Raw genomic sequence first — 91,337 nt, forward strand, 5'->3', positions numbered from 1 at the left:
GACGAACCTTTTTTTATTGATCCAACAGCAGTTGGCGACCAGCCCGCCCAGCCAGTGCACCGATCGCATGCGAGCAAAGCGCGGCGCCGTTCAGATCCGCAAAGGTCTATTCGAGCCCGCCAAAGCCCGTTGTCCGAAGCAATCGAGGAGATCCTGCCCGACGGGCGCGGGCGACGATCGGATAGATCATGCACGGAAGGCAGACATTGCCGTGGGCCCCGCGGAACTCCCGGCACCGAACGGGTGCTCGCCCAGGGCAGCGAAGGAGCCGTCATTCTCAAGATAGACCAGTGCTTCGAACGGTGGGGTCAGGTCGTCGGCAAAACTCAGCCCTTCGATCTGAAGAAACAACTCATCCGCCCAGAAAACACGGCCGTTGCGTCCGAATTGCCCGGCACGGACACGCCGAAACCGATAGGGAGCAAGAGTGATTTGGATCTGGTCACCGGCTGGCGTGTGCGACCGGCGACCGCTTTTTAGGGACGCGCTGCTTCGGTGATGGAAAGCGGGGGTTTGCAGGTTGCGGTCGGCGGGTTCGTCGCGGCACCCAAAAAGATGGCACCCAAAGATCCGGAGGGTGTGCACGCGGTCGACCTCCCCACGCTGAAAAACACGCCCGCCTAGGCGATCTCGCCTATGAGGCGATGCAAGAACGTCTGGTGCAGGGCGCGTTCGAGCCGGGGCGCAAATTGATGGTTCGCGCCGTTGCCGAAGCACTGGGCGTGAGCTCGACACCCGCGCGCGATGGCTTGAACCGCGTGGCTGCCGAAGGTGCGGTTGTGTATTCCGGCCCCAAAACCGTCATCGTGCCCCCTCCGACGATGGACGCGCTGCAAGAGATTACGTCCATACGGCTTGCCCTCGAAGGGCTGGCAGCGGAACGCGGGGCAGCTAAGGCACCTCCTGAACTCGCAGATGGTCGCCTGTGATCAGTCGCAAGTGGTTGAGATTGCGGGTTTTCGGCGGGCTGCGAAGTATCTGGTATTGCAAGGTTATAACCATTCGGCGGCATTTCCTTGCGTTTTCGCGCGGGGGGCGAAGGGTCTGGGCATTCCGCATGCTCTGATTCACTGCGAGGATCGAAGACGGAGCCCCGCAGATGCGCCCCAGAAAGCCCGACCCGACGCCGCAATCTGACATGTTCCGCGAGAAGCCTTGCGGCGATCCTGGACCCCCGGCACGAACTGCTGCGGCTGGCGGCCCGCATCGACTGGGACCGGCTCGATGCGCTCTACGGCGCCACCTTCGTGGAGCATGTCGGCCGCCCCGGCTTGCCGACACGGCTGATGGTGGGGCTGCACCTGATCAAGCACATCAAGGGTCTGTCGGACGACGCCGTCTGCGCGGCCTGGGTGGAGACCCCGTATTTCCAGGCCTTATGCGGCGAGACCCATTTCCAGCACAGGCTGCCGGCAGACCACTCCTCCATGACCAACTGGCGCAAGCGCATGGATGCCGGGAGGCGCGAAGCGCTGCTGGCCGAGACGATCTCGATTGCCATGGTAAGTTGCGCCGTCAGCGAGCGCCAGCTCGAACGCGTCATGGTCGACACCACCGTGCAGACCAAGGCGGTTGCTCATCCCACCGTCGGCCATCTCATGCTGCGCGCGATCGAATGGCTGAACCGGGCCGCAGGCGCACATGGCGTCCGGCTGAGCCAGTCCTACCTGCGTGTGGCGCGTCGGGCCAGGAAGGAGGCGGCTCGCCTCATGCGCAGGCCAGAGCGCATCGAACGTTGCGGCGTGGCATCGCAGCACCGTCGGCAGATCCTGATGCATAGCAAAGCGCGCCCAGATGAGACGGCTATAGCCCAGCACCATGGAAAACAGCCAGACGATCCTGGGGGTTGCCAGCTCATCGGTGAAGACGACATGGAATTGGGCGAAATCCACCTGGGCCTGTTCGCCGGGAGCTGTTTCGAACCGAACTTCAAAGCCGGGTTCTGAGGTCGGACGAACGTCTCTGAGAAAGTCCGTGACGGCAGTGTAGCCACCGTCGTATCCGCGATCCTTCAGCTCTCGCAGGAGCCGCCGGCCGCTAAGGCCGGGATAGGCAGTAATCCGTTCACGCAAATAAGCGGTGAAGGGATCAATCACCGTCGCCCGTGGCTTTCTTGGTCCATAGGCAGGCGCTTCAAGGCCACGCTCGATGTATTTGCGGATTGTCTTTCGATCGACGCCGGTCTGTCTGGCGATCGCTGACACCGACAGCCCCTGCCGATGCATATCCAAGATCATGACTATCTCCCCGAGTTTGATCACCGCCATTCCCCTCTCGACCATCGAGAGCAGTATCGGTGATGACGCGCCGCCGGTCCTCCGGGGCGCGTAGGGTCGCCCGTGAAGAATCCTGTTTTGTCAGGCCACGCGCATGAGCGGCGTGCTGTTCGGGAACAGGATGGCGGCTAGGATCAGCAACAAGAGCTTCCTGAACCATGCCAGGAGGAGCCGGAGGTTGTGGCCGATGGCGCAGAGCAGGACGTTGACGACGTCTCCCTCGGCGCCCTTTGTCGATACCGGATCAATACTTCCCCAGAAGTGCCGTTTGAATCTTCCCCAGTTTTAAACCGCGCGTCGTCAGCAACCCAACCTTGGCACCTTTGCGTTCAAGCAGGATGTTAGTCGCTACCGTCGTTCCGTGAATAAAGTGAGAGCACTCACCGAGCAGGCGGGACACCGGCAGGTTGAGAATACCTGCAGCACCTTCGATCGCGCAAATAACGCCAACCGCAGGATTGCTTGCCTCCGAAGGTGACTTGTACTGAATAACCGTGTCGTTCGCGTCGATGAGAACGAAATCCGTAAACGTTCCACCGACATCAATTCCGATCCTCCATGGCGCTTGAAGGCTGGGACGGGAAGTTTCTCTGCTCATGGTACCTCTAAAGCGCAACGGGCCTTCGCAAACGACTTCATGACAACAGACAGCAGCCAAATCCCGACGCGTTTCTGGGTAGGTGCAATGCAAGCGAACACAACAGTCGGACGCCTAACGTTCGGGGCAAGCCGATCCGCGGCTTTCGTTCTATGGTTCGACCACTGCATCACTGAGAAGTCGGATAACTCTTTGGCTCCAATAGGCCGGTTTTTTGGCGTAACTAAAAGTCGGCTGCTGTCGTTGGGATTAGGCATCCCGTGTCGTCTCCAACCCACGCCGGGGACGGGTCAGCGGCACCTGAAAGTCGGAAGACCCAGGCCCTAGCAGACTTAGTGTGCTGGTTGAATAAGCTTTGGCCCCGGGCTGGGCTCAGTTTTGTCCACGTCCCGATCGCAAGAGCAGTAATGGACAGGGGCTCAGCGGATTGGCTCCTCACCACGTAGCAGCTGGTGCAAGAGCAGTCCGTGAGTGGAGCCAGTCCCGGGCGCCCAGCTATTCCACGTCACTATTTTCGTATGGCTAGAACGGGCTTTTCCTGTAGAGTGGCACCGACTCTTGTTGCAACATAGGATTCCGATTAAGGATTATTGGTGCTATGGAAAATTCTACCGATATTGGCACGGCAGCGCCGAAGATGCGCTCGGCAGGGGAAATCAGAGGCGTGGATCTCGAACCGCTCACGAAGCATGCGCGTTTGGGCGACATGGCCTATGAGGCGATGAAAGATCGCCTTGTACGTGGCGCCTTTGAGCCAGGCCGCAAGCTGACGGTACGGGCGGTGGCCGATGCCCTGGGCGTGAGTTCCACGCCGGCGCGCGACGCATTGAACCGCTTTGCAGCCGAGGGTGCGCTTGTCTATTCCGGTCCCAAGACCGTCATCGTGCCTCATCTCACAATGGAAACGTTGGAGGAAGTCACTGCTATGCGGCTTGCTCTTGAGGGACTGGCGGCAGAACGCGGCGCGGCGCGAGCCCCTTCGAACCTGGCTAACGCCCTTGAGAAGATGCAGGCGAAGATCAATGAAGGCCTTGCAAACCGAAGCTATTCCGAAGTGCTCTGGACGAACAAGGAATTCCACTTCGCCCTCTATCGATGGTGCGAAATGCCGCACCTACTGTCCACGATCGAGACCCTATGGTTGCGAATAGGCCCGTCTTTCCACGATCTTTATCCTGAGTTCGCGATCCAGAAATACGGCGTGCACAACCACGAAGTCGTCATCGAGAGCCTTCGCGACGGCAACGTGGATGCCGTTCGGGCCGCGTTCGAGAACGACATTCGAGATGGTTATCGGCGCCTGAAGCAGGCAATTCGTGCTCGAGCAGGACAGGCTGAAGAAGGCTGAGTGGCCCCTTTGAATCAATCGTTCAATCACCTGCTCGTGGCGGGGCAGATGCGCGGGTAGTGCTCCAATGTTGCACCGGGCCTTTGTGCGCTTCCTCTGCGCCGTGCCCGGTGCCGTATCGTCGTTGGCCGCAGTCGGCGCAACAGCGTCCTCGCCTCCCAGGCCAAGCGCCAGTTGCTCGGCACATATCACCACCGCGCGCTCCGAGCGCGTCCCAAAAATCAGCATTTTCAGCATCGAGATTTCCGCGCGAAGAGCGTCATTCTCACCCTGCAAGGGCTCGTAGGCGGGTCTGGTCGGCAGACTAACGATAGAAGCCCCTTCTGGAATAAGGGAGGGGCGAGATGCCGACGGAACGGCTGACCATGCGCCGAATACGGGATGTTTTGCGATTGAAGTTTGGCCAAGGCCTGAGCGAGCGGGCGATTGCCGCGTCTCTCGGTCTCGGCAAGGGAAGCGTCGGCGCCTATGTCCTGCGGGCGCGGCAGGCCGGATTGGGCTGGCCCTTGCCGGGCGGTCTTGACGACGACGGTCTGGAGCTCCTTCTGTTTCCGGCGTCGCCGACGGTGCCGGATCCGGATCGCCCGATCCCGCGGCGATCCGGCGGCTGCTGGACGAGTTGAACATGCGCGTCATGCGCGGCTACGGCGCCAGCCGCACTGATCTCTTCGCCACGCTGGATCGGCCGCATCTGCAACCGCTGCCTGGGGCCCCCTATGTGTTTGCGCGCTGGAAGCGCTGCCGCGTCGCGCCTGATTACCACGTCGAGGTGGACAGTTCGTGGTATTCCGTCCCCTTCGGTCTGATCCGGCAGGAGGTGGATGTCCGGGTCTGCGGGGCCATCGTCGAGATATTCCATGGCGGCCGCCGGGTGGCCAGCCATCCCCGCTGCCCCGGACGGCGCAGCCATGTGACGCTGCCCGAGCACATGCCCTCGGCGCATCGCCGTCATGCCGAATGGACCCCGGCCCGGGTACTGGCGACAGCCGCAAGACTTGGCCCGTCCGTCATGGCCTTCTGCGAGACGGTGATGGCTGATCGTCCTCACCCGGAGCAAGGCTTCCGCACCTGCCTTGGTGTTCTGGCCCTGACCAGGAGCTATGATGTGGCGCGCCTCGATGCCGCCTGCCGGCGGGGGCTGTCGATCCGCGCGCGCTCCGTCGCTTCGATCCGCTCGATCCTTCAGACCGGTCTCGACCGGGCCTTCCTGGACGAGGCCCCCGAGGAGCGCCCTCTGCAACACGCCAATATCCGTGGCCAAGGTTACTATCATTAAAAGGAGACTGACCCTTGCTGACTCACCCCACCTCCGAGCAACTGATGACGCTCGGCCTGACTGGCATGGCCAAGGCGCTGGATGAACAGCGTCAGGCCCAGACCACCTTCGAGCCGCTCGGCTTCGAAGACCGGCTCGGCCTCCTGGTCGACCGTGAAGCCGCGGACCGCGACGCCAAGCGCCTGATCGCTCGGCTGAAGTTCGCAGCCCTCCGGCAGTCGGCCTGCGTCGAGGATCTCGATTTGCGCACCGCGCGCGGCATTGACCGCGCCGTTATGGCCGCCTGCGGCCGGCGCCTCCGTGTGCTCAACATCATCGACGACGTGACGCGCGAATGTCTGGCCGCGATTCCGGACACCTCGATCTCCGGCCGTCGGGTTGCTCGTGAACTGACGGAACTGATCGCCCAGCGCGGCAAGCCGGGCATGATCGTCTCCGACCACGGCACCGAGTTCACGTCGAACGCCATCCTCGCCTGGTCGAAGGATCACGCGATCGAATGGCACTACATCGCGCCGGGCAAGCCGATGCAGAATGGCTATGTCGAATCCTTCAACGGCCGGATGCGCGACGAGCTATTGAACGAGAGCCTGTTCTTCGGCCTCGACCACGCTCGAAGCGCCATCGCCGAATGGAGAGAGGACTTCAACACCGCCAGGCCACATTCCTCGCTCGGCTACCAGACCCCAGCAGCCTATGCCAAGGTCATCACCGCACCCGGCTTCGACGCTGTGCCGATCGAAGGCTCCGCGCCTCCGCCGGTTGCTCAACCCGCGCCACAAGGCGTAACAGAAACGGCCAAGGCTCTAATCGCCACTGGATGACACTTCAATGGCAGGTCAGCTGCACGAACATACGAACAGTCGTGGCCACGCCGCTTGCATTTGAACATAAGAGTTCCAATGAGACGAAAATCGCGCAGAGATTGGTGCGTATGGCGGTCGGTGCTTCGGATCGGTCAGTTGAAATATGCATGGTCGTCTCCACAGGGTGGTTCAGCAACCTCACTCTGTCAGAAAGCCGATCGCTTTCCACCGCCCATGGAATCTACAATCTCAGCCTGCGCGATCTGGAAGAGATGATGGCCGAACGCGGCCTGAGCGTCGACCATTCAACTGTGCATCGTTGGGTCGTGCGCTTCTCGCTTGAGCTGCTCGACCGATTCAACCGGCGCAAGAGGAGCGTCACTGGAAAGTGGCACATGGACGAGACCTACATCAAGGTTCGCGGCCAATGGATGTATCTCTATCGCGCCATCGACAGCCTTGGCGATACGGTCGAATTCTTCTTCAGCGAAAACCGTGACCTGCCGGCGGCGAAACGCTTCTTGCGGAAGGCCTTGCAGCGCCATGGCAGGCCGGACCGGATCGTCATCGACGGCAGCCAGACCAATCACGAGGCCATCCGATCTTGCGATCCTGAAAACCGCCTGCGAGATCGATCGCGACGAGCACTGAAGCCAATCAGAATCCGCAAGAGCCAGTATTTCAACATTTCAACAACCGCATCGAACAGGATCATCGGCGCATCAAGCGCCGCGTCCGGTCCATGCTCGGCTTCAAGTCAACGAAAACTGCCGAAATTATCCTCTCGGGCATCGAGATGGTTCATATGATGCGCAAACGACAGGCGAGGTTTGCCTACGATCCGACGCCCTCCATTGCCAGGCAGTTCGAAATCCTCGCCGCATGAGCGCCGCGTGACGCTCAACCTGCCTTTGCGACCTCAGCTAGAGTTTGCGACGGAACCAGTTCGGGAGGCGAGTTAGCGGCGCCGCGCTCAGCCGCCACACCCTCGAGCGCAAGCCGCATCGCCGTAACTTCTTCCAGTGCGTCAAATGTCAAATACGGGACGATGACGGTCTTAGGGCCTGAATAGACGAGCGCGCCCTCTGCCGCGAGGCGGTTCAGGGCGTCGCGCGCCGGCGTAGAGCCCACACCGAGGGCCTCTGCCACGGCACGCACCGTCAGCTTTCGTCCAGGCTGCGAAAGCACCTCGAATCAACCGATCGTTCATTGCCTCGTAGGCAAGATCGCCGAGGCGCACACTCTTCTCGAGTGGCGCAAGGTTCAATCCTGTGCGCGCCTCAGGAGCACCTCGTCCCCCTTGCTCCAGAAGAGCCTCTGGGGTGTCCTTCGTGCTGCTACCGTTTTCCATTGAGACCTCTGCGATTTTGTTGCCCTAAATTACACCTTTAGTCTGCAGCGAAAAGACCGAAGTTCCACGGGAAATGCTGAATGACCAATCGAACTCGACTGCACCTAGCGCATCAGAATCGATATGGGCGTACCTCCACCCGCGTCGCCAATGGGGTTCTCCGTCGTAAAGGGCCTTCACCGGTCCGCGCGATCCATCCGAAAGGGCCAGACGATATACGGGCCAAGACGAGTCTCTAGACCCGCGGCCTTATCGTCGTCCCTGCCAGTTGGGCGACTGACAGACCTGGGTAGGCACACCGTCGAGATCTCAGCAGTAGGCGATAGGGCGAAGCGGCGAGCCGGAACCGTGTTCTATGGGAAGAGGAAGGGCAACGAACAGGCAACGTCGCGAGACGAGCTCCAGATTTGCCACACATTCTAAGATCAGAATTCCGTTCGGGAGCCAATGCTGGTGATGCCCAGGCATCGCACCGATCGAAACGCCGTCGACTAGGGCCGCTTCGCACGCTGTCAGCTCCCACCGCTCGCACTCTCCGCTCCTTGAAAAGGAGGACGAGTTCTTCGTTCATACCGGGCGCATTTCGTGCGTACCATTGGGCTTGCGCGTCGCGACGCCAATGACGCTTAAGCCAGCCGAAGTTAACGAGCGCGATCTCCCCGCGACCCACCGAAACTCCATGTTGGCGCTCGCAGCTTTCAATGTCGGACGCCGTAAGGACATCGCCGGGGCCCCAATCGCGATCGGAAAAGTCGTAGACCACGGCCTCAGCTATCAAATGGTCGACGCCGAATGTCTCGTACGCCTCCGGCTAAGGCCGCCTTGCGCGAGCATGGCACGGTAGCGAAGCTGCGCTCTTAAGGTCGTCCTTACGAGCGTAGTTAGCAGCACAGCATGAGCCATGTGACGTTATTGACCGGGCCGGAGCGTCGTCGTCGTTGGAGTGAAGAGGATCAGTGCCGGATACTGGCCGCGGCATTCGCGCCCGGGGCCACAGTGGCGGCGGTGGCGCGTCAGTACGATGTCGCGACCAGCCTGATCTATAAGTGGCGCCGCACGGTGAGAGCCCGCGAGACGGGCTTTGCCGAAGTTGTCGTGGTTCCCGATGAGGTGCCGGCGGCATCCCCAGCGGTGATCGAGCTGGAGATCGCTGGCAAGGTGCGGCTGCGGATTCCGCTGACCACGCCGCCGACACTGGCGGCGGCGATGGTGAAGGCGCTGGGCGTTTCATGATCCCGGTTCCGAGCCAGGTGCGGATCTGGCTGGCGGTCGGCCGGACCGATATGCGTCGCGGGATGCAAGGCCTCGCTCTGCAGGTTCAGGAGACGTTGGGCCGGGATCCGCATGCCGGCGATCTTTATGTCTTCCGCGGCCGCAGCGGCAATCTGATCAAGATTATCTGGCATGATGGGCTCGGCATGTCGCTGTATGCAAAACGGCTCGAGAAGGGCCGGTTTCTATGGCCCTCGCCGGCGGACGGTACGGTTTCCATATCACCGGCGCAGCTCGCCTACATGCTCGACGGGATCGATTGGCGCAACCCGCGTCACACGTTCCGCCCCCAGCGCGCGGGCTGAGTTTTTCTTTGAGTTTGCGCCATTTTCCGCGAGTCAGCGGACGCGTTTTATGATTCACTCCAGAGCATGGTTGCCACCGCCCTGGATGCTGTTCCGGACGATATCGGCGCGCTGAGAGCAGCGCTGACCGCGGCGCTGGCCAGAGCCGAAGACGAGGCCGCGCGCGCTGCCTTGGTCGAGGCCGAACTGGCGGTCGCCAGGGCCAAGGCATCGGATGATGCGGCGCTGATCGCACATCAGGATCTGACGATCCGCAAGCTGCAGCGGGCGCTGCATGGTCAGAGTTCTGAACGTTCCGCCCGCCTGCACGACCAGATGGAGCTCACCTTCGAGGAACTCGAGAGCACGGCGACGGAAGACGAGATCGCCGCCGAACAGGCAGCGGCCCGGACCACCGAGGTGGCGCCTTATGTGCGCAAACGACCGGCGCGCCAGCCATTTCCTGAGCACCTGCCGCGCGAACGCGTGGTCGAGGCGGCGCCGACCGCTTGCCACTGCTGCGGCGGTCATCGGCTGCGCAAGCTGGGTGAGGATATCACCGAGACGCTGGAGGTGGTGCCGCGGCAATGGAAGGTGATCCAGCACGTGCGGGAGAAGTTCACCTGCCGCGACTGCGAGGCGATCAGCCAGGCTCCGGCGCCGTTCCACGCCACCCCGCGCGGCTGGGCCGGTCCTGGCCTGCTGGCGATGATCCTGTTCGAGAAGTTCGGACAGCATCAGCCGCTCAACCGCCAGGCTGAACGCTATGCCCGCGAAGGCGTGCCGCTCAGCCTGTCGACGCTCGCCGACCAGGTCGGCGCCGGCGCCGCGGCGCTGATGCCGCTGTTCAAGCGCCTCGAAGCCCATGTGCTGGCCGCTTCACGTCTGCACGGCGACGATACGACGGTTCCGGTCCTGGCCAAGGGCAAGACCGATACCGGCCGATTATGGACTTATGTGCGCGATGACCGACCGTTCGGCGGCGCCGATCCGCCGGCGGTGGTGTTCTACTATTCCCGCGATCGCCGAGGCGAACATCCCGCAGCGCATCTCGCCGGCTGGAGCGGCATTTTGCAGGCCGATGCCTATGGCGGTTATGGCGATCTCTATGCGACGGGCCGTCAGCCGGCGCCTGTTCTGGAAGCCAGCTGCTGGGCCCACAGCCGGCGCAAAGTGTTCGAGCTGGCCGATATCGAAGCGGCGGCGCGCAAGACGGCGCGCGGCGAGAAGCCCAACCTGGTCTATCCGTTAGCGGTTGAAGCCGTGAAGCGCATCGATGCCCTGTTCGATATCGAACGCGAGATCAATGGCCTGTCGCCAGGCCAACGCCACGCCGTGCGCCAAGAGCGGAGCGCGCCGCTGGTCACCGAGCTCGAGCGCTGGATGATCGAGACGCGCGACAAGCTCTCGCGCGGACACGATCTGACCAAGGCCTTCAACTACATGCTGCGCCGCTGGTCATCCTTCACCCGGTTCCTCGGCGATGGGCGCATTTGCCTATCGAACAATGCAGCCGAGCGAGCCCTGCGCGGCATCGCTCTCGGCAGAAAGTCCTGGCTGTTCTGCGGTTCCGATCGCGGCGGACAGCGCGCTGCCGTTCTCTACAGCCTGATCGTCAGCGCCAAGTTGAATGACGTCGACCCTCAGGCCTGGCTCGCCGATGTCCTGGCGCGCATCGCAGCCCACCCAGCACAGCGGATCGATGAGCTCCTCCCTTGGAACTGGCGCCGCGAGGGCCTCGACGCCGCGGCCGCCTGATATGCACATCAATAAAGTCTGCCGCGTCACCACGATCGCCCGCGTTGCCGCGGAGCTCGGCGAAGACGAAAAATGGCTCTCGGATATCGCCGGCGAGATGGAGCCCGAAGACGGATTAATCTGGGTCTATGGTCCGGGCGACGAAGAGACGATTGCCTTCACCGACTTCGGCATCGAGCAGTTGCAGGAACTCATCGCAATCCATCGCGATCAGACCGACTGATCATTATTCCCGGTGAAGCCAAAACCTCTGCGGTGTTCACCGGATGGCTACAATGTCTCGATGGTTTGGTTCATCTTATCAGCGACCGTGTGCGCTGGCGCATCAACGTGGCAACCGATGTGCTCGGGCATGCTTAGAGTCTGACAATAATAGCCAGCAGCCTCGTGGACTATGGTCGGATCGATAATGAGATGGGGATGCGACGGCCATCGGGGAACCCCCGGCCTAGCGTCGGTGCAAGATCGATCGCTCGAAGTGAACGAAGGTGCTGGGCAGCAAGCCGAATTGGCTCAAACCTAGGACCGGAATTCGACGGTATTAAGTGGGTCACGTAACTCGCCCCTGGTACTTTGGGCCAGGCTGCCCTGGTGACGATTTTCCGGCTAAAGAACAGTCGTTCATCCGGACATCCAACATGCCAGGTTCCGCGAGCAGATCATCCCTATGCGACGCATACAGGGGGCGCTTATGCCGCTGCAAAGCCAACTCCTCGTATTCGGCCCCAGACCGCGTGCCGTTCACGGAATCAACCATCCGCGCGAAGAATCTGGCTAAGGAACAGCTTGGTTCTCTCGTGCTGTGGGTTGGCGAAGAAGTCGGATGGCTTACCTTCCTCGATAATTCGACCCTGATCCATGAAGATGACCCGGTCCGCCACGGCGCGGGCGAAACCCATCTCATGGGTAACACAGACCATGGTCATCCCGTCGCGGGCAAGGCCTGTCATGGTTTCGAGCACTTCGGAGACCATTTCTGGATCGAGCGAAGAGGTCGGTTCATCAAAGAGCATGACTGCAGGCTCCATGCAGAGAGAGCGCGCGATCGCCACGCGCTGCTGCTGTCCCCCGGAAAGCTGAGCCGGATATTTGTTCGCCTGTTCGGGAATGCGCACGCGCTCAAGAAAACGCAGGGCGAGATTCCTGGCTTCAGTCTCGGGCACGCCCTTGATCCACATTGGAGCGGCCATGCAGTTCATAAGCACGGTCATATGCGGGAAGAGGTTGAAGTGCTGAAAGACCATGCCGACGTTCTTTCGCACCTCGGCCACGTTGCGCATCTTGGGATGCAACAAGATTCCGTTGACCGATATCTCACCCTCTTGGTGTGCCTCGAGTCGATTGAAGCAGCGGATTAGGGTCGACTTTCCAGACCCGGATGGGCCACAGATCACGATGCGTTCGCCCTTGTGGACGGTAAGATTGATGTCGGTCAACGCCCTGAATGAGCCGTACCACTTGGATACGTTCTTAGCCTCGATGATCTTCTCCTTCACTGCCGGAAGCTCTTCCGTGGGCAAGGGCTGACCGGCAATCGACGCCGGAGGTGAGTCCATAGCGGCATCAATAGGCCCGAATGGGGTAGCGGTGTCGTGTGATTTATCCATTTCATCGTTGACGCTCACCGCACCTTGCTCCTGCCGTAGTGGCGCTCGATCCGAGCCTGAATGACCTCTAGGACGATTGATACTACCCAATAGATGAGGGCAGCCGATATCAGCATCTCGAGGTAGCGAAACTGGGGTTGGCCAATGGTGCGAGCAAGAAAGGTTAGTTCCCAAACACCCAAGACGGAAACGAGCGAACTGTCCTTGAGCATTGCAATAAACGTGTTTCCCATCGGGGGTATGATCACCGGCAGCGCCTGCGGCAGGATTATCTTGCGTATTGTCAATCCGAAGCCGAACCCCATCGACCTAGACGCTTCCCATTGGCCGCGATCGATACTCTGAATGCCGGCGCGAAAAATCTCGGTCATGTATGCGCCCACACAAAGCGAAAGTGCCAACACGCCTGAAGGTACGGCATCAAGGACGATCCCCAGTTGCGGAAGGCCGAGGTAGATGAGGTAGATTTGCATGAGCAGTGGCAGGCCACGAAAGAACGAGGTGTAGAAGCTGGCGACAGCGTAGGCGAAGCCGTTACTCGAGAGCTTCGCGACGGCGCCGATCATCGCAAGGATTGAAGCAAACACGAGTGAGATCGCCGAAACGTAGATTGTGGTAACCAAGCCTTGGGTAATCATATAGGGCAGGTTGTGCCAAATGAACGGCAAGCTAAGGTCGAACGACAGGAAGAACGCCAAGAAAACCAGGAGAAGTTCCAGCCACACGACGGCGATCTGCACCCGCAGCGGCGCAAAACCGAGCAACGCAACGTTTGCGCAGAAGATCACCGCAATCACGAAGGCAATCGCGAAGCGCCCGTAAAGGCCACTGAGCTGCGGATCTCCGATTACTGGTCGCATGAGCTCCCCCAAGGGGGTGCTGGTAAAATTGAACGCCAGAGAAGCCAAGAGCACGACCGCGAAGATCGAAGCTACGAACCAAGGCTTGTGGACGAGAACGTCGGCCTCGACTGTGTCCCGATAGAGCATGAGCGAACCTTCAAGAAAAGAAGTGACCCCGAACGTTCGGGATCAGTTCCGCTGCAGATGTGTTATTGTTCAGTGCTGGCGTCGTGCCCGTACCACTTGATAGCCAACTTGGAGAGCGTGCCATCATCTCTCATCTTCTGAATCGCCGCAGCGATCTTGTCGCTAAATTCCTTGTCGCCAGGGAGAACGGCCAATGCACCCGGGACGAAGAACAGCGGATCGCCGAGTTGATGGACTGGAAATCCGGATTCGATCGCCCCCTCTGCGGTACTCCCGCCAGTGATGTAGGCGTTAAGACGGACGCCGTCGCCAAGCCGCAGGTCGGCCATTGAGATGTTGCCGCTCTCGTAAAGCTTCACGGTACCTGGGGTGAACTGATACTCAACTGGCTTGGCACCCGGCCAGTCTGGAGTCAGTGTCTGATTTGCGTACTTCTCAGCCGGTCCATTTGCGTCGGCGCCAATGACCTTTCCGTTGAGATCAGAGAGTTTCTCCGCCTTGCTGTCATTGGGGACTAGCACCACGTACTTCCCGTAAAAGTATATCGCGGGGAAGTCGAACAGGTCAGTTCGGGCTTTCGTCGGCACCATTTCGCCCGCGGCGAGATCCCAACGGCCTTCCCACTTACCGGATACAATGACACCCCACTCCGGCGTGACGAATTTGGCCTCCACACCCAGGTAGTCTGCGACCCCCTTAGCGACGTCGATATCGTAACCCTCAAGCTCATGCTTGTCGTTCAATCGCGACTCGACGCCCCAATCCACTCCGGCTGCCACCGTCAGCGTCTTTGTTTCGAGTACGCGATCGAGCACTTCGCCGGCGTTGGCCGCGGTCACCGAAGCCGCAGAAACAACTACCAGCGAGGCTGCGATCATCGTCATTAGCTTGTTCATTGATTGTCCCTCCATGAGTGTAGCGTTCAGTCGTTGGCATGATTTCTCGATTGCTTGTCGTTCCATCATCTCGTCCAACCAACGCGCAGGTGCTGACCACGAGCGGTCCTCGCCTGCGCGTTGGAAAGTAGGTGGATATCGAAATCCCGTCGCAGAACCATGTTGCATCAAACGCCAAAATACCAAGATCTGTCAAGATAATAGTTTTCCCCGGGAAGGCCTAGGCCAGCTGGGGGTCTTGGTGGACACCGAAGTGCCGCGGACCGATTTTGTTGCAACAGACATGTACATTCAAGGACGCGGAGCATTGCGCCGAGTGTCGCACTGCATTTAAATGTAGGATTGCGCCGAGTTACCGCGACCACTGCACCTAATCATGAGATTCAATGCCCCTGAGTCTCAATTCACCTGCAGTGGCTGAGAGTACAGGCCTGCGCCGATTGCAGCGAATCGCGTGTAATGGGGCCGAGCGTTTGACGCTTGAGTTCTGAGACTAACGTGGGCCCTGCTCGATAGACGATTGAGATACCAGCGAGCAGCGCCATGCGAAGTCCGATAGGCAAGATCGGTCTTGCAATCCTAGGTCTTGGGAGACCCCGTTCGGCTACAAGCTCATCGAAACCTTGAACGACGGCGCCAAGGATGGTGGAGTTGCCTGTCGATGCCTTATGACGGGAGGGCTTTGGGCATCGTCTGATGAGCAGTAATCGGGCGATATCGATTGGCAATACCCCACCGACAGATGCTCCCCTCAGCGACTCATCGATGAGTTCCTCGCCATGGATGGCATCTACCCAAAGATCCTCGAACGGCGATAAGCTGCTTGTGGGGGCAGATGCTCCCTCCTTCTTATCTTGCTGCCGTTGCCTGCAAACTGGACAGGTTATTCGCCAACCCTCGATCCAGCTTCGCTGTACCGCAGTTGCGGCTCCTCGCAAGCTGTTTTGCTCGGAGCATGCGATGCAGCATTGAATGGCGCGCGGCGCGACGAACCGCGCTGCCGATTGTGGGAACCCCGACGTGGTCATTGCCAAGATTGTCGAAGATTGGGATCGAAACAGCCTCGCAATGTGAACGGCGGCGGTTGGCCTCAGGTTTGTATCGGCTTGCCACAAAGATGTTGCGTCCGGAATGGCATGGCGAAGCATCGTGAGCGGTGGGACGCCATAGAAATCGGCATGGCGCGTGATCCACACGACAGGAGCTCATCTGGGACGGGTTTGAGAATGACTGAAAGCGGCCTTGTGCCCGCTGAGCTCTCGGATCATGCGTACGCTGTTTCGGCGCTAATTGGCGGCCGCCAACTTTCCACTGCTTCATCGGTGATATGCTCTAAGCCGCTCTCGATCGACTCGGCTGCCAGGCTCGTGATCGCTTGGAAAATATTTGCTGTGATGCCGCCGCTGATCTGCAAAATTCGGCGTAGAGATTTCGGCGTCAGCACCGTGGCCGGAGAAGCGGCATATTCCGCAAAATGGACGAAACTAGGGCTTCGAACTGCTCGTTGGCCGCCCACTTATTCAAGGTCAGCTCGCCGAATCGGCGTGCAAGCTGTACGTCACCACTTATCGCTTCGCGCGCTTCGATTACGCCGAAGCAAACGAGGGAGATCTGAAGCCGATTGCTGAGAAATCGCAGCGTGTTCAGCACGACCCGCTGTTCGCGGTACGAGCCGGCGAGAATGTTATGTACTTCATCGATCACAAGAACGTGGACGCCGACCGTTTTCAGAAGCCGCAACGCCGCTTGCTCCATTTGCACGATGTCGGCGCGGGGTGCTTGTGGCGCGCCAAGCGCAGCCATGATCCCGGCATATAAACGGCGCTCACCTGGCTTCCCGGTCATCTCGATTGCCAGGACCGGTATAGCCTGTACGCCGGTCGTCGGATCAAATCGGGAGGGGTTGTTGTCGCAGAATTTTTCCAGGATCATTGTCTTGCCCATGCCACTGTCGCCGTAGATGGCCACCGAGGGCATGCGCGTGCCGCGAGGATGGTCGACCAGCAGGTTGAGACGATCGAGCGCCTGCTTGGCCCGCGGATAAAAAATCCAGCGGCGAGCCTGAATTGCGCCAACTCGCACGATATCAGGCTCGCCTAGGAGGTCTTTGGCGGCCTGCGTCAGATGGACATTATCCGTGCTCAAAGGCGCTCAATCCAGATCTTCAACGGAGGGGACAGGCTTGCTTGAATCGACGCCTCGAAGCGAGCCCACTTCATCGTCATCCACATTCGTTTTCGCAAGCCGCAGGCGCCCTTGAGTCTTGTGTTTCGCCTCCTCGATCAGTTCGCGCTGCGAAAGCGCGGTACGAACAAGGACGTGCATGTCAATTTCGCGTTTGCCCTGAGCGTTGAGTTTGCGCCGGGCAGCCTGCGCCTCCCACAGCGTAATGGGCGCGAGTGTCACATCGGCATAGCGAGCCTCAACAAAGCTGCCGGAGTGACGCCTAACAAAAACGCGCGACAAATCGCGGGGGTCGTATTTCACAATCAGGCGGGCCTTGGCCCTTCCGATATCGGCGGCCAGGGCGGGAGACCAGTAGCGAATGTTGAAAAGATGGATGCCGGTCGGGCGCAACGTTCTCTCTGCCTCCGGCAGGAAGGAGATCCAGAATTGCATTCGATCGTTCGGCAGGCGCAACACCAACTCGCTCTCCTGCTGCCGCCAGACAGCAATCGGTGGCCGACGGAGCGCGCCATGGATAGCATGATGGTATTGCCCAACGATCTCGAGTGCGATGTAGCGCTCAAGCTCTCGAAGCGTCAGTGTCGCATGGCGTTTGGCATCATGCTCGCGCCGTTCCTCGATGTTGCTCGAGGTCGATCCTGGCAGCAGGTGAACCGCGCCCATCTGCGTGCCAATCAACCGTTCGATGTGGCCGCCGAAATGGGGCGTCCCCGGCGGACGCCAATCGATCTGTATGCCGTTGTCCCGGCAAGCACGTTCGAATGCATGACTACGAAAATTCGCGCCGTTGTCGACATGTATCGTTCCCGGTAAGCCGGCCACTGGCCACGCTTCATCGATACCCCTCTCCTGCAACCATGGCGTCTTGTCGAATACTGAGTGCAGTACGCAGAGGCTTGTCGATAGTCGCGAGGGCGCCTCCATGGTCAGATAGAGGCCAGTCACCATCCGAGAAAAGACGTCCAATGCTAGCGTCAGCCAGGGCCGTCCGCGGGGCAGACGCGTTTCTTCGTCGACTACGAAAACGTCAACTTTGGTGTGATCGATTTGCACAAGCTCAAGCGGCCGCGACGCCGAAAGGGCACCCGGCGTGGCCGTTGTAGCTTTGACGACCTCGCTCTCGCCGCGCTTACGCCCCCTCACCCGCAGATCCACCTCTTCAACCCGGGATTTGATGGTGCGCCAGTTTGGTGGAGCAAGGCCGGCCGCTGCGCAGGCGATTTGGACCTGGCGAACCAACTGCGCGAAGGACGGGCGTGTCGGCTTGAGATAAAAGCCTTCAATCGTTCGTCGCACGAGGGCTTCTCGATCTTTGTCGAGGCCGCCATGTCCTTGGCGCCGACCGCGGTTGCGGTACATCAATGAACTTACAGTGCCACCCGCTCGAAACAGCTTGATCATCCTATAGAGAGTGGCCCGGCTGAGATCCAGTTCCCACGCCAGATCCGCTACAGCCTGCCCGCTCAGATCTTTTGGATCGCGCTCCAAGAGCTTGCGGATTGCCTCTTCGCGCCGGCACGCCTCGGTCCAACGCGCGCGCTCTCCGTAATCATCATTGGTGTCGTCGCCCATGCCGCCTGCGAACAATTCAAGCTAACGTTAGACCGTCTAAATCTCACATTAACTGCAGCGAGCCAAGCGCGAATCTCAATTTAAATGCAAATTCTCAATTTAAATACAAAGCTAAGGGATTGATATCATTAGGCGAGAAGTCTCACCTTTAAATACAGGCGACGAAAGAGCGCAAGACCCAAGCCTATTATCACAACGATCTGGTGAAGGGCGTCGTGAAGGCACAACCGGTTGCCGCTCTTGACGGGTTTTTTGATGACGATGCGGCGCTGCGCAAAACCGGCGTGCGAGCTATCGAGGATATAACGCACATGCATGGCAATCCGATGGATTCCGTGCCGGAAGATATCCTCGTTGCATGGTGCGAAGCCGATCCCGCAAGTCGTTATCCTGTTGCCGCCGCAACAATCACGCTGTTCCGCAGGCCGGAGGAAAAAGCCCCGCGGCAATGGACACCTGCGGCGCGGCTGGTTCTGGAGAAAGCGCCTAACCGCGTGCAGATCCTGGCCGAATTTCTTCGGCGATTCCGGCCACGGACGTGGAGCGGCTCGCGCGCCGCGATCATCGAGTCGAACGCGCGCATGCTGGATGAGTTGGATTTTGGCGGTGACGCCGCCGCGATCAGCTTTGTCGAACAAGCAAAGAAGGGCCTTACGGAGGCAGTTGCCGAGGAACAGCGGTGGGAGACACAGCGCGACCGCAGCCGAGACGAGCGTTTCGAATAGCGATGCTTGGATCGCCAGCAAGAATGAGTATGGCGCGTCTGACCAGGTCGGACCGGGCTCGGCGTCGGAGAAATCATGAAGATAGCCCCACCCCTGTCGCAGCCACGGCCAGCAGTAGGCGACGATACCTTCGGCAACCGATACGCGCTTGTGCGTCCCCTTAGAGCGGCTCTCCATTTTCGTGCGTGGCTCTCGCTTGGGAACTTCGGGCACCGCCGCGGCGATCGGGGCGGTTGTCAAGAACCGACCGGGGCACCACGCCCAGCAGAGCGATGTCGAAAGGGATATCGGCGCCTACGCTCCTGAGAGTACGTTCCCAGAGGTTGACCGGCTTACCATGGCTTGAACGCTCGGCCCGGAACCACGTCTGTCCGAAATATGCCTACAAATTGCGGGCAAGAACGGCACCAAAGAGTTCCTGCCGCTGGGTGCTGGAACAGTCAGCCTATTGGGAAGCCTAGGATGCGCAACGGCTAGCGGCTGCTTCACGGCAGCCGGTAGCTAATCCTCGATCTCGACGTCGGCGTTTTGATTGTCGGACAAAAAGTCGGGCACTATGTCACCGGCTAGCAGCTTCTCCTTCGACAGCAGCCCGGCGTCCTCGAGCGCCTCGAAATCCGGCAGGTCCCGCAGCGTGTCGAGCCCGAACTCGAGCAGGAATTCTTTCGTCGTGACATAGGTGTAGGGCGCGCCAGGAGTCGGGCTGCGCGGACCGGACGCGATGAAGCCGGCGCCGCGCAGGTGGCCGATCAGGTCGCGCGAAACTTCCTTGCCGAAAAACGACGACAGTTCTCCGTGCGTAATCGGCTGGAAATAAGCGATGCACATCAGTACCAGCACGTCTGACTGGGTCAGGTCCACGGCACGCCCACCGCCGCCGACGGCTGTGCCAAATGCACTCCGGATGGCGTCGGCATAGGCCGGCCGGGTCAGGTGCTTCCAGCCCCCGGCGACGGCGACCAGGTCGTAAGGCCGGCCACGTAGCTCTTCGCGGATGTCATCGATGAGAAGATCAATGCTGCAGCTTTTCCCGACGATGCGGGCGAGCATTTCGCGGTCGACCGGTTCGCTGGCGGCGAAGATCGTTGCTTCGACTCGGTGCATCCATTCACGCCAACGCGCTTCCGGCGGCAGATGATCCAGTTCCCGGTCAAACAGCTGGTCAGCTGATCGCCGTTCGCCCGATCGATGCTCATCTGACCGGCTCCCTCCTCGCCTACGTGCACTCTCCGCCATTGTCTTCACAGCCCGTAGATGCGGAACGCGGGGCGGCCGGACAGCTCGCGCACGGCGCCGAGTTCGACCAGACGGTCGAACAGGCGGCGCAGGCCGCGGTCGCTCATGCCGGCGATGGTTTCCGAAGCCACGATCGCGTCGTCAGAGAGCAGCTTTCCACGACGACGTCCGCCGACTTGGCCCTGAGTTTCGGCGCAACCGCAAGCAGCCGGTCCGCGCGGCGCTCGAGCTCGGCGGAAAGATCAATGGCGCGCAGCGCGCAGCGCGCCTGCGCCGCAAGCAGACTTTTGGTAACCTCAGGATCTGCCTCAATGCCTGTCGCCACAGAGCCGACTGCCGATCGGCGCGGGCGAGCGCTTGTCCCTAAGGCTGCCTCGGCGCCCAGCAGCGGCACCGCGTGGACCCAACCCAGCCGTTGCGCCAAGAGGGCGTCGGCGAGCCAGGCTCCGATGGCGCGCCCAAAGCCGTGGCGTTCGGCGATCGCCATAGCGCCGGTCATCATTACCACCGTCCCGTCACTGGCGGCGAGCTGTCGAAGATCGTCCGTCAGGGCGCTCACGCACTCGTCATCGGGAGCATAGCCGAATTCCTCCAATACCGCGGCCAGATTTCTCTTCGTCAGAAGCTGCTCTGCGGGCCGGGCGGCCAGCCGGCGCCAGGCGAGGAGCAAAAGGCCGGCGGGGCCGACGGACAAAAAATCGCCCTGTCGTGTGAGCAGCACGGTGTCGCGCAGCGCGCCTTCATCCTCGACGCGCCCTGCCTGTTTGGCCGTTGCCGCGGCAGCGACAAGCGCCAGGCGCTGCCACCAGGCGCCGGCCCACCGCTCCTGCCGCCGAACCACCGCATCGAGTGCGCCGATGGTGGCGCCTGCGATGAGCGCCACCTCCTCAACATTTTTTCCAGCAAGGCTTTGCGCATCGGGAACCGCCCGACGCAACCAAGCAGGCACGGCGGCTTTCGATGCAGCGACGCTGGCTTCACCAGTCAGCGTACCGTGGTAGCGCAGGGACAGTTTGGGTCGAAGAATCATCCGTGACAGGATGAATCCTGGCGGCGCTTTTAGCAACCCGATTTGCACATAACCGCCGCGCCCGTCGCGCACATCAAATGAATGATAATGTTGCATTATCGTTCGTTTCTGCGCTACATGGGGAAATGGCCGTTTTCGTCGAGCAAAAGCCCAAAATTCACGCCCAGCGACCCTCTGGACCATCCCACAGCGCGACGGTCTTTCCTGGAACGGCTTCGATAGCGCGCTGGTGCATCCCACTGACGCTTTTAAGTCTGCGGGCGCAAACCTGGCGCTGCCCGGTAGAAGATCACCCGCACCGACGGAACAAGCTGGCTGAGGTAATCGAAATCGCCAACATTGCCGGTCAGGACCGTCGCCCCGAGCATACCGGCCTGGTGAAAGATCAGCGCATCGTTGAGGAAGCGGCGTTCATGCCCCTCCCCTTTCGGCAGATGGCTCAGCCGGAACAACAGGCCGGCCAGCATGCCGGCGCGTCCCCAAGCGGTGGCGTCGGGTGCATGCAGCCGGTGCGCCGGAATATCCTCGATCGTATCCGCAACGGCTCCCAGGACCGACTTCGTCGTCGGGTGCGCCGGGTCGAGCCGGCCGAACACGTGGCTGAGCTCGGCAAGGCAGACGGCCGAGTGGTGACAGAGCCGATACGTCAGAAGGTTATCGACCGCTTCGGGCGTACGTCCCTGCAGGACATCCAGATAGACGCTGGTGTCGAGGAGCAATACGCCGCCGACAGGCGGCTGGTCACCTGCCCAGGACAGGGCGGAATCTGGTCGCCGTTCCAGCCCTGCCCCACGCCGCTGCGGTTTTAGGGACCGCAGTGCGCCGCCTAGATCAAATGCCAAGATCGATGTCCGCGGAGATGCTGCCCTTGCGGCCGACGAGCCGGGCGCCAAAATCATCATCGAGGGCCAGCCGCGACAAGGCGAGCTCAAGCAGTTCGGTGTCGGAGGTCACATGGGCGCGCTTCTTTGCCGCCTCGATCAATTCCGACGGCACCCTGCCGGAAAGGCGTGTGTTCTTGGCCGCGCCAAGCAGGCCGACCGCCCTCGCCTGCTCAAGCACCAGACGGTTGCGGGTGTGGGCGATCCGCTCCTCGCTTGCGGCTGTCGCTGCGCCACGTATGGTCATCTTGGGATCTCCATCTGTTGAACGGAATATAAAAGATGTTGAACATGAAAGCAAGGAGAGACCACCCCCTGAGAGGCCATCCCTGGATCCGAAAGGCCCGTTGCGCTCCCGCTGATGCGATACCAGGACCGGAGCGGAGGCAATTCCCGCAGCTATTCCGTCACACGGCACGCGGTGGACAATTCCGGACTTTGGCCGCACCTTCGCTCGCAAGAATCGCATTGCTGCGACATTAGAATGGACGAGGCTGGATGGGCAAAGCCCGTAATTTGATGGTGTCCACCGACGCAATCGACGCCGATGACCTGCCGGACATTGTCGACGTCGTCATGGAGATGGGGCGGCCGGATGAAGGCCCCTCCCCTCCCCCGCCGGTCCTTGACCCGCGACAGACATCGTTGCCTACGCATCTCGAAAAGCTCGCCGACCGTGCGCGCGATTATGTCGAGGCAGCAAGTTCGGCGAACACCCGACGCGCCTACGCAGCCGACTGGAAGCATTTTTGCGCCTGGTGCCGGCGCCAGTCTTTTGATCCATCGCGGCCGGACCCGCAGACCGTCGGCCTCTATATCACCGCGCAGGCTTCGGGCACTGGAAGGGACAAAAAGGCGGTGGCGACGATCGAGCGCCGCCTGTCATCGCTGACCTGGAACTATAGGCAACGCGGTCAACCGCTCGACCGGAAGGACCGGCATATCGCCACCGTGCTCGCCGGCATCCGCAACAGCCACGCTTCCCCTCCCCGACAAAAGGAAGCCATTCTGCGCGACGATCTCATCGCCATGCTGGAGACGCTCGACCGTGGTACGCTGCGTGGCCTGCGCGACCGCGCCATGCTGCTCTTGGGCTTCGCCGGCGGCTTGCGGCGCTCCGAAATCGTTGGCCTTGATCTTGCGCGCGATCAAACCGAGGACGGTCGCGGCTGGATTGAATTTTTCCCGGACAAGGGCGTACTGGTTGCCCTGCGGGGCAAGACCGGCTGGCGCGAGGTCGAAATTGGTCGCGGCTCGTCCGACGCCACCTGCCCTGTCGTCGCCCTGCAGACCTGGTTGAAGCTGGCCCGCATCGCGCATGGCCCCCTCTTCCGCCGCGTCACCGGGCAAGGCAAAGCGGTGGGAGCCGAGCGGCTCAACGATCAGGAGGTGGCGCGGCTGGTCAAACGCGCGGCATTGGCCGCCGGCGTGCGCGGGGATCTTTCCGAGGGCGAGCGCGGCCAAAAGTTTTCCGGACATTCACTGCGCGCCGGCCTGGCTTCCTCTGCCGAGGTTGATGAGCGTTATGTGCAGAAGCAGCTTGGCCACGCCTCGGCGGAGATGACACGCCGTTACCAACGCCGGCGAGACCGTTTTCGGGTCAACCTCACCACGGCAAGCGGGCTTTGATCGCATGCCCTCACCTCTGCCCCTTTGATAGAGTTGTGCCCACGAGAACCTCAGCCGTCGGGCGCGATCAGCTTTAGAGACGGGAAATAGGTGCGGTAGCGGCCGACGTCGCGGGTCAACAGCGGCAGACCACCCACGGCGGCATGGGCGCCAATGAAGAAATCAGGCAGCACGCCGGTGCGCGCCCCGCCAGATTTGCGGTATTGCGTAAAGATCTTGCCCGCCAGAAACAGGGCGTTGCGCGGGATCGGGGCGAGTTCCAGGGCCGCCTGTTTGATGAAGGCATCCAGTTCCTCGATGCGGTTGTAGCGAACCGCAAGCTCTGCGTAGACAACATCGTTGATCAGCAGCGGGCCAGCGATGCTCGCGGCCTCCAGCTTGGCAAGCGACCAGTCGGCCCATTTCGGATCATCGGTGACAAGGTCGAGCAGAATGTTGGTGTCGACGAGCGTCACGCTTCGCCACGCGTCAGCGCCATGATTGCGTCGGTATCAAGCCCCTTGCCGGCATGGCCACGCAATTTGGCGAACCGGCTCGCCGGTCGTTTCTTGTCGGCGCGCGCGAGTACCACGCTGCCATCGGCGGCGCGCACGAAATCGACTTGGCTGCCTGGAACGATGCCGAGAAGGTCGCGGACCGGTTTGGGGATCGTCACTTGTCCCTTGGCTGTGACTGTCGTGGTCATGCTTGCACCCATCGTAATACCATATTGACTAAAGGTATTACCACACACGCCGATTTGCAATCCTGGCTGCGAAATGCCACATCCGGTTACTAAACGGTCCTGCTCAAAGTCGCGCGGATGCCCGGTCCGCTGAGCGACCGGGGGTTGCCCGCCTGTTCAAGCGCACCGCTCTGGCCGCCCGCTCGCAGAGCGATCTCTCGGAGGGTGGTCGAGAAAAAGAGTTGCAGCCCATTGACTGCGACCGGGCCTGACGCGTCGGCTGAGGTCAAAGAGCGTTACGTGCAGAAGCAGCTTGGTCGCACGAGTGCCGAGATGACCTCAAAATTCGAACGCCGCGACCGTTCCGAGTGCCCTCTCCAAGCGCCCGGTACTGCTCTACCCGCCTCCAATTTCATTAGCCACACAGCGTAGGGAAATAAGGAGGCCGTCCTGCGCGACGATCTAATCGCCGTGCGGAGACAGTCGACCGTGGCACGCTACGTGGCCTGCGCGACCGACCTATGCTGCTTTTGTGCTTCGCCGGCGGCTTGCGACGCTCCGAAATCGTCGGCCTCGATCTTGCTCGCGACCAAACCCAGGATGGCCGCGGCTCGACCGATTTCTTCCCGGACAAGGGGGCTGGTTACCCTGCGCGGCAAAACCGGCTCGCGCTAGGTCGAGATTGGCTGCGGTGCGTCGGACGCCGCCTGCCGTGTCATCGCCCTGCAGACTTGGCTCAGCCTGGCCGGCATTGGCCCCTGTTCCGCTGGGACACCAGAAAAGGCAAAGCGGTGGGAGCCGAGCGGCCTAACGATCAGGAAATCGCAGGTCAAAAGCCTGCCGGCCGGGGTGCGCGGCGACATTGCGGAGGGCGAGCGAGAGATGAAATTCTGCGGGCACTCGCTTTACGCGCCAGCCTCGCCTCCTCGACTGAGGTTGGGAACGATAACGTTGCTCAAGCCGTCAAAGGTCGAACATCGTGACCGAGAAGCGAACCTGGTCCGGACCGTCAAGCGCTATTCGTAGAAATCCTTTCTGAGAGAAGTTCTCCCGGCCATCGGGACCCCGCCGAGGAGTGTCGGCGTGGTTCATCAGATGCTCCATGGGCCAGGCCTCAAGATAACCACAGCCCCCGCGCTCCGATGCCAGCTTGCAGCATATGGCATAAGACGCCGATCGACGAACGCGGCCGTCGTTGAAACGACGGTGAGCGGACGCAATCGCAATGATGCGAATTGTGCCTCTTTCTCCCTCGTTGTAGACCGCTTCTGGAACGGACGCATGAAGTCGGCGATACATTCGGATGACGGGGCTGATGGCGGCGGCGGCGATCTTTTGGCCGGCCTGCGCAATTTCCAGCTTGGTGGCCCTTCGGACGCCGCTCTGTAAAGCAGAACTCATCGATCTATGTTTGGCTTGGCAACCCACCTCGGCGGAACGGGTTGGGGTTAGGCCCTCTGTGCAAGATAGAAACGGTGATGGGACGACCTGAGGGCCGAATTTCAGCGGGAGGCGAACTTGGCCTGGTCGTCACCCCTCTCAACTGCCTAACTGGCCGACCTAATTTCGGATGAGGAAAGGCCCATGTTGAAGTCCAGCATAAGATCGAAGCGCTGTCGGAACCGGCAGCGTGCCTTTGGCCTTTAAAACTTGACAGCCGTGCAAATTGGATAATTGTGCCGCAATTTCAATGGTGTAGACGTCCGAATGTTATGTCAAGCTTGCACTGCCTTGTAGGGCTTATGACGACTGTTCCCAACAGCTCGGGAGATGCAATTTTAGATTATGCTTTCGAGGCGAGGACGCCCGTTAACCTCCTGTTAACTAAAAACTTCTTGCTGGATTGCCCGAATCGGGCATTAATCACGCTTGCAATGACAATCATGTCAGAAAAGCGTTATTCTGGAAGTTGCCGAATATGAATTTGATGCCAGATCACGGCTTGGAGTTCGATTTCGACGAGGAGATTCTCGAACAGGGAGAGCTTATCTCGGACAAATTGAACATGCTGCGGCTTGAGCAGTATCCCCCAAATGCGATGAAGGGACTACGGCAATTTTCGTCGGTCGAGGTCGCGGACTTTCTCGGCGTCACCCAGAACCATATCAAAAAGCTGCATCTCGAAGGCAAGGGGCCCGCACCTGAGGTTTCCAGTTCGGGTCGTCGTTCATACACCGCTCGGCAGATGCTCGAGTTGCGTCAATACCTCGACAAACACGGTCGTTCGGACTTCAAGCGCTATGTTCCTCACCGCCGTCAAGGTGACACGCTGCAAGTCATCTCCGTCGTCAATTTCAAGGGTGGCTCCGGCAAGACAACAACAGCTGCCCATCTAGCTCAATATCTCGCTCTGACAGGGCACCGCGTTCTCGCAATTGACCTTGATCCGCAGGCTTCCCTGTCAGCTCTGCATGGCATTCAACCTGAACTCGACAAGAATCCCTCGCTTTATGAAGCGCTCCGATACGACGAGCACAGGAAATCAATCAAGGAGATTATTCGGCTGACCAATTTCCCGGGTTTGGACATCGTACCTGCCAATCTTGAACTGCAGGAATATGAGTACGACACTCCACTAGCCGCTTCTAACAAGAATTCACCAGAAGGGCGCTTGTTCTTCACACGCATTTCTGCGGCGCTTAAGGAAGTTGACGATCGCTATGATGTGATTGTCATAGATTGCCCACCGCAGCTCGGTTACCTAACGCTCACATCTCTGACAGCTTCGACGTCGGTGATTATTACCGTGCACCCGCAGATGCTCGATGTGATGTCGATGTCTCAGTTTTTGCTCATGCTCGGTGGGATCCTGCAGTCCATCAAGGGGGCTGGGGCAGCGGTGAAGCTGAAGTGGTTCCGTTATCTCGTGACTCGATATGAGCCGACTGATGGTCCCCAGGCCCAGATGGTTGGTTTCCTGCAAGCTCTTTTCAACAAGCGCATGCTCAAGAACCAAATGGTGAAGACCACGGCCATCTCAGACGCTGGCATCACGAAACAGACACTTTACGAGGTCGAGAAAAGCCAATTCACGCGATCAACATATGAACGGGCGGTTGAAAGTCTGAACGCGGTCAATTCCGAGATTACGTCACTTATTCATAAGGCATGGGGGCGGAAGTGACCATTTTGACAGCCGTGCAGAACGACAGTTTTGGGAGCAATTTCAAAAAGATGAGAGCGGCTCTGAGAGGACAGAATGGCTAGAAAGGACCTTCTGGCAAGCGTAACCGCGTCACTTACACGGGAACAGCCAGTGCATTCTGCGTCACAGGCTAGGTCTGACTACGCCAAGCGTGGCGCGTCGCGTTCGATGATGCAGTCACTGGACGAACTGGCCGAGAATTCGGTGCGGATGCTCGATGGCGAAACCGTGGTGGCGATTGACCCCAAGGATCTCGATGGTTCGTTCATTGCTGATCGTATAGGGGAGGACGACGCAGAATACCTACAGCTCAGACAAGCCATTCGTACATCTGGCCAGTCGACACCGATCCTTGTGCGACCGCACCCCCATGATACAGGCCGCTACATGATTGTATTTGGCCATCGACGGGCAAAGGTCGCCCGCGATCTCGGCATTAATGTCCGAGCGGTCGTGAAGCGCTTGGCTGACATTGAGCATGTCATCGCACAGGGCCAAGAAAATACTGCTCGAGCCGACCTGTCGTTTATCGAGAAGTCGTTGTTCGCTAGGAAGTTGATTGAGGGCGGTATGACGAAGGATACTGTCAAATCAGCTCTTACGGTCGATGACACGCTGCTATCTCGTATGCTGTCGGTTGCTGAGACAGTTCCCGAAGCGGTGCTGAGTGTCGTTGGGGCCGCAAAGGGTGTTGGCAGGGATCGTTGGGAAGAACTCAAAAAACTAGTCCAGATTCCAACCAATGCTACCAAAGCGATCGAGTACGTTCGAACCGAGCAGTTTGCAGCAGGTCAGGTGAAGGATGAAGTCTTCAACCTGCTCCTCAGTCATCTGAAATCATCCAAGACACCCAAGAAGCCAAAGGTTGCCCTCGCACCCAAAGCCTGGGCTCCTCCCGACAAATCACTGAGCGTTGCGATTAGAGGGACACCAAAGAAAGCTTCGATAATAGTCGAGGCAGCTTACGGTCTCCATTTTGCTGAGTTCATAGCAGGCCAACTGGACGGTCTTTATGAGGCCTACAGGAAGCAGGAAAAGGAAACCAAGGGAGACTAAAACCGCAAAAGAAAAAGGCCCCCGACGGCGAACCGTGGAAGCCCTTCTCGATCTTTAGCAAGCCGAGAATCTCATTTCCGCGAATCAGTGTCAAGCGTTTTAAGCGTCGATTCGGCGGACGGATTTCTTTTGCCTAATTAAAGGCGAAGGAAGAAATGGAGACGGGTATTGCAAGGACGCCCTTTGGGCGGCGGCCGATGTCGCTTGCCATGCTGGCAGCGCAAAACGAGACACGTGAAATCCCTAAGGGCAGGGTTGTCGACAAGTGGCAGATCTACCGCAACCTCTGCGAAGGCAAGAGCATCGTCGGTATCGGCGATCGCGCTCTGGCCGTTCTGAATGCGTTGCTTTCATTTTTCCCGGACAGTGAGTTGAGCGAGGAGAACGGGCTCATCGTCTTTCCCTCGAACGCTCAGCTGTCCCTCCGGGCGCACGGAATGCCCGAGCCCACGGTCAGGCGACACCTGGCGGCTCTCGTTGACTGCGGGTTGATCATCCGTCGAGATAGCCCGAACGGCAAGCGTTATGCGAGGAAGGGGAGGGGAGGGGAGATCCAGGAAGCATTCGGCTTCTCCCTGGCACCCTTGCTGGTCCGTGCTTACGAGTTTGAGGCGGCGGCGGAGCGTGTTCGTGCCGACAACCGGGCGCTCAGGCTCATGCGCGAGCGGATCACCTTGCACCGCCGTGACATCCACAAGCTCATCGAGGCCGCCCTTGAAGAGCACGTTCCGGGCGACTGGGGAGGCTTGTGGAAGCGCTTCCGCAGCATTGTGGAGGCAATTCCGCGCCGAGCCTGCATTGCCGAGCTAGAACCGATCGTAGCCGATCTTGCCGTATTGCATGACGACGTGGATAAGCTGCTGGAATCTCATATGAACTCCACGAATCCGAGCGGCAATGACTCCCAAAACGAGCGGCAGCAATCTAATTCAAATACCGACTCTACTTTTGAATTTGAACCTGCTTTAGAGAAAAGCGGGGCGACGACCGAGCCCAGAACGAGGACCGCAGAGGCGCCGAAAACATACCCGCTGGGGATGGTGCTGAAGGCCTGCCCCGAAATTGCGGACTATGCCGTCGACGGGATCAGAAATTGGCGCGATCTCATGATAACCGCCGCCCAGGTGCGGGGATATCTGGGTGTTTCGCCGTCAGCGTATGAGGAAGCCTGCCATGCGATGGGTCAGGAGACTGCGGCGATGGTGATCGCCTGTATCCTGCAACGTGCTCAGCACATCAATTCCGCCGGCGGCTATCTTCGGGCACTGACTGATAAGGCCAGGGTAGGGACTTTTTCGGTCGGGCCGATGCTGATGGCGGCGCTGAAGGCCAACGGCGCCACAGCAAGGATGACGGGATGATGATCGCCAAATCCCGCAGCTTATCGCTTTGTGCCCAGCTCAAGCGCGTATTACGATGGCCGGCTGATACCTGTGGAAAGCCCGGAAAACCTATGTCTTCCGGATGAAAAGAGTTCAGCCTATGACCACCACCGTCACCGTCACCGCCGTCTCGAAAACCTTCGGCGCCTATCAGGATGCCGCGGTTCGCGACCCTGTCAGCATCACCGAGAACGGCCGGCCTCGCACCGTGCTGCTGGCTTACGAAGATTTTGTCCGGCTGTCGAAGCGCGACCGCCGGGTCGATCTGACCGCGGAACTCAGCGCCGACGAGATCGTCGCTGTCGAAGCCGTCGAAATGGAGCCGGGCCTTGACCATCTCAACGGCGACCTTCTTCCGGCAAAGGTCTGACAGCAAAAAATGCTGCCGGCTGAAATCAAGGTCGGTTACGTCTTCCGCCAGTCGTATCTCTGGCATTGGCAACACCGCGAGGGGCGCAAGGAAGCCGACACAATGACCGGCCATGCCTGGTGCTGGCGCTGGTCGCCATGTAGGAGGACGGCTGCCCCGTCGTCCTCCTCACCCGTACACCACCGTCCGATCCCCATGATGCCATCGAGATCCCGGCCGCGGTCAAACAGCGCTTGCGGCTTGACGGGGACTGAGCGTGGATCGGTTTGACGGCGCCAACGTCGAGACAGTCGAAATGATACATTTGGAGATAGGCGGTCGGCGTCGGATTCGGATGGAAGGACGCCCTCCGGCTATTTCCAGCGCTAGGAGTGGTCTTGCCAAACCTGACGCGGTCCGCGCAGCGCCACGGCGGCCAGCGATTCCGTAAGTTCGGTCGTGGCGCGGCGCCCAATTATCCTAGCAATTGTGGAGTGCGACTCCTATTTTGCAAGGAAGAATCGAAGCTCACGGGCGTCCCAGCATGGCGGACAGATCATCCGGCAGCACCGCCTCTTCTGAGGCGGGGCGGCGTGTTTGTTGCCGTCGCGGTATGGTTGCTCTTGCCCAACGCGCATTTCCGGGTTTTGATCGACGAGAGAGAGCATCTCCTCTACAAGGATCGAAACGAAAGGCTACGGTTTATCGTTCGTTTTTAACTGTCGACGGGCGCGGCGGCTTTAGGCCATTTTCGTTGCCAGAAGCGCCGCGATGATTCATGCTGTCGACGATGATTCTCCGCCCGAAACTGCTTCGCCATGCACCTGTGGCGCTCACCAGTGCAGCCCCGGCTGCGCTGGCCACTCCCGTGCCGACCTGGCTGCGCGCCGCGGCGGCCGGTCCGGACTCGATTGAAGACGCTGCGTTTGCGGCGGCCGCGGCGCTGACCGCCCTCGATGCGGTGGTGCGCCGGCAGGAGCGATGGGCCGGCGCCTGGCGGCAGCGCCTGGCACTCGCGGCAGCGGCGGCAACGGCGAAACGCGCCGGCCGGGTCGAGGACGAGGCGGCGCTGCGCGACGCGCTGCTGCTCACCCGTCCCGGCGACGATGTTGGACCCGCAGGACGTATGTTGCTTGCCTGGCGAACGCTGGCATCGCGTCCGGTCGCGACGTTGGTCAGCGAGGCGGTGTTGGTCCGTGTCGCGGCGGATCTGGGAAGGGCGCTTGACGAAGCGGCGGCCGGCCAAATCAGTCACGAAATCCAGGCGAAGGCTGGCGCGGTCGGTAATGCCGTCGCTGGCGCGGTCGACGCGATCGCCGTGCTCGAGCGTCATGACAGTCGCGCCGCGCGTGAGCTTGGACCGTGGCTTGCCGACGCTGTTCTGGCCGACCGGCTAGGGTGGGCGCATGCGGTGCCCCTGTCCGGCTTGCACCCGGTGGCGGGCGGTCGTCGGTCACCACATGCCGAACCGCAATCGGGGCAGGCGTCCCGGCAACGCATTTGGGCGGCTTATGCGCAGGCGGCGCTGCAGGCGATGGATCTTGCGGCCGAGCTCGGCCGCCGAGCCGACCGCCTGCTGGCTGTCGCCCCAAAACTGCGGGCGAAAGGGGCGGACACCGTCGTCGAAAAGCTGCTCTCCGACGACGCGATCGTCGCATCCGAAAAGATCGCCGGCATGAGCGACCGCGGCCTGCGCCGCCTGTTCGACCGGCTGATCGAACTTGGCGCCGTGCGCGAGCTGTCCGGCCGTCCGACCTTCCGCATCTACGGGCTGTGAGACCATGGAGCAGGCGAGGGGGAGAAGGGCGAAGGAGCGATCAGATGACCACCTGTTCGACCGCGAACTGGATCACCTGCCGCCAGAAGTACGTTGGCGCGAATGGATGAACCGGGTCGAAGCAACCATCTTCGCCGCCAGCGAACCGGTCAGCCGCGAGGTGCTTACCCGCATCGTCGGCAAGACCTGCAGCATCGACCTGCTGATCGACGACATTCGCGAAGAATTGCGCGGCCGGCCCTACGATCTGGTCGCGGTCGCCGGCGGCTGGAAGCACCTGACGCGGCCGGCCTATGCCGACGCCATCCGTACGGCCGTCGGCTCCAGCGAACGCGCCGTCGACCTCACGCAATCCGAAGTGCTGGTCTTGATGTGCATCGCATTCTTCCAGCCGATCACGCGCGCCGAACTGTCGTCCTTCTTCGGCAAGGAGATCAGCCGCGACCTGATCGGCAATTTGCGCTCCTTCGGCCTGATCGCCTCCGGCCCGCGAAGCCCGACGCCAGGCGCCCCCTATACCTATGTGACGACGAAACAGTTCCTGCTGGAATTCGGGCTTGAAACCTTGCGCGACCTTCCCGACTTCGAGGCTCTCGAGGATGCGGGGCTGCTGTCGAAGGAAAAGCTTCTGGCGGGCGACATCATGCCGGGGTTTTCCGCCCCCGGTGAGATTGACGCCGACGAATAGAGCGCCTGTGCCTGGCCGGACGACCGCCATCGTCACCGCAACTTCTCGAGCGATATGACGGCAAGATCGATTTTTCCCACGAGGTCCCTCAACGGCGCACAATCCGGATAGTGTTGCATCAGCATGGACTGTGCGAGGCGGAGGTCCTCGATGTGTTGTTCGCCAGCTTTTGACGTTCCTCCGGCGGAATTCTCTCCGTAATAGAGGTTGAAAAACACCGCATCGGGCATGGCCGCCCGATCGTGTTCACATTGAACCCAGTCATCAAGCTCGCTTCGGACAGCATCAACGCGGTTGTACACGCCTGCGCGCGCTCGCGTGTCGGTCAGCACACCTTTCAGCAGGGTGCCTATCTTGGCATGCGCGTCCACAGGCATCGCCGCCTTCGGACGCCGGCGCCGCTTGCCGCTGAGCGGCAGCCGGTAATCGACAGTGGTTGTGGGGCCGCGTTGCGGGGTAGCTTTTCGTTGGCCGTTTCTCGCGAGCTTCGCCTCGGCCTCAGCCTTCTCTCCCGGAGTCACAAAAGGAGCATGACCGTCGATGGCGACCCGGTCACAATTCGCGGGCACGATCGGTGAAGGGCCTTTGGAAAGCGCCTTGAGAAGCCCATCGAGCGAATATCCCTTCGACGCATCGGCATACAGGTAAAGTTCACAGCTTCCCGGATAGTACATCCCCGCCCATTCCGGCCTTGCGAGCGACCAGTTGTGTCGCCGCGCCCAGGCGTCACGCTCTTTCGACGCAGCACTCCCCGCGTAAGGTTCGTCGGCCCCAACGTGATGTTTTGCGACGGGATCGTACCAGGCACTTCCATGATCACGTCCAGGCAGGCGGGCCAGATATTCCGCTCCGGGTTCGACGTGTGCCTTGGATGGCTGCAGGCCCGTGATGTCCATGAACTGCAGTACCCTCGCAGCTCCGCAAGCGATGTCCAAAGCCGCGCTCGCAGAGTCTGGTCGATACCTATCGACCACATGGTCTGAGGCACGACGCCGGAAACGACCGAGCTTGTGAGCATATCGATACTGAGACGGCTTGATCAGGTCATCAAGCGGCTTTGAAATGGATACCCGGATCGTCTCACGGCCGGATGTTCGTGTTTGGCCATCTTCCCAGAAGGTGGAGATATAGACCACATTCCGCGCCAGGCTGGCTTCCGCTGGACGATCGCCCAACGATCGGCGTGCATGCTGAAAATTGCCAAAGCCGGATACTTGAGATGCCGTGTCGAGGGCTTCGCTGTGCGAGATTGCATCTCGCTTTGAAATCGCCTTGGCAAGGCGCTTTATGCCCTCAATCGAGGACGGCTGAACATCAGTCTTGGACATGCCAGTTCTCCTGGCTCGTTGGGAAGTGTCGCCCGTCAACCACCTCGCGAGCCCGAACATGACATGAACGGGAGCGTCAGTATCGGCAGTGCTGTCAACAGCTTCGCAACGACGGGCGGCGCGCTCCTGCCAGAAGCACCGAATCGTAGAATACAATTGATTTCTTTTCGTGAGAAGTCTCTGGCCCACTGCCCAATCGAGCAAAGTGTCGAAGGTCACGGGGGCAGTGTTACGTTAGCTTTGCCGTGCTGATCGGGCGGGTGCCGCTCGCATGACCGAGAGTTGGCCTAAGTGTGGAGCCTCAACAGGTTGTCCTCGGTTAGATGGAGGCGACTGATAGGTGGTTTGGATTTTAAGCTGCTGTGGGGACGATGCCAATTGTATCTGTGCAACCAGATTGGCAGTTCGGCAGCAAGGCCTCGCGAAAGACATCAAAAACACCATTGGCCGAGGAAGCTCGAAAGCCATTGACTTCAACACGCCGAATAGAGAAGTCCGCAGCCATTTTCAACTAACTTTACGAAATTATCAAACTTGACGAACTTGCGCTATGTAGCCATATTGGTGACAGCAAGAGGTCGTGATCATGGCCGCTCCAAAACGCAGCAATCATAGTGGGACCGCATCACGTGCGGGAGTCGCTGCCCTGAGCTTCACCACTAAGCTGCCGGCACAGGCCGATTTCAAGAAGGCGTTGCTCGAACGTTATCAGGAAGCGATCGTACGCAGCCGCGAGATCGGCCATCGCGTATCGTTTCGGGTAGAGGTCGATCCTACGGTTGGTGCGCAGACGATCACGCCGGTCGAGGAACAGCCGATCGCTTCGGATGTGTTTCCCGCCGAAAACACGGGCAAGCCAGACCCTGAACTTGAAGCGGCGCTTGCCGCGGCGCGCGAACGTGGCCACAAGCGCGTCGCCGAAATTGTCGCCGGTGAAGACGTGCTGAGTGCTGAAGCCTTCGCCAAACTGCTCGGCATGTCGCGGGTGACGGTCAATGCCAAGCGGCAGAGCGGGCAGGTGCTCGGGATCGAGGGCGCCAAGCGCGGTTTCCGTTTTCCTGTGTGGCAGCTCGACAAGGACGGTCGTCCCTTCGGCGCATTGCCGGCGCTGCATGCCATGTTGGGCAATAGTGCCTGGGCCGTCTATCGGTTTCTCGTGTCGCGCCATGGTGCCCTCGATGGGCGGACCGGCCTTCGAGCCCTTCAACAAGGCGATGACGCCTTGGTGTTGGCCGCGGCGGAAGGCATGGCCCGGGGCGATTTCGACTGAATGCGCGGCGTTCCACCTCCACCCGATTTCGCGCGCTCAAACCTCGGAATCGAGACCATACCGCTGGTCGGATGTTTGGTCGGATCTACTGGAGCACCTATCCCGATGCGTTGGGATACGGGAAGTCGCCGAGCCGGTTCAGCGATCCTCGACGCCGTCTTGATGCCAACCGGTTTGGCGTTCTTTACCTCGGTGACTCGCTGAAGGTGTGCTTCCTCGAGACCGTGCTCCGCGACCCCCGCGAAGGAATCCTTGACGATCTTCCGGTGGAGCAGGTGGAGTCTGACCCGACGGCGCTATGCGGAGATCACGACCAAGGCAGACCTACGCCTGGTCGACCTCAGAGGCGACAATGCCGTTCGGATGGGTGTGCCGACCGATGTCGTTCGGGCACAGCGTCGGAACCTGGCACGCCGCGTGGTCACTGGTGTTTCACGAGCACCCATCCGACCCCGCCGGGATCATTTATCCCTCGCGCCTCAACCAGGCGACCAACCTTGCCATTTACGATGGCGCAGTACCGAAGCTTCAGGCGAAGCGTGTTATGACCCTTCTCGGCGCGCGAGGGCTGGCTCAGGTTCTGGAGGATTTCAAGGTGGGGTTGGTGTGAAGATGCAGCTCGTATCCGTATCGCTTGGCGAAGATGGCTGTAGCGCCAGAAGCGTCCACTAAGCCGGGGCAACGGAACGACCGGTGAGGGGCCGCAGATCGGCGGCTGTCAGCACCGGATCGCCGAAACCTGCCGTCCATTCACATCAAGGATTCGACCGTTGTCGAATGGCTGGCCTTGGCCGCTAGCTGGGTGCGACTGTATATAGACAAAGCGGCGCGCGGCCGCCGATCGAAGTGCGAGCGAACAGGCGGTAGCGATGGATGACAACGACAGTGCTAGCGGCAAGCTCCCCGGCGACAAGCTCTCGAAAATCTCGCGAGGCGAGCCGCTAACGGCTGCCGAAGAGATCGCTTGCGGCGCGCGCGAGCTCACAACCGAGCGCCTCGCCCGCGAGTGTCTGGAATCGCCGTCGGTCAAAATGGCGCGGGAGCTTTACGTTTCCCCTGCGGCAAAGCTGGCCCGCGATTACGCCAATTCGCCTGCGCAGCAGGTCGCGCTCGGGCTTGGCCCGGCCTTTGGAGCGGCCGAGACGCGCGCATGGAAGCGATGCGCAAGATGCTCGAACCGTCCATCGCGCTGGCCGCGAAGCTCAATGCGATCCAGCCGTTGGCAATCGACCATGCCAAGCTCGCCTGGATCGGCGCAATCATGCCGTCAATTGATCCCAAGGTGATTGCGGCGATCCAGGGCGTGCAGCCGCTCAAGATCGATCCGTTGTTGGCGAGCACCGTCAGCGGGGCGCAGCGGACGTTCGAAGAGGCAATGCGACCATTCGGCGGCATCGGATCGACGGTCAAGCAGTTCGAAGAGCAGCAGCGTGCCGTCCAGAAATCGCTGCTCGCCTCGCTTGCCGGGCCGTTCGGTGACATCGCCAAGACCTCGCAATGGGCGAGCACGCTCGGCCGGTTCGACACCCCCGATATCACCAAACTGCTCGGCGGGGGCCTTGGCACGGCTGTCGGCGACATACGCGACGCGATCGCCAAGAACTTCGTCGGTTCGGCTGTGATCGATCAGGCCACGATGAGCGCAATGCTCGGGCTGACCGCCCGGTTCGAAGCCGATTTCGCGGCGACCCAGCTCAAGATGTCGGCGCTCGCCGGTATTGGCGAAGTGTTCGACCGGCGCAGCCATTTGCAGATCGACGCCTATCATTCGCTCTTCGGCGAGTGGCGTACGAGCGTCGATCTTCCAGAAAATTTCTGGCGCGACGGGCGTGTGCGCAAGCGCATGTATCGCGAGGCCGAAGTCGATGAAGGGTTGGTTGTCGCCCAGCCCGGCATGGCGCTCGAGATCATGATCGAGAGCGGGCTGACCGTCGGACTTCGCTCGGAAGCCAATGCCGTGGCGGTCGTGACGCTTGGCGAAGTATCGATGACTGTGCAGTCGCGCGGCACCAGCAAGGATGCCTATGCGTTGGTCGGGCGGTTCGAGCAGGAACTTCGCGCCTATGTCGAGCGCAAGCTCGAAGAGCGCTTCGGTCCGGACTGGTTCAAGCTGCGCGCGTCGAACCTGATCGGCAAGGCGAAGGAGATTCGCAAGGTGGCGATGGCGCGCGGTGAAGCGTTTGCACCATTGGTCAATTTTACCGAACTGGGTGAGCTGTCAGGGATCATCCAGAGCACGAAAAACTGGGATGACGTGTTCGGCTGTGTGTTCGTCGAGAAGACTGAATTCGACCATGACATCCAGAAGTCGATCGCCGTCCGGCGTCCGACGATGCACATGCGCCGGATCGACGGCGTGCGCCTCGTCGAAGTAATCTGCGTGATGCAGCGGCTGTCCGAGCAGATGGCGGACGATGGCGCGTGGAAGCTCGCGGCCGAGTCCGATCGCTAGACAAGCCACGCGGAAAACCCCGCCCCCGCGTTTTGCGGGCAGGAGTCACGATGGCGCTCCCAATTGTACGACCGGTTCCGAGGTGGGCGATTTGTCACCCGAACGACGACAACTGAGGCGCATTTCAGACAGGCAGCCTTTGGGCCGATACCCGACCGACTGCTTCTGGGTGTCGAGGATCGAATAGGTGTCGGAGGTGCGGACCTCTTTTACCGCTTCGGACCGGCGCTGACTCTGAGGCGGGAACCAGGCTCAGCGCAGACCGAGGGAGCACAAGTTATATCGGTTTAAACATGCTCTCAGCTGCATCGGAGTTAAGGCGCGCCCAGAACTCCATCGCGTACCTGTCCGTCATGCCGGCGACGAAGTCGCAGACCTCACGTGCTTTGACGCTTACATTAGGCGCTTTCCGAATGCGGCCCCGGACGTCGGCGGGCATCAACAAGTCACCCCGGTCTCCCATCAGGGCCTTGAAGATGTCGGTGACGAGGTCGTAGCCCCGGTATTCACCAAGCTTCACGCGCGGCGCATAGATCGCAGCCACAAATGTGTACTGCTTCAACACCTCCTTGCGGAGCATGAGCTTCTCCGGAAGGTATATCTGGCTGAGCGATGGGCACTCTTTTTGGGCTTTGAGTTCGACCCCCGAGATGAACTGGTGTACGAGCTCCGATGAGAACTCTGTCCTCTTGTAGCCGTCCTCGCTCATGACCTTGGAGGTGCGGTACGCCTCGGCGAATGTTAGCAGGCTCTCGTCGCGTTTCGCTTGTTGGGCGATGTCGTCTTCTATCACCATGCCGTCGAGCGGCGAATCCGCATCCTCCGCCGGCTGCTCTATTATCTCGGAGAATATCTCCATGAAGACAGCCTGTATCTCATTGATGGTCACCGTCCGCTTCATCGGCTTCGAGGCCCGCTTCGCTACCGCGCTGAGCAAGGCATCGTCCGACGCCAGCATCTCCGCAGGGGACAGGAACCCGACTTTGAAGCAGTCCTCGAGGTCGTAGACCGAGTAGGCGATGTCGTCCGCCAGATCCATGATGCTGCATTCGATCGTGCAGAACTTCTCCTCAGCACCAAGGACGTAGCCGTTGAGCACCGATGCCTTGACCCGGTCGACGATAATTTTCTCCGAGCCGTAGTAGCCTTTGACAAAGCCGTCCGCCGCCTTCCGGATGGCGGGTATCTCGTTGTCGTACTTCAGAGTGGCCGCGATGGTCCGATGGCAGAGATTGAGCCCCGCCCTATCGTCCCCCGCCAAAGGTTCGGCGTACCGCAACTTCTTCTCAAGGCGCGTCAGGATTCGCAGGGTCTGCGCGTTCCCCTCGAAGCCGCCGTAGCGTTGCATTGCCTTATCGAGCGCGCTCTCGCCGTTGTGGCCGAACGGCGGGTGACCGATGTCGTGCACGAGCCCGGCGGTCGCGCAAAGCCTTGGGTCGATCTTGCCGCCGAGATCCTTGTCGTAGTCGTAGTTGATGCGCTCGGCGATGCCCTGAGCGATCTGCGCCACTTCCAGAGAGTGGGTGAGCCGGTTGCGGAAGAAATCCGACTCCCTGCTTGGGAAGACCTGGGTCTTGCCCTGTTGCCGGCGGAAGCTTGCGGAATGGATTATCCGCCCGTAATCTCGGCCGAACTCGTCGCGCCACTTTTTGTCGTGGCCGTCCTTCTCGGGGACTACTTCTCTGCTGCGGTCCGCATCGGTGTACATGGTCTAGGCCGGCTGATTAACGTGGCCGTGTTGCTGTCCATCTTTGGCATCATCCTGCGCCTTCTTCTCCTGCGCACGCTGCTCGGCCAGGATCCGTACCGTCTCCCGCAGAGTGCTCAGTTCCCGCTTCGCCTCCTGCCTTGCGTGCACGACAGCCTGGAAGTTTGCCATTCTATTTCTCCTGCTTGTTTGTCAACCCAAGGTTGGACCCTGGATGTTCTCATTATGTTCTATTTCGACGACCTTGGCTATGCATCGTCCGCCCGAATCATGCGCGTAGGTACCCCGGCCTTTCGTGCGACGTCGGCTATGTGGCTCGTCAGGCCGACCTCCCCCCGCAGCAGGAGCCCGTGCCCCGTCGGAAGCGACTGTACCCGCAGCCGCAACGATTCGAGACCCTCCGATACGTCGAATACTACCCATCCGTCCGCCTCGCCCGGAACGATGATCGAGCCGGCCGAACGGCTAGCGCCGCGGTGAAGTTGCATCACCCAGACCTGCTCGCCGTCGAACGCCCACTCGAAGCGTACGTCGCCCAGCGCGGCGACGAGGCGGGCGTGCGTGGCGTGGACGGTCGCCACCACTACATCCGGAACGGCCATCGGCGGCGTAGTGCCCTGCATGAAATCCTCGCCGGTGCCGCAGGCGCCTTCAACATAGAGGATGCGGTCCGCACCCTGCACCGCTGCGCCCGACCATACGGCCGGCACGGCCTCCTGGGCCAGCACGGATACGATCGCGGTGCCGTCGGGATCTTCCCTCAACAGTAGGGAGAAGGGGTCCAACCATCCTCGCGAGGTGGTGAACTTGCCCGGTACCTGTTCCACCGGACACGTCCTGGTCCAAATCTCCTTGGACCCGGTCGGCGTGCCGAAAGCAAATGGGGCCAAGCGCCGGCCAATTACCGTGCTCCGTGGAACCGGAAAACCAGCCAGGTGCGCGACGAGCAGGCCGAACGCTTTGTCGCCCATCATCCGGGAGAAATCGTTGGGCCACCGAACGTCCACCCGATTGCCGGGCAGGGTTTCGTGGGGACCAAACTCCCAATAGAGAACGTGCGACTGCCGGTAACCCCGCGGTGCGGGGTGGAGGCTGAACTCGAGGCGGGCCGCCTCGCCATGGGCGAGCTCGGGCCCGAATCCAAAGACGGTTTGGAAGGCGGCGTTGGCCCACGGGGCGGGGAGGGAGGCAAAACCTTCCCTCTCGACGCCACGGGGCGTCGCGTCGGGACGGAACTCCACGACATCATCGAGGATCACGCCGGAGACGCCGCCATCGGACACGTCAATGGTCTCATTAACTATGGCGAAGCTTCCCTCCGCCGCGAAACGGGCCAGGGCGGTCAGAACGGCCTCAGAGTCCTGCAGCGCATAGAGGAACTCGCGGCTCTGCGAAGACGCTTCGCTGAAGGTGCGAATGTTGACCGTTCCTTCCCCGCTCCGTTCGAACAGCGCCTGCACGGCTTCCGAGGCGGCGGCGAATTGGTGGTTGGCCGGCAATCCGGCCAGCCGGCAGTATTCCTGCCGGGGTCCCGAGGGCGACGGCGAGAAGCTCACGAACTGGGCGACGTTGAACCTCTCGGCCAGTCGGTCCAGCGTGGCGTCCTTGCGGAAGTCAGGCGGGGCGAGGTGAGACAGGTTTCCGGAATGGATCATCGGCGCTTGGGATCCAACATGGTCATCAGGTCTCGCTGCTCATTGGTTTTACACTTGGGACGGTAAACACTCCGTTGGCAAGAGACAAATCGACCGCAGCTTTTTGCACCTGCAAAAGATGGTACTGCGACAGCCTGGCGACTTGAGGCACCGGGCCACGGATGGGGTGCCCGACGATTCTCGCTGCCGAATCCCTTTCGCGACCTCTCTATCATATGAGAGCCGAAAGGTTATTAAGAATATGCAGAATATGCATTCGATGCTCCTCCGGCGCGTTGCGCAGGCGGCTCATGGCCTCCTCCAACTCCGAGCCGGACGCAGTTGCGGTGCTGTCCGCCTTCACGAGCCAGTCGGCGAGGTCGGCCTCGATCCCGGCGGAAGGCGGCACCTTGCGCGAAAGAACCTTGCTCACATGCCCTTGGGTGACGCGGCAGAACTCAGCCAACTCGCGCTGGCGAGTGCGAGTGCTCCTTAGGACGGCGTTCACGGTATCGATGATATCCGTCGATTGCATTGACCTGTGTTTCACGAAATGAATATAATGCATAATTCCTCGGAACAATTTATGCAACACGTCATCTCCCTCCACAACGGCACACCCGTGAGCCGCTTCCTGCCCGATCCTGCGGAGTCCGTGGTCCCGGGAGTGGCTTGGGGCCGGTTTGAAGAAGCGTTGACCCCTGCATTCTGGGCCGCACAGGCCTGGATGCAGGAATTGGCGGGCGGTGAGGCGTTCGGCCTTGGCGACACCCTGGCGGAGGAAGTGGCCGCCTGCCTGCTCGGTGGGTACGGTGCGCCCGCTGAAGTCGGTCTCGCGGCATATGGGAGGGTGCGGCAAGCGATGCGCAGCACTGCCGTCGTTGACGTCGGTGCGATCGAGGCCATGCTGACGATGCCTCTGAATGTTGGCGATAGGTTGGTCCGGTATCGCTTCGCCAGGCAAAGGTCGCGACAACTGGGCGAGTGCCTCGCGAGGATCGCCGATATCGACGAGGCCGCGCTGGACGACATCTCGCTCAGGGACGCACTGACGCGGCTGCCGGGGATCGGCCCCAAAACGGCATCTTGGGTTGTCCGGAACCGCAGGGCGAGCGACGAGGTCGCGATACTCGATATCCACATCGTGCGGGCGTGCGTCCATATGGGAATATTCGGCGGCGGTGCGACGCCTGCGAGTGACTACGTGGGCCTCGAATCCCGTTTCATCGGGTTCTGCCGCGCTGCCGGCCTACGCGCTTCCTTACTCGATGCACTGATGTGGCGAACCATGCGATCGATCGGCCCGTCATTCGCGGGCTTGCGGCCAGCGTCGAATCCGAGTTCAACTGGAGGACGCAGCAAGGGGAAGACAGCATGTCCGGAGGTGGTGGCTCGAGCAGGGACGATCTGAGTCCGGGAATCGGAGGGGGGCCGGACACCTGCGGCCAGACCTACAACGCCCCCATCAACAGCCCTAAGCCTTCCGTGCTGGGGCCCGTGTCCATCGGGACCGTTCTCACCGTCGACGTCGTTCCCACCGGCACTACCAGCACCCTTGTCGTCCGTGACGCGATGGGACGAATCGGCGGCTCCCTGACTTTCCTGGGCTATACGCAGGTCATCAACTGCATCGTCCAACGTGGCGTGGCCTACACGGCGACGGTGCTGGCCATAGCGGGCGGCGTCTACACCGTCGAGGTGGTCCCCGTCTGATGCGCAGCCTTTCGGTGGTAGGCGGGATCTACCGCGAGCGCTGCCTGCAACCGACCTGGGATGCCGTCCTCGGATCCGCCGGTCGTGCCGCCCAGGCACTCGGCACCGTCAAGGCTTCGCGGAAGCGGTTGCACGCTTACATGAGCGATCGGGCGCGGAGCGAAGTCGCACTCCTCGCCGAGCTCGCCGACTTCGAGTTGGTACCCACGGACCTGCCTTTCCTGGTGTTGTTTGACTACGCACATACGCTTGGCGACCCTGTCATATCGCCGCCGATCGGCTTGATGGGCCAGCGACCGCCGCTCGCCGTCAAAGACGACGTCGTGCTCCGCTACGGCATGCTCGAGGGCGATGCCGTCGTCGCCGCCAACATCGCGGTTTACGATCCACAATCCGCTTTCGGCGCTGCCGCGTTCACTGCCAACGGCTCGTCGGCCAAGAGGCTTGCAGTGGTGCTCAACAGGCTCGAGTTGCGCTCGATCACCGGCCAGGAAGATCCTCGCGCCGGTGCCGACTGGCTGTTCCGGAACGACGGTGCCGAGGTGGTCGTGCTGAAGATGGGGGCCTTGGGCGCACGGGTAATCACGCCGGACGGGGCGTGGGAAATCCCCCTCTATCGATCGGAGCGCGTTTGGAAATTGGGATCCGGCGACGTCTTCTCCGCAACGTTCGCTGCAATGTGGGCCCTGGAGGACATGGCGCCCGATGACGCGGCGGACATCGCGTCGCGGGCGACCGCGTGGTACTGCGGCCATCGCGCCCTTCCCACCCCGGACGCCGCCACGCTTGCCACGATGCCGTTCGAGCAGGTGCGCCCGGGTACGGGCCGCATATACTTGGCGGCGCCGTTCTTCGACCTCGGGCAGCGCTGGCTGGTGGAGGAGAGCAGGCGCGCCCTGCTGCAAGCAGGTGCCCAGGTGTTCTCGCCCATCCACGAGGTCGGACCCGGCGCCGCCGAGGTCGTCGCTCCGGCGGATCTCGCCGGCATCGAGGACTGCGACGTACTCCTGGCGATCGTCAACGGGATGGACCCCGGGACCGTCTTTGAGGCGGGCTACGCCATCCGCAAGGGCATACCGGTCGTCGCGCTGGCGGAGAATTCGCGGGAGGAGGATCTCAAGATGTTCGTAGGCTCCGGGGCGACGGTGACCAGCGACTTCGCGACGGCCATCTACCAGGCTGTCTGGAGACTGCCGCGATGACTACCGCCTTGCTCCTGTCGGGCGGCATGGACTCTGTCAGCATCGCATGGTGGCTTCGGCCCGACGTCGCGTTGACGATCGACTACGGCCAGAAGCCGGCCGAAGCCGAGATCGACGCCGCCGGCCACGTGGCCCAACTACTCGGCATCTCGCACGAGGTGATCCGGGTCGACTGCTCGTCCCTGGGTTCTGGCGACATGGCCGGTACCGCGCCCGACGCCGCGGCGCCGGTGTCGGAATGGTGGCCCTTCCGGAACCAACTGCTCGTCACGCTGGCCGGAATGGCGGCGGTGCGCCATGGCGTGTCGCGGCTGCTGATAGGCGCTCTGGCCACCGATGGCGCCCACGCCGACGGTCGGCCCGAGTTCGTGGAGCGGGCATCGCAGCTCATGGCCATGCAGGAGGGCGGGATAGTCGTCGAGGCGCCCGCCATCGAACTCGATGCGGTCGAGCTGGTGCGTCGATCGGGAATCGATCAGGGCACGCTTGCCTGGGCGCATTCCTGTCATACCGGCAACTACGCTTGCGGCAGGTGCCGCGGCTGCACCAAGCACTTCAACACATGGCAGGCCCTTGGCTGGACTCCTCACTGACGAACCCCACCCTCGAACGCCAGCAGGGAAATGGGTTGCGTGGCTGCCTCCCGACTGCACCCTATCGGTGCTGGACCCGCCGCAGCCAACGCATGAGCACGCCTTCAAGGAAATGCTGCAGGCCCGCCGATCAAGCGTCGGGGGCGATATTGCTTGGTCGGACATCGAGGCGGTGCTCTGGCATTCGGCCAGAACGGTCACGAACGACGGTGTCGGACGCGCCGGGATCGAGATTGAGCGGCGGCCAGCGCCAGCGGCGGGCGCGCTTCACTGCATCCATATAGTCTGCCAGATGTGCGCAAACGATGGGCAGCCGAGGCTGTACCTGCCCAGGCATGGGTTCGCTGAGCTCAACCACCGCGCTGGCTCGGCGGCATTAAATCGGGCGGAGGTGGTCCAACTGCTTCCGGGGGCCGCAGGCTGCACGCTTCGGTTTGTGGCCGACATGGACAAGGTCTCAGCGGCGTACAACAATCCGGAGAGCTTGGTGTGGCGCGATTCCGGAGCCCTGGCGGCCACAATAGGTCTCGTGGCCGAATGGCTCGACCTCTCTGCAAACATGCTGGGTATTGCGGGCGGAGAATACATGCGGTCGATCGGATTTCCTGGCGAACGCTTCCTCGCCGTCGGCGGTATCCAAATTTCGTCGAGGTCTCCCTAGCAAGTAAATGCCGCAGTCTTAGCGGGTGGCGAACCGCGCTCGTTCGCTGTTCCCACCTTAAGAATCCCGCTGGCTTCCAACTCTCTCTCAAGTTTAGGCATTGCCTACTCCGATCTCGCCAGGGCCAGAAGCTGGTGGGCCCAAGTAAGGGCGACGTGGTCAATCTTGCCCAATTCAGAATAAGTATCGTCCAAGTCCGTTACCGCCCGAATTGGACGTTGTGCCAGAGGCTGGCGGATGTCCACTTTTGGGAACCGGTCGTCGTTACCGAAACGGCTGGAATGACGCGCGAAGCTGACGCCTGGCGGCGAATTTGAACCCCATACCCCGTCATCCCATGTTGATGATTTGTGCTTCGCCTGTCGCATAAAAAGGGAGTGTGGAATAATGGGTCGTTGCCATGGGTTCGAACCGATGGAGCCTCAATGTCTCACCTTAGCGCCGTCGAAATGACGGCGTTGCTCGACCTTGCCTGATAGCCATGATCCCTGGATGGGCACGCTGAAGCAGCTTAACCGATTTAATTGATTCTGACGTGAGTGTCGGCTCGTCAACGTCACGCGCCACCGCCATTATTAGCTCTTCGCACCTGCACAAAAATGTGCCAAACGCGGCACCCATGGTTGGTAACGTTGGGGAAGGGCCCTTGTTGAGTGCGGCTACTAACACCAAGGTGATCACACCGCCGGATATTCGTTCCCGGAAGGGTGGAACGCCGCTCGTCTGCCTGACGGCCTATACCACGCCGATTGCAAAGCTCGTTGATCGGCATTGTGACGTTGTTCTCGTCGGTGACAGCGTCGGCATGGTGCTCCATGGCTTGCCGTCGACGCTGGGCGTGACGCTTGAGGAGATGGTCATGCACGGTCGGGCCGTGCGCCGTGGCCTGGAGCAGGCGCTGATGATCGTCGACATGCCGCTCGGCTCCTACGAGGAAAGCCCCGAGCAGGCCTTCCGCAATGCCGCTCGTGTCATGGCGGAAACCGGCTGCGCGGCGGTCAAGCTCGAAGGTGGAGAGGCAATGGCCGAGACGATCCGCCTCCTGGCTGCACGCGGCGTGCCGGTCATGGGCCATATCGGTTTGACGCCCCAGGCGGTCAATAGCTTCGGCGGCTACCGCGTGCAAGGAAGGTACGAAGATGCCGAGCGCGTCCGGCATGACGCCCATGCCGTGGTCGATGCGGGGGCATTCGCGGTGGTGCTGGAGAAGATCCCCGAGGCGCTCGCCCGCCGGATCACCGCAGAGGTAGCGATCCCGATGATCGGTATCGGCGCCTCGGCGGCCTGTGACGGGCAGATACTCGTCGTCGACGACATGTTGGGCATCTTCTGCGACTTCCGGCCGAAATTCGTCAAGCACTATGCCGAACTCGGTGAGATCGCCGAGGCGGCGATCGCCGCCTATGCACAGGAAGTGCGCGACCGCCGCTTTCCAGCGGCCGAGCATCTACTCGGCGATGCGCCAAGGACGGTCGATGGTGGAGAAGCAGCATGAGCGTTTCGATCGCACGAACCGTCGCCGAGTTGCGCATGGCTGTCGCGGCATGGCGTCAGAATGGCCTGAAGGTCGCTGTCGTGCCGACCATGGGTGCCTTACATGAAGGCCATCTTAGCCTGGTGCGTGCCGCCCTCGCCAAGGCCGACCGGGTTATCGTGACGCTCTTCGTCAACCCGAAACAGTTCAACAGCGCGGCCGATCTCGTGGCCTATCCCCGGACTGAGCATGACGATGCCGCCACGCTCGCGCCGCTCGGCGCTCATCTGCTCTACGCGCCAAATGCAGCGGACATGTATCCAGAAGGTTTCGCCACCACGGTGTCGGTGGCTGGGGTGAGCGATGGCCTGTGCGGCGCATTCCGTCCCGGCCATTTTGACGGCGTGGCAACCGTCGTCGCCAAGCTCTTTTTCCAGACGCGTGCTGATCTCGCCTTCTTCGGCGAGAAGGATTTCCAGCAGTTGCACGTCGTTCGCCGACTCGTGCGCGATCTCGATATTCCGATTGAGATTGTCGCCTGTCCAACGGTTCGTGAAGCCGACGGCCTGGCGATGTCGTCGCGCAATGTCAGGCTCTCGGCCGCACAGCGCCTGGCAGCGCCAAAGCTCGCCGAAGTCCTGTCGGCTTCGGCCGAGCGGCTGTCGGCGGGAGCGCCGGCGGACCTTGTGCTTGACGAGGCCAGGCAAGCGGTCCTCGCTGCCGGTTACGACGAAGTCGAATATCTCGAGCTACGAGCAGACCATGACCTGTCGCCTCTATCCGCCGCGGACCGACCGGCCCGCCTGATCGTCGCTGCCTGGCTCGGCGGAACGCGGCTTATCGATAATTTCGGAGTTCTGCCCGGGCGGCGCAAAGGCGAGCTGCTCGCGGCAGCCAATGCGGCATGATCGAGCAGCCGCAAGGCTTGGACAAACGTGCGTCGTCAAAATGACCCAGACAAATAGCCGTAGCAGGGAGTGGATATGGTCTTTCGATTGAAGGAGCGCCTCGGCAGGAAGTTCGAAGAAGAAGTGCAATTCTTCAAGGGCTGGCAGAAGGACAGGAAACGAGTGGGCGCGCTCATGCCAACGTCCGTTCATGCTGCGCGTCGTATGGCAAGCGTCATTGACCCGGCATCCGGATTGCCGGTTCTTGAACTTGGCGCGGGAACTGGCGTCATCACCAAGGCAATCCTGGAAAGAGGCATCAAGCCGCATCAGCTGGTTTCGGTCGAGTATTCCAAGGATTTCTACCAGCGCCTGACGCGAGGCTTTCCGGGCGTGGATTTTCGATTGGGCGATGCGTTCGCGCTGGAGGAAGTGCTTGCCGAGCGGCGCGGGCAGCAATTCGACTGTGTTATCAGTGCGGTGCCGATGTTGAGCTTTCCAATGGAACAGCGTGTTGGCCTGCTTGAGGATTTGCTGGCCCGAATTCCTCGCGGGAGACCTGTGATTCAGATCACCTACGGACCTTTGTCGCCGGTGATCAAAATGCCCGACCGCTATGTCGTGTCTCACTATGATTTCGTCGTCCGCAATATCCCGCCCGCACAGCTCTGGACTTACCGACGAGCAGTCTGAGCCGCGGCACGCGCGGAAAGTGGCGGCATTCCGCAAAATCCTGCTGAAGGACACGACGGTGATCGTCACGAAATTCGCATCGATCGCGCTTTTGTTGCCGCCAACGCTTTGCGGAGGGCGGCTATGCCTTTTAGCGCTCATTCATCGGCTATGCACACCGCCCTGCGGACAACAGACAGAGAAGCCACCACGGCCGCGAAAATCTCGTGACGGCGTCTCGATGCCGGGACCGGCCTGCCATTTTTGGGAGGCGATCCGCCCAGTTGCCTGGCTTGGATCGTGCCGTCTATCTCCTGAGCGCATCATAGCCGTCGTCCATTCCCCCGGCGGAACCTCCCGATCGCCGGACCCCTGATGAAGATTCTCTCTGGAAAGTGACGTTTTCTTTGGAGCGTGACGGTCTGCGCCGTCTTGCCGTACTTGGCATGGCATTCTGCCATTCCGTGCCGCGCACTGCGAACCGCTGTCACTCTACAGCGCGATTGCCTTGGGAAATACGACAGGCAAACCACAATAGTCATGTTTAGGCTGAAGACTTTTCAGCGGATCTCGAAAAAAGGAAACGGCAGCCCGTCCAGTTCATGCAAAGCGCTTGAACTCGTTTTCGTTTGAGAAGCGTCGTCGCCAGTCCAGCTCTTCCGATCGTCACTCGCTGTCATGTGACGGCATGCTTCTGCAGCTTCTCGAAAACAAACAGATTGCCTCTGCGCACGCTGTCTTCAAGTAGGCTCGCCTTCGCCAGATGTGCCGCAATCGCGCTGGCCAGCAGTTGGTCAGCGTTGACCAGCTCGACAGGCGCCGGCGCACAGTGTTGGGCGCATGAGGCCCCTCGGCCCGCAGCAAGCCGGCCGCTTTCAGTGCAACGGCTCTTGCGGCATGCCATGTGAGACGTCGGTCTCGCGCTTTGCCGGATCCCCCACAAATGGTGCGCGACGAACTTGATCAGCAACGCTTCAGGCGCCGGCCAGACCAGCGGTGATCCCGTCGATGCCTGACACCAGGCCTCGAGGTAACCAAGGTCGGAGGCAAGCGCGCGCAAAGTGTTTTCGCCAATGCCTTGCTTGGCCAAATGGCGCAGCGTTGCGACGTCGTCGTCGGTCAGGAGGTCGGCCAGAAAATCGCGGCGGTCGAAGGGCAGCACGGAATCAAGCGCGTCGAGGGCTTCGGCCCGCCGCTCGACGATTTCAGCATTTTTGGTGTTGGCAAGCTGCCCTGTCACTGGCGCGTTTCCGTCTGGTTGGCGTCCCATCCTTGCGGAAAGCCCGAATATTCCGGAACAAAGGAGTTTTGGCCATGACCACCACCCTCACCGCCGCCGCCGTCTCGAAAAACTTTGGCGCCTATCAGGATGCCGCGGTCCGCGATCCGGTCATCATCACCAAGATGGCCGCCCGCGCACCGTGCTGCTAGCCTACGAGGATTTTGTCCGGCTGTCGAAGCGCGACCGGCGGGTCGAACCGACAGCGGCGATCAGCGCGGGCGAAATCGCGGCGGTCGAAGCTTCGGAAATGGAGCCGGGTCTCGACCATCTCAACGACGAGCTCTTCGGGTCAAAACCCTCCGGGACAAAAGGCCTGACGGCAAAAAATGCTGCCGGCTGAAATCGAGCTCGGCCACGTCTTCGGTTATTCCTATCATTGGCATTGGCAACACCGCGAGGGCCGCGAGGAAGGCGACAAGGACCGGCCCTGCCTGGTGCTGGCGCTGGTCGCCATGCAGGAGGACGGCTCGCCGGTCGTCCGCGTCCTGCCGATCACCCACACGCCGCCGTCTGATCCCGCTGATGCCATCGAGATCCCGACCGCGGTCAAGCTGCGCTTGCGGCTTGACGGCGAGCGGTCGTGGATCGTTTTGACGGAAAGCAACCGCTTCGCGTGGCCTGGCCCCGACATTCGGCCGCTGGACACCGAGAGCGGCTATTACGGGCGCTGCCGCCGGCGTTGTTTGCCGCGGTCAAGCGCCGGTTTGTCGCCATTGCGACAGGCACAAGAGCACGTCGCGCACAGACGCCGGCTGGCGCTGCGGCATGCCGGGGGGCGTGAGGGCAGGGGCAGTCTCCATCAAGGCGTCTTCCAGGCGGGTTTATGCGGCCTTCGCGGCCCTGCTTGCGCCGAGTCTAGCGCCTCTGCGCCGCCAAATCCATCACTGTCGATAAGCGGTCATTATCGATAGTGAGAAGGCCTGCAAAAGCAATAGCCTGTGAGTGAAGTAACTAGCAGAATAGCTTCATCATTGCGAATCGGGCAGAGTGAAATCAATGACTTGGCATGGTGAGCATCAAGCGTCGGCGGCTGCAAAAACGGGCTGGTGGACAAAACCATGATTTTCAGGACGCCGCTTCAACACCCGACGGGCGTCGCGATCAGCCCGGGCCGGGCCCGGCGGAAAGTCCGACCGTGTCCTTCGCGTCCATCCGTGAACTGATCCAGCTTTTTGTCTCGGCCTAGCGAGGGTACCTGTGCCGGAAGCAGCAGAGCCGATCGTCTGGTCATGCCGAGAAATCCTGGCGCGATTGGGCTGGGCGCCGGGCGCCGTCGTGCGGGAGGCGCCCGATCTGTTTGAGCCAGAGATCCGCGGCAAATTCCGCGACGCGGTCTTCGCGACCATGGCGTTGTGCCCCATGGTTCGCTTCGAACTGCGAACCGCCCACCCACGCATGTACCACGAGTTCGTTCTGGTCATTGCCGAGGACCAGACCGAATATCTGGCGTGGCGGGTCTCAGCCGCAGCCATCCTGCGCGAGCTCGGGCGCGCGCACGAGGCAAGCGGGCCAAGCCCGCGTTGGCCGCTCCGCAACGTGGTGCTTGTCAATGACGGAGTCGATGCGCGATGACGATCCATAGTGACCTGGCGACGACAATGCCGTGGGCCGAGCTCGCCGGGCCGCTGGTCACGGCCGAAGACGCCGTCGCTCGCCTGGACGAGCGACTCGCCCGCTCACCGGTGCGCGACGGTTTCGTCGAGCGGTTTCATTTCCATGATGCGGCCGCCACGCTGTGGCTCGACGGTGAGCTTGTCCACGTCGAGGACCTCGTCCTGCATGACGCGCATATGGACATCCGCGCGCACGCGGTCCTGCGCACCCGCCGGCAGATTTTTGGCAACGCCCCCGACTGGGCGCTCGGCCGCGAGGGATTGCGGCAGCTGACTGGCCGCCGCGGCGTAACGGCGGCGAAAAATGCCGCGGAAGGCGAGGGGGCTCTGGCGCCGAGGCAGGACCGGGAGCAAAACGAGGCGGACGAGCCGGATCCGCTGGCCGAGGAGTTCGCGGCCATCGATGCGGTGCTGGCGCGCTCGAGCGCAGTTCTCAACGGCGTGGCGGTCGAGCAGCCGCCTCGGCCGCAACCGACGCTCGAACGCGATCCATTGATCCACGACCCGGATTGGGATGAGTCTGCCCGTCTCGACGACTGGCGTAGCTTGCTTGATCGCGCCGTGAAGCTTCCGCCCGTTCTTGCTGCTGCGGTGCTTTGGGACGCTTGGGAATCCATCAGCCCGCTGCAACATCAGCCGTGGCTTGGCACCCTCCTGGTCGCAGCTGGGCTGCGGCAGCGTCGGAAGACCGCGGCCCACCTGCTGGCCCTTAATGTGGGCCTGCGTGTCATGAGCCGCGAACGCCGGCGCCATGGCGCCAGGACGACGCGGTTGCTGGCGTTCCTCGACGCGGTTGCCGAAGCCGCCGCGCTCGGCCTGAAGGAACACGATCGACTGATGCTGGCGCGGGAGCAAATGCTGCGACGGACCAGGGACAGGCGTGGCAACTCGAAGCTGCCGCGCCTCATCGACTACGTCCTGACCCGGCCGCTGGTCTCGAGCGCAATGATCGAAAAAGAGCTGAGGGTGACGACCAGGGGCGCGCTCAACCTGGTAGGCGAGCTTGGCCTGCGCGAGATTACGGGGAGAGGCCGTTATGGGGCGTGGGGTATCGTCTAGGGCGTGCGGTCCGCGCGACCCAACGCCGTCGCAGCTCGCTCGGCTATGTATCCCTGTTTTCTATGGATTGGCGCGCCGTCTTTTCCTCGATGGAGCGAAAGAGCGAGCGAGCGCCGTCGCCGCGGAAGTTGAACGTTTGCTCGCCATCTATGGGACCAATGGGTCCTTCTACGGGTAACGCCTCCCGGTCCTCGAATCCGCTGCCGCGCTGAGCGGGCCAGACATCGCTCGGCCTGCGCTCTCCCCGAGTTTGAGAAGCGGCCATGAGATTTCCATTCCCGTCAGGCTATACCTGGCAGGAAAAATGAAGGACTTCGGGCCAGACTTCCCCACCCGGCAGGCTAGGCTTTCCCGGCTGGCACATGCGTTGCAGAGCCTTTTGCGCAAACATCTCGCTCCAATGGAGGCACGCGTGAATCGCTGCAACAAGCTGGCCGACCGTCGTCCCCCGTCAATTTCGAACGGGAGGAGAATACCCATCGAACAGCTGGCCAGCTTAGGCGACCTGAACCCGAACGAGCCTCGACTTCAGTTAACACGACAGTGGTAGGCGGCGCGGGAGCGCACATTGTCGGGTTCTCGACCACGTGCTCGCATCAAGATTCCCATCGAACTACAATGCCGACAATTGTCCCGGTGAGCTGCTCACATGACGCTGATACCCGAGGCAGCAGATTTGGGACCAGTCGACGGCCAACATTCCACAATACGTACTGCGCATGCATGCCAAGGGCGAAATCTACACCGAGGGAGTCGATGAGAGCTCCTTTTAGAGCAACATAATTAAGAAGGATCGGATCATGGCTTACAAACATATGGATCGCCTGTCTTATGTTCATTCGGGCAGTTCCTGGCTGAAATGTCTGTCAATCGGCGCCAGCATGGTTGTGGCGTTACTGCCTCCGATCGCCCAGGCCCAGGATATCGAGGCCGGCAAGACGGTCTTCAAAAAGTGCGCCGCATGCCACAACGCTGATACCGACTCGAACAAAGTCGGACCAACCTTGAAAGGCGTCGTGGCCCGAACAGCGGGAACGGTCCCTGGCTATCCGTATTCGAAAGCCATGAAGGATGCGGGTGCAGCGGGCCTCGTATGGGACGAGCCGAACCTGACGGAATATCTGTTCAACCCCAAGGCGAAGGTGCCGACGAACAAAATGGGATTCCCTGGCCTTAAGAAACCCGACGACATCAAAAACGTCATCGCCTATCTCAAGAGTGTGTCAGGTTAGAAAACCCTAGTGTGCGTTTCAAGAACAACCCCAAAGGAGTGATCGTGTTCCACGCCGCGAAGCCCCGTTTGAGAACCGACTGCTCGGCCGGGCGGGTGGCGAAGGTCAGTCGAGACGGCGGTGGCGAAAGTGGTGGCGCTTGCCAACGTGTTCGATACAGAGAACACTCTCGTGCGGAGCAATCGGACGGGTTTGTGCCGCCGATATCTGCTCGTCCATTTCGCACCGCGTTCAGTCGACAAGCCGCGCGCGCGGATGCTTTACGTCGCTGCGGCAACGCTCTTGTTCCCGGCTTGTCACCGAGGAGGCCGCCGCGCATCCTATGCCCTAGTCCCTATGATTGCTGGGCCTGAGGGTGGCCCGTCATCCGATATGCAAGGGTACGAGGGTTAGGCCGGCTGGCCGGCACAGAGCCTCATGCATAGGAGACGGGCCTCATGGAACATACCAGATTTGTTGGTTTGGATATTCACAAGCAACGGATTTCGATCGCGGTTGCAGAGAGCGGACGTTCCGGCTCGGTGGAATATCTTGGGGAAATTGCCAATGACCCGGATGCCGTCAGCAAGCTGGGGTCGGCGGCGGGACAAAAAAACCCGGAAGGGGAGGGGGCTGGAACTGCTTCAGTTGAACCCGATAGTCGGGATGATGGTGAGGACGATCTTCTGGCTGAAGAATTTGCCGAGATCGATGCTGTCCTGGCGCGCTCGTCGAAGATTCTGAGCGGCGCCGACGTGTCTGCTCGAAAAGAGGAAACGTCACGACGTGACCGGCCGGACCTGATCTACGATCTCGACTAGGACGAGGACGCGCGCCCTGGCCGAATGGCAGGACGTGCTTGCTCAAACGCGCGAGCTGCCTGTGGTGTTGCGCGCGGCGATCACTCGAGGCCTGGTCCGACATCGAAGTGCTGCAGCATGGTGCATGGCTGGGGCCACTTCTGGTGGCCGCGCTGCTCCGGCAGGAGGGTCTTGCCGGCAACCATCTCGTCAGCCTGACATCTCGGCGCCAAAAACATTCCGCGGGAGCGGCGGCTAGCGCGCAATCGCGGCGATCGGCTGCTGGCCTCCCTCGATGGAATCCATGAGGCGGCGCTGGCTGGTCTGAAGGAACACGATCGGTTGGTGATGGCGAAAAGCCAGATGGAACGGCGGCTCAAACAACGGCGCACCAGCTCGAAACTGGCCGACCTGGTCGAATTCGTGCTCTCGCGGCCGATCGTCTCGACCGGCATGATCCAAGAGGCGCTAAAAGTCTCGAAGCAGGGCGCGCTCAATCTTATCGGCGAACTCGGCCTGCGCGAGTTGACGGGGAGGGGAAGGTTTCGGGCGTGGGGGATCGTCTGATCCAATCCCTCAAGGCTCTATGATTTCGTCCCTCGGACCGCTCGCTCCTTAAAAGTGCACGCCTAGACGATCCAAGTGTTCTGAACGGTTCTGTCGCAAGCCGTGCTTTTGGTTACAACGGGACGCTTTCGCGCCTCGTTCAAAGGCCGTCATTTCGACTGATCAGTGATCTTGCTGTGCGTGCGCTGGTATCTGCCTACAATCTCAGCCCGCGCGATCTAAAGCGCGTCGCGATTTAAGGGATTCAGGATTGAACGAAGCCGCTGACGCGGCATTTGGTGCACCGGTTTGCGGATGACGCTTCTGTTTTGAAGGATTGCTGCTGTTGAAGCGCAACCTTGAGAACAGGAGCAATGAGATGGCCGAGTTGAGCCCGCTTCGCCGGCGCATGATCGAGGACATGACGATCCGCAATCTGTCGCCGGCCACGCAACGATCCTACGTGCACGCGGTAGCGAAGTTCTCCCGCTACTGTGGCCGATCCCCGGACCGGCTTGACCTGGAGGACGTTCGCGCCTTCCAGGTGCATCTGGTCTCTACCGGAATCTCGTGGCCGGCGCTGAACCAGACGGTGTGCGCACTGCGGTTCTTTTACGGCGTGACGTTGGGTCATGCCGAGATCCCTGAGCGGATCGCCTATGCCCGCGCTCCACGCACGCTGCCGGTGGTTCTCAGCGCCGACGAGGTTGTCCGCTTTCTCGAGGCGGTGCCGAGCCTGAAGACGCGCACCGCCTTGACGACGGCCTATGCCGCGGGCCTTCGCGCTTCGGAGACCGTCGGGCTGAAGGTCGGCGACATCGATAGCGAACGCGGCGTCATCCGGGTCGAGCACGGCAAGGGCGGCAAGGATCGCACCGTGATGCTGTCGGCGCAGCTTCTGCGCATCCTGCGGGTCTACTGGCGACTGGCGAAGCCGCAGGGCTGGCTGTTTCCGGGCCGGGATGCAAATCGCCCCATCGACGTGCAGGTGCTGTATTCAGCCTGCCGCTCGGCGCGTGCGGCCGCCGGCATCGACAAGCGTGTGACGGTCCACACGCTCAGGCACAGCTTCGCCACGCATTTGCTGGAGAACGGCACCGACATTCGCATTATCCAGGTGCTGCTCGGCCACAACAATCTGTCCTCGACGGCGCGCTACACCAAGGTCTCGAACGGCCTCATCCGGCGCACGACAAGCCCGCTCGACCGGTTGAACATCGAAGTCGTGCCGTCGGGCTGATCGGTTCCGCCCATGTCGGCGAGACTGGAGGTGGCGGATATCTTCCGCCGCCATGGCGAGGCGTATCGGCAGGCTCATGACGGTCATCTCGGACGCGTCGAGCGCCGCACGATGAGCGCCATCGAACTGTGCCGGACCGCCGAACTGGGCGGCCATGTCGAGGGCTGCCGGTCCTGCGGGGCGATCCGCGTGGCCTACAATTCCTGTCGCAACCGGCATTGCCCCAAGTGCCAGGGAAAGACCTGCCGGGAATGGCTCGCCGCGCGGCAGAACGAGCTTCTGCCGGTTCCCTACTTCCACGTGGTGTTCACGCTGCCGGCCGAGATCGCCGCAATCGCCTTCCAGAACAAGGCGGCGATGTACACGATCCTGTTCAAGGCGGCCGCCGAGACGCTGCGCACGATCGCCGCAGATCCCAGACATCTCGGCGCCGGGATCGGTCTCATCGCGGTGCTGCACAGCTGGGGCCAGAACCTCACCTATCATCCCCACCTCCATTGCATCGTCCCGGGCGGCGGCATCTCCCTCGATGGAGGGCGATGGGTCGCCTGCCGGCCGGGGTTCTTCCTGCCCGTGCGCGTGCTGTCGCGCCTGTTCCGCCGTCTCTTTCTGGAGGAACTCCGAGCGGCCTATGATGAGGGCGGGCTGGGCTTCTTCGGCGATCTCGCCTACCTGGCAAAGCCTGATGCCTTCGTCTGCTTGCTCGCCGAGGCTCGTCGCCGTCAATGGGTCGTCTACGCCAAGCCGCCCTTCGGCGGGCCGAAGCAGGTGCTGGCCTATCTCGGCCGCTACACTCATCGCGTCGCGATCGCCAATTCCCGACTGATCAGCACGGCCGACGATCGGGTCGCGTTCCGCTGGCGGGACTATCGCCAGCGCGGCAAGACCAAGGTCATGACGCTCGACGCGCACGAGTTCATCCGTCGCTTTCTCCTGCACACGCTGCCCGACGGTTCCATCGCATCCGCCACTACGGCTTCCTCGCCAACGGTAATCGCGCCGCCAAGCTCGACCTGTGCCACAGGCTGCTGGCCGGATCGCAGCAGAACGAGCTCAAACCGGATGCCGAAAGCGCCGCTGTCGCCGCCGAGCGCCTTGCTATGGCGCATCGCTGCCCATGCTGCGGAGAGCCAATGATCACGCTCGCCATCTGGCGGTGCGGCCAGGCGCCGCCGCGCCCCTTCTGGAACGACACCTCATGACCACGCCGGGTGCGTCCACATCACCCGGTACGGTACCCGTCGCCATGCGCGCCGGCCCCCCGACCCTTGTCCCGCCGCACAAAGCCGCAAGCAGACAGCCCGGCGATAGAAGGCACTGCAGCCTATCCGACGGCTCGCGCCATCACGGTTCCGCCTTCCACCGTGCCATCCTTCGCTGTGGCCGCATCGTGAACGCCCTTCATCAGCATGGCGAAGACGATCCCGACCGCTCCTCCAGGCTACAATCCCCATAGCGCCAGATCGTCCCGCGGCTTCGTTCAATCCGGCTTGCAATGAGGTCCGACAACCAGTCCGCCCACTCCGTCGAGCATGCGGACCTCACAGAAGCCTCCAGATTCCCCTTGATTTGAGTTCGTGATTCATTGCGGTTGAAGGGAGACCGTGATGGGCAAGCCGCTACCACTTGAGTTGCGTCGGCGTGTTGTTGCGTATGTCGATGAGGGGCATGGTCACCGCGAGGCTGCGCGCCATTTCCGCGTTTCGCCTCGCTTTGTGAACAATCTGATCAACCTGCGCCGGCAGACTGGTTCGCTCCAAGCGCGCCGGCAGGGCCATGTGGGCGGCGGCAAGCTTGAGCGGCATGCCGAGTTTGTGCGCTTGCGATTGGCCGAGACCGGCGAACTGACGCTGGATGAGCTTTGCGTCGAACTGGAGGTGCGTGGTGTAAGCGTGCACCGGTCCAATGTCGGTCGCCTGCTCAATCGCCTTGGGCTCAGTCATAAAAAAAACTCTACTGGCCAGCGAGCAGCAGCGGGCCGACGTGCGCCAGGCGCGTGAGCTGTGGACCGGGCGGCGAAAGCGCTTCTTCAACAAGGCTTTGGCGCGGCTGATCTTCATCGATGAGACGTCGACCAACACCAAACTGACCAAACGCACCGGCTGGGCGCCGAAGGGCGAGCGCTTCAGGACACATGCGCCCTTCGGCAAATGGCTGACGCAGACCTTCATCGCCGGGCTACGATGCCACGGTCTTGTCGCGCCGTGGATCGTCAACGCGCCGATGAATGGCGCCATCTTCGAACACTATGTCGAAACGCAGCTCGCTCCCGAACTGTCGCCCGGCGATATCGTCATTCTCGACAATGTCGGCTTCCACAAGAACGAGCGCGCCGCACAACTGGTTCGCCAAAGGGGCGCTTGGCTCCTGTTCCTGCCGCCATACTCACCCGATCTCAATCCGATCGAGATGGCCTACTCAAAACTCAAGGCGCGGTTGCGAAAGAAGGCGGCCAGAACCTTCGATGCACTCTGCCAGGCTCTCGGCGATATCTGCCACCTGTTCGAGCCAGCTGAATGCAGAAACTTCTTCAAGGCTGCCGGATATGAGGCTAATTAATCGCGACACGCTTTAGAAGGGATGATGGCCGAACGCGGCCTGAACGTCGACCGGGTTGCCATTCCGTTTGCGACAGAACCAGTCGTAATCTCCATCGCCGGCAAGAAGCACTGGCTATGGCGCGCTGTCGATAGGACGGCTATGTCCTCAACGAGATTGTCCAGAACCGCCGCAACATCAAGGCGGCCAAGCGATTGTTGACGCGCTTGTTGAAGAAACAAGGCCGCCGACAAGTTGCGCTCCTGTGGGCGGCAAGGCGGCAGGTGATGCCGGAAGTCGAGCACTGATCGCACAACCGCGCTGAGAATTCCCATGTGCCGTTGAGAAAATGGGAGCGACCGATCCAGGGCTTCCGATCACCGGAAACCCTTCAGCGCTGCGTCTCGATCTTCTCCGCCCCTGCGCAACCTCTTCGTTCCACCTCGCTCAAGACACTCCGCGTTTCAGATCCATCTTCACAGTCTGAACGCAATGGCGGAGTGGAAGGCCGTGACTGCGCTCTGCTGACAGCAGCGCACACCGCTTCAGCGCGTTCATACGCAGACAACGTGACAGCGTCACGCAATGAGTTAGCGGATTTGCCATCCTGTTGGAAATCCGACATCGTCGGAAATCCGACATTGATCGGATAGGAGCCGCCTCGCGGCGGTGCCCCTCCCCACCACCGGGCATACGCGTCAGGTACCACGACTGTTCGACCGAATTAAGCTTGGGCGGAGACATAGAGGCGAGAAGACTGAGCTCGTCGAAGTAGTGGTCGCGCAGAACCTGTAGGACCGCCGGGTGTCCAGACATGCACCAGAACCCCGTTGGCGAACCGGCGGCAACCGCAGCACTCGCGGCGGCGGACCTCGGCAAGCCGGCGACTGAAGGCGGCGGAAGTCCGCGGTGCTGCAGCATGTGATCTGCTCCTTCGATCCATGTATGGACTGGCACCGCGCATTGAGATGCAGTTGGCGCCGCGCGGCGGCGGTAAGACAGTTTTCGGGGGTGAAAGCCGACTTCCGGCCCCCTTCGCCATACCGACCGCACATCGAGCGGCCGTTTTAAAAAAACGCCATACATTTCAAATCTGTAGCAAGAAAATGGTCGAAATAATGTAAATCGGTCTGCTTCTTGCTGCAAGCATTTCTGACAGAGCCCGGCGTCCATCCGGGCGATGCGATGGGGAATGAAATTGCTGGAGTAGCAGCATGGCAGCTGCCGAAACCTTATATGACGTCATTCGTCGCCAGGGGATCACCCGGCGCAGTTTCACCAAGTTCTGCAGCCTGACGGCCGCTAGCCTCGGTTTCGGCCCGGGTGCCGCGACAGCGATGGCTGAAGCACTCGAGACCAAGGAACGCATTCCCGTCATCTGGATGCATGGGCTCGAATGCACCTGCTGTTCGGAGAGCTTCATCCGCTCGGCCCATCCGCTCGTCAAAGACGTCGTGCTCTCGATGATCTCGCTCGACTACGACGATACGATCATGGCGGCCGCCGGCCATCAAGCGGAGGCGATTCTCAAAGAGACGAAGGAGAAGTACAAGGGCAAGTACATCCTCGCCGTCGAGGGCAATCCGCCGCTCAACGAGGACGGCATGTTCTGCATCGACGGCGGCAAACCCTTCGTTGAGAAGCTGAAGTGGATGGCCGAGGATGCCATGGCGATTATCGCCTGGGGCGCCTGCGCCTCTTGGGGCTGCGTCCAGGCGGCCAAGCCGAACCCGACCCAGGCGACACCGATCGACAAGGTCATCCTCGACAAGCCGATCATTAAGGTACCAGGCTGTCCCCCGATCGCGGAGGTGATGACCGGGGTCGTCACCTTCATCACGACCTTCGGCAAGCTGCCGGAACTCGACCGGCAGGGCCGGCCCAAGATGTTCTATTCGCAGCGCATCCACGACAAGTGCTACCGCCGACCGCATTTCGATGCCGGCCAGTTTGTCGAGGAGTGGGACGATGAGGGCGCACGCAAGGGCTCCTGTCTCTACAAGATGGGCTGCAAGGGCCCAACCACCTACAATGCCTGCTCTACCGTGCGCTGGAACGGTGGCGTTTCCTTCCCGATCCAGTCAGGCCACGGCTGCATCGGCTGCTCGGAAGACGGCTTCTGGGACAACGGCAGCTTCTATGACCGGCTGACGAACCTCCACCAGTTCGGCGTCGAGGCCAACGCCGACAAGGTCGGCATGACCGCCGCCGGCATCGTGGGTGGCGCAATCGCCGCCCATGCCGCGGTGACCGCCTTCAAGCGCGTGACCACCAAGCGCGAAAAAGGCGACGCATCATAATCACTCTCGGGGAGGAACAGCATCGTGACAATTCAAACACCCAACGGCTTCACACTGGACAATTCGGGCAAGCGCATCGTCGTCGATCCCGTCACCCGCATCGAGGGACATATGCGGGTGGAGGTCAACGTCGACGAGAACAACATTATCCGGAATGCGGTCTCGACCGGCACCATGTGGCGCGGCATCGAAGTTATCCTAAAGAACCGCGACCCCCGCGACGCATGGGCCTTCACGGAGCGCATCTGCGGCGTCTGCACCGGCACGCATGCGCTGACCTCTGTACGCGCGGTCGAGAATGCGCTCGGCATCACCATCCCGGACAATGCCAATTCGATCCGCAACCTGATGCAGCTGGCGCTGCAGGTTCATGACCATGTCGTGCACTTCTACCATCTTCATGCGCTCGACTGGGTGGACGTGATCTCTGCGATCTCGGCCGATCCGAAGGCGACCTCGGCGCTCGCGCAGTCCGTGTCCGACTGGCCGCTTTCCTCTCCAGGCTATTTCAAAGACATCCAGACCCGGCTCAGGAAATTCGTCGAGTCAGGCCAGCTCGGACCTTTCAAGAACGGCTATTGGGGCAATGCATCCTACAAGCTGCCGCCGGAGGCCAATCTCATGGCGGTGGCGCATTATCTGGAGGCGCTCGACTTCCAGAAGGAGATCGTCAAGATCCACACGATCTTCGGCGGCAAGAACCCGCATCCAAACTGGCTGGTTGGCGGGGTACCCTGTCCGATCAATATCGACGGTACTGGTGCGGTCGGCGCGATCAACATGGAGCGGCTTAACATGGTCACCTCGATCATCGACCAGATTATCGAGTTCAATGACAAGGTATACGTTCCCGACATCATGGCCATCGGCTCCTTCTACAAGGACTGGCTCTATGGAGGCGGTCTGTCGGGCAAGAACGTGCTAGCCTATGGCGACGTACCCGAGCACGTCAACGACTACTCCGAGGCAAGCCTGAAGCTGCCGCGCGGCGCGATCATCAATGGCAATCTCGCCGAAGTGCTGCCGGTCGACCATGAGGATCCCGAGCAGATCCAGGAATTCGTTACCCATTCCTGGTACAAATATCCCGACGAGACAAAGGGCCTGCATCCCTGGGACGGGGTTACCGAGCCACACTACGAACTCGGCCCCAACGCCAAGGGGACGAAGACCAATATCGAGCAGCTCGACGAGGCCGCTAAATATTCCTGGATCAAGGGGCCGCGCTGGCGCGGCCATGCCATGGAGGTCGGGCCGCTCGCCCGCTGGGTCGTCGGCTACGCTCAGAACAAGGCGGAGTTCAAGGACCCGGTCGAAAAGGTGCTCAAGGATCTCGGCCTTCCGGTTTCAGCCCTCTTCTCGACACTCGGCCGCACGGCAGCCCGTGCGCTCGAATCGAGCTGGGCCGGCCACCAGATGCGCTATTTCCGGAACAAGCTGATTGCCAATATTAGGGCCGGCGACTTCTCTACGGCCCATGTCGAAAAGTGGAAGCCGGAAACCTGGCCCAAGGAGGTCAAGGGTGTCGGCTTTACGGAGGCCCCGCGCGGCGCGCTCGCGCACTGGATCAAAATCAAGGACGGCAAGATCGACAACTACCAGTGCGTCGTGCCCACCACATGGAACGGCAGCCCTCGCGATCCGGCAGGAAATATTGGCGCCTTCGAGGCTTCGTTGATGGATACGCCGATGTCAGACCCCACCCAACCTCTCGAAATCCTCAGGACCATCCATTCCTTCGATCCGTGCCTAGCATGCTCGACACATGTCATGAGCCCGGACGGTCAGGAAATGGCCAAGGTCCAGGTCCGGTGACGAGGATAAGTCATGACTATCCATGAAACTCTCGCAGCCGCCGACGCCCATGGTGAAAAGGCCGTCGAGCGCCAGAGCATCTATGTTTACGAAGCCCCAGTGCGCATCTGGCACTGGGTCAACGCCGTCTCGATCCTGACGCTCGCGCTAACCGGCTATTTCATCGGCTCGCCGCTGCCTTCCGTGCCGGGCGAGGCCATCGCCAATTTCCTGATGGGGTATATCCGCTTCATCCACTTCGCGGCGGGGCAGGTCCTTGCCGTGTTCCTTATCCTCAGGGTCTACTGGGCCTTTGTCGGCAATATCCATGCCCGCCAGATCTTCTATGTGCCCTTCTAAGAACGTGTACCACCGCAACTCATGCAGCCATTCCTTCCAGAAGCGGCCGCTCCAAGGCTCGTGACCAGAAGCCGTTTGCCGTCATGATCGCCGGCATCGAGGCGGCGCGGCAGTTCGCACGACTGAGCGAAGCCGAAGAAGCCTTGCTGGCCTCGCCCGCGAGCCCGATCGTGTTGGTCGAGGCACATGCCGGTGCGCTCTCCAACCTCATCGCGCCCGGCCTCGCGCGGATTGGGCTGATGCTCGCCTATGCTCCACTGCATCATGTGCTGCTCGACGAACTCGCCTGCCATTCGCCGCACCGACCTGCAGCGCTGGTCGCGACCAGCGCCAATCCCGGTGGTGAGCCCCTTGTGGCCGACAACGCCGACGCCGAGCGCCGCCTTGCCGCGATTGCGGATCTGATCGTCACCCATGATCGCGACATCACCGTCCGCGCCGACGACTCCGTCATTCAGGTCATCGATGGCGCCCCCGCGTTCATCCGTCGCGCCCGCGGCTTCGTGCCCGAGCCCGTCGATCTCGGCGAGGATGGACCTGCGGTGATCGCCACCGGCGCCGACCTCAAGAACACTATCTGCGTCACACGTGGGCGCGAGGCCTTTCTCTCGCAGCATATAGGCGACCTCAACAATGCCGAGGCGACCCGTTTCCAGCGCGAGGCGATCACCCATCTCTGTTCGATCCTGGACGTGAAGCCGGAATTCGCGGCCTCGGACCTGCATCCGGATTTCCGTTCGGTGCGGATGGCAGAGAGCCTGGGCCTGCCGGTCGTGGCAGTCCAGCATCATGTCGCCCATGTCGCGGCCGTGGTCGCGGAGCATCGGCTTTCCGGCCCGGTTCTCGGGCTTGCGCTCGATGGCCACGGTTTCGGCACCGATGGCGCGAGTTGGGGGGCGAAATGCTCATCGCCCATGGTGGTCATTGGCGCCGAGCGGGATCGCTTACATCGCTGCCGCTGCCCGGTGGCGACCTCGCGGCGCGTGAGCCTTGGCGCATGGGGGTGGCAGCCCTGCAGGAGGCCGGATGCCTTGATTTCGCGTCGCAGCTCTGGCCAGGTCATCCGGGTGTTGTGCAGCTCACGGCGATGTTCGAACGCGGTATGCAGCCGTCCCGGACAACCAGCCTCGGCAGGCTCTTCGATGCCGCCGCGGCGATAGCAGCCATTAGTCTCGTCCAGAGCTACGAAGGGCAGGCGGCGATGGAGCTCGAGGCCCTCGTCCGGGCGCCGCGCTGTCTCTCCGACGGCTATGCAATTCGGGACGGGGTGCTCGATTTCCGGCCGCTCATCCTGCATCTTGCGCGGGAAGGACTGAGCGGCGCTGACGCGGCCGATCTCTTTCACGGTACGCTGATCGCGGGACTTGCGGAATGGGCCGCGAGGGAAGCGGCACTCCTGGGCATCCCGGAGGTCGCGCTCGGCGGCGGATGCTTGATGAATCGGGTCCTTGCGGCCGGACTTGCGCAAGCGCTTCGGGACCGCGGTCTCAGAGCTTATTTGCCACGTCTCGCGCCGGCCAATGACGGCGGCATCGCGCTCGGCCAGGCCGCCCATGCGCGGCAGGTCATCATGAACGAGAATGCATCAGCGGAGGAGAGCCGGACATGTGCCTAGCGATACCGGTCCAGGTCAAGGAAGTACTGCCCGACAACATGGCGAGGGTCACGCTCGACGGCGTATCGAAGATCGTTTCGACCGCGCTGATCGACGATGTCCGGCCGGGCGACTATCTCGTCCTTCATGTCGGCTATGCGCTCGCGAAGATCGACCCGGAGGAGGCGGAAAGGACGCTCGCCCTCATCCGCGAAGCTGCTGCCATGGGAGATGCGGCATGAAATATATCGACGAATATCGCGACGGCAGGCTCGCCAAGGATATCGCCCGGCAGATCGCCGCTCTCGCCGATCCGGGGCGTTCCTATCACTTCATGGAGTTCTGCGGCGGCCATACGCATGCTATTTCCCGCTATGGTCTCGAGGATCTGCTGCCGGCCAATGTGCGGATGATCCACGGACCGGGCTGTCCCGTCTGCGTGCTGCCGATCGGCCGTATCGATGCGGCGATCGCGCTCGCCATGCGGCCGGAGATCACGCTCTGCACCTATGGCGACCTGATGCGCGTGCCGGGCTCGAACGGATCGAGCCTCTTGAAGGCCAAGGCGGCCGGCGCCGATATCCGCATGGTTTATTCGACGCTCGATGCGCTCAGGATCGCCGAGGCCGAGCTCGAACGCGAAGTGGTGTTCTTTGCCATCGGCTTCGAGACCACGACGCCACCGACCGCGCTCGCGCTCAAGGCGGCGATAGCCAAGAGGCTCGGCAATTTTTCGATCTTCTGCAATCACGTGCTGACGCCGGCGGCGATCCAGAACATCCTGGAAAGCCCTGACGTTCGCAAGCTCGGCACGATCAAGATCGACGGTTTCGTCGGTCCTGCCCACGTCTCGACCGTCATCGGCACCGAACCTTACGAATTCTTCGCTGGGGAATTCCAGAAGCCGGTGGTGGTGGCGGGCTTCGAGCCGCTCGACGTCATCCAGGCGATCCTGATGCTGGTGTGCCAGGTCAATGACGGCAGGCACGAGGTCGAGAACCAGTATATCCGCGCGGTGACCGCGCTCGGCAACGAAAAGGCCCAGGCCGAGGTGGCGAATTTCTTCGAGCTGCGCGAGAGCTTCGAATGGCGCGGTCTCGGCGAAGTGCCCTATGGCGCGCTGCGGCTCCGGCCGCAATATGTGGCCTACGACGCCGAGAAGCGCTTTTCGATGGTGACGCCCGCCGCGAAGGACAACCCGGCCTGCGAATGCGGCGCGATCCTGCGCGGCGTCAAGAGGCCGGCCGACTGCAAGCTGTTCGGCACGGTCTGCACGCCCGATACACCGATGGGCTCCTGCATGGTGTCGTCGGAGGGCGCCTGCGCCGCGCATTGGACCTATGGCCGCTTCCGCGAGAAGGCGCGGCAGGTGGATGTGGGGAGGGCGGTCGCATGAACATGATGATCAAGGCCTACAGGCGCAAGCTCGATGTCGCGAACGGCCGTGTCGACCTTTCGCACGGGGCCGGCGGGCGCGCCATGGGCCAGTTGATCGAGGGCATTTTCCACAAGGCTTTCGACAATGACTGGCTGAGGGCCGGCAACGACCAGTCGGCCTTTTCGGTGCCTGGCGGGCGGATGGTGATGACCACGGACGGCTACGTCGTTTCGCCGCTTTTCTTCCCCGGCGGCAATATCGGCACCCTCGCCGTGCACGGCACGATCAACGACATCGCCATGGCGGGCGCGGTACCGCTCTATCTGTCGGCAAGCTTCATCATCGAGGAGGGTTTTCCGTTCGCCGATCTCGATCGCATCGCCCAGAGCATGGGCGCCGCCTCGCGCGAGGCCGGCGTGCCGATCATCACCGGCGACACTAAGGTCGTCGAGCGCGGCAAGGCCGACGGTGTCTTCATCTCGACCGCTGGCGTCGGCATGGTTCCGGACGGGCTCGATCTCCGGTCGGACGCCGCCCAGCCCGGTGATGCGGTGATCATTTCCGGCTCGATCGGAGACCATGGCGTCGCCGTGATGTCGAAACACGAGAACTTGGAATTCGACACCGACATCGCCTCCGATAGCGCGGCCTTGCACGGGCTGGTAGCAGACATGGTCGCGGCTGGCGGGGCGCATATCCGGCTAATGCGCGATCCGACGCGCGGCGGCATCGCCGCGACGCTGAACGAGGTCGCCAGCCAGTCGGGGGTCGGCTTCCGCATCGACGAAGACAAGATCCCGCTCAAACCGGAAGTGGCTGCAGCCTGCGAATTCCTCGGCCTCGATCCGCTCAATGTCGCCAATGAAGGGAAACTGGTAGCAGTCGTGGCGCCGGAGGGCGCTAACGCCGTGCTCGCGACGATGCGCGCGCATCCGCTTGGCAGTGAAGCGGCGCTGGTCGGCCACGTCGTGGCCGACGACAACTGCTTTGTCCAGATGACGACCTCGTTTGGCGGCGGCCGGATTGTCGACTGGCTGTCGGGCGAACAACTGCCCCGGATCTGCTAAGAGAGGGTGATGCGCATCCTGCTTCTCTGCCACAATTTCAACTCGCTCTCCCAGCGCCTGCATGTCGACCTGAGACGGGCTGGTCACGAAGTGACGGTCGAGCTCGACATCCATGACGACTTCACTCGCGAGGCGGTCGTTCTCTTTTCGCCGGACCTCGTGATCGCGCCCTTCCTCAAGCGGCTGATCCCGGCCGATGTCTGGCGCGGAACGCTCTGCCTGATCGTCCATCCGGGCATCCGTGGCGATCGCGGCCCAAGCGCCCTCGACTGGGCGATCCTCGACGGCGAAGCGACCTGGGGCGTCACACTGATCGAGGCTCGGGAGGAGATAGATGCGGGCCCCGTCTGGGCTTGGGCGGAATTTCCGATGCGCCCCGCTCGGAAGTCGAGCCTCTACCGACATGAAGTGACCCAGGCTGCCGTAGCCGGCGTCTTCGAAGCGATCGGCCGCATCGAGCGCAGGGAAGGGGCGGCGCTGCCGGCGAACTGGGGCAGGGGGTGCGAGCGACCCGCCTGCCGGAGGTCCGACCGTATCCTCGACCCGACCCGACACTCGGCCGAGGAAGCGCTACGTATCATCCGGGCGTCGGACGGAGATCCCGGCGCTACGATGACGATCGCCGGACAGACTTTCCTGGTGTTTGACGCCGAGCGTGCGGAAGGAGTTCCGGGGCCTGCCGGCGCGCTCATTGGCCGTTCGCGGCACGCTCTCGCCATGGCCTTCCGTGAGGGGGCGCTGTGGATCGGCCATCTCCGGCGACCGGATTCCCGGTCGCTGAAACTGCCGGCGCTCCGGCTGCTCGGTGCCGAAGCAAGCGATCTGCCCATCATCGAAGGACCCGAACCCTGCCGTTACCGGGAGGAGAACGGCGTCGGACTTCTCGAATTCCGCTTCCACAACGGCGCGATGTCGTCGGAAGATTGTGATACCTTGCGCAAGGCGATCACGAGGGCCAAGGCACGCTCGCTTCCGGTTCTTGTGCTGCGGGGCGACGCGGATCGCTGGTCGAACGGCATCCATCTCGGCATCATCGAGGGCGCCGACAGCGCCGCCGACGAATCCTGGCGCAATATAAACGCGATGAACGACTTGGTGCGCGAGATCATCGAGACCGATGACCGACTGGTTATTGCCGCGGTGCTCGGCAATGCCGGGGCTGGCGGCGTCTTCCTGTCGCTTGCCGCCGACGAAGTCTGGATGCGCGAGGGCGTCATCCTCAATCCGCACTACAAGGACATGGGCAATCTCTACGGCTCGGAATACTGGACCTATCTGCTGCCGGCTCGGGTCGGCGAGGGCCGAGCCCGCCGCGTGACCCAGGCAAGGCTGCCGATGGGGGTCGACGAGGCGCTTGAACTGGGGCTCGCCACCCGGCGCCTGCCGGGAAATGTAGAATCCGCCGACTGAGAACTGCTCCGCGCTGCCGCCGAACTCGCGGCCTCTCCCGATCTTGCCCGGCGGATTGCTGCCAAACGGGCGCGCCGCGCTCGCGACGAGGCCGAGAAACCGCTTGCCGCCTATCGGGAAGAGGAACTGCGGCGGATGCGGCGCAATTTCTACGGCTTCGACCCGAGCTATCACGTGGCGCGCTACAATTTTATCCACAAGACGCCCAAGTCCCGTACGCCCGTCACGCTCGCTGTCCACCGCGCGAACGCCGACCACTACGGACCGTAGGAGCACCATGCGATGACGAACCCGCTAGCAACCGTTCTCGTAGTGGGCGACGAGGTGTGCTCAATCGAGGCTATCCAGCGGGTTCTATCCGATGGGCGAAGCGTTCATACCGTCGCTCTATCCTCCAAAAAGTTGACCGCTAGTTAACGTGACATCGCCGTTAGCCGGTGGAACATGCGCTACCCCAAGACCGACGCCAGCTGGGAAGAGGTGGTCCGCGCGGCACAAGCCGTTGGCGCGCATGACTTCATCGAACACTTGCCTAATGGCTACGACACCGAACGGTTCTGTTGCAAATTTTTGTTGAACTGAAGCAAGAAGAGATGGCGGGCGGTGCTTATGCGGCGGCGAGGATATCGAACTGCTCGGCCAATGACGGATTTGGGTTGAAGGCGAACCTCGCCTGTCGTTTGCGCATCATGTGAAGCATTTCGATGCCGTCGAGGATGATGCTTGCGGCTGCGGGAGATTTGAAGCCGAGCATCGGCCGAACACGGCGCTTGATCCGCCGATGGTCCTGCTCGATCCGGTTGTTCAAGTATTGGCTTTGGCGGATTCGGATCGGCTTCGGTCGGCGCCTGCAGCGATCCTGCAATCGATGTGTCGTATCGCAGGAAACGATCGCCTCCTGGTTGGTCTGGCTACCATCGATGACGACACGATCGGGACGCCCATGGCGCTCCAGCGCTTTCCTGAAGAAACGCTTGGCCGCCGGCAAATCCCGATGTTCGCTGAAATAGAATTCGACCGTGTCGCCGACGCTGTCGATAGCGCGGTAGAGATACATCCACTGCCCTCGGACCTGATGTAGGTTTCATCAACATGCCATTTGCCGTCGCTGCGCGCTTGCGCCGGTTGAAGCGCTCCAGCAGCAAGGGCGAGAAGTGAACAACCCAGCGATGGATCGTCGAATGATCAACGCTAATGCCACGCTCGGCCATCATCTCCTTCAAATCGCGCAGGCTCAGTCCATATGCCAGATACCAGCGAACGCACACCAGGATGACCGATCGGTCGAAATGCCGGCCTCTGAACATCACAAACCTCCGAAAAAAATGTCGGAGGTCACTTGCCAGACAACCCGTAACGAAAAAGTTTGCAACAGAACCGGCTATGCAACCTCTGCTGCACCGCCTCAACACTGGCGCATAGCTGGTCGTTTTGCGCAAACCACTTCGTCTACTGGGCTCCTCCAACCATTTGGGAGATGGATGGGTCTATCCAAAAAACTAATTTTAACTCTCTGTGAAAACAGCATAGCACATCCCTGCCGTGCGCCGTGATTTCTGCGCGGATATCGGTCCGGATGCCGACTCGAGTTTAGGGCTGCGCCGGAGAGGCATAACATTGGTCTCGCCCTCGTGACGAAGGCACTGCGTTGATGAGAGCCCCTCATTTTGAAGGATTCGCAGGAGCAAAGAAATGCACATTCTCGATATCAACCAAATGACCCAGATCTTCGTGTATTCGCTTGAGATGGTTGTAATCTTCGCAACGTTATGCGCCGCGCTGGAGCTAACCTTTCCGGCTTATCGATACAGTTTTGCTTCATACGTTCGCGGCGTGCGAAATTATATTATTCGCCTCGGATGTGGTGCCTTTATGTGGCACTTCTACGCTGTGAGCGTGGGCTGGTTAGGGATAAAGCCGCTTGTAACGATCAATTTCGGTACGTTGCTTCACTCTGACAACGCAATCATTAATAATGGATTGGCCGTCCTTTCAGGCGTTTTGGTCGCGATTGCCGGCGACTTCTTCTACTACTGGATGCACCGCGCTCAGCATGCTGTTCCATTCCTCTGGCGCATGCACGCTACTCACCACTCGATCCGCGAATTGACGGCATGGAATTGCCATCATCACATTTCCGAGCCACTCGTTGCCGCAGGGTTGGTGTCACTACCACTCACGCTGTTCCACTTCGAATCTGGCGTAGTGCCTTTTGTTGCCATGACGCTGATTACTTTTCAGGTCCATCTTTCACACTCTAGCACCCGCATCAATCTTGGGCCGCTTCGATATATCATTGGCGACAACAAGTTCCACCGCATTCACCACTCGTTGGAACCCCATCACCAGCGCCGAAACTACGGGTTCTTTACAACTATCTGGGACACGATTTTTGCAACGGCATACTGGCCAAAAAAGAACGAGTGGCCGGAAGTTGGCCTCCGAGACCAATCCGAGCCGCTCACCGTGCGCGATTTCGTTATGTTTCCATTTGATCGACGTCGCTGGCGTAGAGCTAAAGTCGGAAGTGGTGAAAAGGCTGGGAATTAAACGAACGCAGCTTTACGCTTCTAATCCGATTGTCGAGGTCGGAACCCATCAACTGGACCTAGAAGGGGACGGATCCTTGGCGCTGGCCTTATCGGAGACGTAGGATCTGGAACGGTTCTGTTGCAAATTTTTGTTGAACTGAAGCAAGAAGAGATGGCGGGCGGTGCTTATGCGGCGGCGATCGGAGGTCACTTGCCAGACAACCCGTAACGAAAAAGTTTGCAACAGAACCCTGAAGTGAATGGAGTCGAACTACTTTGTCTAGCGCCAAATTGCTGACGGAACGTCCGGCGCCCATTGTTGCTGCATGCCTCGATTCTTGGGGCGGTCTGGATGACGCAATCCACCATCTCACTCCAAAGGGCAGTGGAATCTGGAACAATGTCGCTTTTGTACGCAAGACGTCCTTCATGCCGGATTGGCATATAATCTTTAACTCTCCTTCTCTTTTTGGACTTCCTGTTGATATCGAGGCGAGCCCGAACAGGACAATTTTTGCAATCGGCGAACCGCCGACGAAAGCTCATCGCGCGCTCCATCTAGGGCAGGGGGAAAATACCATCGTTCTGACGTCTGACGCAGAGCTGGTAGCTCGGCAGAATGCAGGGCGTCGATTCGTCTTGTCTCCACCTATCACTCGGTCTTGGTCTGTAAGAAAGACGTATGACCAACTTCTGGTCAGCGAAGTCGTTGACAAGCCGCGTCGGCTCTCATGGATTACCAGCAACATCGTCCTGCTTAAAGGACATCGATATCGGCTGGCGTTTTTGGAACGGCTGAGAGAGGAGCTCGAGTTTGACCTGTTCGGCCGAGGTTTTCACCTGATTGGAGATAAATGGGACGCACTTGCACCTTACCGCTACAGTATAGCGTTCGAGAACACTTGCGCTGATTACTATTTTACAGAAAAGCTTATGGACTGCTTCGTTGCTGAAACAATGCCGATCTATTACGGCAGCCCAGCAATTACGAGGTTCTTTCCGCCGGACTCAATGGTTCTGATTGATCCAGAGGACAAGAACGTAATTCAAAGGATCCGAGAAATCATCAACTCGGACCTCTGGAGGGAACGTCGCGACGCAATACGAGAGGCGAAGCGGTTGGTACTTGAGAAGTACAATATATTTGCTTATCTCGCGGACTTCATCGAAAGCGTTCAGGATAAGCCTTTGCCGCCTAAAGTTATGCACATCGGTACGCCTGCGGTCGATTTTGGGGTAGACGAATGAACTCCAAAGTTCATTCGCTTCGCGCGCCCGGCGGTTGGTGGTCTGGCAAGGTCCGTACGGCACACTCGGCGGAGAATGCCCCGAGCATCTTTGATGAACCACAGAGTCGGTCTGGGAATCACGCGATAGATCCTGCCTGATTCACTGTCCCGGTGATTTGCGAGGAGGTGATGATGACGAGGAGCCTAAGGGCGGACCTTCGTGGGCGCGTGATTGCGGCCATTGAAGTCGGGGGTTCGACGCGGGAGGCGACACGTCGCTTCCGGATCGGTATTTCGACGGCCGGGAGTTGATATCGCCGCAATCGCGAGACCGGCCAGTGGAAGCGCGCAAGCAGGGCCAGCCGTCGCGTTCGAAGCTCGATGCGCATGAGGCCTTTATTCTTGGCCTTATCGAGGACGCGCCGGACATCACACTTGCCGAGATCGGGGAGCGCCTTGCCGCCGAGCGCGGCGCGCGGGCAGCGTCGTCCACGGTCCGGCTGTACCTCGACCGGCGCGGCATCACGTTTCAAAAAAAGACGGCGCACGCCGCCGAACAGCAGCGCCCCAATGTCCTGCGTCGCCGCAGAACCTGGTTCGATGGCCAGCTCGATCTCGACCCCGAGAGGCTGATTTTCATTGATGAGACCGCAGCATCCACAAAGATGGCGCGCTTGCGTGGCCGCAGCCTGCGCGGCGAACGATGCCGGGCGACCGTTCCTCACGGCCATTGGAAGACACCACATTCACGGCCGGCCTGCGGCTGGGCGGCTTGGCGGCGCCAATGCTGCTCGATGGCCCTATGAATGGTTCTGCCTTCCTCGCCTATGCGCAGCAGGTCCGCGCACCCGAGCTTCGCCCCGGCGACATCGTGGTCATGGACAACCTGCCCGCCCACAAGATCAGCGGCGTGCGCGAGGTGATCGAGAACATTGGCGCGGCTCCTGTTCCTGCCGCCATACTCGCCCGACTTCAACCCGTGTATGGATGGCTCCTGCGGGTCAAGGTATCGGATCGGGTTTGGTGAACAGGTCGGTTGCGGCCATGTATACGGCGTCTGAATGTGCAACGGGATCGCTGCGCGCCCTGATGAATATCCGCTTGGAGAACAGGTCCCACTCAATCGAGCGCGATCGAGGCGCTTCGGATTGATCGGGGTGTCCTGGTTCTTCGTCTCCGTTGTTCGCCATCACCTCACTTTGCCCTGACCATTCCGAGAGCCTGTCAGGCTGCCTGCGGCTCGTAACGCGATCCGTCCCTCAGGACGGCGAATATTGTTCGTGCCATGCGATGCGCCAAAGCGACGGCGACGATCTTCGTCTTCTTTCGCATCAGCATGCCCGATAGCCAGTCCGAGCTCGGTTCGCGCTTGAGTCTGCATCTGAGCATGATCTGCGCCATGGCGCCCAGATACAGCAAGCGTCGGATATAACGATTGCCCATCTTCGAGATCCGGCCCACCCTCTGCTTGCCTCCGGTGGAGTGCGGCTTGGGAGTGAGGCCGAGCCAGGCGGCATAGTCCCTTGCGCTGCCGAAATTGTCGACATCCGGCGTCGTCGCCGCGATGATCGTCGCCGACAGCATCCCCACACCTGGGATTGTGGCTAGACGCTGGCTTGTCTCGCTTTGCACGTAGGTCTCTTCGAGCTCGTCGGTCAGCCGTTCGATCCGCTCATTCGTCTCGGCCAGCTGTTCGAAGAGCAGGGTTATGGGCAGCCGAGCCGCCTGCGGCAGCCGATCCAGTTGTTCACGCAAGCGACCGACATTCTGAGCGCCTTTCGCCGTTATGACACCGAACTCCGTCATGTGTGCTCGGATAGCATTGCCAATCTGCGTGCGCTGGCGAACCAGAAAGTCTCGTGTGCGGTGAAGAACCAGAACCGATGAGCAGGCCTCGCTCTTGATAGAAACAAACCGCATGGAGGGACGTGTCACCGCTTCGCAGATCGCGGCGGCGTCCGCGGCATCCGTCTTCCCGCGCTTCACGTAAGGCTTCACATAAGACGGCGGCATCAGTCGGACATCATGCCCCATCTCCTGAAGCTTGCGCCCCCAGTCGTGTGAACCCGCGCAGGCCTCCATGCCGATCAGGCACCGCGGCCGCTTTTGGAAAAACGCGAGCAACTGGCTTCGGCGAAGTTGGCAGCGCACGAGAACTCGGCCGCTCTCGTCGACACCATGGATCTGGTCGGGTAGCAGCGGCGCATTGCTGCGCCGCCGCCCCCTAAGAACCGGACATGCGGATCACCCCGCATCCGGCTCAAGCCATTCTTCAGCACCATGGCGTGGCACCGAACAACTGGACGGAGGGTTTCGCAATTCGACGGCGGGCGAAGTAAGTGGACCATGCCGGATCAAATGGATTAGCCAGTCCCCGGATCTTGACGTGCCTCGTAATCGGGATCGTCATTGCGCGGGAAGAGCCGGCACCCGCTGGTACTGGCATCTGCCGGACCCTTCGTAGCGAAGTCCCAGGACCGGTGTCCATCGACCCGGAAGTACCTGTTCCTCACCCACCGTGCTCCTTTCATGGGATGGCGTCGACTTGCCCATTTCCAGAGCATTTGCCAGATGTGCGAATCTATCGATGAGAAGCTCGCTTTCGCCACGACGTGACGGTGATACATGGCCCATCCCCGGATAACTGGGTTCAGTTTCTGTATCAACGCCTCCTGCGTGACGCTCGCATTGCCCTTGATGATTTCCCTGACCTTGTCGAGGAGTGCTTTAACACTCTTCCTTGCCGGCTTGATCAATAGTTTGCCGTCGTACTTGCGTACGTTCTGGCCAAGGAAATCGAAACCCTCCGCGATGTTCGTGATCCGGGTCTTCTCCTCTGAGAGTTCCAGACCTCGGGTGGCCAGGAACTGCCTGACCGCCGGAAGGACTTTGAATTCGAGCACATCTTTCGATGCGCCGGTCACCACAAAGTCATCGGCATAGCGGATGACGTTGAGCTGGGCCTTGCTGCGCGCGAGTTTCGACGATCCCACGCTTGCGTAGACTGCCGCCTCCAGCCCATCCAACGCCGTGTTCGCGATCACCGGCGAGATGATTCCCCCTTGCGGGGTGCCCGCCGACGTCTCAAACAGAGTTCCCTCATCGATATATCCGGCTTGAAGCCACTTTCGCAGGACCTCCTTCTCCATCGTGACATGCTCCAGAAGCCAGGGGTGACTGAAGTTGTCGAAACAGCCTCTGATGTCACCTTCCAGAATCCACTCTGGCGAAGCGCGCTTAGCCAGAGTGATGAAGCACTGCTCAATGGCGTCGGCAGTCGAGCGTTCGGGCCGGAACCCATAGGAATTCGGGTCCGCCAGTGTCTCTGCCACCGGGTCCAGAGCGAGCTTCCATAACGCCTGCATCGCCCGGCACCGCATACAGGGAATTCCCAGCGGACGCTTCTTGCCGTTACTCTTGGGAATGTAAACACGTCGCAACGGCATCGCGCTATAACCGCGATGTCGAAGTGACATCATCCCGTTCCATCTGGCCGCCGGGGATGACCATATCTTACCGTCCACCCCCGGCGTTCTCTTACCGCGATTCTCCGTCACCCGTTTCACGGCCAACATCTTGCCGCTATGCGAGCGGGTCAGCAGACGTTGCAATGCTTTCACCTTGCCCCATCGGCCTTCCTGGGTTGCCTTGGCGATACGCACCTGAAGCCGTTTCACCTCTGCCTGAATGTGCAACCAGTTCGCCTGATCCCACATCTGCGCAGTGCGCGAGGATGCACCGGCTCCAGTCGCTCTCGCGCCGATCGCCGTCATCTGCTTTTCCTCGTACAACGATTGGTCAAAGTTCTCTCGCCATGAATGACCGCGCGGAAGTCTGCCCGCTTTCGCGTCGGGCGATGTTTCAGCCCGTATCCCGTCCATTACAGCCGGGCGTTCGCTTTTTCCGCATTCCTTTACCCACAGCGCCAACAGCGTTCCTTATGGTCCGCCTGCCGTTGCCGGCAGCACTATGGGCTTACCCTGTTCCGCATAAGTCTCCGAGCGGGGCGGACCCTTCCTCTTCGCCAGCGGCTGTTCGTCCATGGTGGCCCAGTTTTCAAAGACCACTCCACACCGCGTACCGTTTTGGTTCAAGCCTGTCAGCACGTTTGGCTTGTCAAAGATCACGACGTTTATCGGAAGTTCACATACGTTGGTCGTACCCGCTCATCCCTTGCGCCTCTCCGCCTTCGTGCTGGCAGATTCCGCCTTGCCTCGCGGCTCGACGTACCGGATATCCGGCGGCTACGTTGTCCCCAGAGCTTCACACCGAGCCGTTACCGGCTCCGCATGTCCGGGTAGGGAACGGCTGATGGAACAGCCGGTTTCTTCAGGCAATATCTCCTCCTGTGAAACAGAAACTCACGCGACTTGCAGGTCGCACGAAAATGGTCTTTGCGAGGTCGATACCGACCGTGGCAAGTTCGGACATGGATGGCTCCTCTGCTAGGGGACGATGACATCCCGACTATGGCGCAATGCGACGCCGGGAGCAGGAGCCATCCACACCATCAATCGAGATGGCTTTCTCGAAGCTCAAGGCTCTCCTGAGAAAGGCTCCAACCCGAACCATCGACGAACTCTGGTCGGTCGTGGCCAACTGCCTCGCAGCTTTCACGGTCGAGGAATGCAGGCACTATTTCGAGGCAGACGGCTATGACCCGGAATAAGTCGAGTCTGCTCTAGCTGCGCAAGCGGGCCGAGACGGGCGCACGACAATCGTACGCCCACCCGGCTGCTGCTGATCAGGCTAACTGGGGAAGGCCGGGAACGGAATTGAGGACCTCGTCCACGAGTTCTTCGCCGGCATGTTCCTTGGCGAAGGCGATCGTCTCGTTAGCAATGCCGGCGATCTTTCCTAGGCTGAGACCCTCATTCATCAATTGCTGGCCGAAACCCACCACGCCGCCTCCGGCGAGGAAGCTGCCGCCCTCTGCGTCCTCACCATCATGCTTCGCCACTAATTCCGAAGCTCCGGGAATGGCCTCGATCATGCGCGCAGCGGGACCGTCGGCTGCCTCGCGTTGCAGGAAAGCGAGCATCATGCCAACGGCCTTGTCTGCGAGAGCCGGGTCGACGCCGACATTGGTGGCAATGCGTGATACGAATTCTTCCAAGGCAGGGCACCTTTCGTTTTATTGAGGTTTACGCGCCAGTCCGGAGCACAAAGCGTGCTTGGGCCGAACTGCAATTGAAGTCCATGAAAATAGCGGCGGAAGCACCTCAGGCCGCCAAACGTTCAGCGCCGTGCATAAACCCGGCTAGCTACGACAGGTTGAGCGCAGCGCCAGTCTACCCCTCCGCGGTCTTACGCAAAAACCTCTCAGGTATTGGTCCACCCTCTTGGCTACTTCCATGGACTTCACGTCTACAAGGCGCTGAAAAGGCACCGCAGCAATGATGGTGGTTACAAGTACAATGACGACAGTGCTACTAGCCGCAATGGCATGCCCCCATTGGATAGTCCAGAGATAGACAAAGCACCCGAGGGAACACAGGATAGGGAAATGAAGAAGGTAGACCGAGAACGACAATCGACCTAGGAGTGGGAAAAAGTGTGACGAGAAGGCTCGCTGAAGCGATGGAAGCGCGAGAACGCTAGCGACAAGGAAGGTTGCACCGACGCAGTGCATTGCGTCCTTCAGGGGATTAAAGTCGATTGGGGAGAGTTTGATGATCGGCTCATACAAGATGTCGTTTGAGAAGCCGCCAAGATAGATGGCAGCAAGAAAGATTGCGATCTTAGCTTTGTGAGGCCATTTCGCTGGAGAAACGCGAGTCAGGAGGACGCCGACCCCGAACGACAAGGCGAAGGGCAGGTAAGCTATATGGACCGCAAAAGAGAGAGCCGCGGCAAAAACTGTGACGAGGGCGAAGGTGAACCACCTCGCAGCGAAGGCGAACATGAAGGCTAAGTATGAGCCGACGAGCTCAATGGACATCGTCCAGAGTGGTGAATTGAGTTTGTTCGTACCGAGAAATAAGGACTCATATAGGGCCTCCTGGGCGATGGTCGCGGCCGTAATTGAGCTAGGGTAATACCAGGTCAGCCAGATCGAGCCCGTGAGTGGAGCAACTTCAAGATTTCTCATCAGCCCCATGGCAAAAATGGTACCGGCAAAAACGATTGAAGCCGCGATTGGAATGCCGAGGCGGGGTATCCGTCGGATTGCTCTGGATACAAGCACCGACGCATTTCCAGTATCAGCAAAAGACTTGGTAAGGACGAAGCCGCTTAGAACGAAGAATACACAAACCGCAAAGCTTCCGTTGATAAGCATGCTGAATGGGGGGAGAGTTAGAAGCTGAGCAGGCCATCCGATTTCTGGCCACGCTGCTTGCGCCAACGGGTACATGGTTTTGAATATCCCTGGCTCGACAGCGAAGAGGGCGTGAGACAAGAGGACGCCAACTGCAGCCAGCCCCCTCAACCCCTCTAAAGCAATAAAACGCCCGGATCCGACCTGCCCCGCCGCCATTCCGTTCATGGATACTCTGCCCTTTATGATGCGCCGGTTTCGACTTGGTCTTCCTACAAAGTCCACGCTCGTGAACGTGAGCTGGAAAGCACGGGACATTGGCTTTCCTGTACTGCGCTATGCAGCGTCATGACGGATGGGTAAACTTGATTGTTTGGATATAATGCATCCATGGGATGGATATGCGGGCCATGCCCACAGGCGACAGCCGGTCCTAGATCTGAAACTCGGCCTGATCGTCCGAGAGACAGTAGAGCGCCTGCAGCACCATGATCCTCAACATCATCACCGCATCGAGGGGCAATTTACCGCTGTGGGAGCCGATCAATTCGGCCGGTGGCTGCCGATCTCACCGCTTTCGCGTCATGCAGGCACACTTCGGCCCTGGTGCCAGACATAGCGCGTGAGGTTGATTGGCCATGCCGATCTTTGTCCTGGCCCGCCCGACAGACGATGGTCCGCACGAACAGGCCATGCGGGCTTTCTGCTGTGCGAAGACGTGCTCGACGAAGGCGCGGATTTTTGAGCGCCGGCCATTGGCCCGTGCCATCGCCTCGCTCATCGGCCGGCCTTTCGGCTTCTGGTGAATGTCGGAGAAGTAGGGGTCGGAACAAGAACCGTTCCCGCAGACACGCTAAGGTCGAACGAAGCGCGAACACGCGCATAGATCTGTAGATGAAGCCACCGGGCTGGTTGAAAGCTTCCGGCCGATGGCCAACCACTACCCCTTGGAATTTAGTGTGCCGAGGGAGAAGGCGAGTGGGTAGAAGACGGCTTGTCAGTTCAAAGGAAGCGGCGATACTGCTGGGCATAGCGACGGACGAGGATAGTCTGATCCGTCACTTTACTCTGGGCCCGGCAGATAGATTGGAATGCGAACTCCGCCGGCGACCACAGAACAAGCTGGGCTTCGCCGTTCAACTCTGCACGATGCGACAAACAGGGCGGCTCTTGTGGGACAACGAGCAGCCACCTGCGGCTGTGATCAACTATCTTGCGGGTCAGCTCGGTATCGACGCGCGCCTCTACGCCTTCTATGCACATCGAGTACAGACCCGTTTCGATCACAGCCGATCGTTGATGGCTTACCTCGGTCTCCGGACTGCATCTAGAGACGATCGCCGCGCCGCCCTTGTGGCTGCAATCGATGCGGCGGCCAATGGCGATCACGGGTTGCCGATCGCGACAGCAGTCATTGCCGAGTTCCGGAAATGAAACGCACTCCTGCCCTCGCTGCATTCCATCGAGAAGATCGGCCTCGGCGGTCGCGCGATAGCTCGCCGACGGGCTGAGAAAGAACTCGTCGAAGGTATCCCGCCCGATCGGCTTACATTTTTGGACAGGCTGTTGGAGGTTGACCCGGCCCTCGGCCAGACGCGCTTTCATTGGCTGAGATCGGCGCCGGATGCGCCTGGTGCTTCGAACCTGATTGGGCTGACCGAACGGATCGCCTTTTTGCGCACGCTGGAGATCGATCCGAAATTGCAGATGCGCATATCCTCCGGACGGTGGGATCAGATGATCCGTGAGGGCAACGCCACACCGGCATGGCTGGCCAACGACTTCAATACCAGCCGTCGACACGCCCTGATCGTGGCGCAGACTATCAAGCTCGGCCAGAAGCTCACGGACGATGCAGTGTCGATGTTCATCAAGCTGATAGGTCGGCTGTTCTCGCAAGCCAATAACCGCAAGAAGCAGCGGCACATAGACTGCAGGCCGGATACCGCCAAGGCGCTGCGCATGTTCCTCCAAACCATCACTGCTCTGCAATCCGCGGCCGGAACGCATTGGAGGTTCTCGATCAGGAAGTTGGGTGGCACCGGTTGCTTCGGATGAAGCCTGAGCTTGAGTCGATGGTCGAGGACAATGAGGCGTCGCCATTGACCTTAGCGGCCGAGCAATATGCGACCGTCAACAAATATGCCGGTGCGTTCCTGCAGGCGTTCACGTTCCGCTCAGCGCGCCGCCACGATCCCCTTCTTGCTGCGATTTCGCTGCTGAAACGGCTCTATGTCGAGAAGCGGCGGACCCTTCCGGATCGCGTCCCGGTCACCCACCTCAGCCAAGCTGATCGACGGCTAATCCTCGGGAAGGAGAAACCCGATCGTCGTCTCTATGAGATTGCGACGCTTGCGGCTTTGCGGGACCGGCTTAGATCTGCGGACATCTGGGTCGATGGCAGCCGATCCTTCCGGCCGATCGACGAGCACCTTATGCCGCGGTCAACATTCACCTCCATGAAGGAGGAGGACCGCCTTGGACTGGGCGTCCAAGGTGACGGCGCGCAGTGGCTTGCCGAAGCGCGTCAGATGCTCGACTTCAACCTGAAGCGCCTCGCACACAGAGCACGGTCCGGAAAGCTAGAAGGTGTTCGTCTTGAAGCCGGCACGTTGATCGTGACGCCAACGGCTGGCGAGGTTCCGGCGGCGGCCGAGGAACTGAACGCCGAGATCAGCGAGCTCTATCCGTTGGTCGAGGTGCCGGACCTTCTGCGGGATGTGCACGAATGGACCGGCTTTGCGGACTGCTTCACGCATGTTCGCACGGGTGACACTCCGAGGAATGTCTCGGCCATGCTGGCCGGCGTGCTGGCCGATGGGACCAACCTCGGTCCGAAGCGAATGGCGAGCGCGTCCAAAGGAATCAGCGCTCACCAGATCGGCTGGATGCGCACCTTCCACGCTCGGTCGGAGACCTATCGCGCGGCGCAAGCATGTATCACCGATGCACACACCCGCCATCCGCATTCTCGACTGTGGGGCAACGGAACAACCTCATCGTCCGATGGCCAATTCTTCCGCGCGAGCGATCGAGCCGCAAAGCGCGGCGACATCAATTTGCATTACGGCAGCGAACCCGGATCGAAATTCTACAGCCATCTTTCCGATCAGTATGGCTACTTCAGCATTCTGCCCATCAGTCCGACCGAAAGCGAGGCGGCCTACGTGCTCGATGGGCTATTCGATCAGGACACGGTCCTCGAGATCCAGGAACACTTTACCGATACGGGCGGCGCGAGTGATCGCGTATTCGGGCTGTTCGCCCTGATCGGCAAGCGGTTCGCACCGCGACTGCGCAATCTCAAAGATCGGAAGTTCCACACATTCGAGAAAGGCGACGCATATCCGGCGCTGTCGAACCACATCGGTGCGCCGATCAACACGACTTTGATTCTCGACCATTGGGACGATCTGCTCCATCTGGCGGCGTCGATCACGACGCGATCCGTGGTGCCGTCTACGATCCTGAAGAAGCTGTCCGCATCTCCAAAGGAAAGCCAGCTCGCAAGGGCGCTACGGGAACTCGGTCGGATCGAGCGATCGCTGTTCATGATCGAATGGTACTCAAGTCCGATATTGCGTCGGCGCTGCCAAGCCGGCCTCAACAAGGGCGAAGCTGCGCATAAATTGAAGCGCGCTGTCTTCTTCCACGAGCGCGGCGAAATCCGTGACCGATCGTTCGAAAGCCAGGCCTTCCGCGCCTCCGGCCTCAACCTCGTCGTTAGCGCGATCGTGCACTGGAACACGGTCTATATCGAACGGGCCGTCACCCACTTGCGTAACATGCGTCGTGAGATTCCGGATCATCTGCTCAGGCACATCTCGCCGCTGAGTTGGGAGCACATCAATCTGACGGGTATCTACACTTGGGATGCAGAACATCAGATGCCTGAAGGCTTCCGGTCGCTCAGACTTCCGGCTCGGTTACGCCACGCCGCATGACGTTTATGCTCCGTTCGACCTTAGCGTGTCGCTGGGAACAGTTCTTGTTCCGACCCCCAGCTGCCAGATTTCGAGGCACTCGAGGACGCTGGCCTGCTGTCCAAGGACAAGCTGCTCGCCGGCGATATTCCGGTTGGCCTGACGAGCGGGGAGCGTGACGATGAGGTGAATATCGTCGCTGAAGGCGAGATGCCATGAGCAGATAGGCTTCTCTCTTCGACGCTCGGCAAATCTCACGTCCAGGATGACTGATCACGTGGCAATCGGTGATCGGGAGGTTCTGTTGCAAACTTTTTCGTTACGGGTTGTCTGGCAAGTGACCTCCGACATTTTTTTCGGAGGTTTGTGATGTTCAGAGGCCGGCATTTCGACCGATCGGTCATCCTGGTGTGCGTTCGCTGGTATCTGGCATATGGACTGAGCCTGCGCGATTTGAAGGAGATGATGGCCGAGCGTGGCATTAGCGTTGATCATTCGACGATCCATCGCTGGGTTGTTCACTTCTCGCCCTTGCTGCTGGAGCGCTTCAACCGGCGCAAGCGCGCAGCGACGGCAAATGGCATGTTGATGAAACCTACATCAGGTCCGAGGGCAGTGGATGTATCTCTACCGCGCTATCGACAGCGTCGGCGACACGGTCGAATTCTATTTCAGCGAACATCGGGATTTGCCGGCGGCCAAGCGTTTCTTCAGGAAAGCGCTGGAGCGCCATGGGCGTCCCGATCGTGTCGTCATCGATGGTAGCCAGACCAACCAGGAGGCGATCGTTTCCTGCGATACGACACATCGATTGCAGGATCGCTGCAGGCGCCGACCGAAGCCGATCCGAATCCGCCAAAGCCAATACTTGAACAACCGGATCGAGCAGGACCATCGGCGGATCAAGCGCCGTGTTCGGCCGATGCTCGGCTTCAAATCTCCCGCAGCCGCAAGCATCATCCTCCATCGAAATGCTTCACATGATGCGCAAACGACAGGCGAGGTTCGCCTTCAACCCAAATCCGTCATTGGCCGAGCAGTTCGATATCCTCGCCGCCGCATAAGCACCGCCCGCCATCTCTTCTTGCTTCAGTTCAACAAAAATTTGCAACAGACCCCTCGAGATCCCGAACATCCGGATTGCGTCCTTGTCGCCGGCAAGCGCAGACGGTTCTCCGAGGATGTGGCAGCGTACCTTCTGGAGAGAGGTTCCGAGCCCTCCGGCTAGCAGTCGTCGAAACAGACAGGGCGAAGATCGCCTTGAACCAGCCGGGCGACACCCAATTGACGTAATGGGTCGAGGCGAAGCCATGGATCATGAGCACCGGATCGCCCTGCCCGATGCCGGCTGGCGGTCGAGGAAGGCAAGGTCAAAACCGTCATGGGAGAAAAACTGCATCTGCGATCGATCCTGCGCGTTCAGTTGTGCGCAGTGCCGATTGCCGGGTGACGCAACAAATCGCCGTCCGCGATGCCGCTCCTGGCTGCCGTGCCTGCCTTGAGCTCGAGCACGAAGCGAACCGGCTCGCCGGGCGAGATCATCGCCTCGGATTGCGGCTTGCCTTGCTTGATCGCCCGGATCCTGCCGTCCTGGCCGACAAAGATCAGGTCGAGCGGCATCGGCGTGTTCTTCATCCAGAAGCTGACATCCTGAGGCTCCTCGAACACGAACAGCATGCCACGATCGTCGGCCATCTCCTCGCGAAACATCAGGCCGGCGTCGCGCTCGGCCGAGGCGTCGGCGATTTCGACGGAAAAAGAGCGTTCGCCGCCTTTCGTCACCGCGACCAGCGGCTGCGGGTCGACGGCAAGGATCATCGCCCGGCTGTCGGCCGAAGCCGGTTGCTGGGAATGGAAGAAAGCGCCTGTGGCGACGACAAAGGCGATCGCGGCGCAGACTACGCCCGTTGTCAGCCAGTTCCTGTGAGTCATTCGAAATCCTCGACCGGAAATCGTCCTAGACCATGATCCCAAAAAGTGGAACCCTGTTTTTGCTGCGCTGACCTGCAGTTCGGAAAGATCATGGTCAAGCGAAAGAACTAGCTAGCTAGACTAAAGATTGGCAGGTTCGATGGGCCGATGTCGCTTGGCAGTTAAACGGGTTCTCCCTCAATTTGTGTGGCGCGGTGGCAGCATTCGTGCTCTCAGCAGTTCGGGGCCTGCCCTGCCATACATTGCGCGCTTGAGGGTCTTGAGGCGGTTGATCTGACCTTCGGCCTTTCCGTTGCTCCAGGGCAGCTCGATGGCGTTGTTGACGGCATCGATGTCTCTGCGCAAAACACGGGCGAACCGCATAATCGGGATGAGTTCGGAGTCGATTGCATCGTCGATCCAGGGGTCCAGTGTTTCCGACCTCTTGCTGCGAAGGATGCCGTTGAAGCGCATTGCCAGGCGTCGCATCTTGGCGAATGCGTCAGATCCCTGCTTCAGGGCATCGACTTTCCTTGCCTGTCGAGGCGTCAGCAGGCCTCAATCGGCAAAATGCTGCAACAGTGCCTCTGGCTCGCTCGCCACCTTCTCCCAGCTGCGCTATGCCGATTTCGAAATCAATCTGGCCGCAGGCCTTGAGGACTCCCTGATCAGGGCGTTCGACCCCCCTTGGAACGGCCGCGAAAGAGGGCAGCCCATCACCGAGGAAGCCGAACGCGACTAAGACACATGCGCGTCTGCCTTTGAGGGCACCGCCACTCGCCGCATCGGCACGCGGCCGCCTGAATTGCCGATTTCGCTCAGCGGCTGCTGAATGGCGGCGGCTTGCGGCGTTACTAACAGTGACAACTACGTACTAACAGTGACAACTGCGAGCTCGGCATCTTCTCCGCCATCGAGGCCGCCGCCGGCCTTTTCGAGAACCATCCGCATTCCTCTGTCTTTCCAGGAGACGGCGTGGACACCATGCCGTTCCTCACCGAACCCGCCTCCTAGCCCTTCGCCTGTGTAGCATACGTCACGACCCCCGTTTGGCTTCGACCTGAAGGATTACGGCGCCCCCTTCGCAGAGAAGATCGGGTTGTTCGTGGCGCGAGCAGCGAAGCCGAAGGAGCTTGTCTGGGTTCGGGGTGCTGGCATGTCGATATTACGACCGTGTGCCCTTCGACAAGCTTGGTGGCTTCTTCAACCAGCATCTCGCCGCGGAGATCGAATCGTTATCTGCGCCGCAAAGTGCGGCCGGTGAGCGGCTTGGCCCTGCGTTCGAGTTGGCCACGTCTCGCTGGGATCGAGCATGTAAATGGCTTACGCAGCAACGGTGCGATCACACTGGAGCAACGGCATCAGGAAACCGCCATCCTTATGCGCCCCGACACCCTGGTCGCCATCGGTCGCATCGCGGGGGGGCACTGTGGCCGAGGGCTGGCGAGTCTGCCAAGGCGAGCAACGATAGGCGATACCGGCAGACATTACGTTGCGGCACTTGATATTGCAGTGCAGCAAGCGTAGAGCACCGCGCGCTTATCGGAGTGTCGTCCATGGCCCTTACCAATGCTGGTAACGAGGCAGAACCTGTCCAACAATCGAGCCATTCTAAGGTCGAGCAGCACAGCACCAAGGTGCTGATGCTGGGGGCACTCGGTGTCGTTTACGGCGATATCGGCACCAGCCCGATCTATGCATTCCGCGAAGCGTTGCATGCATCAGCCAATGGCAACGTCGCCAACCGTGGCGACATCCTCGGCGTGCTGTCGCTGATCATCTGGTCGCTGACGATCACCGTGACGATCAAATACATCATGTTCGTGCTCCGCGCCGACAATCGAGGCGAGGGCGGAGTGCTGTCGCTTGTCGCGCTGGCGCGCAACAGTTTCCCGACCCGCTCGGCGGTGATCCTCGGCATCGGCATCGTCGGCGCGGCGCTTTTTTTCGGCGACGCAGTGATTACGCCGGCAATCTCGGTACTGTCGGCGGTCGAAGGTATGAATGTCGTCACGCCGACATTCCAGCCCTATGTGGTGCCGCTGACACTGGCCATCCTGGCGATCGTGTTTGCGGTACAGCGGTTTGGCACCTGCGGCGTAGGATTGGTGTTCGGGCCCGTTACCGCGCTGTGGTTCCTGGCCATCGGCCTTTCTGGCCTCAACCACATCATGGACGACCCGGAAATCCTGCTGGCCATCAGCCCGCATTACATCGTGTCGTTCCTGGTCAACTCGCCCGAAGTCGCCTTCGTCACGGTTGGTGCGGTTTTTCTCGCCGTCACCGGCGCTGAGGCGCTCTATGCCGACCTCGGCCATTTCGGGCGCAAGCCGATCGTGCTCGCCTGGCTGGCAATCGTGTTTCCTTGCCTGTTGCTCAACTATGTCGGGCAAGGTGCCTTCGTGCTGGCGAATGGCGGTGTCGTCGGTCATCCCTTCTTCGAGATGAACGAAGGCTGGATGCTTATCCCGATGGTGGTGCTGGCGACGGCGGCGACTGTGATCGCCAGCCAGGCGGTGATCTCCGGCGCCTTCTCGCTGACCAGACAAGCGGTGCAGCTCAACATGCTGCCGCGTTTCGTGATCCTGCATACGTCGGAAAAACAGTCGGGCCAAATCTACCTGCCGCGCGTCAACCTGCTGCTGGCGCTGGTGGTGATGCTGCTGGTGGTCGGCTTCGGTGAATCGAGCAGACTGGCCTCGGCCTACGGTATTTCGGTAACCGGCAACATGCTGGTGACGAACATACTGCTTTTTATTGTGATGACGCGCATCTGGAAGTGGCCGGTCGGCGTCGCGGTCGCCTTGATGGCGGTGTTCGCCTTCGTCGATACCGGCTTCTTTGCGGCCAACATAGTCAAGGTGTTTGAAGGGGGCTGGTCCTCGCTTGCCATTGCCGCAGTTATTGTGCTCACCATGTGGACCTGGATCCGCGGCACCCGCTATTTGTTCGAAAAGACGCGCCGGAACGAGATCCCGCTGGATTTCCTTGCCGGCAATCTGCTGAAGAAGAAGCCGCATCTGGTGTCGGGCACTGCGGTGTTCCTGACCAGCGATCCGCTCAGCGCGCCGACCGCGCTGATGCACAGCCTGAAGCACTACAAGGTGCTGCACGAGCAGAACGTCATCCTTTCGGTAGTGACGGCGCCGCAGCCGGTGGTGCCCGACAGCGACCGCGTCAAGATGGAGACGGTCAACGAGTTGTTCATGCGGGTGACGCTGACCTTCGGCTACATGGAACAGCCCAACATTCCGCGCGCGCTGGCGATCTGCCGCAAGCAGGGCTGGAAGTTCGACATCATGACGACGTCCTTCTTCCTGTCACGGCGCTCGCTCAAGGCGTCGCCGAATTCCGGCATGCCGATCTGGCAAGACAAGCTGTTCATCGGCCTGGCGCGCTCGGCGGCCGATGCGACGGAGTATTTCCAGATCCCGACCGGACGTGTGGTCGAGATCGGGACGCAGGTGGCCGTTTAGGCATGCCCGGTTGAGCAGAATCAATTGGCATTTTCCGAGCCGGTGAATGCCTGACTCCAGGCCCGAAGCTTCCGGCCCCAAAGCCGTCCCTTTACGCCTGCGATCATTCCCCTTCCCCATTGTCTTGCCGACCCACCAGTCGAGATGCACTGAAACGACCTCGCCGGGCAGCAACTTATTCATTTGAACGTAATCGATGTGCCGCAAGTCCGACCTTCAATCTTTCAGTTCACAGGCAAGCGTTACCAAAATCGGCGTGCCGCCTAACCGGCGCCGCGTCGTGACCTGTCAGGAAGCCATGCAGGCGCGAGACAGAAGCTGGCTCGAGGCCGCCGGCCTGGTGCTGGTCCGGCAGCGGCCGGGCTCGGCCAGAGGCTTCATGTTCCTCACCATGGAGGATGAGACGGGCGCGGCAAACATCGTCGTCTGGGTCAAGATCTTCGAGAAATTCCGGCTCGTGCTTCTCTCGTCGGCCATGCTCGGCGTACGCGGTCGTATCCAGCGAGAAGGGGAGGTGGTGCATCTCGTCGCCCACGAGCTGACCGATCTGTCGGCCGAGCTGGCCAGCGTGGGAAACCGTGAGATGCCGTTTCCATTGCCGCACGGCCGCGGGGATGAGGCTCATCACGGCGCGCCCGGCCGGGGCCGACCACGCCTTCGACCGTAGAAGAAGGCGCCGGCATATCTCGGTTATGCAGGACCTGGCGGATGCGGGTGCTGTGGCGGCGCCCACATGCGTTCGCTGCGGTTCCTGCGCAGTCGTCGCGGGGACAGGCTTCCGTTGTCGAGTGTCACCTGCCGCTGAATGTGACAGGCCAGGATGAAGCGGCGCAGGTTCGCGCCCAGCCGCCAACAATCCACGCCGGCAGCGGCGCCACGAGCCTCTCGCCGCTCGGTGTCACCCAGCACTCCCGGCGATAGCGCATCACATCCGACAGAACCAGATCGCGCACCAGGATCGTCTCGTATCCCTTGAAGCGGGAGCCCGCAGGAGCGCTCACCGCAACCGTTCACCTCGCGGCTCACGCGACCGCCGTCGCGCTTTGCGCCGCGACGGCGTCGCTTCCCCTTGCCAGATGCGTTGCGCATTCCGACGGCTTGGTCGGCTTGTCCGGAGGGCGATCCTTGAGGGTCTGGATCTCGGCGCGCAGCGCCTGGTTCTCGATCTCAAGGCTCTCGACCCGGCCTTGAAGACCGCGCACTATGCCGATCAGCGCAGCAAACGGCCCGCGGAGCTGAGCAAGCGACAGGCCTTCAAGCGAATCAGTCGGTGGTAGCGTCCGCAAATGGTGAATCACGAACGCGCTCGCCGCAAACCCCTCCGCCCGGAAAATCTGATCTGGTTACGGCTCTCGGCGTGACCCAGAGAGCTGGGAGAAGCCTCTGCGAGACTACAAGTGTAACACCATGTTGGTTTAGCAGATCATGCTTCGGTGGTAACCTCATGGGGTACAGAAACGACTTTGGAAGCTGAGCAATGGATCGCGATAGCAAACAGACACGTGCAGCTGGAAGTTCATCCCGCGACGGGAGGAGGGCCGAGGAACGCCGTAACCACCTCGACCTTCCAGACGGGCCATTGACCATGTTGCAGAACGGTTAGTAACGGCTAACCCGCGCGATGCAGCAAGCGATCTCGGGAGCTTCAAATCCGCGACGTGCAGTTCAGGACGTTGCACTTCTTTGTGCTCTATGAATTCAAGCACTTGGGTAAGCTGGAGGCGATCGAGACCGCAATTACGACCATCGCGGGCTACAAGGGTCGCTTCAGGCTCATCATCCAGAGCCTCTCGGCACTGACGGGGGCCTAAGGCGAGGCTGGCAAGCAGAATTTTCTCGGCAATACCGGCCTGCAAGTGTTCATGGCCACTGCCGATGACGAGACTCCGAATGGTCATGCCGCCAGATCCCACATTTTGATCGATGCCCGGTTAACGTCACGGTGCCCGTTTTCACAGCGTTAAGTTTACGGTGCCCGTCAGCTTGTCGTAAGCCAACCCGCCTAGCATGAGTCATCCAGATGACACTGACGGTTAAGCGCCCGTCTCGCGTATCCCGTCCCTCGGCGATCAGAAACTCCACTACAGGTGAACGGCTATGGGAATTTGCATCTCCAAATCCTCCGGATCGACTCGACAGTCGCCGCGAGAATCCACGGCGTCGGGCTTTGAGAGCAGCATATCAGCGCTGAGGGTCTCCCTGGGCACGCCTGCCGACAGGTTGCGACGGGGCGGAGATGCGCCTCTGGAGCCACATCAGATCCAGCAGGCCGCCTATCATATGGGAGCGTGTGTCGTCGGTGACGATGTCACCAGCCCGATAAGACTCGCGACAGCGGGGCAAACAGTTCACGACGTCCGCCTGCTGCTCAAGCATGGCCGGGGAAACGTTAAGGTGGACGACATTCCCTCTCACGGCCACAACAGCATCGGATCGTCGGTTGCAATGATGGGAGCAGACGACAACATTAAGGTTGCAGTGGCCGTAGTCATGGGAGCGGCGTGCTGCAATCAGACCGCTCCCCTTTCCGCTATCGTCCACGCCCCACACATGGCGGCCGACGAGCGGAGTATGACCTCTAGTGCTTCCGTGTCAATGAAAGAGATAACCGACCAAGGTGATGAGATCCCAGTCAAGACGGGTCACATTTGGAACGAACTGCGGCGCGGAAGCCGCGACCCGAGGTCGACCGTGGTTATGGATGCCTGGGCCAACGGTCCCGCTGTTCGGTTGAAGGACAGCGCATGGAGCGGAGTGCCGGTCAAGGAAGGTCATTGGTCGATGGACAAAAGCACCGCCGAATTCCTGAAAAACCGTGTTGAGGGGTTGATTCCGTTCGCGCATCCGGACACAAATGAACAAACTGCCAACGATTTGCGCCGGAAGCAAAACGCACCCGTATCGTGGAAGAAATATGCAGAAGTACAGGTGATCTCACCCGAGTTCGCCGATAGTGTACGCAACGCATTGTCCCGTATTCCTGAAGGCCAACAAAGGGAAATCGCATCACTGATGATTCAGGAAGCCTACGGAATGGATCCTTCCTCGCGCACGCACCAGGACGCAGTGGAATCAGTTCTGGTGGCCGCCAACCAACTGGACTCGCTGCCCCGGCCTCCTGTCGAGCCGCCGGAATTGGCGGCGTATCACCAGTTCGACGCAAATCAACAGGTCCAAGCTCACGCAGTTCCCGGCATGCAAGATATCTTGCCGCACATGCCTCCGCCGCAGCATGCATGGAATGCCAATCTGGACGGCCACATAGCAGGTCTTCAAGCTGAAGTCCGTGCGACAGGTGCCCAAATCTCCTATGAACAGCTGCGGCGGGGTGGTCAAGTCGGGCAGTCCATAAGCCACGCCTACAATCACGCCCGCGAGGATCTAATGGCTGCCTCCAGAAGCAGAGATCGCTCCGGCCGTTGAGGTCTCGGCCATGGTAA

Annotated in this window: 71 protein-coding genes and 32 pseudogenes; 66 read left to right on the forward strand and 37 right to left on the reverse strand. The window is 60.7% G+C overall.

All coding sequences use genetic code 11. The annotated features are described in order from the left end of the window. Positions 1-186 precede the first annotated feature (186 nt). Positions 187-585, reverse strand: coding sequence for a hypothetical protein (locus tag AC1RZR_RS35760; protein WP_481829330.1), 399 nt, complete (start codon positions 583-585; stop codon positions 187-189). 59 nt (positions 586-644) lie between these two features. Here AC1RZR_RS35760 and AC1RZR_RS35765 point away from each other — a divergent pair, with 59 nt between their 5' ends. Continuing rightward, a complete protein-coding gene (locus AC1RZR_RS35765; RefSeq protein WP_481829331.1) occupies positions 645-929 on the forward strand; it encodes a GntR family transcriptional regulator in 285 nt (94 codons plus the stop codon). An 87-nt stretch (positions 930-1,016) separates the two neighbouring features. Beyond that, positions 1,017-1,388, forward strand: a pseudogene (locus AC1RZR_RS35770) (transposase); the annotation flags it as partial. A 336-nt stretch (positions 1,389-1,724) separates the two neighbouring features. On the opposite strand, the pseudogene istA reads toward AC1RZR_RS35770, so the two are convergent. Further along, positions 1,725-2,261, reverse strand: a pseudogene (gene istA, locus AC1RZR_RS35775) (IS21 family transposase); the annotation flags it as partial. A 259-nt stretch (positions 2,262-2,520) separates the two neighbouring features. After that, positions 2,521-2,874 (reverse strand): hydantoinase/oxoprolinase N-terminal domain-containing protein, encoded by a 354-nt coding sequence (locus AC1RZR_RS35780; RefSeq protein ID WP_481829332.1) that lies wholly within the window; start codon positions 2,872-2,874, stop codon positions 2,521-2,523. Positions 2,875-3,511: 637 nt separating this feature from the next. Here AC1RZR_RS35780 and AC1RZR_RS35785 point away from each other — a divergent pair. Then, positions 3,512-4,222 (forward strand): GntR family transcriptional regulator, encoded by a 711-nt coding sequence (locus tag AC1RZR_RS35785; RefSeq protein WP_481829609.1) that lies wholly within the window; start codon positions 3,512-3,514, stop codon positions 4,220-4,222. A gap of 45 nt (positions 4,223-4,267) precedes the next feature. Here the strand turns inward: AC1RZR_RS35785 and AC1RZR_RS35790 are convergent. Continuing rightward, a pseudogene (locus AC1RZR_RS35790) lies at positions 4,268-4,858 on the reverse strand (transposase domain-containing protein); the annotation flags it as partial. Here AC1RZR_RS35790 and AC1RZR_RS35795 point away from each other — a divergent pair. From AC1RZR_RS35795 to AC1RZR_RS35810, 4 pseudogenes are all read left to right on the forward strand, one after another. Next, positions 4,815-5,498: pseudogene (locus AC1RZR_RS35795) on the forward strand (Mu transposase domain-containing protein); the annotation flags it as partial. The pseudogenes AC1RZR_RS35790 and AC1RZR_RS35795 sit on opposite strands and share 44 nt — an antisense overlap. A gap of 44 nt (positions 5,499-5,542) precedes the next feature. Next, positions 5,543-5,767: pseudogene (locus AC1RZR_RS35800) on the forward strand (ATP-binding protein); the annotation flags it as partial. A 12-nt stretch (positions 5,768-5,779) separates the two neighbouring features. Then, positions 5,780-6,322: pseudogene (locus tag AC1RZR_RS35805) on the forward strand (integrase core domain-containing protein); the annotation flags it as partial. A 224-nt stretch (positions 6,323-6,546) separates the two neighbouring features. Then, positions 6,547-7,190: pseudogene (locus AC1RZR_RS35810) on the forward strand (IS6 family transposase); the annotation flags it as partial. 14 nt (positions 7,191-7,204) lie between these two features. On the opposite strand, the gene AC1RZR_RS35815 reads toward AC1RZR_RS35810, so the two are convergent. Next, positions 7,205-7,492 (reverse strand): GntR family transcriptional regulator, encoded by a 288-nt coding sequence (locus tag AC1RZR_RS35815; RefSeq protein WP_481829333.1) that lies wholly within the window; start codon positions 7,490-7,492, stop codon positions 7,205-7,207. A gap of 398 nt (positions 7,493-7,890) precedes the next feature. Further along, a pseudogene (locus AC1RZR_RS35820) lies at positions 7,891-8,436 on the reverse strand (cyclase family protein); the annotation flags it as partial. A gap of 113 nt (positions 8,437-8,549) precedes the next feature. On the opposite strand from AC1RZR_RS35820, the gene tnpA reads away from it, so the two are divergent. The 4 genes from tnpA to AC1RZR_RS35840 all read left to right on the forward strand — a co-directional run bounded on the left by tnpA (position 8,550) and on the right by AC1RZR_RS35840 (position 11,192). Then, positions 8,550-8,888: an IS66-like element accessory protein TnpA gene (tnpA, locus tag AC1RZR_RS35825; protein ID WP_481826261.1), complete on the forward strand. Its 339-nt coding sequence runs from the start codon at positions 8,550-8,552 to the stop codon at positions 8,886-8,888. Then, a complete protein-coding gene (tnpB, locus tag AC1RZR_RS35830; protein WP_006201720.1) occupies positions 8,885-9,232 on the forward strand; it encodes an IS66 family insertion sequence element accessory protein TnpB in 348 nt (115 codons plus the stop codon). Before tnpA ends, tnpB begins: the two co-directional genes overlap by 4 nt. A 66-nt stretch (positions 9,233-9,298) precedes the next feature. Continuing rightward, positions 9,299-10,969 (forward strand): IS66 family transposase, encoded by a 1,671-nt coding sequence (gene tnpC / locus AC1RZR_RS35835; protein WP_481826260.1) that lies wholly within the window; start codon positions 9,299-9,301, stop codon positions 10,967-10,969. A 1-nt stretch (position 10,970) separates the two neighbouring features. Then, positions 10,971-11,192: a hypothetical protein gene (locus AC1RZR_RS35840; RefSeq protein ID WP_481826259.1), complete on the forward strand. Its 222-nt coding sequence runs from the start codon at positions 10,971-10,973 to the stop codon at positions 11,190-11,192. Positions 11,193-11,239: 47 nt separating this feature from the next. Here the strand turns inward: AC1RZR_RS35840 and AC1RZR_RS35845 are convergent. The 6 genes and pseudogenes from AC1RZR_RS35845 to AC1RZR_RS35870 form a co-directional block, all read right to left on the reverse strand. Next, a pseudogene (locus tag AC1RZR_RS35845) lies at positions 11,240-11,404 on the reverse strand (cyclase family protein); the annotation flags it as partial. A 314-nt stretch (positions 11,405-11,718) separates the two neighbouring features. After that, complete coding sequence (locus AC1RZR_RS35850; protein WP_481829610.1) at positions 11,719-12,525, reverse strand: amino acid ABC transporter ATP-binding protein; 807 nt, start codon at positions 12,523-12,525, stop codon at positions 11,719-11,721. A 65-nt stretch (positions 12,526-12,590) separates the two neighbouring features. Next, positions 12,591-13,565 (reverse strand): amino acid ABC transporter permease, encoded by a 975-nt coding sequence (locus tag AC1RZR_RS35855; protein WP_481829334.1) that lies wholly within the window; start codon positions 13,563-13,565, stop codon positions 12,591-12,593. 62 nt (positions 13,566-13,627) lie between these two features. Continuing rightward, positions 13,628-14,461 (reverse strand): transporter substrate-binding domain-containing protein, encoded by an 834-nt coding sequence (locus AC1RZR_RS35860; protein ID WP_481829335.1) that lies wholly within the window; start codon positions 14,459-14,461, stop codon positions 13,628-13,630. 1,437 nt (positions 14,462-15,898) lie between these two features. Next, positions 15,899-16,606, reverse strand: coding sequence for a TniB family NTP-binding protein (locus AC1RZR_RS35865; RefSeq protein ID WP_481829336.1), 708 nt, complete (start codon positions 16,604-16,606; stop codon positions 15,899-15,901). Between the two features lie 6 nt (positions 16,607-16,612). Further along, on the reverse strand, positions 16,613-18,220 hold the full coding sequence (locus tag AC1RZR_RS35870; protein ID WP_481829337.1) for a transposase: 1,608 nt from the start codon (positions 18,218-18,220) through the stop codon (positions 16,613-16,615). Positions 18,221-18,435: 215 nt separating this feature from the next. On the opposite strand from AC1RZR_RS35870, the gene AC1RZR_RS35875 reads away from it, so the two are divergent. Further along, positions 18,436-18,945: a hypothetical protein gene (locus tag AC1RZR_RS35875; protein WP_481829338.1), complete on the forward strand. Its 510-nt coding sequence runs from the start codon at positions 18,436-18,438 to the stop codon at positions 18,943-18,945. A gap of 501 nt (positions 18,946-19,446) precedes the next feature. Here AC1RZR_RS35875 and scpB (AC1RZR_RS35880) read toward each other — a convergent pair. The 4 genes and pseudogenes from scpB (AC1RZR_RS35880) to AC1RZR_RS35895 form a co-directional block, all read right to left on the reverse strand. Continuing rightward, positions 19,447-20,181 carry an SMC-Scp complex subunit ScpB gene (gene scpB, locus AC1RZR_RS35880; RefSeq protein WP_481829339.1) on the reverse strand — a complete coding sequence of 245 codons (735 nt, stop codon included), beginning with the start codon at positions 20,179-20,181 and terminating at the stop codon, positions 19,447-19,449. A 5-nt stretch (positions 20,182-20,186) separates the two neighbouring features. Then, positions 20,187-21,211: pseudogene (locus tag AC1RZR_RS35885) on the reverse strand (DUF1403 family protein). Positions 21,212-21,459: 248 nt separating this feature from the next. Continuing rightward, the gene (locus AC1RZR_RS35890; RefSeq protein WP_481829340.1) at positions 21,460-22,053 is read right to left on the reverse strand and encodes a type II toxin-antitoxin system VapC family toxin; all 594 of its coding nucleotides are present in this window, start codon (positions 22,051-22,053) and stop codon (positions 21,460-21,462) included. Then, positions 22,043-22,339, reverse strand: coding sequence for a hypothetical protein (locus AC1RZR_RS35895; RefSeq protein ID WP_481829341.1), 297 nt, complete (start codon positions 22,337-22,339; stop codon positions 22,043-22,045). The genes AC1RZR_RS35890 and AC1RZR_RS35895 overlap by 11 nt, the downstream gene beginning before the upstream one ends. 251 nt (positions 22,340-22,590) lie before the next feature. On the opposite strand from AC1RZR_RS35895, the gene AC1RZR_RS35900 reads away from it, so the two are divergent. Beyond that, complete coding sequence (locus AC1RZR_RS35900; protein ID WP_481829342.1) at positions 22,591-23,721, forward strand: site-specific integrase; 1,131 nt, start codon at positions 22,591-22,593, stop codon at positions 23,719-23,721. Positions 23,722-23,771: 50 nt separating this feature from the next. Here the strand turns inward: AC1RZR_RS35900 and AC1RZR_RS35905 are convergent, their stop codons facing one another. Both AC1RZR_RS35905 and AC1RZR_RS35910 read right to left on the reverse strand, forming a co-directional pair. Continuing rightward, a complete protein-coding gene (locus AC1RZR_RS35905; protein WP_481829343.1) occupies positions 23,772-24,176 on the reverse strand; it encodes a type II toxin-antitoxin system VapC family toxin in 405 nt (134 codons plus the stop codon). After that, positions 24,173-24,406: an AbrB/MazE/SpoVT family DNA-binding domain-containing protein gene (locus AC1RZR_RS35910; protein WP_292860958.1), complete on the reverse strand. Its 234-nt coding sequence runs from the start codon at positions 24,404-24,406 to the stop codon at positions 24,173-24,175. Before AC1RZR_RS35910 ends, AC1RZR_RS35905 begins: the two co-directional genes overlap by 4 nt. 417 nt (positions 24,407-24,823) lie before the next feature. Here AC1RZR_RS35910 and AC1RZR_RS35915 point away from each other — a divergent pair. The 7 genes and pseudogenes from AC1RZR_RS35915 to scpB (AC1RZR_RS35945) form a co-directional block, all read left to right on the forward strand. After that, positions 24,824-25,323: pseudogene (locus AC1RZR_RS35915) on the forward strand (site-specific integrase); the annotation flags it as partial. A 980-nt stretch (positions 25,324-26,303) separates the two neighbouring features. Further along, complete coding sequence (gene repA / locus AC1RZR_RS35920) at positions 26,304-27,509, forward strand: plasmid partitioning protein RepA (RefSeq protein ID WP_481829344.1); 1,206 nt, start codon at positions 26,304-26,306, stop codon at positions 27,507-27,509. Between the two features lie 75 nt (positions 27,510-27,584). Further along, positions 27,585-28,586 (forward strand): plasmid partitioning protein RepB, encoded by a 1,002-nt coding sequence (gene repB / locus AC1RZR_RS35925; protein ID WP_292860952.1) that lies wholly within the window; start codon positions 27,585-27,587, stop codon positions 28,584-28,586. 155 nt (positions 28,587-28,741) lie between these two features. Continuing rightward, complete coding sequence (gene repC / locus AC1RZR_RS35930) at positions 28,742-29,947, forward strand: plasmid replication protein RepC (RefSeq protein ID WP_481829345.1); 1,206 nt, start codon at positions 28,742-28,744, stop codon at positions 29,945-29,947. A 121-nt stretch (positions 29,948-30,068) separates the two neighbouring features. Continuing rightward, the gene (locus tag AC1RZR_RS35935; protein ID WP_481829346.1) at positions 30,069-30,338 is read left to right on the forward strand and encodes a type II toxin-antitoxin system Phd/YefM family antitoxin; all 270 of its coding nucleotides are present in this window, start codon (positions 30,069-30,071) and stop codon (positions 30,336-30,338) included. A gap of 757 nt (positions 30,339-31,095) precedes the next feature. After that, positions 31,096-32,094, forward strand: coding sequence for a DUF1403 family protein (locus AC1RZR_RS35940; protein ID WP_481829347.1), 999 nt, complete (start codon positions 31,096-31,098; stop codon positions 32,092-32,094). Positions 32,095-32,098: 4 nt separating this feature from the next. Beyond that, the gene (gene scpB / locus AC1RZR_RS35945) at positions 32,099-32,782 is read left to right on the forward strand and encodes an SMC-Scp complex subunit ScpB (RefSeq protein ID WP_481829348.1); all 684 of its coding nucleotides are present in this window, start codon (positions 32,099-32,101) and stop codon (positions 32,780-32,782) included. Between the two features lie 32 nt (positions 32,783-32,814). On the opposite strand, the gene AC1RZR_RS35950 is transcribed toward scpB (AC1RZR_RS35945), so the two are convergent. Next, entirely contained in the window at positions 32,815-34,110 is a 1,296-nt protein-coding gene (locus AC1RZR_RS35950) for a DUF5623 domain-containing protein (RefSeq protein WP_481829349.1), read from the reverse strand. Between the two features lie 287 nt (positions 34,111-34,397). Then, positions 34,398-34,523: pseudogene (locus AC1RZR_RS35955) on the reverse strand (IS481 family transposase); the annotation flags it as partial. Between the two features lie 173 nt (positions 34,524-34,696). Here AC1RZR_RS35955 and AC1RZR_RS35960 point away from each other — a divergent pair. The 4 genes and pseudogenes from AC1RZR_RS35960 to AC1RZR_RS35975 all read left to right on the forward strand — a co-directional run bounded on the left by AC1RZR_RS35960 (position 34,697) and on the right by AC1RZR_RS35975 (position 37,832). Further along, complete coding sequence (locus AC1RZR_RS35960; RefSeq protein ID WP_481829611.1) at positions 34,697-35,380, forward strand: XRE family transcriptional regulator; 684 nt, start codon at positions 34,697-34,699, stop codon at positions 35,378-35,380. A 71-nt stretch (positions 35,381-35,451) separates the two neighbouring features. After that, positions 35,452-35,598: pseudogene (locus tag AC1RZR_RS35965) on the forward strand (RES family NAD+ phosphorylase); the annotation flags it as partial. Between the two features lie 161 nt (positions 35,599-35,759). Then, a complete protein-coding gene (locus AC1RZR_RS35970) occupies positions 35,760-35,990 on the forward strand; it encodes an RES domain-containing protein (RefSeq protein WP_481829626.1) in 231 nt (76 codons plus the stop codon). 540 nt (positions 35,991-36,530) lie between these two features. Further along, complete coding sequence (locus AC1RZR_RS35975) at positions 36,531-37,832, forward strand: Swt1 family HEPN domain-containing protein (protein WP_481829350.1); 1,302 nt, start codon at positions 36,531-36,533, stop codon at positions 37,830-37,832. Between the two features lie 277 nt (positions 37,833-38,109). On the opposite strand, the gene AC1RZR_RS35980 is transcribed toward AC1RZR_RS35975, so the two are convergent. From AC1RZR_RS35980 to AC1RZR_RS35995, 4 genes are all read right to left on the reverse strand, one after another. After that, entirely contained in the window at positions 38,110-39,540 is a 1,431-nt protein-coding gene (locus AC1RZR_RS35980; RefSeq protein ID WP_481829351.1) for a deoxyguanosinetriphosphate triphosphohydrolase family protein, read from the reverse strand. A gap of 3 nt (positions 39,541-39,543) precedes the next feature. Next, complete coding sequence (locus tag AC1RZR_RS35985; protein WP_155914955.1) at positions 39,544-39,711, reverse strand: hypothetical protein; 168 nt, start codon at positions 39,709-39,711, stop codon at positions 39,544-39,546. Positions 39,712-39,788: 77 nt separating this feature from the next. After that, positions 39,789-41,195 carry a hypothetical protein gene (locus tag AC1RZR_RS35990; protein ID WP_481829352.1) on the reverse strand — a complete coding sequence of 469 codons (1,407 nt, stop codon included), beginning with the start codon at positions 41,193-41,195 and terminating at the stop codon, positions 39,789-39,791. Positions 41,196-41,406: 211 nt separating this feature from the next. Continuing rightward, positions 41,407-41,766 carry a hypothetical protein gene (locus tag AC1RZR_RS35995; RefSeq protein WP_481829353.1) on the reverse strand — a complete coding sequence of 120 codons (360 nt, stop codon included), beginning with the start codon at positions 41,764-41,766 and terminating at the stop codon, positions 41,407-41,409. Between AC1RZR_RS35995 and AC1RZR_RS36000 the strand changes: the two genes are divergently transcribed. The 8 genes from AC1RZR_RS36000 (at position 41,761) to pmtA (ending at position 48,397) form a co-directional block, all read left to right on the forward strand. Next, positions 41,761-42,585, forward strand: coding sequence for an 8-oxoguanine DNA glycosylase (locus tag AC1RZR_RS36000; protein ID WP_481829354.1), 825 nt, complete (start codon positions 41,761-41,763; stop codon positions 42,583-42,585). The genes AC1RZR_RS35995 and AC1RZR_RS36000 overlap by 6 nt on opposite strands. Next, positions 42,549-42,887: a hypothetical protein gene (locus AC1RZR_RS36005; protein ID WP_027026482.1), complete on the forward strand. Its 339-nt coding sequence runs from the start codon at positions 42,549-42,551 to the stop codon at positions 42,885-42,887. Before AC1RZR_RS36000 ends, AC1RZR_RS36005 begins: the two co-directional genes overlap by 37 nt. Continuing rightward, positions 42,887-44,089 (forward strand): PfkB family carbohydrate kinase, encoded by a 1,203-nt coding sequence (locus AC1RZR_RS36010; RefSeq protein WP_481829355.1) that lies wholly within the window; start codon positions 42,887-42,889, stop codon positions 44,087-44,089. The genes AC1RZR_RS36005 and AC1RZR_RS36010 overlap by 1 nt, the downstream gene beginning before the upstream one ends. Beyond that, positions 44,086-44,682 (forward strand): 7-cyano-7-deazaguanine synthase, encoded by a 597-nt coding sequence (locus tag AC1RZR_RS36015; RefSeq protein ID WP_010914039.1) that lies wholly within the window; start codon positions 44,086-44,088, stop codon positions 44,680-44,682. Before AC1RZR_RS36010 ends, AC1RZR_RS36015 begins: the two co-directional genes overlap by 4 nt. Positions 44,683-44,749: 67 nt before the next feature. Beyond that, positions 44,750-45,343 carry a nitroreductase family protein gene (locus tag AC1RZR_RS36020; RefSeq protein WP_481829356.1) on the forward strand — a complete coding sequence of 198 codons (594 nt, stop codon included), beginning with the start codon at positions 44,750-44,752 and terminating at the stop codon, positions 45,341-45,343. A 649-nt stretch (positions 45,344-45,992) separates the two neighbouring features. Then, entirely contained in the window at positions 45,993-46,838 is an 846-nt protein-coding gene (panB, locus tag AC1RZR_RS36025; protein ID WP_481829357.1) for a 3-methyl-2-oxobutanoate hydroxymethyltransferase, read from the forward strand. Continuing rightward, positions 46,835-47,725, forward strand: a complete 891-nt coding sequence (gene panC, locus AC1RZR_RS36030; protein ID WP_481829358.1) for a pantoate--beta-alanine ligase — start codon at positions 46,835-46,837, stop codon at positions 47,723-47,725. The genes panB and panC overlap by 4 nt, the downstream gene beginning before the upstream one ends. 75 nt (positions 47,726-47,800) lie before the next feature. Then, positions 47,801-48,397 (forward strand): phospholipid N-methyltransferase PmtA, encoded by a 597-nt coding sequence (gene pmtA, locus AC1RZR_RS36035; RefSeq protein WP_481829359.1) that lies wholly within the window; start codon positions 47,801-47,803, stop codon positions 48,395-48,397. Positions 48,398-49,168: 771 nt separating this feature from the next. On the opposite strand, the pseudogene AC1RZR_RS36040 reads toward pmtA, so the two are convergent. After that, positions 49,169-49,646 (reverse strand): annotated as a pseudogene (locus AC1RZR_RS36040) (integrase); the annotation flags it as partial. Positions 49,647-49,690: 44 nt separating this feature from the next. On the opposite strand from AC1RZR_RS36040, the pseudogene AC1RZR_RS36045 reads away from it, so the two are divergent. The 24 genes and pseudogenes from AC1RZR_RS36045 to AC1RZR_RS36160 all read left to right on the forward strand — a co-directional run bounded on the left by AC1RZR_RS36045 (position 49,691) and on the right by AC1RZR_RS36160 (position 69,150). Continuing rightward, positions 49,691-49,998 (forward strand): annotated as a pseudogene (locus AC1RZR_RS36045) (type II toxin-antitoxin system Phd/YefM family antitoxin). Next, a pseudogene (locus AC1RZR_RS36050) lies at positions 49,985-50,439 on the forward strand (plasmid maintenance toxin (PemK-like)). The pseudogenes AC1RZR_RS36045 and AC1RZR_RS36050 overlap by 14 nt, the downstream one beginning before the upstream one ends. A 225-nt stretch (positions 50,440-50,664) precedes the next feature. Further along, positions 50,665-50,844 (forward strand): hypothetical protein, encoded by a 180-nt coding sequence (locus AC1RZR_RS36055; protein ID WP_481829360.1) that lies wholly within the window; start codon positions 50,665-50,667, stop codon positions 50,842-50,844. 11 nt (positions 50,845-50,855) lie between these two features. Continuing rightward, on the forward strand, positions 50,856-51,230 hold the full coding sequence (locus AC1RZR_RS36060) for a DUF5131 domain-containing protein (RefSeq protein WP_481829361.1): 375 nt from the start codon (positions 50,856-50,858) through the stop codon (positions 51,228-51,230). Beyond that, entirely contained in the window at positions 51,227-52,330 is a 1,104-nt protein-coding gene (locus AC1RZR_RS36065; RefSeq protein WP_481829362.1) for an RHE_PE00001 family protein, read from the forward strand. Before AC1RZR_RS36060 ends, AC1RZR_RS36065 begins: the two co-directional genes overlap by 4 nt. A gap of 800 nt (positions 52,331-53,130) precedes the next feature. Continuing rightward, positions 53,131-53,562 carry a c-type cytochrome gene (locus AC1RZR_RS36070; protein WP_481829363.1) on the forward strand — a complete coding sequence of 144 codons (432 nt, stop codon included), beginning with the start codon at positions 53,131-53,133 and terminating at the stop codon, positions 53,560-53,562. Between the two features lie 437 nt (positions 53,563-53,999). Further along, entirely contained in the window at positions 54,000-54,362 is a 363-nt protein-coding gene (locus AC1RZR_RS36075; protein WP_481829364.1) for a hypothetical protein, read from the forward strand. A gap of 107 nt (positions 54,363-54,469) precedes the next feature. Next, positions 54,470-54,649: a DUF1612 domain-containing protein gene (locus AC1RZR_RS36080; RefSeq protein WP_425351705.1), complete on the forward strand. Its 180-nt coding sequence runs from the start codon at positions 54,470-54,472 to the stop codon at positions 54,647-54,649. Continuing rightward, positions 54,576-54,908: pseudogene (locus AC1RZR_RS36085) on the forward strand (helix-turn-helix domain-containing protein); the annotation flags it as partial. The gene AC1RZR_RS36080 and the pseudogene AC1RZR_RS36085, both read left to right, overlap by 74 nt. A 358-nt stretch (positions 54,909-55,266) precedes the next feature. Next, positions 55,267-56,127: a tyrosine-type recombinase/integrase gene (locus tag AC1RZR_RS36090; RefSeq protein WP_352651383.1), complete on the forward strand. Its 861-nt coding sequence runs from the start codon at positions 55,267-55,269 to the stop codon at positions 56,125-56,127. 12 nt (positions 56,128-56,139) lie between these two features. Continuing rightward, positions 56,140-57,329 (forward strand): annotated as a pseudogene (locus tag AC1RZR_RS36095) (IS91 family transposase). 405 nt (positions 57,330-57,734) lie between these two features. Continuing rightward, on the forward strand, positions 57,735-58,127 hold the full coding sequence (locus AC1RZR_RS36100; RefSeq protein ID WP_481829365.1) for an IS630 transposase-related protein: 393 nt from the start codon (positions 57,735-57,737) through the stop codon (positions 58,125-58,127). After that, entirely contained in the window at positions 58,111-58,686 is a 576-nt protein-coding gene (locus AC1RZR_RS36105; RefSeq protein WP_481829366.1) for an IS630 family transposase, read from the forward strand. The genes AC1RZR_RS36100 and AC1RZR_RS36105 overlap by 17 nt, the downstream gene beginning before the upstream one ends. Before the next feature lie 75 nt (positions 58,687-58,761). Further along, positions 58,762-59,193: pseudogene (locus tag AC1RZR_RS36110) on the forward strand (DDE-type integrase/transposase/recombinase); the annotation flags it as partial. A 686-nt stretch (positions 59,194-59,879) separates the two neighbouring features. Beyond that, positions 59,880-60,965: a hydrogenase small subunit gene (locus tag AC1RZR_RS36115; RefSeq protein ID WP_481829367.1), complete on the forward strand. Its 1,086-nt coding sequence runs from the start codon at positions 59,880-59,882 to the stop codon at positions 60,963-60,965. A gap of 24 nt (positions 60,966-60,989) precedes the next feature. After that, entirely contained in the window at positions 60,990-62,780 is a 1,791-nt protein-coding gene (locus AC1RZR_RS36120; RefSeq protein ID WP_481829368.1) for a nickel-dependent hydrogenase large subunit, read from the forward strand. A 12-nt stretch (positions 62,781-62,792) separates the two neighbouring features. Then, positions 62,793-63,113 (forward strand): annotated as a pseudogene (locus tag AC1RZR_RS36125) (cytochrome b/b6 domain-containing protein); the annotation flags it as partial. Between the two features lie 89 nt (positions 63,114-63,202). Beyond that, positions 63,203-63,880: pseudogene (locus AC1RZR_RS36130) on the forward strand (Sua5/YciO/YrdC/YwlC family protein); the annotation flags it as partial. Positions 63,881-64,020: 140 nt separating this feature from the next. Then, the gene (locus AC1RZR_RS36135) at positions 64,021-64,734 is read left to right on the forward strand and encodes a Kae1-like domain-containing protein (RefSeq protein WP_481829369.1); all 714 of its coding nucleotides are present in this window, start codon (positions 64,021-64,023) and stop codon (positions 64,732-64,734) included. Further along, complete coding sequence (locus tag AC1RZR_RS36140) at positions 64,725-64,955, forward strand: HypC/HybG/HupF family hydrogenase formation chaperone (protein ID WP_481829370.1); 231 nt, start codon at positions 64,725-64,727, stop codon at positions 64,953-64,955. The genes AC1RZR_RS36135 and AC1RZR_RS36140 overlap by 10 nt, the downstream gene beginning before the upstream one ends. Next, positions 64,952-66,109 carry a hydrogenase formation protein HypD gene (gene hypD / locus AC1RZR_RS36145; RefSeq protein WP_481829371.1) on the forward strand — a complete coding sequence of 386 codons (1,158 nt, stop codon included), beginning with the start codon at positions 64,952-64,954 and terminating at the stop codon, positions 66,107-66,109. Before AC1RZR_RS36140 ends, hypD begins: the two co-directional genes overlap by 4 nt. After that, a complete protein-coding gene (gene hypE / locus AC1RZR_RS36150; protein WP_481829372.1) occupies positions 66,106-67,158 on the forward strand; it encodes a hydrogenase expression/formation protein HypE in 1,053 nt (350 codons plus the stop codon). Before hypD ends, hypE begins: the two co-directional genes overlap by 4 nt. 9 nt (positions 67,159-67,167) lie before the next feature. Continuing rightward, positions 67,168-68,854, forward strand: a pseudogene (locus tag AC1RZR_RS36155) (enoyl-CoA hydratase-related protein). Between the two features lie 158 nt (positions 68,855-69,012). Further along, the gene (locus tag AC1RZR_RS36160; RefSeq protein ID WP_481829373.1) at positions 69,013-69,150 is read left to right on the forward strand and encodes a hypothetical protein; all 138 of its coding nucleotides are present in this window, start codon (positions 69,013-69,015) and stop codon (positions 69,148-69,150) included. Between the two features lie 25 nt (positions 69,151-69,175). Here AC1RZR_RS36160 and AC1RZR_RS36165 read toward each other — a convergent pair. After that, a pseudogene (locus tag AC1RZR_RS36165) lies at positions 69,176-69,875 on the reverse strand (IS6 family transposase). A 385-nt stretch (positions 69,876-70,260) separates the two neighbouring features. On the opposite strand from AC1RZR_RS36165, the gene AC1RZR_RS36170 reads away from it, so the two are divergent. The 3 genes and pseudogenes from AC1RZR_RS36170 to AC1RZR_RS36180 form a co-directional block, all read left to right on the forward strand. Then, positions 70,261-71,118, forward strand: coding sequence for a sterol desaturase family protein (locus tag AC1RZR_RS36170; protein WP_481829374.1), 858 nt, complete (start codon positions 70,261-70,263; stop codon positions 71,116-71,118). A 257-nt stretch (positions 71,119-71,375) separates the two neighbouring features. After that, positions 71,376-72,347, forward strand: a complete 972-nt coding sequence (locus tag AC1RZR_RS36175; protein WP_481829375.1) for a glycosyltransferase family 10 domain-containing protein — start codon at positions 71,376-71,378, stop codon at positions 72,345-72,347. Between the two features lie 173 nt (positions 72,348-72,520). Further along, positions 72,521-73,308 (forward strand): annotated as a pseudogene (locus tag AC1RZR_RS36180) (IS630 family transposase); the annotation flags it as partial. A gap of 244 nt (positions 73,309-73,552) precedes the next feature. Here the strand turns inward: AC1RZR_RS36180 and AC1RZR_RS36185 are convergent. The 5 genes from AC1RZR_RS36185 to AC1RZR_RS36205 form a co-directional block, all read right to left on the reverse strand. Beyond that, positions 73,553-74,527 (reverse strand): IS110 family RNA-guided transposase, encoded by a 975-nt coding sequence (locus AC1RZR_RS36185; protein ID WP_481829612.1) that lies wholly within the window; start codon positions 74,525-74,527, stop codon positions 73,553-73,555. Between the two features lie 164 nt (positions 74,528-74,691). Continuing rightward, positions 74,692-76,257 (reverse strand): group II intron reverse transcriptase/maturase, encoded by a 1,566-nt coding sequence (ltrA, locus tag AC1RZR_RS36190; protein ID WP_481829376.1) that lies wholly within the window; start codon positions 76,255-76,257, stop codon positions 74,692-74,694. Positions 76,258-77,072: 815 nt separating this feature from the next. Beyond that, positions 77,073-77,444 carry a hypothetical protein gene (locus tag AC1RZR_RS36195; protein WP_481829377.1) on the reverse strand — a complete coding sequence of 124 codons (372 nt, stop codon included), beginning with the start codon at positions 77,442-77,444 and terminating at the stop codon, positions 77,073-77,075. 144 nt (positions 77,445-77,588) lie between these two features. Further along, positions 77,589-78,905 carry an acyltransferase family protein gene (locus tag AC1RZR_RS36200; protein WP_481829378.1) on the reverse strand — a complete coding sequence of 439 codons (1,317 nt, stop codon included), beginning with the start codon at positions 78,903-78,905 and terminating at the stop codon, positions 77,589-77,591. 115 nt (positions 78,906-79,020) lie between these two features. Then, positions 79,021-79,134 (reverse strand): transposase, encoded by a 114-nt coding sequence (locus AC1RZR_RS36205; RefSeq protein ID WP_481829379.1) that lies wholly within the window; start codon positions 79,132-79,134, stop codon positions 79,021-79,023. Positions 79,135-79,565: 431 nt separating this feature from the next. Between AC1RZR_RS36205 and AC1RZR_RS36210 the strand changes: the two are divergent. The 3 pseudogenes from AC1RZR_RS36210 (at position 79,566) to AC1RZR_RS36220 (ending at position 83,574) form a co-directional block, all read left to right on the forward strand. Next, positions 79,566-82,531: pseudogene (locus AC1RZR_RS36210) on the forward strand (Tn3 family transposase). A gap of 60 nt (positions 82,532-82,591) precedes the next feature. Next, positions 82,592-82,729, forward strand: a pseudogene (locus AC1RZR_RS36215) (SMC-Scp complex subunit ScpB); the annotation flags it as partial. Between the two features lie 150 nt (positions 82,730-82,879). Next, a pseudogene (locus tag AC1RZR_RS36220) lies at positions 82,880-83,574 on the forward strand (IS6 family transposase). 189 nt (positions 83,575-83,763) lie between these two features. On the opposite strand, the pseudogene AC1RZR_RS36225 reads toward AC1RZR_RS36220, so the two are convergent. From AC1RZR_RS36225 to AC1RZR_RS36235, 3 genes and pseudogenes are all read right to left on the reverse strand, one after another. Then, positions 83,764-83,909: pseudogene (locus AC1RZR_RS36225) on the reverse strand (alpha/beta fold hydrolase); the annotation flags it as partial. Between the two features lie 20 nt (positions 83,910-83,929). Beyond that, the gene (locus AC1RZR_RS36230) at positions 83,930-84,442 is read right to left on the reverse strand and encodes a DUF192 domain-containing protein (protein ID WP_473529253.1); all 513 of its coding nucleotides are present in this window, start codon (positions 84,440-84,442) and stop codon (positions 83,930-83,932) included. Between the two features lie 177 nt (positions 84,443-84,619). Next, a pseudogene (locus AC1RZR_RS36235) lies at positions 84,620-84,979 on the reverse strand (ISL3 family transposase); the annotation flags it as partial. Between the two features lie 998 nt (positions 84,980-85,977). On the opposite strand from AC1RZR_RS36235, the gene AC1RZR_RS36240 reads away from it, so the two are divergent. Both AC1RZR_RS36240 and AC1RZR_RS36245 read left to right on the forward strand, forming a co-directional pair. Beyond that, complete coding sequence (locus AC1RZR_RS36240; RefSeq protein WP_481829380.1) at positions 85,978-87,897, forward strand: potassium transporter Kup; 1,920 nt, start codon at positions 85,978-85,980, stop codon at positions 87,895-87,897. A 265-nt stretch (positions 87,898-88,162) separates the two neighbouring features. Beyond that, positions 88,163-88,537, forward strand: a pseudogene (locus AC1RZR_RS36245) (OB-fold nucleic acid binding domain-containing protein); the annotation flags it as partial. A 151-nt stretch (positions 88,538-88,688) separates the two neighbouring features. On the opposite strand, the gene AC1RZR_RS36250 reads toward AC1RZR_RS36245, so the two are convergent. Then, entirely contained in the window at positions 88,689-88,898 is a 210-nt protein-coding gene (locus tag AC1RZR_RS36250; protein ID WP_477345586.1) for a hypothetical protein, read from the reverse strand. 21 nt (positions 88,899-88,919) lie between these two features. Then, the gene (locus AC1RZR_RS36255; RefSeq protein WP_436175304.1) at positions 88,920-89,099 is read right to left on the reverse strand and encodes a hypothetical protein; all 180 of its coding nucleotides are present in this window, start codon (positions 89,097-89,099) and stop codon (positions 88,920-88,922) included. Between the two features lie 480 nt (positions 89,100-89,579). On the opposite strand from AC1RZR_RS36255, the pseudogene AC1RZR_RS36260 reads away from it, so the two are divergent. Then, positions 89,580-89,786, forward strand: a pseudogene (locus AC1RZR_RS36260) (type IV secretory system conjugative DNA transfer family protein); the annotation flags it as partial. A gap of 364 nt (positions 89,787-90,150) precedes the next feature. Here the strand turns inward: AC1RZR_RS36260 and AC1RZR_RS36265 are convergent. Beyond that, a pseudogene (locus AC1RZR_RS36265) lies at positions 90,151-90,543 on the reverse strand (hypothetical protein); the annotation flags it as partial. Here AC1RZR_RS36265 and AC1RZR_RS36270 point away from each other — a divergent pair. After that, entirely contained in the window at positions 90,493-91,320 is an 828-nt protein-coding gene (locus AC1RZR_RS36270; protein WP_481829381.1) for a type III secretion protein, read from the forward strand. The pseudogene AC1RZR_RS36265 and the gene AC1RZR_RS36270 overlap by 51 nt on opposite strands. Positions 91,321-91,337: the final 17 nt, after the last annotated feature.

The organism is Mesorhizobium bavaricum (assembly GCF_056781655.1).

What these genes read in the sequence shown, in the direction of transcription:
- AC1RZR_RS36135 (WP_481829369.1), top strand. Translation starts at nt 64,021, where the DNA reads ATGCTCATCGCCCATGGTGGTCATTGGCGCCGAGCGGGATCGCTTACA.
- AC1RZR_RS35970 (WP_481829626.1), top strand. Translation starts at nt 35,760, where the DNA reads ATGTCGTTCGGGCACAGCGTCGGAACCTGGCACGCCGCGTGGTCACTG.
- AC1RZR_RS36070 (WP_481829363.1), top strand. Translation starts at nt 53,131, where the DNA reads ATGGCTTACAAACATATGGATCGCCTGTCTTATGTTCATTCGGGCAGT.
- AC1RZR_RS35780 (WP_481829332.1), bottom strand. Translation starts at nt 2,874, where the DNA reads ATGAGCAGAGAAACTTCCCGTCCCAGCCTTCAAGCGCCATGGAGGATC.
- scpB (WP_481829348.1), top strand. Translation starts at nt 32,099, where the DNA reads ATGGAGCAGGCGAGGGGGAGAAGGGCGAAGGAGCGATCAGATGACCAC.
- tnpA (WP_481826261.1), top strand. Translation starts at nt 8,550, where the DNA reads ATGAGCCATGTGACGTTATTGACCGGGCCGGAGCGTCGTCGTCGTTGG.
- AC1RZR_RS36170 (WP_481829374.1), top strand. Translation starts at nt 70,261, where the DNA reads ATGCACATTCTCGATATCAACCAAATGACCCAGATCTTCGTGTATTCG.
- AC1RZR_RS36065 (WP_481829362.1), top strand. Translation starts at nt 51,227, where the DNA reads ATGACGATCCATAGTGACCTGGCGACGACAATGCCGTGGGCCGAGCTC.
- AC1RZR_RS35860 (WP_481829335.1), bottom strand. Translation starts at nt 14,461, where the DNA reads ATGAACAAGCTAATGACGATGATCGCAGCCTCGCTGGTAGTTGTTTCT.
- AC1RZR_RS35855 (WP_481829334.1), bottom strand. Translation starts at nt 13,565, where the DNA reads ATGCTCTATCGGGACACAGTCGAGGCCGACGTTCTCGTCCACAAGCCT.
- hypE (WP_481829372.1), top strand. Translation starts at nt 66,106, where the DNA reads ATGAACATGATGATCAAGGCCTACAGGCGCAAGCTCGATGTCGCGAAC.
- hypD (WP_481829371.1), top strand. Translation starts at nt 64,952, where the DNA reads ATGAAATATATCGACGAATATCGCGACGGCAGGCTCGCCAAGGATATC.
- AC1RZR_RS36015 (WP_010914039.1), top strand. Translation starts at nt 44,086, where the DNA reads ATGACTACCGCCTTGCTCCTGTCGGGCGGCATGGACTCTGTCAGCATC.
- AC1RZR_RS35765 (WP_481829331.1), top strand. Translation starts at nt 645, where the DNA reads ATGCAAGAACGTCTGGTGCAGGGCGCGTTCGAGCCGGGGCGCAAATTG.
- AC1RZR_RS35895 (WP_481829341.1), bottom strand. Translation starts at nt 22,339, where the DNA reads ATGACCATACGTGGCGCAGCGACAGCCGCAAGCGAGGAGCGGATCGCC.
- AC1RZR_RS35910 (WP_292860958.1), bottom strand. Translation starts at nt 24,406, where the DNA reads ATGACCACGACAGTCACAGCCAAGGGACAAGTGACGATCCCCAAACCG.
- AC1RZR_RS36240 (WP_481829380.1), top strand. Translation starts at nt 85,978, where the DNA reads ATGGCCCTTACCAATGCTGGTAACGAGGCAGAACCTGTCCAACAATCG.
- AC1RZR_RS35985 (WP_155914955.1), bottom strand. Translation starts at nt 39,711, where the DNA reads ATGGCAAACTTCCAGGCTGTCGTGCACGCAAGGCAGGAGGCGAAGCGG.
- AC1RZR_RS36010 (WP_481829355.1), top strand. Translation starts at nt 42,887, where the DNA reads ATGCGCAGCCTTTCGGTGGTAGGCGGGATCTACCGCGAGCGCTGCCTG.
- AC1RZR_RS36140 (WP_481829370.1), top strand. Translation starts at nt 64,725, where the DNA reads ATGTGCCTAGCGATACCGGTCCAGGTCAAGGAAGTACTGCCCGACAAC.
- AC1RZR_RS36270 (WP_481829381.1), top strand. Translation starts at nt 90,493, where the DNA reads ATGAAAGAGATAACCGACCAAGGTGATGAGATCCCAGTCAAGACGGGT.
- AC1RZR_RS35840 (WP_481826259.1), top strand. Translation starts at nt 10,971, where the DNA reads ATGCACATCAATAAAGTCTGCCGCGTCACCACGATCGCCCGCGTTGCC.
- AC1RZR_RS36200 (WP_481829378.1), bottom strand. Translation starts at nt 78,905, where the DNA reads ATGTCCCGTGCTTTCCAGCTCACGTTCACGAGCGTGGACTTTGTAGGA.
- pmtA (WP_481829359.1), top strand. Translation starts at nt 47,801, where the DNA reads ATGGTCTTTCGATTGAAGGAGCGCCTCGGCAGGAAGTTCGAAGAAGAA.
- AC1RZR_RS35950 (WP_481829349.1), bottom strand. Translation starts at nt 34,110, where the DNA reads ATGTCCAAGACTGATGTTCAGCCGTCCTCGATTGAGGGCATAAAGCGC.
- AC1RZR_RS36055 (WP_481829360.1), top strand. Translation starts at nt 50,665, where the DNA reads ATGGTGAGCATCAAGCGTCGGCGGCTGCAAAAACGGGCTGGTGGACAA.
- AC1RZR_RS35975 (WP_481829350.1), top strand. Translation starts at nt 36,531, where the DNA reads ATGGAAGCGATGCGCAAGATGCTCGAACCGTCCATCGCGCTGGCCGCG.
- repA (WP_481829344.1), top strand. Translation starts at nt 26,304, where the DNA reads ATGAATTTGATGCCAGATCACGGCTTGGAGTTCGATTTCGACGAGGAG.
- AC1RZR_RS36000 (WP_481829354.1), top strand. Translation starts at nt 41,761, where the DNA reads ATGCAACACGTCATCTCCCTCCACAACGGCACACCCGTGAGCCGCTTC.
- AC1RZR_RS35900 (WP_481829342.1), top strand. Translation starts at nt 22,591, where the DNA reads ATGGGCAAAGCCCGTAATTTGATGGTGTCCACCGACGCAATCGACGCC.
- AC1RZR_RS36115 (WP_481829367.1), top strand. Translation starts at nt 59,880, where the DNA reads ATGGCAGCTGCCGAAACCTTATATGACGTCATTCGTCGCCAGGGGATC.
- AC1RZR_RS36005 (WP_027026482.1), top strand. Translation starts at nt 42,549, where the DNA reads ATGTCCGGAGGTGGTGGCTCGAGCAGGGACGATCTGAGTCCGGGAATC.
- AC1RZR_RS35980 (WP_481829351.1), bottom strand. Translation starts at nt 39,540, where the DNA reads ATGTACACCGATGCGGACCGCAGCAGAGAAGTAGTCCCCGAGAAGGAC.
- AC1RZR_RS36160 (WP_481829373.1), top strand. Translation starts at nt 69,013, where the DNA reads ATGCGCTACCCCAAGACCGACGCCAGCTGGGAAGAGGTGGTCCGCGCG.
- repC (WP_481829345.1), top strand. Translation starts at nt 28,742, where the DNA reads ATGGAGACGGGTATTGCAAGGACGCCCTTTGGGCGGCGGCCGATGTCG.
- AC1RZR_RS35870 (WP_481829337.1), bottom strand. Translation starts at nt 18,220, where the DNA reads ATGGGCGACGACACCAATGATGATTACGGAGAGCGCGCGCGTTGGACC.
- AC1RZR_RS35850 (WP_481829610.1), bottom strand. Translation starts at nt 12,525, where the DNA reads ATGGACTCACCTCCGGCGTCGATTGCCGGTCAGCCCTTGCCCACGGAA.
- AC1RZR_RS35935 (WP_481829346.1), top strand. Translation starts at nt 30,069, where the DNA reads ATGACCACCACCGTCACCGTCACCGCCGTCTCGAAAACCTTCGGCGCC.
- AC1RZR_RS36075 (WP_481829364.1), top strand. Translation starts at nt 54,000, where the DNA reads ATGGAACATACCAGATTTGTTGGTTTGGATATTCACAAGCAACGGATT.
- tnpB (WP_006201720.1), top strand. Translation starts at nt 8,885, where the DNA reads ATGATCCCGGTTCCGAGCCAGGTGCGGATCTGGCTGGCGGTCGGCCGG.
- AC1RZR_RS36100 (WP_481829365.1), top strand. Translation starts at nt 57,735, where the DNA reads ATGGGCAAGCCGCTACCACTTGAGTTGCGTCGGCGTGTTGTTGCGTAT.
- AC1RZR_RS36230 (WP_473529253.1), bottom strand. Translation starts at nt 84,442, where the DNA reads ATGACTCACAGGAACTGGCTGACAACGGGCGTAGTCTGCGCCGCGATC.
- tnpC (WP_481826260.1), top strand. Translation starts at nt 9,299, where the DNA reads ATGGTTGCCACCGCCCTGGATGCTGTTCCGGACGATATCGGCGCGCTG.
- AC1RZR_RS35940 (WP_481829347.1), top strand. Translation starts at nt 31,096, where the DNA reads ATGCTGTCGACGATGATTCTCCGCCCGAAACTGCTTCGCCATGCACCT.
- AC1RZR_RS35960 (WP_481829611.1), top strand. Translation starts at nt 34,697, where the DNA reads ATGGCCGCTCCAAAACGCAGCAATCATAGTGGGACCGCATCACGTGCG.
- scpB (WP_481829339.1), bottom strand. Translation starts at nt 20,181, where the DNA reads ATGGCGGAGAGTGCACGTAGGCGAGGAGGGAGCCGGTCAGATGAGCAT.
- AC1RZR_RS35785 (WP_481829609.1), top strand. Translation starts at nt 3,512, where the DNA reads ATGCGCTCGGCAGGGGAAATCAGAGGCGTGGATCTCGAACCGCTCACG.
- AC1RZR_RS35990 (WP_481829352.1), bottom strand. Translation starts at nt 41,195, where the DNA reads ATGATCCATTCCGGAAACCTGTCTCACCTCGCCCCGCCTGACTTCCGC.
- panC (WP_481829358.1), top strand. Translation starts at nt 46,835, where the DNA reads ATGAGCGTTTCGATCGCACGAACCGTCGCCGAGTTGCGCATGGCTGTC.
- AC1RZR_RS36090 (WP_352651383.1), top strand. Translation starts at nt 55,267, where the DNA reads ATGGCCGAGTTGAGCCCGCTTCGCCGGCGCATGATCGAGGACATGACG.
- repB (WP_292860952.1), top strand. Translation starts at nt 27,585, where the DNA reads ATGGCTAGAAAGGACCTTCTGGCAAGCGTAACCGCGTCACTTACACGG.